The sequence below is a fragment of the Liquorilactobacillus sicerae genome, from assembly GCF_029916425.1.
GTDB lineage: Bacteria > Bacillota > Bacilli > Lactobacillales > Lactobacillaceae > Liquorilactobacillus > Liquorilactobacillus sicerae.
On the sequence record NZ_JAHAVQ010000011.1, the window covers coordinates 1 to 81629 of the forward strand.

The 81629-nt window shown below is 36.2% G+C and carries 89 protein-coding genes and 2 pseudogenes; 15 read left to right on the plus strand and 76 right to left on the minus strand.

The window, feature by feature from the left end:
- A partial coding sequence (locus tag KH893_RS07865; protein WP_281165604.1) for a hypothetical protein occupies positions 1–185 on the plus strand: 185 nt, incomplete at its 5' end.
- A 39-nt stretch (positions 186–224) separates the two neighbouring features.
- Here the strand turns inward: KH893_RS07865 and KH893_RS07870 are convergent.
- The 20 genes and pseudogenes from KH893_RS07870 to queF all read right to left on the minus strand — a co-directional run bounded on the left by KH893_RS07870 (position 225) and on the right by queF (position 15497).
- Positions 225–374, minus strand: coding sequence for a hypothetical protein (locus KH893_RS07870; protein ID WP_281165605.1), 150 nt, complete (start codon positions 372–374; stop codon positions 225–227).
- A gap of 73 nt (positions 375–447) precedes the next feature.
- Positions 448–633 (minus strand): hypothetical protein, encoded by a 186-nt coding sequence (locus KH893_RS07875; protein WP_281165606.1) that lies wholly within the window; start codon positions 631–633, stop codon positions 448–450.
- A gap of 7 nt (positions 634–640) precedes the next feature.
- Positions 641–793: a hypothetical protein gene (locus KH893_RS07880; protein ID WP_281165607.1), complete on the minus strand. Its 153-nt coding sequence runs from the start codon at positions 791–793 to the stop codon at positions 641–643.
- Between the two features lie 402 nt (positions 794–1195).
- Positions 1196–2320, minus strand: a complete 1125-nt coding sequence (locus KH893_RS07885; RefSeq protein WP_281165608.1) for a glycosyl hydrolase family 8 — start codon at positions 2318–2320, stop codon at positions 1196–1198.
- A 13-nt stretch (positions 2321–2333) separates the two neighbouring features.
- Complete coding sequence (locus tag KH893_RS07890; RefSeq protein ID WP_281165609.1) at positions 2334–3644, minus strand: glycosyltransferase family 2 protein; 1311 nt, start codon at positions 3642–3644, stop codon at positions 2334–2336.
- Complete coding sequence (locus KH893_RS07895; protein ID WP_281165610.1) at positions 3641–3778, minus strand: hypothetical protein; 138 nt, start codon at positions 3776–3778, stop codon at positions 3641–3643. Before KH893_RS07895 ends, KH893_RS07890 begins: the two co-directional genes overlap by 4 nt.
- Before the next feature lie 44 nt (positions 3779–3822).
- Positions 3823–4680, minus strand: a complete 858-nt coding sequence (locus KH893_RS07900; protein WP_281165611.1) for a hypothetical protein — start codon at positions 4678–4680, stop codon at positions 3823–3825.
- Positions 4681–5185: 505 nt separating this feature from the next.
- Positions 5186–6583 (minus strand): FAD-binding oxidoreductase, encoded by a 1398-nt coding sequence (locus tag KH893_RS07905; protein WP_281165612.1) that lies wholly within the window; start codon positions 6581–6583, stop codon positions 5186–5188.
- Positions 6584–6686: 103 nt separating this feature from the next.
- On the minus strand, positions 6687–8294 hold the full coding sequence (locus KH893_RS07910) for a putative polysaccharide biosynthesis protein (RefSeq protein WP_281165613.1): 1608 nt from the start codon (positions 8292–8294) through the stop codon (positions 6687–6689).
- Between the two features lie 81 nt (positions 8295–8375).
- Complete coding sequence (locus KH893_RS07915) at positions 8376–8888, minus strand: CPBP family intramembrane glutamic endopeptidase (RefSeq protein WP_281165614.1); 513 nt, start codon at positions 8886–8888, stop codon at positions 8376–8378.
- A gap of 259 nt (positions 8889–9147) precedes the next feature.
- Positions 9148–10272, minus strand: coding sequence for an SLC13 family permease (locus KH893_RS07920; protein ID WP_281165615.1), 1125 nt, complete (start codon positions 10270–10272; stop codon positions 9148–9150).
- Positions 10253–11095: a metallophosphoesterase family protein gene (locus KH893_RS07925; RefSeq protein ID WP_281165616.1), complete on the minus strand. Its 843-nt coding sequence runs from the start codon at positions 11093–11095 to the stop codon at positions 10253–10255. Before KH893_RS07925 ends, KH893_RS07920 begins: the two co-directional genes overlap by 20 nt.
- A gap of 15 nt (positions 11096–11110) precedes the next feature.
- Entirely contained in the window at positions 11111–11527 is a 417-nt protein-coding gene (locus KH893_RS07930) for a hypothetical protein (protein WP_281165617.1), read from the minus strand.
- The gene (locus KH893_RS07935; protein ID WP_281165618.1) at positions 11514–11735 is read right to left on the minus strand and encodes a helix-turn-helix transcriptional regulator; all 222 of its coding nucleotides are present in this window, start codon (positions 11733–11735) and stop codon (positions 11514–11516) included. The genes KH893_RS07930 and KH893_RS07935 overlap by 14 nt, the downstream gene beginning before the upstream one ends.
- 252 nt (positions 11736–11987) lie before the next feature.
- Positions 11988–12194 (minus strand): annotated as a pseudogene (locus KH893_RS07940) (DUF2207 domain-containing protein); the annotation flags it as partial.
- A 157-nt stretch (positions 12195–12351) separates the two neighbouring features.
- Positions 12352–13167: a peptide-methionine (S)-S-oxide reductase MsrA gene (msrA, locus tag KH893_RS07945; protein WP_281165619.1), complete on the minus strand. Its 816-nt coding sequence runs from the start codon at positions 13165–13167 to the stop codon at positions 12352–12354.
- Positions 13164–13610: a hypothetical protein gene (locus KH893_RS07950; RefSeq protein ID WP_281165620.1), complete on the minus strand. Its 447-nt coding sequence runs from the start codon at positions 13608–13610 to the stop codon at positions 13164–13166. The genes msrA and KH893_RS07950 overlap by 4 nt, the downstream gene beginning before the upstream one ends.
- A 125-nt stretch (positions 13611–13735) precedes the next feature.
- A complete protein-coding gene (locus KH893_RS07955) occupies positions 13736–14236 on the minus strand; it encodes a QueT transporter family protein (protein WP_281165621.1) in 501 nt (166 codons plus the stop codon).
- A 17-nt stretch (positions 14237–14253) separates the two neighbouring features.
- On the minus strand, positions 14254–14958 hold the full coding sequence (queC, locus tag KH893_RS07960; protein ID WP_281165622.1) for a 7-cyano-7-deazaguanine synthase QueC: 705 nt from the start codon (positions 14956–14958) through the stop codon (positions 14254–14256).
- An 8-nt stretch (positions 14959–14966) separates the two neighbouring features.
- Positions 14967–15497 (minus strand): preQ(1) synthase, encoded by a 531-nt coding sequence (gene queF, locus KH893_RS07965; protein WP_281165623.1) that lies wholly within the window; start codon positions 15495–15497, stop codon positions 14967–14969.
- A gap of 221 nt (positions 15498–15718) precedes the next feature.
- On the opposite strand from queF, the gene KH893_RS07970 reads away from it, so the two are divergent.
- On the plus strand, positions 15719–16945 hold the full coding sequence (locus tag KH893_RS07970) for an MFS transporter (protein WP_281165624.1): 1227 nt from the start codon (positions 15719–15721) through the stop codon (positions 16943–16945).
- A gap of 79 nt (positions 16946–17024) precedes the next feature.
- Here KH893_RS07970 and KH893_RS07975 read toward each other — a convergent pair whose 3' ends face one another.
- On the minus strand, positions 17025–18194 hold the full coding sequence (locus KH893_RS07975; RefSeq protein WP_281165625.1) for a 2-isopropylmalate synthase: 1170 nt from the start codon (positions 18192–18194) through the stop codon (positions 17025–17027).
- Between the two features lie 293 nt (positions 18195–18487).
- On the minus strand, positions 18488–18703 hold the full coding sequence (locus KH893_RS07980) for an SHOCT domain-containing protein (protein ID WP_281165626.1): 216 nt from the start codon (positions 18701–18703) through the stop codon (positions 18488–18490).
- A gap of 479 nt (positions 18704–19182) precedes the next feature.
- Here KH893_RS07980 and dat point away from each other — a divergent pair, with 479 nt between their 5' ends.
- Positions 19183–20013 (plus strand): D-amino-acid transaminase, encoded by an 831-nt coding sequence (dat, locus tag KH893_RS07985; protein WP_281165627.1) that lies wholly within the window; start codon positions 19183–19185, stop codon positions 20011–20013.
- Here the strand turns inward: dat and KH893_RS07990 are convergent.
- The 3 genes from KH893_RS07990 to KH893_RS08000 form a co-directional block, all read right to left on the minus strand.
- Positions 20010–20639: a DUF998 domain-containing protein gene (locus KH893_RS07990; protein WP_281165628.1), complete on the minus strand. Its 630-nt coding sequence runs from the start codon at positions 20637–20639 to the stop codon at positions 20010–20012. The two genes, dat and KH893_RS07990, sit on opposite strands and share 4 nt — an antisense overlap.
- Before the next feature lie 57 nt (positions 20640–20696).
- Positions 20697–21638, minus strand: a complete 942-nt coding sequence (locus KH893_RS07995) for a DMT family transporter (RefSeq protein ID WP_281165629.1) — start codon at positions 21636–21638, stop codon at positions 20697–20699.
- A 169-nt stretch (positions 21639–21807) separates the two neighbouring features.
- Positions 21808–22218 carry a methylglyoxal synthase gene (locus KH893_RS08000; protein WP_281165630.1) on the minus strand — a complete coding sequence of 137 codons (411 nt, stop codon included), beginning with the start codon at positions 22216–22218 and terminating at the stop codon, positions 21808–21810.
- Positions 22219–22410: 192 nt separating this feature from the next.
- On the opposite strand from KH893_RS08000, the gene KH893_RS08005 reads away from it, so the two are divergent.
- Positions 22411–22836 carry a universal stress protein gene (locus KH893_RS08005; protein WP_281165631.1) on the plus strand — a complete coding sequence of 142 codons (426 nt, stop codon included), beginning with the start codon at positions 22411–22413 and terminating at the stop codon, positions 22834–22836.
- A 72-nt stretch (positions 22837–22908) separates the two neighbouring features.
- On the opposite strand, the gene KH893_RS08010 is transcribed toward KH893_RS08005, so the two are convergent.
- The 12 genes from KH893_RS08010 to glmS all read right to left on the minus strand — a co-directional run bounded on the left by KH893_RS08010 (position 22909) and on the right by glmS (position 35801).
- Positions 22909–24375, minus strand: coding sequence for a glycoside hydrolase family 1 protein (locus KH893_RS08010; protein ID WP_281165632.1), 1467 nt, complete (start codon positions 24373–24375; stop codon positions 22909–22911).
- A 44-nt stretch (positions 24376–24419) separates the two neighbouring features.
- Positions 24420–26258 carry a beta-glucoside-specific PTS transporter subunit IIABC gene (locus KH893_RS08015; RefSeq protein WP_281165633.1) on the minus strand — a complete coding sequence of 613 codons (1839 nt, stop codon included), beginning with the start codon at positions 26256–26258 and terminating at the stop codon, positions 24420–24422.
- A 126-nt stretch (positions 26259–26384) separates the two neighbouring features.
- Positions 26385–27236, minus strand: coding sequence for a BglG family transcription antiterminator LicT (licT, locus tag KH893_RS08020; RefSeq protein ID WP_281165634.1), 852 nt, complete (start codon positions 27234–27236; stop codon positions 26385–26387).
- A 214-nt stretch (positions 27237–27450) separates the two neighbouring features.
- Positions 27451–28233: a DUF4422 domain-containing protein gene (locus KH893_RS08025; protein ID WP_281165635.1), complete on the minus strand. Its 783-nt coding sequence runs from the start codon at positions 28231–28233 to the stop codon at positions 27451–27453.
- Positions 28234–28269: 36 nt separating this feature from the next.
- The gene (locus KH893_RS08030; RefSeq protein ID WP_281165636.1) at positions 28270–28938 is read right to left on the minus strand and encodes a class A sortase; all 669 of its coding nucleotides are present in this window, start codon (positions 28936–28938) and stop codon (positions 28270–28272) included.
- A gap of 103 nt (positions 28939–29041) precedes the next feature.
- On the minus strand, positions 29042–29419 hold the full coding sequence (dhaM, locus tag KH893_RS08035) for a dihydroxyacetone kinase phosphoryl donor subunit DhaM (protein ID WP_281165637.1): 378 nt from the start codon (positions 29417–29419) through the stop codon (positions 29042–29044).
- Positions 29416–30003 (minus strand): dihydroxyacetone kinase subunit DhaL, encoded by a 588-nt coding sequence (gene dhaL / locus KH893_RS08040; protein ID WP_281165638.1) that lies wholly within the window; start codon positions 30001–30003, stop codon positions 29416–29418. The genes dhaM and dhaL overlap by 4 nt, the downstream gene beginning before the upstream one ends.
- Before the next feature lie 48 nt (positions 30004–30051).
- Positions 30052–31047: a dihydroxyacetone kinase subunit DhaK gene (gene dhaK, locus KH893_RS08045; protein ID WP_281165639.1), complete on the minus strand. Its 996-nt coding sequence runs from the start codon at positions 31045–31047 to the stop codon at positions 30052–30054.
- A gap of 145 nt (positions 31048–31192) precedes the next feature.
- On the minus strand, positions 31193–32233 hold the full coding sequence (locus KH893_RS08050; protein WP_281165640.1) for a GNAT family N-acetyltransferase: 1041 nt from the start codon (positions 32231–32233) through the stop codon (positions 31193–31195).
- 62 nt (positions 32234–32295) lie between these two features.
- Positions 32296–32556 carry a hypothetical protein gene (locus tag KH893_RS08055; RefSeq protein WP_281165641.1) on the minus strand — a complete coding sequence of 87 codons (261 nt, stop codon included), beginning with the start codon at positions 32554–32556 and terminating at the stop codon, positions 32296–32298.
- Between the two features lie 122 nt (positions 32557–32678).
- Positions 32679–33854: a cation:proton antiporter gene (locus KH893_RS08060; RefSeq protein WP_281165642.1), complete on the minus strand. Its 1176-nt coding sequence runs from the start codon at positions 33852–33854 to the stop codon at positions 32679–32681.
- Positions 33855–33983: 129 nt separating this feature from the next.
- Positions 33984–35801, minus strand: a complete 1818-nt coding sequence (glmS, locus tag KH893_RS08065) for a glutamine--fructose-6-phosphate transaminase (isomerizing) (RefSeq protein ID WP_281165643.1) — start codon at positions 35799–35801, stop codon at positions 33984–33986.
- 305 nt (positions 35802–36106) lie between these two features.
- Between glmS and KH893_RS08070 the strand changes: the two genes are divergently transcribed.
- Entirely contained in the window at positions 36107–36931 is an 825-nt protein-coding gene (locus tag KH893_RS08070) for a glycosyltransferase family 8 protein (protein WP_281165644.1), read from the plus strand.
- Here the strand turns inward: KH893_RS08070 and KH893_RS08075 are convergent.
- The 8 genes from KH893_RS08075 to KH893_RS08110 form a co-directional block, all read right to left on the minus strand.
- Positions 36928–38106, minus strand: coding sequence for a DUF998 domain-containing protein (locus tag KH893_RS08075; protein WP_281165645.1), 1179 nt, complete (start codon positions 38104–38106; stop codon positions 36928–36930). The genes KH893_RS08070 and KH893_RS08075 overlap by 4 nt on opposite strands.
- Positions 38107–38135: 29 nt before the next feature.
- Positions 38136–39326, minus strand: a complete 1191-nt coding sequence (locus KH893_RS08080; RefSeq protein ID WP_282564735.1) for an AI-2E family transporter — start codon at positions 39324–39326, stop codon at positions 38136–38138.
- A gap of 8 nt (positions 39327–39334) precedes the next feature.
- Positions 39335–39526, minus strand: coding sequence for a hypothetical protein (locus tag KH893_RS08085; RefSeq protein WP_281165647.1), 192 nt, complete (start codon positions 39524–39526; stop codon positions 39335–39337).
- A 98-nt stretch (positions 39527–39624) separates the two neighbouring features.
- Positions 39625–40236 carry a phosphatase PAP2 family protein gene (locus tag KH893_RS08090; protein ID WP_281165648.1) on the minus strand — a complete coding sequence of 204 codons (612 nt, stop codon included), beginning with the start codon at positions 40234–40236 and terminating at the stop codon, positions 39625–39627.
- Between the two features lie 106 nt (positions 40237–40342).
- On the minus strand, positions 40343–41116 hold the full coding sequence (locus KH893_RS08095) for an ABC transporter permease (RefSeq protein WP_281165649.1): 774 nt from the start codon (positions 41114–41116) through the stop codon (positions 40343–40345).
- Between the two features lie 5 nt (positions 41117–41121).
- Complete coding sequence (locus KH893_RS08100; RefSeq protein WP_281165650.1) at positions 41122–42045, minus strand: ABC transporter ATP-binding protein; 924 nt, start codon at positions 42043–42045, stop codon at positions 41122–41124.
- 214 nt (positions 42046–42259) lie between these two features.
- Positions 42260–42679, minus strand: a complete 420-nt coding sequence (locus KH893_RS08105; RefSeq protein ID WP_281165651.1) for an OsmC family protein — start codon at positions 42677–42679, stop codon at positions 42260–42262.
- A 144-nt stretch (positions 42680–42823) separates the two neighbouring features.
- Positions 42824–43702: an NADP-dependent oxidoreductase gene (locus tag KH893_RS08110; protein ID WP_281165652.1), complete on the minus strand. Its 879-nt coding sequence runs from the start codon at positions 43700–43702 to the stop codon at positions 42824–42826.
- 156 nt (positions 43703–43858) lie between these two features.
- On the opposite strand from KH893_RS08110, the gene KH893_RS08115 reads away from it, so the two are divergent.
- From KH893_RS08115 to KH893_RS08125, 3 genes are all read left to right on the plus strand, one after another.
- Complete coding sequence (locus KH893_RS08115; RefSeq protein ID WP_281165653.1) at positions 43859–45151, plus strand: Y-family DNA polymerase; 1293 nt, start codon at positions 43859–43861, stop codon at positions 45149–45151.
- Positions 45129–45458 (plus strand): hypothetical protein, encoded by a 330-nt coding sequence (locus KH893_RS08120; RefSeq protein ID WP_281165654.1) that lies wholly within the window; start codon positions 45129–45131, stop codon positions 45456–45458. The genes KH893_RS08115 and KH893_RS08120 overlap by 23 nt, the downstream gene beginning before the upstream one ends.
- Positions 45459–45631: 173 nt before the next feature.
- Positions 45632–46198 (plus strand): LOG family protein, encoded by a 567-nt coding sequence (locus KH893_RS08125; protein WP_281165655.1) that lies wholly within the window; start codon positions 45632–45634, stop codon positions 46196–46198.
- A 96-nt stretch (positions 46199–46294) separates the two neighbouring features.
- Here KH893_RS08125 and KH893_RS08130 read toward each other — a convergent pair whose 3' ends face one another.
- From KH893_RS08130 to KH893_RS08175, 10 genes are all read right to left on the minus strand, one after another.
- Positions 46295–47134, minus strand: coding sequence for an energy-coupling factor transporter transmembrane component T family protein (locus KH893_RS08130; protein ID WP_281165656.1), 840 nt, complete (start codon positions 47132–47134; stop codon positions 46295–46297).
- Positions 47127–48839: an ABC transporter ATP-binding protein gene (locus KH893_RS08135; protein ID WP_281165657.1), complete on the minus strand. Its 1713-nt coding sequence runs from the start codon at positions 48837–48839 to the stop codon at positions 47127–47129. Before KH893_RS08135 ends, KH893_RS08130 begins: the two co-directional genes overlap by 8 nt.
- 3 nt (positions 48840–48842) lie before the next feature.
- Positions 48843–49403: an ECF-type riboflavin transporter substrate-binding protein gene (locus KH893_RS08140; protein WP_281165658.1), complete on the minus strand. Its 561-nt coding sequence runs from the start codon at positions 49401–49403 to the stop codon at positions 48843–48845.
- 338 nt (positions 49404–49741) lie between these two features.
- Positions 49742–50044 (minus strand): MazG-like family protein, encoded by a 303-nt coding sequence (locus KH893_RS08145; RefSeq protein ID WP_281165659.1) that lies wholly within the window; start codon positions 50042–50044, stop codon positions 49742–49744.
- Between the two features lie 27 nt (positions 50045–50071).
- Positions 50072–51007 carry an NAD(P)-dependent oxidoreductase gene (locus KH893_RS08150; protein WP_281165660.1) on the minus strand — a complete coding sequence of 312 codons (936 nt, stop codon included), beginning with the start codon at positions 51005–51007 and terminating at the stop codon, positions 50072–50074.
- Positions 51008–51023: 16 nt separating this feature from the next.
- A complete protein-coding gene (locus KH893_RS08155; RefSeq protein ID WP_281165661.1) occupies positions 51024–51521 on the minus strand; it encodes a GNAT family N-acetyltransferase in 498 nt (165 codons plus the stop codon).
- A gap of 28 nt (positions 51522–51549) precedes the next feature.
- Positions 51550–52578, minus strand: coding sequence for a zinc-binding alcohol dehydrogenase family protein (locus tag KH893_RS08160; RefSeq protein ID WP_281165662.1), 1029 nt, complete (start codon positions 52576–52578; stop codon positions 51550–51552).
- An 83-nt stretch (positions 52579–52661) separates the two neighbouring features.
- Positions 52662–53900: a cytosine deaminase gene (gene codA, locus KH893_RS08165; protein ID WP_281165663.1), complete on the minus strand. Its 1239-nt coding sequence runs from the start codon at positions 53898–53900 to the stop codon at positions 52662–52664.
- The gene (locus KH893_RS08170) at positions 53901–55262 is read right to left on the minus strand and encodes a cytosine permease (RefSeq protein ID WP_281165664.1); all 1362 of its coding nucleotides are present in this window, start codon (positions 55260–55262) and stop codon (positions 53901–53903) included.
- 226 nt (positions 55263–55488) lie between these two features.
- Positions 55489–56904, minus strand: a complete 1416-nt coding sequence (locus KH893_RS08175; RefSeq protein ID WP_281165665.1) for an amino acid permease — start codon at positions 56902–56904, stop codon at positions 55489–55491.
- A 328-nt stretch (positions 56905–57232) separates the two neighbouring features.
- Between KH893_RS08175 and KH893_RS08180 the strand changes: the two genes are divergently transcribed.
- Positions 57233–57598 (plus strand): DUF1304 domain-containing protein, encoded by a 366-nt coding sequence (locus tag KH893_RS08180; RefSeq protein WP_281165666.1) that lies wholly within the window; start codon positions 57233–57235, stop codon positions 57596–57598.
- A 46-nt stretch (positions 57599–57644) separates the two neighbouring features.
- Here KH893_RS08180 and KH893_RS08185 read toward each other — a convergent pair whose 3' ends face one another.
- On the minus strand, positions 57645–58151 hold the full coding sequence (locus KH893_RS08185; RefSeq protein ID WP_281165667.1) for a GNAT family N-acetyltransferase: 507 nt from the start codon (positions 58149–58151) through the stop codon (positions 57645–57647).
- A gap of 158 nt (positions 58152–58309) precedes the next feature.
- On the opposite strand from KH893_RS08185, the gene KH893_RS08190 reads away from it, so the two are divergent.
- A complete protein-coding gene (locus KH893_RS08190) occupies positions 58310–58510 on the plus strand; it encodes a DUF1659 domain-containing protein (protein WP_281165668.1) in 201 nt (66 codons plus the stop codon).
- Positions 58511–58531: 21 nt separating this feature from the next.
- Positions 58532–58762, plus strand: a complete 231-nt coding sequence (locus tag KH893_RS08195; protein WP_281165669.1) for a DUF2922 domain-containing protein — start codon at positions 58532–58534, stop codon at positions 58760–58762.
- A gap of 84 nt (positions 58763–58846) precedes the next feature.
- On the opposite strand, the gene KH893_RS08200 is transcribed toward KH893_RS08195, so the two are convergent.
- The 8 genes and pseudogenes from KH893_RS08200 to KH893_RS08235 all read right to left on the minus strand — a co-directional run bounded on the left by KH893_RS08200 (position 58847) and on the right by KH893_RS08235 (position 66742).
- Entirely contained in the window at positions 58847–59866 is a 1020-nt protein-coding gene (locus tag KH893_RS08200) for a glycosyltransferase family 2 protein (protein WP_281165670.1), read from the minus strand.
- A gap of 84 nt (positions 59867–59950) precedes the next feature.
- Entirely contained in the window at positions 59951–60364 is a 414-nt protein-coding gene (locus tag KH893_RS08205; RefSeq protein ID WP_281165671.1) for a GtrA family protein, read from the minus strand.
- Between the two features lie 81 nt (positions 60365–60445).
- A complete protein-coding gene (locus KH893_RS08210; RefSeq protein ID WP_281165672.1) occupies positions 60446–61264 on the minus strand; it encodes a tyrosine-protein phosphatase in 819 nt (272 codons plus the stop codon).
- Positions 61206–61919 (minus strand): annotated as a pseudogene (locus KH893_RS08215) (CpsD/CapB family tyrosine-protein kinase). The gene KH893_RS08210 and the pseudogene KH893_RS08215 overlap by 59 nt, the downstream one beginning before the upstream one ends.
- Positions 61920–61984: 65 nt before the next feature.
- Positions 61985–62749, minus strand: a complete 765-nt coding sequence (locus KH893_RS08220; protein ID WP_281165673.1) for a YveK family protein — start codon at positions 62747–62749, stop codon at positions 61985–61987.
- Between the two features lie 15 nt (positions 62750–62764).
- A complete protein-coding gene (locus KH893_RS08225; protein ID WP_281165674.1) occupies positions 62765–63733 on the minus strand; it encodes an LCP family glycopolymer transferase in 969 nt (322 codons plus the stop codon).
- A gap of 233 nt (positions 63734–63966) precedes the next feature.
- Entirely contained in the window at positions 63967–65313 is a 1347-nt protein-coding gene (locus KH893_RS08230; protein ID WP_281165675.1) for a threonine/serine exporter family protein, read from the minus strand.
- 64 nt (positions 65314–65377) lie between these two features.
- Positions 65378–66742 (minus strand): MFS transporter, encoded by a 1365-nt coding sequence (locus KH893_RS08235; RefSeq protein ID WP_281165676.1) that lies wholly within the window; start codon positions 66740–66742, stop codon positions 65378–65380.
- Positions 66743–66994: 252 nt separating this feature from the next.
- Here KH893_RS08235 and KH893_RS08240 point away from each other — a divergent pair, with 252 nt between their 5' ends.
- Positions 66995–67936, plus strand: a complete 942-nt coding sequence (locus KH893_RS08240) for an L-lactate dehydrogenase (RefSeq protein WP_281165677.1) — start codon at positions 66995–66997, stop codon at positions 67934–67936.
- 57 nt (positions 67937–67993) lie between these two features.
- Here KH893_RS08240 and KH893_RS08245 read toward each other — a convergent pair whose 3' ends face one another.
- The 10 genes from KH893_RS08245 to KH893_RS08290 all read right to left on the minus strand — a co-directional run bounded on the left by KH893_RS08245 (position 67994) and on the right by KH893_RS08290 (position 74194).
- The gene (locus tag KH893_RS08245; RefSeq protein ID WP_281165678.1) at positions 67994–68968 is read right to left on the minus strand and encodes a ketopantoate reductase family protein; all 975 of its coding nucleotides are present in this window, start codon (positions 68966–68968) and stop codon (positions 67994–67996) included.
- 424 nt (positions 68969–69392) lie between these two features.
- Complete coding sequence (locus tag KH893_RS08250; RefSeq protein WP_281165679.1) at positions 69393–69656, minus strand: CsbD family protein; 264 nt, start codon at positions 69654–69656, stop codon at positions 69393–69395.
- Positions 69653–70078 carry an Asp23/Gls24 family envelope stress response protein gene (locus KH893_RS08255; RefSeq protein WP_281165680.1) on the minus strand — a complete coding sequence of 142 codons (426 nt, stop codon included), beginning with the start codon at positions 70076–70078 and terminating at the stop codon, positions 69653–69655. The genes KH893_RS08250 and KH893_RS08255 overlap by 4 nt, the downstream gene beginning before the upstream one ends.
- Positions 70079–70134: 56 nt before the next feature.
- Positions 70135–70557: an Asp23/Gls24 family envelope stress response protein gene (locus KH893_RS08260; RefSeq protein ID WP_281165681.1), complete on the minus strand. Its 423-nt coding sequence runs from the start codon at positions 70555–70557 to the stop codon at positions 70135–70137.
- A gap of 9 nt (positions 70558–70566) precedes the next feature.
- Positions 70567–70746, minus strand: a complete 180-nt coding sequence (locus KH893_RS08265; RefSeq protein WP_281165682.1) for a DUF2273 domain-containing protein — start codon at positions 70744–70746, stop codon at positions 70567–70569.
- Positions 70747–70765: 19 nt separating this feature from the next.
- Positions 70766–71311, minus strand: a complete 546-nt coding sequence (gene amaP, locus KH893_RS08270; protein WP_281165683.1) for an alkaline shock response membrane anchor protein AmaP — start codon at positions 71309–71311, stop codon at positions 70766–70768.
- Between the two features lie 258 nt (positions 71312–71569).
- A complete protein-coding gene (locus tag KH893_RS08275; protein ID WP_281165684.1) occupies positions 71570–72832 on the minus strand; it encodes a chloride channel protein in 1263 nt (420 codons plus the stop codon).
- A gap of 169 nt (positions 72833–73001) precedes the next feature.
- The gene (locus KH893_RS08280) at positions 73002–73304 is read right to left on the minus strand and encodes a bacteriocin immunity family protein (RefSeq protein ID WP_281165685.1); all 303 of its coding nucleotides are present in this window, start codon (positions 73302–73304) and stop codon (positions 73002–73004) included.
- 57 nt (positions 73305–73361) lie between these two features.
- Positions 73362–73823: a LysM peptidoglycan-binding domain-containing protein gene (locus KH893_RS08285; RefSeq protein WP_281165686.1), complete on the minus strand. Its 462-nt coding sequence runs from the start codon at positions 73821–73823 to the stop codon at positions 73362–73364.
- A gap of 122 nt (positions 73824–73945) precedes the next feature.
- On the minus strand, positions 73946–74194 hold the full coding sequence (locus KH893_RS08290) for a hypothetical protein (RefSeq protein WP_281165687.1): 249 nt from the start codon (positions 74192–74194) through the stop codon (positions 73946–73948).
- A 271-nt stretch (positions 74195–74465) separates the two neighbouring features.
- Between KH893_RS08290 and KH893_RS08295 the strand changes: the two genes are divergently transcribed.
- The gene (locus tag KH893_RS08295; protein ID WP_281165688.1) at positions 74466–75488 is read left to right on the plus strand and encodes an LCP family protein; all 1023 of its coding nucleotides are present in this window, start codon (positions 74466–74468) and stop codon (positions 75486–75488) included.
- Positions 75489–75625: 137 nt separating this feature from the next.
- Positions 75626–77068 carry an oligosaccharide flippase family protein gene (locus tag KH893_RS08300; protein ID WP_281165689.1) on the plus strand — a complete coding sequence of 481 codons (1443 nt, stop codon included), beginning with the start codon at positions 75626–75628 and terminating at the stop codon, positions 77066–77068.
- Between the two features lie 74 nt (positions 77069–77142).
- On the opposite strand, the gene yidA is transcribed toward KH893_RS08300, so the two are convergent.
- The gene (gene yidA / locus KH893_RS08305) at positions 77143–77961 is read right to left on the minus strand and encodes a sugar-phosphatase (RefSeq protein WP_427860138.1); all 819 of its coding nucleotides are present in this window, start codon (positions 77959–77961) and stop codon (positions 77143–77145) included.
- A 193-nt stretch (positions 77962–78154) separates the two neighbouring features.
- On the opposite strand from yidA, the gene KH893_RS08310 reads away from it, so the two are divergent.
- On the plus strand, positions 78155–79579 hold the full coding sequence (locus tag KH893_RS08310; protein WP_281165690.1) for an MFS transporter: 1425 nt from the start codon (positions 78155–78157) through the stop codon (positions 79577–79579).
- A gap of 68 nt (positions 79580–79647) precedes the next feature.
- Here the strand turns inward: KH893_RS08310 and KH893_RS08315 are convergent, their stop codons facing one another.
- Positions 79648–81288: an isocitrate lyase/phosphoenolpyruvate mutase family protein gene (locus KH893_RS08315; RefSeq protein ID WP_281165691.1), complete on the minus strand. Its 1641-nt coding sequence runs from the start codon at positions 81286–81288 to the stop codon at positions 79648–79650.
- Between the last annotated feature and the right edge of the window lie 341 nt (positions 81289–81629).

Consider the following 81629-nt stretch of genomic DNA (forward strand, 5'->3'; position numbering starts at 1 on the left):
TTAAATTATCATTATTACATCAAAAAAGCCATCCATTCCGCAGAACAGATAGCTTAATAATTCAGCTATACCAATTGAAATTGCAAGTTAAGCAATTTTATTTATCAGTACTACTTGAAAAAGAACCCTTTTTAACAAAGTTTCCAGCTGTCACTAAAACCACCCAAACTAACAGTAAAAATTAAAAATATCAACTTCACGTCCCGACCTCTTCTTAATGATTTTTATTTAATAAAGCTTTGCAGCAAAATCCCTAAAATGCCCAAACCAGTTATTGCACCATTATAAAGCAAGTGAGTGATGATATTTTGCCAAATATTCTTTTTGGCAATCAAGTAAACTACTTGGAAAGTGACGCCCATAACAAAATACATAAGAATTCGGGCAAGTTCCAGTCTACATTATTAATGTGCACTAAAGCAAAAATTAAATTAGCGATCAACGACATCATGGCTTACGACCAGGGATGACCCCATAAACGGTTTTAACAAAATAAACGGTCTCTTCGGTGAAACCCTGCAGCAAACTATTTGAGATATTTTTGCAAACGGGAGCAAAACGACAAACGTAATGATGACCGTCAATACTGCCAACAAACAGCGCTTTAGAAAATGCTGTTTCCAGCGGTACCATCCCCCTTTTAAAGTTCGATCCGACCAATAAAAATGGCCAACAAGAAAAGCGGAAGATAGATTAAACCAGCTTCAATAACTTGTTGCCAAGTTGCTAGGTTTGATCCGCTAGAATCAACTGTCGACGTTTTTTGAAATAATTCCGGAAAAAATACTAACACCGGAATCACAATCAAGGCAGTTGACCATTTAAATCAAGAGACCTTTGATTTCATGATTGCCTCCTACAATTTTTTTGCTTTTAGTCTAGCAAAAATTTACCTGACAGCAAAATGATTTGTTTAATTTAAATAACAGCTTTGTTTTTTTTACTATTTTTAAAATGCTATTTATCTATCTTGTTCATGATCAGAAATTGAATAATATTTCATTCCTTCAACTTAAAAGACGATTTTTATAAATGCAGAGTATGTTGATTAGTTTCATAAAAATCAAATCTAAAGGCATACTTGATTAACCATCACCAAAACTCCAATCACTAGATAAGCAGAATGATCAATTAAATTATAAATTTTGCATTCTACATTAAATGTTTTCTTAGAACTGATCAATTACTCCTTAATTTACTTAAAGTTTGGATTAAACAACGTTAGAACAATCAGTGCCGATTGGTAATAGTTATTTGACATTAGCTTTTGCATAAAGATATATTTTTCTTGTTGAATCAGTTTATTATATTTTTGATTATTTAAAGCTGCATAAAAAATTGGTGCTCCAAAACTAGCTGATTGATAATCATTTAGTTTTTGACCATTCAAGTGATAGCCACCACTAATGTACTTTTTTTGCATAAAAAATTTCATCATTTTATTTAAGATTCTTTGACTTTGGGAATCTGAGCTTTGCGCAAGGTTATATGGCAAGCGACAAGCATTATAATAATATGCACCATCATATTTCGAGCTAACAGTTTTCGGAGCAACAGCAACTGGTTCTTTTGAATTGACCCAAGCAAAATCTGGAAGCAAGCCAGTCTTATGCTGTTGACTAAGAGCTAATAATGTGGCTAGCATTCGTTGCTTGATTTTTAACCAAATACGATTGCCGGTCAAGTGGTAAAAGGCGGTGAATTGTTTAGGCAAGACATCTGATGTTCGTAATAAATTTCGGGCTTTTTTATCAGATGTTGCCCAATTTCCAACTGTTAACAAACCGTCTTGTGGATTGTAATCGTATTTCAAAATGTCCTGAAGGATCAACTTTGCTTGCCGTCGATAAGAGGCTGCATTTTGCGGCCATGCTTTAGCAGCTTGAATTAGTGAATAAGCTAAATAAAGATCGCCATCAGTTGCATTATTTTTAAACTTCTTTAGCTTATGTTTTTTAAAATAAATAACTTGCTTCCATGACATTAAGTTAGTTCTGCCATATCGATTAGCTAAATAATAATTATCAAGTTGCTGAAACTGCTTTTTTGCTTGAATCGGATGAATTTTTTCTAGCCCTTCATTGGCAGCAATTAGCATCCCATAACCTTGACTTTCCGAAAGGACGGTCAATTGGTGATGATTTTTCCTTGAAACAACAAAACTCTTTTTTAGATCTGTCTTAATAAATTTTCGATCCCACTGTTTAAGCAGTGAGGTTTTGATAGTTTTAGAGCTTTCTTTGCGAACAAGTAGTAAAATTCCACTTGAAAATGTTAAAATGGTGACAAATATAATCATAAATAAAGCATTTTTACGCATAACTTACCCTCATTTAATCATTAAACCTTTTAGTTTTAACCCAATTATTTCCCTGGCGATGAAATAGTTTATCAATTGTCACCGAAGTAACTGCTGTGACTGAAACAACTATAAAAAGCTGAGTGTAGGTAAAATATGATGCTAACGCTAACCAAATCTGTTCACTAGTCATTTGTCCAAACTGTGTAGCCATTGCAAGACTGATTTGCAATAAGTAAAGTAAAATCATAATCATCCAATTAAATAATAAGAGCTGGGCAATATATATATTACTGGCAGAAAAAGTGAATGGGAGCACTATATCAGGTATAAAAATACCAATTAGTAGAAAAACCACATTCACCAAAAAAATAAAGTCGGATAAGATGATTGCAGCATTAAACCAGAAAAAAGTACAAACATAGTAAAAAGTTTCTAATTTAACACGCCAATTACTGAGATCGAAAAGATGCTTAAAATTACTGATTACAACCTCGTAATTGCCTTTAGCCCAACGTTTTCGCTGATAATAGTATGCCTTTAGTGATTCGGGTTCTTGTTGAAATGCCTCTGAATTATAAGCTAGCGCGATCAATTTCCCACTTTGCATAATTTTAAACGAAATATCAGTGTCTTCAGTTAATGCTCCATTTTGCCAACCACCAATTTTTTCAACAAATTGCCGATTGATAATAAAATTAGTTCCCGGTATCCGGCCAATCTTAAATAAATTCCATAAACCAACATGCTGAATTCTTTGGGTTACCACAATTTCCTGATTGATACATTTTGTCAAAAAGTTTTGTCTGGCATTGCGTGTTTTATTCCGTCCAAAAGCTGCCATTTGTCTGGATGGATCTTCCAAAACTTTGGCAACTAAAAAGTAGAGCGCGTTTTTTTCAGGAATCGCATCGGCATCATAAACACCAAGATATTCACCATGAGCAAGTTTTAAAGCATCATTTAGTACCCCTGCTTTTCCACCTGTTCCTTGGCGCCTGATCAGTTGAATTTTTCTTGCATGATACTCTGGCAGATTCTTAACCTGTTGCATGATTTGATAAGTATCATCTTGACAATTATCCGCAAACAATAATAACTCGATTTTATCAGCTGGATAATTTAAATTTAAAATAGCTTTAATAGTCTGAGAGATAACAATTTCCTCGTTGTGGGCTGGAACAACGATCGTAATTAATGGATATCTCGCCAATTTTTTGATGGTTGTTGCCTCCTGGCTCTTTCCCAACCAAAAATGGGTAGCTGATGAAATTACAACTAATTCCATGATTAAAGATAGCCAAATTGAAATTAAGGTGATGATCATTAAGACCTGACTTATCATTTCTTCACCTTCCCAAAGTTTTTATTGACACGAAAAAAAATAACTAGGTAGCAGATAAATAAAATCAAAGTGATCATCACAAAAATTCCAGTAATGATCAAAGCAATCATAAAAAAAGCACTTGTCAGATCCATTACATCCTCTCCAATCTCCTAAAATCAAAAACATAAAAATTTACTTATTGGTATTCTTTAATAATGTCAGCTTCTAATTGTCGTTTTAAATTTCGTTCTATTTTATCAAAATTTGCAAATTTCTGCTTGTTTTTATTATTGATATATTCAAAAGCAAATTTGTATTGCAATTGATGTTTGATATTGGCATCATTAAATTGAATCTCAGATAAATGATTCTTAGTTAATTGATTTAACTTATCATGAGTCATCTTGTCAAAAATAGGCGAAATAATTAAGAAATTTCCATCATCTAAGTAATAAATATTTTCACTAGGTATCCGGATTCTTTTTAAACTGTCAGCAATTTGTTTCAAAGTAGTTATATATGCTTGACTATTGATTTGCTGAAACTGTTCACTGTGAGCCCAGTTGATACAGGTAATGCTGAAAGCAAGCTGATTGCTTTTTATCCGATCAAACGCCTGCCAGTAGTGACGGTAGTTGTTGGCAGCATTTTCACGATTTTTAAGTTTAGTGACAGAACTAACATGCTCAATATAATTGATTACATTATTTTTGTCTGATAACGCTGAAAAGCGAACACCAATCAAATACTTGAGGTTTAACGTTAAAAAGCCATAGATCGGGAAAACAAAAATCAAAATGATTCTTTCAATAATCGGTAAATAGATTATCCCAATCATCATTAGGGAAGCACCAATTACGATTGAAAAAAATATGCACCACGTCAATAAAACATTTGGTAAAATAAAACCGCCAACGACACCTAGCATCATCAAACAGGCCATTGGCAGAAAATCATTAACCAGTGTTTTCTGTGAAAAAACAAATAAAACAATTGTCAATAATATCATAATTGAAATTAAAACTTCGATACTTAAATACTGAAATTTTTTCATCGAAAATACTCCTCAATCGTTTCGGTTAAAATCGTAAACAAAAAACAGTTACTACTACTATTTTATAACCATTCTAACATTAAAAGAAACAAAAAAATTAATTTATAAGGATTTTTTCTTGAATTTTCAAATTAGGTGCAACATTTTAAAGTATAAATTCATCAAATAAAAAGCCACTGACATTTCTGCCAGCAGCTCTGATTTTTTAAACTAGTTTAACCATCAATACCTAAAATTAACTCTAACATGGAAAACTTAATTGAATACTGGGAAAAGATTTGACCTCCCCCTTCCATTATCTATTCGGTCACCGTTAAAACTTATATAATTAGTAGATAAATGGATCACTTCCTTTCGCACTTATACTTTAAACGACTGGGAAATGAATTCAATTTTTTCCATCACCTCCTTAATAGGAAGTACTTTAAGACACTATCATTTTAGCATCGATCGGTTTTGATAGCTACTTTTTTGTCATTAATTTCAGTTTAAAGATGTCATTAGTTTAGTTGATTTTCCGTTTTGGATTTAAAATATTCATTGGATCAAATAAAGCTTTGATTTGATGCTGTAAAACATCAACATCTTCACCCAACTCTTCATTATTCCATTGATTTTTAGACATTCCAACTGCATGTTCACCAGAAATCGTTCCACCCAATGCCAAGGCTTTGTGGAACAAGCGTCGAGTTGCTTCGATCACATTAGCCGGTGCTTGTGGCTGATCGTTCCAAAGCAAAGTTGGATGCAGATTGCCATCACCAGCATGACCGGCAGTATAAATGTTAACTTGCAATTGCTCGCCGACTTGAACGATATAATCGGCCATTTCAGCTAATTTGGATGATGGAACGGCCATATCTTCCATAATATAATATTTGCCATTTGCGAAAACTGCTGGTAGCATATCCCGCCGTAACTGAATCAACTTTTCACCTTTAGTTGGATCATCAGTGACTTGAATTTTCCAAGCCCCCTTGTCCTGCAAAATTTTTTGCGACATGTTCAGTTGAATCTCACCAGCATCATCGAACATAAAAATCAACATCGATGAACTGGCTGATTTAGCGTAATGAGTTTGTTTATATTGATCAAGAGCTTGAACAGTTTTACCATCAAGGCCTTCGAGCATTGATGGATAAAGACCTGAAATTCTTAAAGCATGGACCCCTTCAGCTAATTTCGACATATTATCAAAAAAGGCTACTCCGTAAATCTTTTTACCAATTGGAATTGGGAATAAACGAAGTGTAATTTCAGTAACGATTCCTAAAGTTCCTTCAGAACCAACAAATAACTGGGTCAAATTATAGCCAAAAGCCTGTTTGGTCGTCCGACCGCCGACTTTGATTTCCTTGCCATTGGCCAACATAACCTTCAAACCGAGAACTGAATCCTTAGTGGCACCATATTTGATGCCACTAAGACCACCAGCATTAGTGGAAACATTGCCGCCAATCGAAGAAATTGGTTTGGAAGCGGGATCTGGTGCATAAAATAAACCATGCTGGCGAGCAGCTTGATCCAAGTCCTGATTAATGACTCCAGGTTCAACGACGGCTAATAAATCATCTTCATTAACTTCAAGAATTTTATTCATTCGAGCAAGCGACAAAATAATTCCACCATTGAGCCCGTCAGCACCAATTACTGTACTGGTATCAGCCGTTTGCGGAACAACTGGTAAATGAAACTTGGTTGCGGTTTTTAAAACGCCACGAATATCATCTTTATCCCCAACAGCAACATAAGCCAAAACTCGACCATCGATTGTCGATTCGGCCTTACCGTTAGCAACATGTTTAGCTGTGATTTCATCATCTAAATGAATCTCGGCATGCGGTGCCTGTTTTTTTAATTCATCAATAATTTCTTCTTGATTATATGCTGTAAAAACTGACATTAACAAGATCCTCCTTGTGTCATTAATAAGCCTTACAAAATTTATTTATTAAAAATAAGCAACTTCATTGTCGACCCAAGTTGTCCACCTTGTCAAGACAAAATCAAAAATGCTTGTAACTTTTTTTCTTCCAATTGAGCTTTAAAACAATTTGTGGCAGACCATACCAATAAGCTAAGCCGAGATAAAGTAAAAGCGCTGGAATCCCAAAGATCATCGAGAAGAATAAACAATCCAAACGCTCCTCTCCTAATGGCAACCATTTGAGTGCTGCAAATAAAATACTTGCAACAAAGGCAAAAATCAGATTTACTTTAGTTAAAAGGCCCAAATCTGCAAATTGGCTAAGTTTTTTAGTTTGACTATAATCCATTAAATACTTCAAACAATAGCCCAGGGTCACTGCAAATGCAAGCGCTGTCGCCAACAAAGCACCATAATCATGGAAAAAGTAAACTAATGGATACTGCAAAACCAGTTTTAAAATCAACGTAATTGTTAATAAGGTAACTGCCAGCCGATGCTTACCTAACGATTGGACCATTGTAAAGACATCGGTAAAGACAGCTTGAATAAAGGTCATCAAAATTGACCAGAATAACAACCAGCCACCATGGGCATTATAGCCGAAAAAGATCGTATTAATCTGCCCGGCTAAAAGTGCCAGGATTATTGTTGCTGGTGCTAAAAGGCCAAACAACAATCGAAAGTTATCTTGGATCACAGCAGTAGCTTTTTGATGATTTGTTTGAGAACTGGCCAAAAGCGGCAGTGTCGTTCCTGAAATAGCCATAGCTAGCGAAATAATAACAGTAGTAATTTTGGTTGGATTAGCGGAAAACAAAGTAAACAAATTTTGAATCTTGGTCAAATCAAAATTTGTACTGTGTTGCATGATTGATTTAAAAGTAAATTGATCGATCAACTGTCCCAAAGTAATGCCCGAGCCAACATAAACAAACGGCAAAGCTTCTTGAATAATTTGCCAAAAAAGCTGTTTGATCTTCAATTTGCCAGCTGGCAGACTTACTTGCAACTGATGTTGGTAAAGTGACTTTTTTCGCTGATAATAATGCCATAAATAAACCAAACTCACAACTGCCCCAACAAAAGCCGCAAAAGTACTCCAAGCAACGGCTACAGCCAGTGACTGACGTAATAGATTGAATGACAAATAAGTCATTAACATGATAAAAATGATTCGCGCCAATTGTTCAAATAATTGTGAGATTCCAAATGGTTTTAAATCCTGGTTGCCTTGAAACCAACCTCGAATCACACTCATCACTGGTAAAATAACTAATGCGGGAACCAAAGCTCGAATTGTTAAAGTAGCTGCCTGGGTATCAGAAACTGGTGAATGAGCAGCGATTAAAGGTGCAAAAAAATAAAACAATGCACCACAGATCAAACCTGAAATAGTCATAAAAGCTAGTGCAGCTTTAAATAAGTGGCGACTATCATAAAACCGATTTTCTGAATTGTAAATGGCAATTTTGCGTGAAATAGCTGTAGGAAAACCCGAAGTTCCAAGAGCTAAAAATAAGGCATAGGCATTGTAAGCCGAATTAAATAAGGCCTGAGCGGCATATTGATTTTGTTGGCTGCCAAACATTAACAGCCAAGGAATTAAATAAAGTATGCCCAGCACACGCGAAAAAATACTGCCGAACGACATCCAAAAAGTCCCTGCCAGCATTTTATTTTTCAAAATAAATTTCACCTACTTCATTTGCTAATAGATTCAACTTACCATAATAATTGCTAAGCAAATCATAATATTTGGTAAAAATCACCTTTGCCAGCTAGTAAACAGTTTTTTTCGCAGCAAAAAAATCCCTGTCAACAAATAAAGCAGTAACACTAACAGGCTTTCCTTGAGCGATTGAACAGTTGGCGTTTTGGTGATGATTCCATTGAACAAGATACCGGTGAAATCTAAAATAAAGTGGTAAAAAATTGGCCAGCCTAACTTCCCAGTTCGCAAGTATAAAGCAGCCAGCATGATACCTAAAACAAAGGCATTCGCCATTTGAAGCAAAGTTGCCGACCAAGATTGGGCAGCCAGATTAACAAGATGAGTCAGCCCAAATAAAAAGCTGCTCAAGAAAACAGCAGCTAAATAACTTCGATAAGTATTCGTACTTTTAGCCAAAAAATTATTCAGTAATATACCACGGAAAAAAAACTCTTCAAAAACCGCGGCTGCTAAAGCTAAACAAGCGGAATCAACGAAATGAGCTGCGGTATAAGTTCGCTGAGAAATGATTGCAACGCTAAACAAAAATGCTAAAATTAACGGCAAACTATTAATCCTGCACATTTGACGGAATTTAAGCTGAAAGTTAAAGTTGATTTTAAATTTCAAAAAGAAATGATTAAGCCCCCACAGCAAGAGTAACAGAAGCGGATCAGTGATTAAAATGCGATTTGCCCCAGTAAAATGCACTAACAAATAAAAAAAGTGTAATAAAACAAAGACAACCATTAACCCTAACCATATTGCAATGGTCAGCAAAAAAGGATTTTTTTTCAATTTTTTTACCTCATTTTTAATTTTTTGTTTACCTAATCAAAAAGTAACCGACGATTCCTAAAAACACCAGGCTGATCAGATTAACTTTAGTAAAAATCAATAAATAATTATCAGATCTTTGTTTGAAATTTAACAAATATTGCTTATAGGCCAGCAAGTTAGCCAATGAAGCAATTAGAGTCCCTAAGCCACCGATGTTAACGCCCAAAAATAATGCCCGAACAGCATGGCTAAATGGTGCTAGCAAGATAGTAGCTGGCACATTACTGATCAGCTGACTAATGCCTAAGCTGGTCAAGTAAACTGCTACTGATGAATTTAACAGTGTGTCCAAGGCATTTTTAACTAGCTCAGCTCGGCTAAGATCACCGACAGCAATGAAAAAGCAAATAAACGTCAACAAAAGTCCATAATCAATCTTGGCTAACAAATGATGATCAATAAGCATGAGCAAGCTCAAGGCCAAAAACAGCATCAACCAGCTTGGCAGTAAGCCTAAAATTCCCAATAAAATTGGCACAGTCAGTATAATCGTTAAGCAAAGCTGCACCATTGGCAACTTGAATTTAAGCATTTGTGGCGCTGTCACTGGAGCTTTAGTAAACTTGCATGACCAAGTTGCAAGCAATAGCAAACTAAAAAGCGTAATTGGTCCAGCTAGCTTAATGAAATCAAGCAAATTCAGCTGATAATGTTTTAGGAGAAATAAATTCTGCGGATTGCCGATTGGCGTGACTAGACTACCTAAATTAGCTGCTAAATTGATCAAGACAATCGGCAAAACTGGCTTGATTTTTACTTGTTTAGCGATAATGGCAAATAATGGTACGATTGTTAAAATACCAACGTCGTTTGTCAAAAACATTGAACCAATAAAAGTTAGTGCCAACAACAATTGGATTAACAGGCGCTGATTATTCGCACGTGAAATTAAGTAAGCTGCACCGTTTGATAGCAAGTTCAGTTTTTCATAAACTTGAATAACTGCCATTAAAGCCGCCAATGAAAAAATAGTTTGCCAATCGATATCACTAGCTTGCGGTCGGCTGATTATCAAACTTAAGCTTGCGACGATTGCTGCAGTCCATAAAATTTTGTCTTGGACGATTTTTTTAATTATTTCCATAAAACCTTTACCATTTGTCTTTTTCAATCAATTGTTCAGCCAGTAGCGGATAATTATGAGCTTGATTTTCTTTGTGAACATTAGCTGAGGTAAAAGTGAAAGTCCCGGTTGCTAATAAAAAAGTATACAGTCGCTGAAATGGCAACTGACGTTTTTCAGCCACCGAGGTTTCGGCAGTTGAGTCATAAGGAATATTTTTAAAATCACAATCCGCTAACCGCTTGTTTTCAAAAGTTAGGATCACATACGCTGCTTGAGCTGCCGCCAAATTTATTTGTGGTGAAACTGATTGGCCAACACTGCCCGGATTGATCACGTAACGACCATCAGTAGTTTGACGCAATAACTTTTGATGCGTATGACCATATAGTGCAATTTGTGCTGTTGAATCAGCTAATAATGCATCAAAGTTTTCTTGCGGGGCGGTTGGAATGGTCAAATGACCACGACAACTTTTCGGTGTTGCATGAAACACCCGAACCTCTACCCCACTAATTTTTACGGTTTGACAAAGTGGACGCTCAGCCAGCCAACGAAAAGCCTGGCTGCCTAACTGTTGGCGATCAAAAGCTGAGGTTACCACGGCCATGATAGCTTTATCGTTATTTTGAAAATTAACAAAATCATGGTTTAACAGGCTTCGGTAGACTTCCTCGTGGTTGCCAATCACCCAAGCGAGTGGTTTGACTGCCTGCAGTGCGGCAACACATTCTTGCGGTGCTGGACCACGATTGGTAATATCACCTAGAATTAAGTATTCATCAACTTGTTGCTGCTTGGCATCCGCTAAAACTGCCTGTAAAGCAGTATAATTTCCATGAACATCAGCAATTACTGCAACTTTTACCAAAGTAATCGATCCTTCCTATTGTTTACTGCGGTAAACATTATTATAAGCCAAAACGCCAGTAACCACCAAAGCAACTCCCCCGCCACAAATCAGTGCTAGCCAAAGACGTTGAAAATTAAACAACCATGCCCATAAAAAGCTATAAATCAGGAATTGTCCGCTCAAAAAGATTAGTAATTTTTTGGTGGAAAGCTTTGGATGATCATCAATTGCGGCAGTCACATTTTGTTCCAAAATTCCTAAGATAGCCATTGTCAAAATAAAGACTACCCAAAGCGGATTATTCCAGGTTAAAACCTGCTTAAAGACTTGCTGGCTTTGCCAAGCTTGAATTATCAAATAAAGCAAGATCAAACTATTTTCAAAAATAAAAGCCAGCTTAATATTTTTTAACTGTTTGATTTTTAAACGTTCATCATTAACTTTTTTCAATTTTCTGCGCCTCCGCTTGATCGATCCAAAAAACTTGATCGAGAGTTTTATCTAATTGATAACAGATTTGTAAGCATAGATGCAAGGTCGGATTATATTGATCTTTTTCAATTAACCCGATCGTTTGGCGCGTCACGCCAACTAATTCAGCTAGTCTTTTCTGAGAAAGGTTTTTTTCAACGCGAAAAAGCTTGACCCGATTTACCATTCAACCCCTCCCATCTAGAATCAACTCAATGGAATGTATATATTCCATAAGTAAAATATACATTGCATATCACGGAAAGTCAAAAATTTTAAAATACTCCACCACCAAAGCCGCCGCCAAGCAAGACGGTGCCGATTGCCAGGATCGTTAACAACAAATAGTACTTCAAAACCCGCTTGATTTAAGGGTCAAGATGCGGCTTTCAATAAAACTACTAGCAGGATTTTGGACGGTCATAATCACAACTTTTCCTTATCGTCGATTAACTTGAGTCGACCCATTCGTTTGACCAGGCGTCCAAGCTTGCAATTGGCGGACATTTGTATGTGGCAAAGTAATCAAGATCCAAACATAATGCAAAGCAACATCCCACTTACTGCCAATAATTTTCCAATTCATTTCTGCCATATCGCGCCAGATTGTGACCACAGGATTTATGCGGTGGCGATAAATATAAGTGGCCGGTCCAGAAGCTTTGGACTAAGTCTAAATTAGTCAACGAAAAGAGAATTTTATCCTTGGATAGTTTGATGACCCAAAGTATTACTCATCAGACCTGATTTTTAATCATAAATATCAAAATGAGAAGATTGGAGAATAAACTTCTTCAACCTTCTCATTTTTTTAGTCTTTCGATCCATCTTTTACCAAACAAGAAAAATTTACGCTCAACTTTCAACTGCCGGTAACGCTGAGGATATTTCTGATAAAATCGTTGATGAAAGTTTTCGGCTGGATAAAAATCACTTGCTGGTAAAATTGGCACGACGATTGGTTCTCGATAATCACGGCTGATGGCAAGTTTGGTTTGTTCTGCTAATAACTTTTGTTGCGGACTAAGATAAAAAATCTGTGCTCGGTAATTTTGACCGCGATCGTTGATTTGTCCTCGAGCATCAGTTGGATCGATCAACTGCCAGTAACACTCCAGCAAAGCTCGATAACTTAAATAACGTTGGTCAAAAATAATTTCAACTGCTTCAACATGTCCGCTGTCTTGGCTGCTGACTTGCTCGTAAGTTGGATCAATTGTCTGGCCGCCAGTATAGCCAGCAATTACCGCAATAACTCCTGGCTTTAATTCAAATGGTTCGACCATACACCAAAAACAGCCACCAGCAAAAATTGCACGCTGTTGCTCAGGCAAATCTGCCTGATAATGACGCTGAATAAGCTTCTTTGCTGAATTAACTGATTGGCCAGTCAATTCAGTATAAAAGTCGGTCATATCTGGAGTCAAATTGTTTCTGATCGCCAAGGGCCGCAATTTCAACTCTAAGTTTTCCCAAGCTTGTTGCGAATTTTTTTCCAATTGATTTTTAGCAATCAGTAGTTGTTCGCGTTCCCACTGTCGCGTCGCTGGATTTAAAATCAGATTATAGAGATCGCGCTCAAGTTTAACTGCTGCTGACTGATTTTTCAAGTTAATCACCGCACTTCTTTATGCTTTTTGCGACTAATTTGAAAGAATAGGCCGACTAACATTGTCAAATCAAAAAGCACTTGCAGATTAGCTGACCAGCCAACTCCAAAGGTAAAAAAACCAAATTCCACTAGCCAACAAGTAACTATAAACCAACTAATGAACCAATTTAAACAAAGCTTTCCAACCACTGTATTTAAAATAGCCCAGCGATTTTGGCCTAAGAATTTCAAATTAACAAAAATTAGCCCTGCAAAATTTAAAATTAACAGTAGACCTAGTGCATTAGTTAATGAGGTGCCAGTAGTAAACCATCCATCTGGCTGGCCATTTAAGCCAAAATGTTGTGGCAAAGGCGTTAGTAGCTGCTGTTTAAAAAGTAGTACAAATAAAGTTTGTAAGAGCCAATTTAGGAGGACCAAACTCAAAATAACTTTTCTGTTTTTTTTCATAATTGCCTCACCTGCTTTAATATCCTTAGAATATCATATTCCGCTAAATAAGTAATTCAATTTAGATTAAAGCGCTGGAAAAATCAATTTTTCCAGCGCTCGTAATAATTTTAAATTTTTTGCAATCAAAAGCTTAGCAACTTTTGCAAGTCAAATTTATGATTGATCAAAGAAAGAATCACCAATCCAAGAACTTGGGCGATCAGTTGACCAATTACCAAGTATACATAGGTAATGACAAAAGGAACTTTAGAAATTGCTACTAATTCAATTGCAACAAAAATCATTGCTAAAGAAACGCTTATGCCAACAACGATTGATTTGATAAATCTGCGCTTGACTTTCTGGTTTATCAAAATGGCAACCGCTAAGCCGCCACCGGTAACTCCTAGTCCAACCAGAATATCTAATAAGCCAAATGGACTAAGCAGTAAATTAGCAATCACGACTCCCAAGACCATTCCCCAATATAAGTGTTTATTAAAAGCTACTAATTGGTACAAAGCAGTTGATATTCGAACTTGAATCACTCCAAAAGAAAAACTGGAGAACAAGGCAGTGATGACTACATAACAGGCGGCAATTAAACCGTTCAGTACTAAGAGTTTCAATTTTTTATTATTCATTTTTCCACCTCAAGAATTTAATGTTCCCAATCAATTTTAATTTCATATTTGATGGGATCTTTTAAGCCGTTAATTTTAAAAGCTTTGATTCGATCGCGACAAGTTGCACATTTTCCACATGAAAACTGCTGTCCTTCATAACAAGAACGGGTTAACTCAAAAGGAACTTTTAGTTGCCGGCCGAATTGAACAACTCCTGCTTTATTGCGTTTAATTAATGGTGCTGCTAATTGAACCTGATTGTCAGTCCCTAAAACAACGGCTTGGTTCATAGCATGGTAGAAGCTCGGTGAACAATCTGGATAAGCGTTGCCAGCTGCATCATCAGCATGAGCCCCGTAAACGACTGTCGAACATTGACGACTATAGGCTAGGGCAGCTGCTTGAGAAATCATTAGGCCATTCCTAAAAGGTACATAGGTATCAACAATTCCAGAACCATTTTGCTGCATAATTGCTTGATAGCTAAGCTGCGCTATCTGACCATTTCCCTGCAGCAAAGTTGATGAAGACCCCGAAAAAATTTGTGGATCAATTTTAGCAATTAAATGTTCAACTTTATAAAATTGGGCAACCTGCCGCGCGTTTTGCAGTTCTAATTGGTGTTTTTGGCCATAGGCAAATGACAGCGCGATTATATTTTCTTTACCTTGATCTTTAACTGCCTGCGCTAAGCAAACGGCTGAATCTAAACCACCAGAAAGTAAAATTACTTGTTTCATCTTTTCACCTACCTGACTGCATTTTTATACGTTGGCAACTGATTTAGAAATTGTAATTTTCTTTGAAATGCTAACTGTTTCAGTTCATCCGTTTCGTATTTAGGATTGACCCGATTGACAAAGGGGTAAATTGAAATCCCGCCACGTGGAGTAAATAAGCCAAAAACTTCAATATATTTGGGATCCATTAATCGTTCAAGGTCTTTTAGGATGATATTCATACAATCCTCATGAAAATCACCATGATTGCGAAAACCAAAAAGGTACAATTTCAAGCTTTTGCTTTCAACCATTTTTTGCGTTGGAATATAAGAAAGATAAACTTTGGCAAAATCAGGCTGGCCTGTTTTGGGACAAAGACTGGTGAATTCGTAAGCATCAAAAGACACCAGGTAATCATGGTCAGGATGTTTATTAACGAAGGTTTCTAAAACTGAGGGATCATAATCTTGTGGATACTTGGTCTGTTTATCGCCAAGCTGGGAAACATTCCCAAATTCTTGCGGTGTACGTGAAGTAAAACTATTAGAATTTTGCATCTTAAAAAAGCTCCTTTTGTTTTTTTGAGTGGAGGTTTAGGGAAAACATACTCCGTTTAATTAATCAGCGTTTTCAGTCTACAATAAAACTCGCTGAAAAACAAATCCTCTCACAAAAAATTATTTTTGGTCTTGTAATTATCACTCTTTAATGAAATAATACCTAATAGTGTAGCAAAATAAATGACGCCCGTGAGCGTCAATTTTGGAGGTCTTTAAATATGGAACAAATCAAATTAACCAACCAGAAGTCATTAAGCAACTCACAAAAATGGGTTATTGCTTCAACGGCTTCTGGTTTTACTTTAGAGAACATGGATATCATGTTTTTGTCATTTTCATTGGCTTCAATAATTGCTTCTTTGCATTTATCAGGGACGGCTGCTGGATGGATTAGCTCAATCACTAATTTGGGAATGTTAGCCGGCGGAGCTGTTTTTGGACTGTTAGCTGATCGTATTGGCCGGGTCAAAACGTTTTCCTATACCATTTTTATTTTTGCGTTTGCAACTGGTTTAATGTATTTTGCCCATAGCTTGCCTATGATTTATACGATGCGTTTCTTAGCTGGCATTGGGGCAGGCGGAGAGTACGGAGTCGGTATGGCTTTGATTGCTGAAAACTTTCATCGCGATCACGTTGGGAGAATGACCTCAGTTGCCGCGATTGGCGGACAGGTCGGGGCAATCATTGCTGCCTTGTTGGCGGCTTATATTATTCCAAGATTTGGCTGGAACGCTTTATTTTTATTTGGAATTATCCCGGTTTTATTGACTTATTTTATTCGTCGTCATTTGACTGAAAGCCAAGAGTTTTTACAAGCAAAGCAAATTGCCCAGAAACAAAACCAAGCGGCGACTTTTGGTCAATTATTTAAAACTTGGCAATTGACTGTCCAAACTCTAGGACTGATGGTAATGACTATTGTCCAAATTGCTGGATATTTTGGTTTAATGAATTGGTTGCCCTCCATCGTTCAACAACAGCAAGGCTTGAGTATTGCTAGCTCATCATTGTGGATGATTGCGACAATCATTGGGATGAGCATTGGGATGCTGGTATTCGGCTACCTAATGGATACATATGGTCCGCGCCTTTCATTTGCAATCTTTTTGCTTGGTTCAGCTAGTTCGATGTTTGTGATTTTAGCAGCCCAAAATTCGCTAACTCTAATCTTAGCGGGTTGTTTGATCGGCTTTTTCTCCAACGGGATGTTTGGGGGTTATGGCGCAGTGATCAGTCAACTTTATCCTGCACAAATCAGGTCAACAGCTAACAATCTTATTATGAATGTTGGTCGAGCAATTGGTGGTTTTTCATCTGTTGCAATCGGCTTTTTAATGGATCATTTTAATTTGACAGTTACCATGGGATCCTTATCAACCTTATACATTCTTAGTTTGTTAGTGATGATTAGTTTGCCAGGCCTGAAACAGCTCAGTAAATAGTTCTTAACAAAATAAAAATGGATCATTAAATTCAGTTTTGTTCTGAAATTTAATGATCCAATTTTTTAGCTGCTAGTGCTTAATTTTGTTGCTTCATTGTTTCAAATTGCTGCATGATCTCTCGCAAGTCATCTTCGCCCACAATTGATTGATTATCCGCAATGTGTTTGAAAATTGGGAAGATTTTTTTCATGTCATCCTTAGTTACTTGATAGCCAAGTTCTGACAATTTAACGGCGACTGCATGTGACCCTGACAATTTACCTAACGGAATCGATGAATGGGCGATTCCAACACTTTGTGGTGTCAAGATTTCATAAGTTGCATGATTCTTCAAAAAGCCATCTTGATGAATACCTGATTCGTGTGAAAAAACATTTGAACCGGTGATTGGTTTATTATGGGGCAATGGCATTTTAGCTTTTTGACTGACCAATTTAGCCAACTCATAAGTTTTTTTCAAATCAACATGATTTCTTGCTTGGTAAAAATCATGACGAACATACATTGCAGCTGCTACTTCTTCCAGGGCTGTATTGCCAGCTCTTTCGCCGATTCCATTAATCGTTCCTTCAATTCGTGTCGCACCGTGCCGGATCGACTCTAAAGCATTGGCCGTTGCCATTCCCAAATCATTGTGACAATGAACTGAAAACGTCACTCGGTCAAATTCTGGAATATTTTCTTTCAGGTAATCGAACAAAGCGCCAAACTCATCCGGATTAGTATAGCCGGTGGTATCAGGTATATTAATTACATCAGCGCCGGCAGTAATTGCTGTTCGCACAGCTTTGACTAAGAAGTCCCATTCGGTCCGAGTCGCATCTTCTGGAGAAAATTCGACGTGTTCAAAGTGTTGCCGTGCATAACTAACGCATGCCTGAATTTTTTTAATAACTTGCTCTTGGGTCATATGCAATTTTGACTCGCGATGAATTGGACTCGTGGCAATAAAAACATGAATCTGACCATGCGGAGCATCAGCCAAAGCCTTGATTACCGCATCAATGTCTTTTTTAACACAGCGTGCCAGACCAATCACATTGCAGTTAGTTACTTCCTGTCCAATTCGTCGCACCGCATTAAAATCGTTTTCTGAAGTAACTGGAAAGCCAGCTTCAATTACATCGGCCCCCCAGTCAGCAATTTTTTGTGCCAACATAATTTTATCTTCAATTGAAAAATTAACACCAATTGTCTGTTCACCATCACGCAAAGTTGTATCAAAAAACTGAATCATTTTACTCATATTAAATTCTTCCCCCTATGGATTTAAAATTTGTTAAAATAAAAACGCCCCATTCAGGTAGAATGAGACGTTTTGTCTTTCGAGCCCCATTCTACTAACGCGAAATAGGACTCGACATTATCTGTCAGAGTCCTCGGTCATAGTAGTAGGGCAAAATCAATTACATAATTAAATTTCCACTGCTTTTTCATTTACGAAGACTCCCTTCTCAGTTATTTCTTTTAATTTAATATTTTTTTAATTAAAAGTCAAGCCTTTTCTTAATAAAAAAAGTTTTTTCTCAGAAATAACTTTCAATTTCTCAAATTATGGCAACGTGTTTGATAGGTTTCCCAATCAATTTCACCACTCGCATACTTTTCATCAAGGACTTTTTTGGCTGAGCTGGTCTTTCTAGTCAAACCAAAAACTAGACTGCTGAAAATGACAACAAATACTAATAAAGCAGTGATTGTTAACCAAAAACTACTGCCCATAAAACCATAATTGGAACAAAAGCGCCACATCATTCTCAAACTCACCTCCTGTAAATGCCTCAAATTCATTATACATTTTGTTTATTTTGATTACAATTGTCATCAGGGCTTGAGAAAGATTAAGCTCAGTTAAGGATGTTATAATCAACTAAAACTTACTTTTAAGACATGTGGTTATAAGTCAAGATGAATTTTAGCTCTTTGAAAACTGAATATGCTTGTTGAAAACCGGAAAAACGTTCACTAACTAAGCCTTTGAAACTTCCTGACTGATGCTGACTCCAGGCTAGACCTGTGCGTAGTTTTCAGTTTAATTTCAGCGCTGAAACGCTCTATTTGACCGATTTCAGCAATGATACCGGTAGCGTGAACCTGTCCGATCCGAGAAAAAAGTCTATACCAGTTGACCAAAGCCAATGACAATTAGAGAGTAACATGTGGTATTCAAAAAACAAGTATCTTTAGTAAAAGATGTGTAACTTATAAACATATAATACGAGGAGGAAATGATCATGTATGTTTTATGGAATAATCAGATTATTGAACGCTCAGCAGTCAAAATTGATATTGAGGATCGCGGGTATCAATTTGGTGATGGATTATACGAGGCAATCAGACTTTATAACGGTAAACTCTTCATGTATAACGAGCACTTCGACCGCTTGGAACGCTGTGCCAAAAAAATTCGACTCGATCTCCCTTTCTCTCGTTCAGAGTTGTTCCAAAGATTAGTAAAATTAGTTGCCATTGAAAAACTAAGCGATGGAGAGGTTTATCTTCAAGTAACTCGTGGCATATCTTCTCCACGAAATCACCTTTTTCCAGTTAATTCACAACCCGTTTTGACAGCAAATATTACGCCATTTTCCCGACCAGTCACACTTCAGCGACAAGGCAAAACGGCTTGTTTAGTCAAAGACCAGCGCTGGTTGCACTGTGACATTAAATCTTTGAGTTTGTTAGGTAACCTATTATCACTTGATGAAGCAATTCAACGTGGTTTTGACGACGCTCTTTTAGTCAGAGATGGTTACTTTACAGAGGCCTCTGCTTCTAATCTTTGGTTTGTGATCAACGGTTGCTTGTATACTCATCAAGATGGGCCATTGGTCTTGCCGGGTATCACTAAAATGCAACTGCTTCGGATCATTCATCATGAACAGTTGCCGGTCAAAGAAATTGCTGTCCCAGTTAGTGACCTTGATCAAATTGAAGAATGCTTTTTAACTAACTCAATTGAAGAAATCATTCCGGTCATTTCAATTGATGGAAAATTAATTGGGAATGGACACCCAGGCAAATTAACCAAATTACTGCAACAAAAGTATCTTGAACAAATCTAATTTTTAATAAAAAGTTTTTTGGAATCTTGAAGTGTGATCAAAAATGATGGTAGATAGAGAATGTCTAAAAACAAGCATTGTAAAACACTAATCGCAGTTTGGCTGGTGATCCAATCAGTTTCTAACAAAAATCCACCTAAGATTCCTCCCAAAAGACAGACTGCTAAAAATTTTGTCCATACAGGCTGATTCTTTTGCCTGGCCAGGATTAATAAACAAAAATTAATTGCTAACAAAGCGCCACTCCCAATCCCAGAACCCAAAGCATGTAGAAAACTATGCCAGTTGGCAAAATAATCAGCGCCGTAATTGAAAAAAGCAGTCATCAAGCAATCACCAATCCCGTAAACTGCAATTAAGCTACCGAATAACCAGCCAGACAATTTAAATTCATTTTTAAAGCGCTCAAAAAAATATGGAGCTGAAAAAATAAATAAACTGCCATCAATTATTTCCCAACGCTTGAAAGCCGCTTGCATTGGCATTCCATTTTGCCCTAGCTGACTTAAAAGAACTGCATGATGACTGCCGCCAGTACTAAAAAAATTCATAAAAAATGGTAGACTGATTTCACGCAAAAAAACAACTAACAAAATCAAACAGCCGTATTTTTTTAAAATTTGCATGCTATCACGACCTTACTTGACAGATTGAAGGCTCGCAATCTGTCTTTTTTATCCTTATTAAAACAGTTTAATCAATCCGACACCCAAAAGCATTATGATGATTCCTAGTAACTGCACCGGCACGACTGGAATTTTGGGTGCGCGTAACCAACCAAATTGGTCAACCAACAAACTGCCAGAAATCATACCAATCAAAACGACCACCACAGTTAAGCCAGTACCAATAATCGGTGCTAAATATGCATTGCCCAAAACAAACAGAGCTCCTAAAATTCCGCCTAACCAGATCCACCACGGATAATTAATTATTATTTGCTGATTTAAATTGACACGGTGTTCTTTCAACCAGACAATTAGCCATAGTGTGATTGTCCCAATTAAAAATGAAATCAAAGCAGCTTTAAGTGCTGAATTTAAAATAACTCCTAAATGACCATTGATTGCTGTTTGCATAGCGCTCAACATCCCGGTGCCAATTCCTAAAAGTTGCCAGGGTAATTTTCTAGTTGATTTTAAACTTGGCGAACCAAGCTGACTTTTACGCTGATCAAGCCAATTTTTAATAGCAACTGCCATAATCACTCCAATGGCAACTAGAAATACCCCCAATAGTCGAATTAATGTCAATGGATGTTTAGTCGTTTCAAACCAGCCAAAGTTATCAATCAACATGCTCATAATCAATTGCCCAACTACTGGCATGATCACCGTTTGGACACTTCCTAAATAAGGAAATAAAATAATATTACCCGTTAAATAAATAACTCCTAAAAATCCGCCTATCCAGATCCACCATGGTTGTGCACTGATAAAATTTGCTGGGATCAATAAACCTTGGCGTAAAACTAATAAGATCAAAGTTAAAAAAATTGTCCCAAATGAAAATGAAATCATTGAAGAGGCCAGTGAGGATGAAACTGCTTTTCTCAACTGCGAATTGATTGCCGTCTGCAGTGGTGCACCGATCCCAATCAATAATCCCATAGCTAATAAATACATCACTTCTCCACCCTTCATTTTGCAAAATCTATTTTAGCACTTAATTTCTCCAAAACTCAAAAGCTTTTATTAAGTAAATCAAACAGCAGTCAGAAAAAAATGATTCACTTTTCCAAACTGCTGCTGTTGAAACTAATATTTTAGGAACTTAAAATCAATGCTTGTACTGTTAAATTGCTGGATTTTTACGACTCCAGCGGCGATAATCAAACATTCCTGCTTGCAAGCCACGCAATAAAACCTCTGCTGTACTGATATTAGTAGCAATTGGTATTTCATGAACATCGGCTAACCTAATCAAAGCATTAATATCTGGTTCATGTGGTTGCGCTTCCAATGGATCTCGCAAAAAAATAATCAAATCCATTTGATCTTCTGAGACCAAAGCACCAATCTGTTGATCACCGCCGTAAGGTCCAGAATTAAAGCAATGGATTTGCAAACCAGTTGCTGCCATAACTTTTTTTCCAGTTGTCCCGGTAGCAAATAGTTCATTTTGAGCTAAAATCTGCTTATAAGCAGTTGCCAATAAAATCATGGTTTTTTTCTTGCGATCATGAGCAATTAAAGCAATTTTCATTCTATAACCTTCCTTTTATGATCTTTACCTTAGATTAAAACTTTGAAATTAAATTTGTCAAGCAGGTTGTTATCAAAAGTTATCAATGAAAATTTTTTAAAATAATAAAGAAGTGTAACCGCTGGAATGTCAACATTTATGTTATAATTAAATTGTAATAAATGACTGTTCACTTTGAAAGGAGTCTTGGTTATGTATAAGAATATTTTAATTGGGATCGATGGTTCAAAACAAGCCAAACAAGCATTTGAAGTTGGTTGCAGTTTAGCTAAAGCTTTAAGTGCTAAAGTTAGCCTTTTATGGGTCGTCAATCGTGATCGCAGTATGGATGTTTCATTTGGTGTTGGTGCCGAATTCTATCAGGATGTTGCTGATCAGGCCAAAGAAAAAATCAAGCCTTACCAAGACGCAGCTAAGGAAAAGGGCATTGAAGTCAAAGCTGAGGTTTTGATTGGCAATGTCAAAGAGGTGCTATCAGATACCTACCCCAAAGAACATCAAATTGATTTGATCGTCATTGGACAAACTGGCATGAATAGTATTGAAAAAGTAGTTGTCGGATCACATACTAGTTATGTAGTTAGAAATTCTGCTTGTGATGTTTTAGTTGTAAAATAAATTTTGATTTTCCGTTAATAAAATCGGGGAAATAACACTTTAAACATGTTATTTCCCCGACTTTATTACTTTTTAATGATTATCACTCAAATCGGCCCCATTAGTTGCGATGACTTTTTGATACCAGTAAAATGAATCCTTACGAATCCGTTTTAAAGTTCCTCTTCCTTGATCATCTTGATCAACGTAAATAAAGCCATATCGTTTTGACATTTCAGAAGTCGAAAAACTAATTAGATCAATTGGTCCCCACATGGTGTATCCCAACAGCTTGACACCATCCTTAATTGCTTCTTTCATCTGAACAATATGCTGGCGCAAATAATCGATTCGATAATGATCATGGACCTGACCAGCAACTAACTTATCTTGGGCACCCAAACCATTCTCAACTACAAATAATGGTTTTTGATAACGATCCCACATCTCATTTAAAGTTATCCGCAAACCGATTGGGTCTATTTGCCATCCCCAGGCTGATTCCTTCAAATAAGGATTTCGACCACCAGTTGCCATATTACCGACTGTAGTACCATCTTGATCAGATTCAGTAACCGTAGTCATATAATAACTAAAACTGACAAAATCAACCGGATAAGTGGCTAAAATTGCTTGATCATTAGCCTCCATTTTGATTATTAAGTTATTTTCAGCAAAATAACGATTCATAAACGCCGGATATTCACCGCGAACCTGAACATCAGTAAAAAACAAATTTTTTTGATCCGCTAACTGAGCGGCACGAACATCTTTTGGCTTTGGACTTGCAGGATAGGTTTGCATTCTAGCCAGCATACAGCCAATCTTATCTGCTGGATATAGCTCGTGTAATTGTTTAGTCGCTAAGGCACTTGCTACGAGTTGATGATGCAAAGACTGATAACGCAATTGCAACTGCTGCTGTTTTGGCAAGTCCTGATCAAGAGCTCCAGTAGCATGGAAGCCCCAAGTCCCGGTATTAATCTCGTTAAAAGTCAGCCAATACTTAACTCGTTTCCCAAAATGTTTAAAAACTATTTTGGTATAGTGGTTAAAAGCTGCAATTGTACGACGATCAGACCAGCCATTATATTTGAGTGTCAGATCCAGTGGCATTTCATAATGCGACAGAGTAATCAATGGCTGAATTTGATATTTTTCTAGTTCATCGAGCACGCGATCATAAAATGCTAGACCTGCTTGATTTGGTTGCTCATCATCGCCATGCGGCAAGATCCTTGCCCAAGCGATTGAAAAGCGATAAACTTTAAAACCCATTTCAGCAAATAATTTAATATCCTCAGCATAATGGTGATAAAAGTCTATACCGCGTCTTTTAGGATAGGAAGTGGTTGTATGGTCAGCAATTGCCTCCTGCAGCGTAGCCTGATTAACTTCATCCATTGACATTTTTTTTCGACTAACTGCCTTTTTAACAACTTCAGCAGTTGTTAAACCTTTACCTGCTAAGTTCCAAGCTCCTTCAATTTGATTTGCGGCGGTTGCTCCACCCCAAAGAAATCCTGCTGGAAAACTTTGGGGATAATTTTCTTGATACATCAAAAATCCTCCTCGTCTTTATCTTTTAAAACAGTTAATAAGGCCTACTTTGTTTTTGGTTCTAATTGTAATAGCCAGTTATCTTTTGCAGCAGTTTTTGACGTTGTGGTAATCTGATACTGCTTACTATTGGTAATTACCAGCATTATGGTTGGATCATAACCTGCCTGTTTGATTTTATCCAGATCAAATTTAACTAATTTTTGCTTTACCTTAACATGTTGCTCTTTCTTTACTAATGTTTCGAAATACTTGCCATTTAACTTAACGGTATCAATTCCAATGTGTAGTAAAACCTCAACTCCAGAATCAGAAATCAATCCAATCGCATGGCCAGTTGGATAAACGGCACTAATGGTTCCGGTGATAGGTGATTTAAGAATTCCATCAGTTGGAACGATCGCAATTCCTTTGCCCATTGCTTCAGAAGCAAAGACTTGATCATGAACACTGGTCAAAGGAATAATTGTCCCATCGACCGGTGACGTAACAATTTCACCAGTTTGAGCTTGGTTTTGATCATTAGCAGATGTTGGAAGATCTTTTTTTTCAAAGCCAAAAAAATATGTCAAAACTGCAGCCAGTACAAATGCAACACTAATTCCAATAATTACCCCAATGAAACCTTTCCCTAAATAGGTTGGCAAAGCTAATAAACTTGGCAACGTGAATGAACTGGCTTTAACTTTAAAAGCACCAATAATCGCACCGCCTAAGCCACCAGCAATCACGGCACAAACAAATGGCCGTTTCATTTTCAAAGTAATTCCATAAATAATTGGTTCAGTGATTCCAAAGACACCAGTAACAACACCAGAACCAGCTAATGTTTTTTGTTTTTCATCTTTGGTTTTTAGAAAAACTCCCAAAGCAGCTCCTGCTTGTGAAAGGACTGCTGCTGCTAAAATTGGCAACAAGGGATCATAACCCATTTTAGCAATATTGTTCATCATAACTGGTACAAAAGTCCAGTGAACTCCAAAAATAACGAATACTTGCCAAAATGCCCCCATGATCACGCCAGCAATCACTGGTGCAAAATTATAAACACCACTAACTGCATTAGCTAACATATTACTGATTCCCGAACCAAGCGGTCCAACAACGATCAAAGTCAAAGGAACCATGATGATCAAAGAAAATAATGGTGTAAAGATATTTTGAATTGCGTCTGGGAAAATTTTATCTAAGACTGGCTGCAAATATGATAAGACCCAGACAGCCAGCAAAATAGGAATAACCGATGATGTATAAGTCGTTGGCACTACCGGTATTCCAAGAAAGTGCAAGGTTTGCGACTTGGTGGCAACTGTTACCATGGTTGGATAGACTAAGGCAGCTGCTAAGGAAACAGCAACAAATTGATTGACTTTTAAACGTTTGGCAGCGGTAAAGGCTAAGAAAATTGGCAAGAAATTAAACAGCGCGTCCCCGGCTGCATACCAAATTTCGTAAGTGCCGCTAGTTGTTTTCAGCCAGTCCAAAGCAACTAATAAAGCTAATAAACCCTTTAAAATACCAGCTCCCGCCATTGCTCCGAGAAAAGGAGTAAATGTTCCCGAAATAAAAGCAATAAAGCGATTAACTAGCGAGTCTTTTTTAGCGTCAGTTGTAGCTGCTTGACTTTCTTTGTTGTCCAAACCAGCTTGATTAGCCAAAGCATCAAAAACTTTACCAACTGAATTTCCAATCACGACTTGATATTGCCCAGCTGACTTAACTACTGTAATAACTCCAGGAATGTTTTCAATTTCTTCAGTTTTAGCTTGATCTTCATTAACTAGTTTGAATCGTAAACGGGTTGCACAATGCCAAGCAGTATTAATATTTTCTTTGCCGCCAACATTTTGTAAAATTTTTGCAGCTATATCTTCGTAATTCATTTTTCTCACCTCATAAATTTTTTTGCAAAATAAAACTCAGTCAAAAAGCTAAATCACCTCCACTAGGAAATTCAAACTTTTGACTGAGTTTTGCCTAATTTAATAGTTACAACCTCATTATAATAATTATTTGGTTAAATCATTTAAAATCCTTTGAATATGGATTGTTAAATATATTTGTTCATTCAAGGACAATTGTCGATGCAGTGAAGTTAACACAAAGTCGACAACTTTTTGGGTACCCGCAAAAGCAGTTGGGTACTTTTGCTTGATATGATCAAAAAGAAATTTATCGTCATCTTTTTGATCTGCGTGCTTGTCTTGGTCAGTAATCCTTTCTGCTAAAAAACGTAAATGGACTAAAAATCGCCGATAGCTGATCGAATCAGGATCTAAAATAACTTGCAACTGAAACTGAACAATTTGAATAATGTCAGCAATGATTTTAGTTAGCCTTAATGTATCATCATAATCCTTGGGATGATCTAAATTACTTTCAACAAACTTTAATGCAATAAATCCAGCTTCATCTTCTGGAAGTTGAACGCTAAAATGTTGCTTAACTAGGCCCAGTGCTTCTTGACCTAGCTGAAACTCGGCCGGGTAATAATGCTTAACTTCCCACAAAATTTCATTATGGATCTCAATCCCTTGACGGCAACGAATGATTGCAAAGTGCAAATGATCCATTAAAGAAATCAGCAAATACTCATTAAATTTGACATGTAATTTTTTTTCAGCTAATTGAATAATTTGTGCAGCTAGTTCAAGATATTCAGGCGATACATCATTCAGTAAATCATTGAAAAGATTGAACCACTTGTTCTCAGTCGGTGCAAAAACCTGTTCGATTTTTTGACGATCAACTAGCATACCTGATTTTTGCTGGAAACCGATTCCTTTGCCAACTAAAATTAATTGATGTCCATTTTTATCAGCTAGCAAAACATTGTTGTTAAATACCTTAATAATTTTCATTGATCACTTCCCCAGTCTACAACAGATTCAAATAAAAAGACCTGTACAATAACCAAAATATCAATCATAGACTGCTATTTTAATATTGCCCAGGTCTTGCCCACTAATGATAGCGGTAACAATCCTTCAATAACTATATACTATAACGAACCTGGAACTTTTGCAAGGACTTTTTAACATTTATGGAGCTTTCAAAGATGTGCAATCTTTTATTTTATTTATTATCAGAAAACTTGCATCTTCTGGCAGCAAATTGACAGGCCTCCGCTAAATAGTTGCGTGATTCTGTTAAAATCAAAGGTACTTCAACGAAATCAATTTGATTGTGTTTGACCCAAATATTTAATAAAAATTCACTTAAAAATCCAAAAATTCGCTGTTCGTAAACTGAAAAATTGCTAATGTCAACTTGTTCTTCAACTTTTTCTAATATTGAAAAAAGCCACTGACTATAATTATTAAAAATTTGGTGATAAGTAATCAGCATATTATACATATGCGCTTTTCGCTGATGAAACATAACCTGCTCAAAAGCTGGCAAATAGGCTGGAAAGTCCCGCTGAATAACTCTCCTTGTAGCACTTAAACCGATCAACTGATGTTGAAAACGATAATGCGCCCAAAGATTGTGTTCAAAAAAACGACTAGCTGGTGGCAAAATCATTTGATGTTTTGCTAACAATTGATTGATGAAATGATTGGTAATGATCTGATCAAAAGGCTGAGACCTGATTACTTTATTCCTACCGAAATGATTAGCGAAAAATCGTCGATAATGAACGATTCCCTGAATTTTGGTTTGCCGATTTTTCCAAGCCCAATATTGAGCAGTCAATTCACAATAATGTGGATTTTTATTGGCAATATTTTGACCCTGATCATCTTGTAAAAAACCAGGAAAGCGTTCCTTTTTCGATCCCACTTGAATTGGATAATACAAATCATTATTAGGCAGTACAATTTTTTTATGACTTACAACATAAATTTCAGCTTCCACGAAAAAACCAGCTTTCAACAACTATCAATTTACTGACTATTCAAAAATTTTCAAGTTAGCAGCAGTCGCAGTTCGAGTAGCCACCAGTTTCCCTTGCAAAAAAATCCGCAAAGGTGTATGAGCGACTCCCTTGATTGGATCACAAGTGATCAAGGTCAGCAGTTTTTGCTTTGGAACGTCATTGATCACGTTAACCTGATATTTGCTAATGGTTTTTCTAAGAGTCAAGCGATATTGATAAACTTTTCGCCCATCAGTTAAATAAACCATTTCACCTACTTTAGCCTTGGCCAACGGTGAAAATAAAATATTAGGGTCATTCATATGATGTCCCGCCAAAGCATAATTTCCTTGTCCCATTTTTTGATCAGCCTTTAAAGTCCCTGCCCCCCGCAAGAGATTGTCATTCGTAATCCCATAAAAAATCGGCAATTTCAGCTTAACAGCTGGAACAGCAATCTTGCCAATCGAACCAGTTGAGCTTTGCAAAAATTTTGCCTTGACAACCGCTATAGCACTAGCAGATTTAATTTTTTTAAAATTAAATTCACCTTTTTGGGATTGAGTTTTTCTAATTGGATTTTTTAAAGCTTGACTAGTCATTTGATTGACCATCATCGAAGTGAGCTGTTGATTAAAAACCAATACCAAACCAATCACCAACAAAACTGCTGCAAAAAAATAACGCAGATTCTTCTTGTTCATTTTTTCTACCTCTACCTACAATTTAGCGTTATTGACTGACAACTGTCAAGGACAAGAAAACAACAGGCGTTAATAATCCTGTTGTCTTAAGAGTTATTTTCTTTTAATCTTGATTTTTAATTTTTAATGGAGCCAGCTGCTTTTCAATAGTCGGTAACTCCACCTTGGCTTGTAATAATGAAGCTGCAACATACGCTCCCTCGATTAAAGCAACATCATAAATTCGAAGTTTTTTGGTTGCCAATTCAGCCGCCATTTCTAAATTCATCCGAGCACTGCCTAAATCATAAAAAGCCAAAATTTCAGTTCCAGCATTTTGATCAATTGCTTGTTGAATTTTCTCTAAACTAGTACCGATTTCATTTTCATCGGTTCCACCAGCACTGGTAATCGCGACATCTTTGGCAACTTGCCGTAAAAGTCGTGGGACACCAACAGCAATTTCTGGAACGTGTGAAACAATTAAGATTCCATATTTCATTTTTCATCCTCCGCGGTTAGTAATGCTTCAAACAAATATCCACTTGAAACAGCTCCTGGATCAAGATGTCCAATTGAACGTTCACCGAGATATGAAGCCCGCCCTCGTTTGGCTTCTAATGGTTTAGTACTGACAACAGCCTTTTTAATTACCGCTGAAGTCAAACCACCATTTTTGAGCGCCGCAACTACTGGTAACCAAACATCAACCATCGTTTTATCACCAGCTTTAGCCTGACCTCGTTTTTGTAAACCAGCGGTAGCTGATGTCAATAATTCAGCCAACTCAGTTGTTCGACTGCTCGTTTTAGCCATCTCCAAAAAAGCCGTTCCATATAATGGACCAGCAGCACCACCAACTTTACTGATCAGCGCCATTGCTGTTAATTTCAAAGCAGCTGTTAAATCCTGCGGTTGTTTAGCAGTCAGCATTTGTTGAACTGCAGTTACTCCCCGAGCTAAATTATTTCCATGATCGCCATCACCAATTTTTGAATCTAGATCGCTTAAATAATCCTTTTTGGCAATAACTTGTTGTGAAAACTCATTGATCCAGTTTAGATACTTTTCCAATGTTAATTTCATTTCAATTCTCCTCATCCTAAAAGATTTAAACGTCTCGGCACATTAACTTTACCACGCAATTGTCTCAACCGGATAATTTAAAGCATTTAGCCAAGTAGAATCAGCTAGTTCTAATAAAGTAAGTGAAATTCCAGCCATATCAAGGGACGTCATGAAGTTGCCAACTTTAATAAATGACGGCTTAATATTTTTCTCGGCTAAAAGATCTAAAATATTATGCGTAAATATATATTGCTCCATTAATGGTGTAGCACCCATTCCATTGACCAGTAAGGCATATTGTTTATTTGGATCTAGTTTCAATTCATCATCGATCTTGGTTAGCAATTCAGTTGCCAATGACTTGGCAGGTTTGATTTTTTCACGCCGGTAACCTGGTTCACTATGAATTCCAACACCATATTCGATTTCATCATCTGCTAATTCAAAGCCGGGTTTGCCAACCTCGGGAACTGTTGCCGCCGATAGCGCAACAGCAATCGTTTTTAATTTTGGTAAAACCGCTTGTGCAATTTTTGCTAATTCAGCTAAGGAGGCTCCCTGATCAGCAGCTGCTCCAAGAATCTTATGCATCAGAACGGTTCCAGCAACTCCGCGACGTCCTTGCGTATACAAACTATTTTCAACAGCGATATCATCATCAACAACTACTGATTTAACTTCGATTCCATCCATTTCTGCTAAATCTTTTGCCATATCAAAATTCATCACATCACCAGAGTAGTTCTTGACTACTAAGAAGACGCCTTTTCCTTGATCAACAACTTTGATTGCCTCATAAATTTGATCGGGCGTCGGCGAAGTAAAAACTTGACCAGCGACTGCAGCGCTTAACATTCCTTGGCCGACAAAACCAGCATGTGTCGGCTCGTGACCACTACCACCACCACTAACTATACCAACTTTTCCTTTCATTGAATCCTGATTGCTTCGCACTAGCGCAAAAGTTTCTGGAACTTGTTGAACATATTGCGGATAGGCTCTTACCATTCCATCAACCATTTCAGCTACGACATCTTTCGGATCGTTAATAATTTTTTTCATGAATTCAGCTCCTTTAGCAAAAATGTTTCCGCTTTCATTTTATAATAGTTTAGCTAGCTTTTCAAAGAATCAGCTAATTTCTCTTATCAGAACACGTTAATAAAAATATTTGAGAATTATTACGGCAAAAACTTTTTAAAATTTTTTATTTTAAATCATAAACTAACCATAGTCGATCTTTTAACCAGCAGCCGTTTTCCCAAATTGGTTGTTGGTAATGCTCAATAAAATAGTTAGTCTGGATGGCATCTAGTCGAAAACCGCATCGTTGATATAATGCTAGCGCTGAATAGCTAGTTGAACCAGTTCCTAGAAATAATTGTTGTAGCTGATGTTCGGCCGCCCAACCAATCGCATGCTTAATTAATTGCCGACCAATTCCTCGTCTTCTTTGCGATGGTATAACTGTTAAATTTAAAATCTCTGCTTGATTTTTAGTCAATTTACTTAAGATAATCAAGCCAACTAATTGATTTTGCTGGTTTTTTGCAGCAAAACAGCTTCCATTAGCAACATAACGTGTAATTTGCTTCAAATCTGGATCAGCCGCTAATAATAATGAAAAATCGTTAGTCGTTTGGGGATGATAACTCGTAATTTTTACTGATAAAGATGATGAAGTTGTTAAAAGCTGCTGTTTAATCAAATTTGCTAGTAATTGGTAACCAGCTAATCCAAAATGCAATCCGTCATTTAAAATCCCTTTTGTTATCGCTGGGAAGCTACCCCCAGCCAGCATGGCTGCTTGTAAATTAATACTTTTAATTAAATTCTGAGTTGCAGTTTGCAGCATTATTTCCGTGTACTGAGCAATTAACTGATTATTACGCCATTTTTGCTTAGACTCATCAACTGCCGGTGGAGTTATTAAACATAAATTAGCAGTCGGATAAATATGTTTCAACCGTTTAATAATCTGCAATAAATTTGTTTGAAATTTTTTTAGCGGAATTTGCTTATGAAGTGCCAAGTCATTAGTTCCGATTAATAAAAAAACTGCTGAAAATTCATTATTCGGGAAAAAGGTTTTCCAGTTTTGCAAAAGATCTTGACTATTGCTGCCAGAAATGGCTGTGTTTACAATTTCAAGCCGCGTAAGCTGTTGTTGGAGACAATAATTAATCATCGGTTGATCAAGTTGTTCATGACGAGCTATTAAACTATCGCCGGTTACTAGAATCCTCATCCCAGACCTCCTCTCTATGACTACAAAAAACTGGGAAATGATCATTTTCCCAGCCTCAAATTTTAATCTGTTATCAATTGTGCTCCCTCATCTAACCAGTCGTAGCGCAATAATTTTTTTAACTTGCGATTGATGGGAATCCATAAGCCTGCTTGAAGCAAGTCCAGCATGATTTTAGTAAAATAACGATCATGCTGAAAATTTTCAAGCTGATCAACCGTGATTATTTCATTATTTTCAGTTTTACAAATCACTTGCGATCGATTAAAACCAATTATTTTTGCTGAAACAATATTACTTTGCTTGTTAAAGCCTTTTTTCATAATTTTTGTCTCCTTTACGGAAAACTTTCTTTCAACGATTAAACAAATTATATCAGCAAAAGTTGAATATCTATTAAAGATCAAATTATATTTTTTTAAAACTTGTTAGTTTTCTTTTAAATTTAGTTCTCTCTTTGCAGATGCTTTTTATGTAATGCCCAACGCAACAGCAAAGGAGCAATTAAGGTTGCCAAAACAATCACTAAAATCAAATCAACGTATAAGGGTTTTGCCAACAAATGAGCTTCAAAACCAATTTGGGCAGTAATCAATGCCATTTCACCACGCGCGACCATTCCGGTTCCAACAATTCGGCTACTGAAATGATCAAAACCGGTCAGCATTGCTCCTAATTCACCACCTAACCATTTGGTTAAAATCGCTAAGCAAGTCATAATCAAAATAAAGGGAAGTGAGCTTAAGAAATTATTAAATGATAGTTCCAAGCCAATATTTACAAAAAAAACTGGAATAAACATTGCATTGCCAACTGGCTCAATATACTGATCGACAACTTTTCTAGCTGGTGTTTGTCCCACCGCGATCCCAGCAAAAAAGGCACCAATTGCTCCAGAAAGGCCAACTTTTTCGGCTAAAAAGGCCATTGATAAACAAATGATTACTGCCGCAAGGGTCTGGCTAGTCGGTACCAGCAGACTTTGACTTAATTTCATAATTGCTGGAGCACCCCATTTAACCAAGAGGTAGACACCGACAAAAAACAATCCTTGAAATAATAACTGAGCTGCTAAACTGCTGCTAGTACCTTGACTGGCATCAGTTTCACTGGCACCAATTAAAGAAATCATCAAGCTTAATAATAAAACGCCAATAATATCATCAGCAACTGCTGCTCCTAAAATTGTTGCTCCTTCTCGACTTTTTAACTGCTTGAACTCACGCAAAACAACCACAGAAATACTAACTGATGTCGCTGAAAAAACTACCCCAATAAAAAGCGCTTCTTGAAAGTGATAACCAAATAAAAAACTGGTTCCTCCCATAATCAACACTGGCAAAATTACACCACTAACTGCTACAGCTAATGCTGACCGCAAATATTTACGTAACTGACTAAGATTACTTTCAATCCCAGCCATAAACATTAACAAAATTACACCAATTTCAGCAAAATTTGCTAGCAACTGATTTGGCTGCAACCAATTTAAAACCGCTGGTCCCAATAAAATACCCGCAATCAGCTGCCCTAAAACGCCTGGAAGTCCACTGCGAGCAAAGAAATGCTCAAAAAACGTTGTGATAATTAAAATAATGACTAAGGAACCAATTAAGGTCAAGCTACTAACCCTCCATTTTTAAACAACCAATCAAAACTATTAATTTAGTTTATCGTTTTATAATAAGTCTTAACAAATCAGTTAGTCAATAAAAGAACTGGCTTTAGTTGAAAAGCCAGTTCTAAAAAGTTATTCAACTGTTACACTTTTAGCTAAGTTTCGTGGTTTGTCAACATCATAACCTCGCTGTAAACTTGCATAATATGCTAATAATTGACAAGGGACAATTGCAACCAGCGGCGTCAACAATGGATGAACATCTGGTAAAATAATTTGATCACCAGCGACAGCTAAAGAATGACTGGCAATGTAGACAACCTTTGCTCCCCGAGCAATAACTTCTTGGGCATTGCTGCGAGTATGCTTGGCAGTGTTGGCATCAGTGATTACAGCAACAACTGGCGTCCCTTCTTCGATCAAAGCAATCGTCCCGTGTTTTAATTCGCCGGAGGCAAAACCTTCAGTCTGAATATAAGAAACTTCTTTTAATTTTAAAGCAGCTTCTTGAACTATATCATAGTCAATTGCTCTGCCAATGTAAAATGCATTGCGAGTTGTTTTTAAAACCTCCGCGGCAATTTTTTCAATTTCTTTTTTGCCATCAACTAAAGATTGCATTCCATTTGCGACAATTGTTAGTTCCTTTGCAACATCAAAACTCCGCGCTGTTTCAAAGCCCCGAAGTTCGCCTAAAGCTTTTGCCACCAAAGCTTCAACTGCAATTTGGGCAGTATAAGCCTTGGTTGATGCTACAGCAATTTCTGGGCCAGCGTAAAGTAATAGCGTGTATGTTGCTTCACGAGAAAGGGTAGAATTTTCAACATTTGTAATCGTTAAACTTGGATATCGATGTGCATTGATTTGAGTCAATACTTGGCGACTATCGGCCGTTTCACCACTTTGCGATAATAAAATGAAGAATGGTTTTTTCGATAACAATGGTGGATTGTAACCAAACTCAGAGGCTAAGTGGACTTCGGTCGGAATTTGAGTAATTTTCTCAAACAATTCTTTACCAACTAAACCAGCATGATAACTAGTTCCAGCAGCCACGATGTAAATGCGATCTGCTTGATGCAAGCCTTGTAATATCTTTGTGTTAATTTTAACTGAACCATCTTTGGCTACGTAATGTTCAATTAATTTACGCATAACAGCTGGCTGCTCATCGATTTCTTTTAACATATAGTATGGATAAGCACCTTTTTCAGCTGCTGAAGCATCAGTTGCTACATGAAACGGCTGACGTTCAATTTTATTTCCAGCAGCATCTTCAATTGCAATGCTGTCCGGTTTGACAACTACAATTTCACCATCTAGCAACTCAACAAAATCATGTGTGTAATTAAGCATCGCAACTGCATCGCTGCAAACAACATTAAAACCATCAGCAACTCCAAGTAATAATGGACTCTTATTCTTAGCAACATACAAAGTATCCGGTTCTTGATTATCCATCAGCAGGAATGAATATGAAGAACTTTCATCAATCAAACTCAAAGTTTTTTTAAAAGCTGCTTTAGTTGTCAAACCAGTCTGAGCAAATTTAGCAACCAATTGCACAATAACCTCGGTGTCCGTTTCACTCTTGAATTCAACATCACTTAAGTATTCTGCTTTCAATTGAGCAAAATTGCCAATGACGCCATTATGAACAAGGTAATATCTTCCATCAGCCGAAACATGAGGATGAGCATTAGCCTTGCTTGGTTCCCCATGAGTTGCCCAACGCGTATGACCAATACCCGTTGATCCATGTATATCTGACGTAATTTCAGCTTCAAGATCACTGATCCGTCCCTTTTCTTTGACTAGATACTCCTTACCATCTTGAGCATTAACATAAATTCCAGCTGAATCGTACCCACGATACTCCAAACGTTTCAATCCAGTTAATAAAATTTGAACCGCATTTTGATTGCCAGTAACTCCAACTATTCCACACATAAAGCCAATACCAACCTTTCAAAATTATTGCCATTTTAAAGTTATTTCATGATTGGTCTATATCAAAATTCTGTTTTAATTAGACTTCTATTGTAATATAGTCCTTTGTTATAAGCGTGTCAACACTTTATTACAAAATTATTTCACAAATTGGTATATGCTAAGATATTGAGCACTGGCTTTAACTATACCAATCATGAGTTGGTTTAAAGGTTAAGTTAGGCAAGATTAAATTTAAAAATTATCATTTTGAAATCCATTCTATGCTAAAATTAAAGTAAACAATTAAAACTTGAGGGGTAGTCATGGAAACAATTAATTTACTTTTTTCAATTGATGATCGATTCGCTAAACAGCTGAAAACACTTCTATTTTCGATTAAATTAAATACCCCAAATAAAGAATTCCATATTTTCATTTTGCAAAAAAAAATGCACCAACAAAATAAAAATGAAATTCAAAAATTTTGTAATTTTTTAGACATCAAGTGCAATTGGCTAGTGATCAAAAAAGAAAAATTCCACCATGCACCAAAAACAAAGCGTTATCCAGAAGCAATCTACTATCGTTTGTTAGCTCAAAATTACTTACCCAAAGAAATTGAAAAGATAATTTATTTGGATGCCGATATTTTATGTATTAATGATCTAAGCAAATTATTTCAGCTTGATATTGATGATTATCTTTATGCTGCTGCGAGTCATTCCCAATTAACCAATTTTACCAATGTTGTTAACAAGGTTCGTTTGAAGATGTATGAAGCAGAGGAATATTACAATTCAGGGGTATTACTGATCAATGTTCCTAAAGCCCGCCAAGAAATCAAATCTAATGAACTAGAAAAATTTGTTGAAAAGAATAGTGCGGCTTTGTTATTGCCAGATCAAGACATTTTAAATTCTTTATATGCGAGTGAAATTTATTCACTTCCTGATCAAGTTTATAATTATGATGCCAGAAAATCACTGATTTATGAAATGATCAGTTCAGGAGTTTGGGATCTCGACTGGGTAATTAAACATACCGTTTTTTTGCATTTTTGTGGTCGTGACAAACCCTGGAAAAAAGATTATCGTTCTAAATTTGCCCTGTTATACAAACACTATGCACATTTGGCTGCCCAAATTTAGCTTTTGTGACTAAATACTCTAACTTGCAATGAATTATCATTAGTTGTCCCAGTTAATTGTTGCAGCTGCTGTAGCAATAGAATCAGCCAGCCAAAAACTAAAATAAAATCAATCAGTTCGTAAGCTGTTAGCGATAAATAACCGACTACTTGAAAGAGGATAGTACTAATAACTAATATTCCAGCAGTTATGTAGGAAAGTTGACGAAAACGCTTGGGACTTTCAGGCAATAGAAAGTTAACTGAGAGAACAATAATAATCAACACTCGAATCATTAGAGTAGCTGCATCTGTATGTAGTCGATGCAATAGGCCAGCATCATTAGCAAAAACTCCGACCCCCCCCAAACTGATAGCAAATAATATCAAGAGGATCCGCAAAGCCAATAGACGATAGTCATGAGGGTACTTTTCTTTTAAAGAGGAAAATAAGAAATCCGTCAGGGCCAAAAACAATAAACTTGAAACAATTAAGGTCAAATTAAATTGCCAACTGTTACTAGCATAATTCGTTCCCAAATAACTTATATTATATAACCACCAGCGCTTATTACTATTAGTGACCATTGAAACCAAAGCACCACTAATAATTACCGTAATCAATAACTTAAAAATTGAATCCGGGGAAAGCGTCTCAACTGCATAAAACATGGCAAAGTTCGTTACAATATTAAATAAAAGAAAAATAAATGAAGCTGTCCAAAGGTCAAAGGAAGTACCCTTAAAAATCATTCCTAATAACCAAAAAAAAGCCAATAAGGCCAGTCCCAAAATAACTGCAAATGAAATGTTAATGGTTAACAAACTCCGCCAATAAAGCTTTTTTCCTAACCATTGTTGAATTTGCTGGTGATTCTTCAAATAAAGTATACAAAATAGCAAAGAACCACAGCTTGTTCCAGCGATGATCGTCCAACTTGCGATTGAGTCAATTCCTGACAAAGCGATTAGGTATTCATGCCTACTATAAAAATAGCTACAAAACACCAAAGACATGATTAATGAAGGTAATAAAAACCACCGCCAAGTTGAACTATCAGTAAAAAAGTATTTTCGAATAACTGCTAAATTGGTTGGATGATTAGGGCTAAAATCGATTTTTAATTGTGTCCCATCTTTTAAGTTGAGTTCCTTTAATTTTTCTTGATCAATAACTAATTTCCCCTGGTTCTTCAACTAATCTACCCTTCTTTCCAACTTAAAAATCACTTTTTCAAATATTTATCCTTACTAAAATCTGTTTCTTCATAATAACCACTTTCCCCAAAAAATCGATTATAGCGTCGCTTAAAACGCCGAAACAAATAAATCACCATCACTTTTAACAAACAATAAAATGGGATGCCGAAAATCACTCCAACGATCCCTAAAAGATCACCCATTACTAACAAAACCAACAAAACAGTTACCGGGTGAAGCTGAAGATTATCGCCCATGACACGTGGAACAATAAACTGACCATGTAAAAATTGAACCACAAACCAAGCAATAGCAAATTTAATAGCCATCCAAGTCGACATCTGAAATGCAATAATAATTCCTGGTAAAAATGCAATAAATGAACCTACATAAGGGATAATGCTAAAAATACCAGCTGCTAAAGCGACAATGCCAGAATAATTTAAACCAATCAATAAAAACGTTGGAAAATACATAATACCTAAAATCAAAGAGGCAACAATTTGCCCCTTTAAATAACCACCAATTTGTTGATCAGCTATTTTACCAATCTCTTGAAAATCATCACGGAAAATTGGGGGCATCAGACTTTTAATATATTTAAAAAAATGTTCCTTATCCTTTAATAGGAAAAATGCAATAATTGGACCGGTAAAAACCGTAATCAAAATTGTCGAAATCGTTGAAAAGAAGCTGCTAAAGCTATTAATTCCTTGTTGCAAATATTGTTCAATGTAGCTATTGATCTTTGAGCCGGAAATGTCAATTGAATCAATCGATTGGCTGATTTCTTTTGAGAAAGGCAGGCTTGATATAAAAGCTTCTCCTTTCTTTTGAAACTCACTAATCATTTTGGGAAACTGTCGTAAAAGATCTTCCATCTGGTTTTGAACCATGAGGACAATTTCAACTCCTAATAGAGCCAATACGCCTAATAGCACACAATAAATAACTGTTACAGTCCATTTACGTGTTAAGTGTTTTCCCAATCGATCGACCAATGGATTTAATAAATAATATAAGACAATTCCCAAGATTAACGGAGGAAGCAAATCACTTAAAATTACCATTATTGGATCAAAAATAAATTTTACTTTGTAAAAAATCCAGATGACAATTCCTGCCATTGCCATCAGCAATAAAGTATACAATGAATCATTAGCACCTAGGAACTTGATCCATTTACTAACTTTCACGAGAGTCTTCCTCCTGTCCAAATAATAAATTATTTATGATCATCAGTAAAAGTTGAAATCAATAAAATGATCGTCATAATAAATGCGAACCCAAAGCAAGCAATATCTCCGAAAATTACCATTTGTAGCGGAAAACCCCAAGAAAGTCCTAAAAAAATAACCACCATCAAGCTTAACGCAATGATAATCAAAATCGCATATAGTTTCTGAATTGCAGACAAATTAAGTTCCTCCGATTTACAAGTTAATTTAATTGTCTACTAAATCTTATTTTTTTGCAAGGTATCACTGTTGATAAAGTCAATTGGAATCGTTTGCTTTAATTATCCTTTGGCGGCGAATTAGGCGGAAAAATAATTAAACTAATCTCAAACCAAGCAATCGCCAGCAAAACTCCACCAAGAATATCGGAGAAATAATGCGCCTGTAAATATAGGCGCGATAAAATGACCAAGAAAACCATTAGAATTGCTAATAACTCAAATAGTCTGTAAAGTCTTACTCGACTATGCTCCAGCCAGTAAACCATCATTAACGTTGCAAGCGTAATTTCAAAAGTATGGGCACTTGGAAAACTATAACCAGCGACTGTTTTTAAAGGATCAACAGGACGTGATCTCTGAAATATCAACTTGATTATTTCCATGAAAACATAGCCTCCAATGACTGTCCAGCAAAAAGATTTAAAAGGATAAAAATCATCTTTTCTTAAAATACAAAAAAATCCCCAACTATAAATAATTACCAAGATTGGGTTAAAAATCTTAGCAATTATAATAAAAAAAACCGACAATTGACTATTGACCATATTTCTGAAAAAGTTACTGATAATTAAATCATTCTGAATAATCAGTAATTGTCGATCACTGATCAATGCGCCTAGGATAATAAAAGCCATTGTTGCAATAATTACGATAACTAATCTTTTCATTATGTCGCTTTAAAAAAGAAGACTGGGAAAATTTTCCTCAGCCTTACAAACCTTTCATAAAATATAATTATCAATCATTTATTTTGAGATGATATTTTAACAATTTTTAAACATTCCGTCGCTGAAAGACAAAATAACCTAATGCTAAAAAGATTACTAGATAGACTAAGTTTCCGATGACCATTTGTTGAGTTGAAAGCAAGGTCACGGTTTTAGCAGTCGGTTCCAATAACTGTGTTGATAAGTTCATCATGTTGAATGGGTTCCATTTCAACCATTCCCACTTACTCATCAGTAAGAACATAACGCTTGAAATTAAATTAGTAGCAAAATAGCCGACAATTCCGACCGTGATTGCAGCCCCATTGCTCTTGAAAATATTAGCTAAGAGAAATACCAAGCTCAGTAGAAGCCAGAGTGTCATAAAGCTTCCTAAAAAACCTAAGAACATAATCTTCAGATACGACATATGGTTAGCATAAATTGCCGTAAATTTAAAAGTTGAATTAAATAAAGTAACTTTTAAAAGTAAAGAAATCACGAAAGTCATAATATAATAGTATAACGAGTACAAAAAAACCGTTAACCATTTACTAATTAAAATCTGTCCTCGATAATAACGTCGGTATAATAGCTCTTTAATTGTACCATGTTGAAATTCCATGGCAATAATTGAAGCAGCCGCAGCAATCAAAACAAACAAACTCCACATCAATCCACCAAATCCATCTAGAACAGCAGATGCAGGATCAAATAAATCTGATTTGCTTTTGACCAAGATAGCTGTGCCAATCATAATAACTAACTGGATCACTGTTAAAATCAAAGTACTTCTTTTATGAAGCAACTTATAAATCTCCTGTTTAACTAATGTAATCATCAAATTTACTCCTTTACTTGTGAATCTTGTTCATGTTTGCCTAAAATATTCAACAGTGATGTTTCCAAATCGTTTTGCTGATGCGCTACATCAACCAAATTGATTTGCTGAGCACTCAGAATTTGAACTAATTTAGCCAACTGATTGGGTTCACTTTGTTCAATTTTCAGTTGATCTTTAATTACTTCCAGGTGGTAACCAGCGACTTGTAAGGCCTCAGCTGCTTTGATATTGTCATCGGTTTTTAAAAGAATGAATTTTTGATCAGCAGTTGCCAAATCAGCCATTTTGGCTTGTTTGATAATTTTTCCTTGATCGATTACTATTACTTCATCAACAATTTTTTCTAATTCGCTCAAAATATGACTCGAAACCAAAAAACTAGTGCCTTTTTTAGCCTGCGAAATAATCAAATCACGTAAATCTTTAGTTGCTTGTGGATCTAATCCATTCATTGGTTCATCCAAAATCACTAATTGTGGATCATTCAGCAGAGCTAGTGCAATTCCCAACTTTTGTTTCATTCCTAATGAGTAGTTCTTAGCTTTTTGATTAATGTAACTATCAATTTTTAATGTTTCAATGATCTGTTGAATTCGTGATTGCTTTTGGGGGCCATCATTTGCAAAAAGCTCCAAATGTTGATAACCAGTCAAAAATGGATACAACCCTGGATACTCGATCAAAGCTCCAACTTTGTCTAACACTCGATGGCTAGTCATAGTTACCGGCTGGCCTTGAATCACAACTTGACCACTTTCCCATGAAAACAAACCTAAAACAGCTTTCATAATCGTTGTTTTTCCTGCGCCATTTGGTCCTACTAAACCAACTACTTCTCCGGGTTGTACATTGAAAGAAACATCTTTGAGTACATGCTTTTTCCCAAAAGATTTATTCAAATTGGTAACAGTTAAAATATCTCCCATATTTAATAAACTCCTTTAAAATTACCTGACTACTTAAATAAGTTTAGCAGCATCTAAACAGTTTAAGTACAGTCTACCATGAAATTTAAAAAAACCCTAACAAAGCCGAATCCAGTTCAAAGGAGAACTAGCTATTTAAAGACCTTGCTTTGTAAAAGTTACTTTAATTAATATTATTGCTTATGCTGAATCTTTCATAAGCCGACAGTTAGCTCTAAATGTTTTCGATTTTAAAATCAAATAGAATTTCTGGATCTAATGATGAATGGACCGTACAGTATTTAATCACCGAGTTGATAAAAGTTCTTTCTTTCTTAGGATCTAAAGCTGTTCGCAAATAAAAATGGACGTTGATTGCTGCAACTTTGGAAGTCTTATCAGCAAATCGTTTAACTTTTCCAGTCGTGATGATTTCAAACTTCTCTAGCTTGATTTCTGGATGATTCTTGGCGATGCTTTCAGCTGTAATTGCCAAACAACTATTGAGTGCCATTAACAAATATTGAACTGGATTTGGTGCAGCTGCTGTTCCCCCAGCTCGCACCGGTTCATCTGCTAAAAGCGTATACTCTCCAGTTTGGGAACGAACCTGATAACCAATCTGTTTTAGTATGGATTTCACTTCATAAGCCATAAACAATTCTTCCTTTCTAAATTATTGCTATTTGCAAACTATTACTAATATTAAAATTGCAACTAACAACAAAGCTGTTTCAAAAGCAAAATAGCTTTGTTTCACATTAATCTAATGAATTATTAGCTGCTGCTTTCATTTTGACTAGAATTTAAGAACTAATTTCCCAAATTGATGCTGTAAAGTTTGAAAGGTTTGTAAATTTTTTAAATTAAAAGGTGCAACTTGGGCGATTTGAACTTTAATTCGATTTTGTGCAACAGCCGCCAACAATTTTTCCAAGCTCTGACCATTCGATTTCATTGAAAATAAGTTACAGCGTCTATCAGAATATTGCTTGACCGTTGACCATAGTTTTCCTTCACTTGTTAAATATTTAAGATACGTTAAAACTGGTTGATTGCCGACTAAATCAATAATTGCAGCTATTGAACTAAGCTGGAATGTTGAATCAATAATTTCAACTTGCGGAAATTGCTGCTTTAGCTTAGTTGTCGAAGTTGAGCCAGTCGTTACATAAATTTTTGAAAAATGATCTGTTAATAGCTGAATTAGAATTTGTCCTACATTGCCACTTGCTCCATTGATCAATAAAGCTCCGGTCGATAATGAACTTTTTAAAACCTCTTCAGCTAATTGCCAAGCAGTTTGTCCGCTAAGAGCGATTGCTGCAGCTTGAATGTCAGTTACATTATCAGGAATAATCGCAATCTGTGAACGGCCAACTGCTGTATATTCTGCATAACTTCGAAAATGCGGACTAGCAGCTACTCGCTGTCCGACTTTTAAATCCGTTACCTTCTCACCAACTGCACAGATTCTTCCTGCCAACGATGAGCCCAAGATTAACGGCAGCGGATTGTTGACTTTGACTTTCCCCGACCGAACATGACAATCATAAGGCTCGATTGCGATTGCCAGATTTTGCAGCAAAATTTGTTTCGGCTTTGGTATTGGTCGCATAAGTGATATAGTCTGCAAAACTTCAACATCTCCTGGTTTAGTCATTGCAATTGCTCTCATGATACCCCTCCTTATATATATGCTTATAAATGGTTAATCTTTCTTCATTATAACTTTTTCGAACAACTTCTTGCAGTATTTAAGTTATCGCCACTTGAAAATTCGAACGTATGTTTGTATAATTTAATCAAGGCATCACATTGTGAGGTGAATATCATGAACTATACAGATGAACCACATGGAATTTTTTTCTTAATTGATAATAAATCATTTTATGCCAGTGTCGAAAGTATCGAACGTGGCCTAAATCCTTTGCAATCAATTTTAGTCGTTATGTCTGAACAAGCTAATACTAACGGTGGGTTAGTTTTAGCAACTTCCCCGCAAGCCAAGAAGCTTTTTGGCATCCGCAATGTTGATCGCTGGCGTGATTTACCGCAAGATCAACGCTTATTGATTGTTCCGCCAAGAATGAATCTATATATTCAAAAAAGTTTAGCAATTAATCAAATCTTTACTCATTTTACTGCTGAAAATGATATTTATCCTTATTCAATTGACGAGTCGATTTTAGATATGACTCATTCTTGGCAACTTTTTGGCAGAACCCCACAACAGGCTGCTCGCCGCATTCAATTGGCTGTTCGCCGACGATTAGGCCTTTACACAACTGTTGGCATTGGAGAAAATCCCATTCAGGCTAAATTAGCCTTGGATTTGTTTGCTAAGCATTCACCTGAACTGATTAGCGAATTAACTTATCAAAACTTTACCGAACGTGTTTGGCCAATCACTGATTTAACCTCAGTGTGGAGTATTGGCAAACAAACAGCTGCTCATTTGAAGCATTTAGGGATTCATCAAATCAAAGATTTAGCCTTAACCGATCCATTTGAACTGCAAAAAGAATTTGGAATCATTGGCACTCAACTATTTGCCTTAGCTTGGGGAATTGATCGCAGCCAGTTACAAGAAAATTTGCCTGTTAAACATCGCAGTTTAGAAAATTCCCAGGTTCTGCCGCGCGACTATACAGATCAAGCAGAAATTGAAGTTGTGATTCGAGAAATTGGTCAGCAGGTAGCTTCCCGCTTGCGTCATCGCCACCTAGTAACCAGCTGCATCCATTTAGGAATTGGTTTTTCACTAACAGCTAAAACTAATCGCCCTGGTTTTGCTCATGAACTTAAAATTCCAGCCACTGACGACACTTTTGAAATCAATCGTCAGCTGCTTTTCATTTTTCATAGTTATTGGCATTATGAACCGCTCCGCCGGATTGGAATCAGCTTAAGCCAATTATCACCTAAAACCGGTGATCAACTTAACCTATTTACTCCGTCTGAAAAACAAATTAAAAAAGTTATGTTCAATCAAGTAATCGATCAAATTCGTGACCGTTTTGGTACCAGTGCTATTATGTACGCTAATAGTCTAGTTAACGGGGGAACCTTTCGCCAGCGAATTGGTTTAGTAGGAGGTCATAATGGTGGCAACTCATTTGAATAATAGTGATTTTGAAGCCCAGATCATTAAACAACGCTTAAAATCATATTTCACACCACATGTTAAAGCTCGATATGAAATTTTAGTCGTTGACGATGCTTTTGCACATTCTTATAACTTCTTTTTTAACATTTATCGTCCATCCAAACTTCCGCATTCAATTCCCTTACGACGAATTACGCTTTATCATTTGGAATTCTTAGAAGATATTGTTACCAATATCCAAACAGAATATAAGTTTTCTTTTGTATTTCGTAATTTTGGTAAGCAACGTTGGCCAAGTAATTTTGTCTTAATCGCAAAACAGTAACTAAATTCATTAAGAATTAAAAAATTATTGATGAATTCGTTGAAGACTAGTTATTGCTTTCGATAATAGGTTTACATTGCCCCGATAAAATCAGAATTATACTTTGTTTTGAAACTCTAACTTGCTACAATAGATGATAGTTACTATATATATAAAATCAAGGTGATCATTGAATGGGAAAAATTGCTGTCTATTGTGGAGCCTCAGTTGGAAATTCAACTTACCAGCGAATTGCAATAAAAATTGGCCACTGGTTAGTAGAAAATAATTATGATTTGGTTTTTGGTGGTGGTGGTGGTGGCTTAATGGGCGTCTTGGCAAAAACCGTTTTGGCTGATGGTGGCAAAGCTTATGGCTACATGCCTGAAAATCTTTATCGGCGAGGAGCTGCTTCTCAAACATTAACAGGTCTGACAATCGTTGAAAATATGGCCATCCGTAAACAAAAAATGATGGCGGCCGCCGATGTGTGTTTGGCTTTGCCAGGCGGAGCCGGTACGCTTGAAGAAATTTCAGAAGCTTACTCTTGGGCTCGGGTTGGTGATAATCCAAATCCTTGTATTTTATATAATGAAGATGGATATTATGATCTATTACAGCAGTTCTTTTGGAAAATGGTGATGAAAGGCTTTCTTTCACAAGAACACTATCAAAAACTTTGCTTTGCCAAAAATCTGCAACAAATTAATGATTTTATTGCAAATTATACTCCTCCAAAGGTTCGAGAGTTTTATAAATAAAAAGCTCAATATTAATACGACCTCCAAAAGTTAAGCTAAAGTTCAATCTTTTGGAGGTCTTTATTTAGACAATAAAGTCTAGTTTATAATCTGTAACTAATTTTTAAATGGATTCCAAAAACGTCCCTGATTAACTTTAAATAAATAAATTCCCAGAATTACCCAAGCTATAATAACTACTAAGCTCAAATAATCAGCAATTTTAAATGGACGTGCCATATACCAGGTCCTTTTTTTGCTCCGTCCAAAACGACGTAGTGCCATCGCCTGGCTAATGACCTCAATTCGTTCTAGACTAGTAAAAATCAAGGGCAATAGAATACGGACTGCTCCGCTAATTCGTTGTTTAAATGGTGCTTTTTTAGACATCTCGTAGCCTCGAGCTTGTTGTGCTAGGCTAATCGTTCGATAATCATGCTGAACTGTTGGAATATATCGGAGGGCAATTTCGACTGCATAGCTGATTCGATATGAAAGGCCAATTTTATTCAAACTAGCTGCAAACTCACTAGGATTGGTTGTTAACAGAAAAATCAAGGCTAATGGCACTGCAAAAATGTATTTTAATAATAAATTGAATAAATAAAACAATTCTTCCCACGATAAATTAAAATAATGATTTGGCGAACCAAAAATCAGATGCTGTGTACCATAAATTTGTATTCCATAGCTGGGATTAAAAACATAAACCATTAACAAATTGAAAACAGCCAAAGCAATGATTACTTGGATGATCAAGGCTACCTCCCGATACTTGATCTGGGCTTGATGAAATAAAAACAATGACATGATTAAAATTCCTAATAAGAATCGTGTATCAAAGGTTATCATGCCAATAATTGAAAAGCTAATAAAGCCAATCAATTTAGTGCTGCCACTCAAGCGATGCAAAAAAGTCGGACGATCAAGATATCCAATAAATAAATTATTAGTCATGCTGACGTTCCTGCCTTTCTGTCTGAATAAACTTAGCAATGAATTCATTAGCAGATGGCAAGTTGAACCTTTGCGTTAAATCATATAAACTAGTTCGAGCTAAAGAAGCCTTTTCAATGATTTGATTATTGGTTAAAACTTCCGCTGGAGTTGCATCGGCTAATAAATTACCAGCATTTAAAACCAGTGTGCGCTGAGTATATTCCAGCATCAAATGCATATCATGCGTAATTAGAATAATCGTCAAGTTTTGCTGTTGTTGCAATTTTTCCAAAAATGTCATAATTTCTGTATAATGTTTTAAATCTTGACCAGCTGTTGGTTCATCCAAGATCAACATTTGCGGCTCTAAAACTAAAATTGCTGCAATCGTTACCCGCTTTTTCTGTCCAAAGCTTAAAGCCGCGATGGGCCAATGACGCATTTCATATAAACCACAAATGTGTAAAATACGATAAACTTTATTTTTCACCTGCTCTTCTGGAGTTTTTCGTAAACGCAAACCACTGGCTACTTCATCGAAAATTTTAGTTTGTGAAATCATTTGATTCGGATCTTGTAAAATATATCCAATTTTAGCTGCTCGCTGTTTAACCGATAATTTCAATAAGTCTTCTCCAGCAAATAGTATTTGTCCAGCTTGCGGCTGCAAAAAGCCAGTAATCAAATTGCTAAGCGTCGACTTGCCGGTTCCATTTTGACCCACTAAACTTATCATTTCACCACGATAGATAGTCAATGAAAGCTGCCTGATAATCGGTAGTTGTGGTTGGTAGCCAAAAGATAAATCCTTAATTACCAGCAATGGTTGATTTTTAACAACTTCCGCATTCAAAACTGTGGTAGTATTCCACTGCTGTAACTTGTCAGCTAAACCAACAGCCGTTACCTTTTTTGAATCAAGCAAGTTTTGACAAGACTGCAAATTAACACCGCACTGCTTAATCGCACTTAAATATAAAGGCTCACGTAAGCCAAGCTGAGGTAATAAATTGTCTTTTAGGATTTTTGCTGGAGTATCATTGGCAACTATTTGACCATCCTGCATCAAAACTAACCGATCAATTCCAACCTGCAGTGCTTCTTCAATTCGATGCTCAATAATGATTACTGTCAGTTCTTGTTGTTTAGCTAAACGGTTTAATAACTTCATCGTAGCCCGACCAGCTGCTGGATCTAAATTAGCTAATGGTTCATCAAAAAGTAAGATTTTGCTTTCATCGATCAAAACCCCCGCCATTGCAACGCGTTGTTTTTGCCCACCAGAAATTTCCTGAGGCGAATGCTTTAAGAATTCCGTTAAATGCAGCCTTTCAGCCCATTTTTTGGTCGCAGTAATCATTTTTTCTTGAGGCCAGCAATCGTTCTCTAAAGAAAATGCCAGATCCTCAACGACTGTTAAACCAACAAACTGACTATCTGGATCCTGCAAAACTGTCCCAACATCAAAAGACAGCTCAAAAATCGAGCTGTCTTGAAGGTGATGACCATTGATCAAACAAGTTCCACTCAGCTTGCCCGGATAAGCCTCAGGAATTAAACCATTGATACACCGTCCCAAAGTCGATTTACCCGAACCAGATTCACCGGCGATCAAAACCTTTTCACCAGGAAAAATCTCAAGATTGATTTTCTTCAAGGTCGGCTCAGCTTGACTGTCATACTGAAAATTAAAATTTTGGAACGTGATGATCGGTTTAGTCATAATTTAGTCTTCCTTTTTTAAACTACCGCGCTTAGTACGTGTCCGAGCATAGAGAACTAGAAGAATCGTCCCAATAATTGCTACTGACACACTATTTACCAACCAAGTTGTCACACCTTGTAGATAGACTTTATTTGCCGGTTCATGATAGATCAGGATATCTCCAGTTGGGGCTAATAAAACCCAACCAATTAAATTTACAATAACTTGATAGATATTAAACCAGATCAGTTTGGCTTTCGTTAATGAACCATTTTGAATATCCAGTCGATTTTTAAAGAATCCAAAAGCTACGCCCACTAAGCCATCAACAACGACCCAAGTCCACCAAGGAGATCCATATGTTACAAAATCGTTCAATGCATGTCCAATGAAGACTGCCACCCCGGCTACAATTGGCCCATAAATTGCTGCTAATAAAGGTAAAAAGCCTTCAGCAACATTGACCTGAGTATTAGGAATCCCGGTCGGAATAGCAACAAATTTCATTAAAACAAAAATAATAGCTGCACCAATTCCTGTTGCTACAACTGACTGGATTGAAGAATTAGAATTTTTCTTCAACTAAATCATCCTTTCCTTTAATTATTAATCAAGCAGTAAGTTACGAAAATTAAAAACGTCCCCTCAATTATTGAAAGGACGTTTTCACGTGGTACCACCATTCTTTGCCTGCCACAAAAAGCAAGCCTCATTAACTGATAACGGTGAGTGACCGGGATCAATTGCTTGACCCGTTTAAATAGAAAACCATTTTCATTGGACATTGATCAACCGTTTTTCAGCTGCCACGGCTCTCTGTCTAATCTTTGAACAATTACTAATTTCCCAACTTTTGCTGATTTACCGAAATTTTACCGCAATTTTGCTTAAAAATCAATTTAACAGCCAAAACGACTCAATTAGTAAACTTGATGTTCCAGCCATTTTTGCATTTTTTTCTGTAAAAGAGTTTCTAACTCTGCTGGTTGGCAATCAAGTTTAACTAACATAGCCACTGTGACTAATAAAACATCAACCAATTCTTCCTTTGTGTCAGCTAAATCAAGATTTTTATAATCATTTCCCGAAACACGATTAGCAGCTAAATAAGCTTGGGCTGCTTCACCTGCTTCTTCCATTAATTTTAAAAACTGCTGTTGGACAGTTTTAGGTTCCTGTTTAGCAACGGCGATAATTTTAGCTTGTAATTGCTGGTCAATCATTGATCACAAGATCCTTCCTAATAAAAATTAATACCCGGCGCCTAAATCAACCAGATTCCGTAAGGGTTGATTGGTTAAATAGCTACTCAAATTATCGCTGAATAACGGGAACAATTCCTGTCGAAAATGTGGCAGCAAGCCCGAAATATGCGGTGTTACAAAAACTCGCGGATGATGCCAAAGAATGCTATTTTTTGGCAAAGGCTCATGTTCGAAAACATCAAGATACGCACTGCGAATATATTCATTTTTTAATAAATTTAATAAATCTTTTTCCTTGACAGCGCTGCCGCGACCAACATTAATGAAAGTATAACCTGGTCGACACTGTTGCAGCATATTTTGGTCAAAAAAACCAGCTGTTGCTTTCGTTCCAGGTAGAACCGAAATTAAAAAATTAATTTTTAATTGCTTCGACAACTGTTGATAAGCAGCCATCGTTATAACACGATCAAATACATCACCTAATGAGTCATCCATCCCATGACGATTGACACCCCAAACCTGCATCCCCAAAAAGCGGCAATAACGACCGATTTCACGGCCAATTTTACCAGTCCCAAAAATTAAAGCTGTTTGTTCACGACTTTCCAAAACATCTGGTTCAAACCATTCGCTTGGACGTTGAATAATCTCTCGTAATCCCCGATTTTCAAGCAAAATATAACTGGTAACCGTTTCGGCAATATAACGACTGTGCAATCCTGAAGCATTGGTCAACAAAATTTGCTTATCGGCAAATTCTCTTAACGGCAAATAATCAACTCCTGCTGACTGAGCTTGAACCCATTTTAAATTAGGATTTCGTAAAAAGACCTGTTTTAATTCAGCTCGCCAACCTAAAACAATCTCCGTGGTAGCTGCAATTGACGGATCAGTTGAGAAAATAATTTGTGGAAAAGCTTTAGTTAACTTTTCAAGTTGCTGTTTTTGGGGTTGGACTAATAATAATGCCTTGATCATCAGCTGCTGCTTCCTTTCATAAAGTTAAAAACATGTTATGCCATTGTTCACCAGCATGTTTTGAGCTTGATATCCCTTCATCAATAAAATCATTTTTTTGGTAAAAAACAACCAGTTTTGTTAAACAAGTCAAGGTAAGGCCCCTTCGCCGTTGCCTTTTTGCTTGCTGTGCCAAAGTTTTTAGCAATTGGCTGCCGATGCCCTGATTTTGAAAAATTGGTGCAACTGCCAAACTTAAAACAGCTTGATACGGTGCTTGAGCTGTTGGTAAATTAACAGTTACCCGCTGATAAAGATCATCGCTCAAATAACGTTGTCGAATGGCCGGACCAACTAAATAGCCTAAAAGTTTTTCTCCCAAATATGCACCTAAAAAAGTCTCTGGGATTATTTTAATTCTTTCCGCCATTGCTTGAGGACTGGCAGCCTCTGCAGCAGAAAAGTCTTTATTTTCAATTCTCATAATGGCTGCTAAATCAACCATTTTAACTGCATGAATTTCAATTTTCTGCACTTGTTTTTCCTTTCAATAATCTGTCTTATTATTTAGTGATCACAAGTTTTCCGATTGAATGATTAGTCTCGATTTGCTGATGTGCCTTTCTTAAAGTAGCCGCGTTAATTTGTTGCATGGTTTTCTTTAAAGTTGAACGTAACGTTCCTTCATCCAATAGCCGTGAAACTTGTTCCAAAATCTGATGTTGAGTAATCATCGTCGGCAACTGATAGTATGACTCGGTATACATCCACTCCCATGAAAAAGTTGCACTTTTAGCTTTGATCAAACTTAAATCCAATGGTTGATGATTAGCAGTAATCGAAGTAATTCGCCCATTTGGTTTGATCATCTCGGCTATTTCTGCCCAATGCCCATCAAGATCGTTTAAGCCCAGAATCAAATCAACGTATTGAACGCCGGTCTGTCGTAACTGCGGCGTTAATGGTTGACGATGATTTAAAACGGCGTCAGCCCCCAAATCTTTGACCCAAGCGATAGTCTCTGGACGAGAGGCAGTTGCAATTACCCTTAAACCAGCTAACTTTGCTAATTGAATTGCAATTGATCCCACACCGCCAGCACCATTAATAATCAACAAAGTTTGTTTGGCATTTTTTGATGACTCAGTTAAATTCACCTGCAATTTTTTAAACAATGCTTCCCAAGCAGTTAATGAAGTCAAAGGCATCGCAGCAGCTTGTGCCTTAGTTAATTTTTGAGGTGCATGGCCAACGATTCGCTCGTCAACTAATTGGTACTCAGCGTTTGAACCTGCTCGTCTAACATCACCGGCATAAAAAACTTGATCACCCGGTTTGAACAAGCTGACTTGCTGACCGACAGCTTCAACCGTTCCTAAAGCATCCCAACCTAAAATTTTAGGCTGTTTTAACTCTCCTGATGTTGAACGACGAATTGCCGTATCAATTGGATTAACTGAAATTGCCTGAATTTTAACTAATAAATCATGACCCGTTGCTTGCGGTTTGAGCGTTTCAAAATCAAATAAACTTTTCGGGTCACTAATTGGTAAAGCCGTCTGGAAACCAACTGCCTTCATTGTTTCAACCATTTAAATCACATCCCATTAATTTTTTCCACTATGCTATTGTTACACTTTACCATCAACCAAAACAAATTTGCTGTTTTGACTGCTTAGTCGAAAAATAGTTGGCTACTAGCTGGCGTTGTTTTAGCTAAGATTTTACCTTGGCGAATATTATATAGCACTTCCGCATGCTGATTTAAAACTTGATAAAAATCAGTGCCATTCAGTAAAATACAGTTGCCAGCTTTGCCAACCTCGATTCCGTAATCATCATTAACCTGCAAAGTTTTAGCAGCATTATAAGTAACATATTTATAAGCATTTTGCAGCTGTTGGTATCCCATCAACTGCCCAGCATAAACCCCCATTTGAACTGGATCAAGCATATTACCATTTCCTAATGGATTCCAAGGATCTTGAACATCATCCTCACCAAAGGAAACATTAATTCCAGCCGCCGACAACTCTTTGATTCGTGTTAATCCGCGCCGTTTAGGATAAGTATCAAAACGACCACCCAGATGAATGTTTACTAACGGATTTGAAACAAAATTGACTGCGGACATTTTTAAAAGGCGAAATAATTTATAGGTATAAGCATCATTATATGACCCCATGGCTGTCGTATGACTGGCTGTAACTTTTTCTTTCAAACCTGTTTCATAAGCTAGTGTTGCTAATACTTCGAGGTTCCGGCTGGCTGGATCGTCAATTTCATCGCAGTGTACGTCAACGAGAACATTATACTTTTCCGCCAAGCTAATCAGATACTTTAAAGAATCTGCGCCATAAAATTGATTGAACTCATAATGTGGAATACCACCAACTACATCGGCACCTTCCTTAAGCGCCTGTTCTAATAATTCCTTGCCATGAGGAAATGACAAAATACCTTCTTGCGGAAAAGCAACTAATTGTAGCTCCACAAAATCTTTTAATTCGGCTTTAAGTTCCAATAAGGCTTGTAAAGCAATTAAATTTGGGTCCGTTGTGTCAACATGACTGCGGACAAACTGAATCCCATACTTGACCTGTTTCATGATCGTTTTCTTCGCCCGCTGTTTAACATCCGCAATTGACAGATTTTTTTTCCGTTCTGACCAAATTCGTATACCATCAAATAAAGTACCAGTTTCATTCCATTCAGGCTGACCAGCAGTGAGAGTCGCGTCCAAATGAATATGTGAGTCAATAAAAGGTGGTAACAGTAATTTTTGTTGACCATCGATCACTTGCTCAGAACGCTCAGCAGTTAAGTTAGTTCCGATTTCGGAAAATTTCCCAGCAGTAATTCGAACATCCATTAATTGTTTTTGATTATCGACATGAACATTTTTTATTAACATTTAGGCCGCTTCCTTTCGAAAAAAACTGGTTAAAAGCCAGTAAATTAAACCGCTCAATAACATATCAATATAGGTTGCACCAATTGTTTCTTGGAAAAAAGGAATTCTTTGAAGTAAGAAAAATCCTCCAATTCCAATTAACCAAGTAATGATTGCTACCCAATGAATGCCATGGTGATACCAATAAGCTCCATTTTTCCGGGTTAGTTCAGTCAAATTATACTTCATTTTGGCACAAAAGAAATAATCAACGACCAAAATGCTAATAATTGGTCCCAAAACCATTCCAACATAATCCAAAAATGCTGTAAAAGCATCTAAAAAGCTGCCAAAAATCATCGGTATAAAAGTTACTAAAGTCGCTAAGATAGCAACGATCCACAATGAATATTTCAGTTTCAATTTGGGAAATATATTTGTTAAAGCTGAACCAGCCGCCATTAAATTGACGGCATTAGCTGTCATACTCGTTAAAATAATTACTAAAAGAGCTAAGATGCCTAAACCAAGTCGACTAGCAATCGAACTTGGATCAGAATTATTTGGATCATAAGCTCCTGATGAAATTGCAATGCTAATTGTTGCAACTAGACCGATAAAAGCAAACCACATTACTCCAACTAAAGCTCCTAAAAAAGGCATGACTGTTGCTGAACTGGCTTTTCGATCAAAACGCGTAAAATCAGCACCAGCAGTCACCCAGGCCAAATTAAAGGCAGCGACGGTATCGACCGCCGTTCCTGGAGCTAATTTAAATTTGGCTGGAACATTCCAATTAACAATTTGACTAAGAGAAACAGCTTGAAAGACAACAACCGTTTCCCACAATACAAAAATAATCACTAAAATAATTCCGATGCGTTCAATCAATTGGACTGAACGTGAGCCACTAGAAATACTGATAATATGTAAAATGCTCATTACAATAATTCCAAAAATCATTCCTTTAAGCCCACCAATTTTACCATAAACTGGCCAGCCTAAAAGATCATGCAATAAATAGCTAACTGACATCGCTGCAATAAAAGTATTCACCGCTGTCCAACCAATAAATTGAGTAACATTAATTAAGGAAGGTAAAATACTCCCACGAATACCGAAAGAACCACGAGCAATACCCATGGTTGAAATGCCAGTTTTAAATCCAATATAACCAATCAAGGACAAAAAGATATAGGCAAGTGCTGAAGAAAAAAATAAAATTTTTAAGGCTAAAATAAAACCACAAGCAGCCATCACACCACCAATGTACCAAGTACCATTGTTCGCATTAGCTCCAACCCAAGTCGCAAACATATCCCAGGCATTGGAATGCCTCTTATCTAATGGAATGTGAAAATTTTCTCTTTGTTGATCATTCATTTGTTTCAGCTCCTTTGTATTTATAGAATTTATTTTACTTGATTTTGAAACAAATAGATATTAAATCTTTGCAATCAAGCAGGAGATAAATGGTTAGTTCATTTACCGGCTTCTCTCCGACTACTATGGTCTATAATGAACTTTCACCAAAGTTATCACTCATGCCGGGCGCACGTAAAAACGGCCGCTACCATGGTAACAGCCGTTTCAAGATTAAAAAATATCTTTACTTTGCGTTTAAAGCAGAATGTTTACGACCATAAGCAAAATATAAAACCATGCCAATTGCGAACCAGACAACAAATCTTAACCATGTCTCCCAGTTCAAACCAATAATCAAAGTAATACAGAAAATGATTGCAATAATTGGTGTGAATGGAACTCCAGGTGCGCGGAAACCACGATGAATTTCAGGATGGCTCTTACGCATCCACATAATTCCGGCAGAAACTAAGACAAAAGCTGTTAAAGTGCCAATATTAACCAGTTCAGATAAAATGTTCAGGTTGATAAAGCCCCCAGCAATCGCCGTTAAAATTCCAAAGAACCAAGTTCCCTTAAATGGAGTTTTATATTTTGGACTAACATCGCCAAAAAATTTTGGAAATAAACCGTCACGGGACATTGAATAACAAATTCTTGATTGTCCATACAACTGAACCAAGATAACTGTGGTCATCCCTAAAATTGCGCCTAAACTAACAATCAACGCCAGCCAGCTTTGACCAGTTTGGTGTAACACAGCTAAAATTGGTGCATTCAAATATTTACTGAAGACCGTATACTTAACAACCCCAGTCATGATCAAGGTCATAGCAATGTATAAAACAGTTGAAATCAGCAGTGACAATAGGATCCCGCGTGGTAAAGTTTTACTTGGATTGATTGTTTCTTCAGCACTTGAGGCAATAGAATCAAAACCAATGAATGAAAAAAATACAATTGATGCAGCTGGTAAAATTCCAGCCTTAGCACCAGCATGATAACTATAAAAACCATATGGTGAAAATGGCACCCAGTTATGTGGTTTAATAAACCAGACGGTACAAATAATGAATAAAATAATAACTGCTAATTTAATAATAACCATTGTATCATTAACACGTTTTGTCTGATTGATACCGATTGAAATAATCCAAGTAATCACTAAAACAATCAAAAATGCTGGTAAATTAAAATAAGTTGTTACTCCTGGAGTTGTTCCTGCAGCGGCAGTTAAAACTGTCGGAATATGAATCCCCATTTCGGATAGTAAATTCAGAAAATACCCAGACCAGCCAACGGAAACTGTTGCAGCACCTAAAGCATATTCCAGAATTAAATCCCAACCAATTACGAAAGCTATAATTTCACCAAAAGCTAAATATGAATAAGTATATGCAGAACCAGCTACCGGAGCCATTGAAGCAAACTCAGCGTAACAAAGACCAGTAAAACCGCAACAAATAGCAGCTAAAAGAAATGAAACTGATAATGCCGGGCCAGCCGTTAAAGCACCTTTACCTGTTAAAACAAAAATACCTGTTCCAATAATGGCACCTATTCCTAAAAACGTTAGATCCATAGTTTTCAGCGTCCGTGTTAATGGAGTTGCCTCTACCAAAAGATCATTGACGTCTTTTTTTCGAAAAAGTCCACTCATGAAAAACCATCACCTTTCATCAACTATGATTCACATTCTATAATTGAATTTTAATCAAGTCAAATCATTAAGCCAGTCTCATGTCATAAAAGGTAACATATTGAGTTTATATTTTTAGTTATTCCTATGCTTTAAAAGAAAATAACCGGTTCCATTTTTTATATCGACTTATATCTTGTTAGATACTTTTGATTATTTGAAAATATCTCATTTTTAAATTAAGAGAATTATTTTTTACTTTTTTAAAATGAAATTATTTCAACATTGATTTAAAGACTGTTATTTGGTTTAATGGCCTTAAACGCATTGCAAAAAGGAGTTATCTAATTTGAGGATCATAACAGATATTTTTATTTTATTAGTTGCTGTTGAGGCTTTGTTAATCATGTTAATGGAAGTTTGGGGAAATGATCAGCAATTAGCCAAAGCGTTTGATCTTGAACTGGACTATATAAAACAGCCTGCTGCTCGGGTAGCAATGAGTAACCAGGGCGTCTACAATGGTTTTATTGGTGTGGGTTTATTATTTGCACGTTATTTATTGCCTACTAATAGCCAGGTAACTGTTTGTTTATTATTTACAGGTTTTGTCGTTGTCGCTGCGATTTGGGGTAGTGTAACTGCAAAAAATTTTAAAATTTTGTTTGTTCAAGGGATCCCGGCTTTAATTGCAACATTGCTATTACTAATTTGAGTCTAATAAAAAGGCAGCAACTTAAATCTAAGCCTCTGCCTTTTTATTAAACTCTGTACTTTTTTCCAAAGATATTTAAATCGCGCTGAATACCATCCAAGACAGCTACTTTTGGTAAATGGGCCCATTTCTGATAGCCAAAGTCAACAAACAAATGCTGACTAGCCAAATTATGGCCAAAAATAAAAGCTAGCACTGTCTCAATTTGATATCGCTCGACCTGAGTTTCCAAAAAACTCAAAGCTTGTTTTCCCAAGCCTTGCCTCTGATATGCCTGATCAAGATATAAACTCACCTCAGTTGTATGCAGATAAGCCGGCCGACCATAAAAATCGCTTAAACTCATCCAACCAATAATCTGCTGATTTAAATTTTTTATTACCCAAAGTGGTCGGTTTTTGCTTACATTATGATTTAAGAACCATGGCTGCTTCTGACTAACGGTTAGAGGCCTTAAATCAGCAGTTGATCTTCTCGTATTAACTGCTTGATTATATATATCGACAATGATTGGTAAGTCGATCAAGTTGGCAATCTCAAATGTAATGTTCAATCTTCATCCACTCCTAACTATATTTAAAAGTTCTTTATGTAAATTCACAAATTTTTACAACTTCACTCAAACTTATTTGTAACTTTTACAAGCTACAGGCTTAACTCGTTAATGCTAATGTAATCCGGCGCTGAGATTACAAAAAAGGAGGAGTTCAAATGAGTACTACATGGATTAAATCAAGTTTAACGTCAACAACTACCAGTCAGGATGGCAACACGCGTAAGCGAACATTTAATAACCTTCGTTCAGATGCCACAGCTGAAAATATTGCCAGTTTTGGTGATGTTTTAGCAACTCTGACAGGTTTGCCAACTGAAGCAATCAATCTGACCACTGTTTCCAGTATTTCAAAATAACACCATCAAAGGGGATAAATTATGAAACAACTTAATCTGATATTTTCCGACCAAACTGGAAAGAACAAAAACACTTTCCGTTTAACTTATGCTAATGAAACTCTTGATCAAACAACTGTAGCAAAAGCCATGAACGATTTAGCTGCTCTAAATCTATTCATTGATAAAGATGGTCAGCTAATGTATGTAAAACCAATTTCAGCTAAATATGTTGAAACAGTTGAAACACCAATTATTGCTGGAGCTGAATAAGTACAAAAGTTAAACCAATTATTTTAAGTCATCTTTGACAAAAGAGACTGGGATAAAATTAAATTTTCCCAGTCTTTTTGTATTTTAATTAAAGCCATACATCTTTCTAGCAATTTGATAAGCACTAACAGCTGTCTTTCGACCAAATTTTCCAGGTAAATTGACCCCAATTCCAAGCAAGCTGCGTCTCAATTGGTGATACAGTCCTAAATCTTGGTCAGCGATATATTCCCATAGTTCATCTTTTTTATGCAAGCTTTGCGCAGTTCCATCTTTAATTAAGAGAATTGAAGAAATTGTTGTTATAATTTCAAGATATCTTTTCATATAATTTGAAACTTGTTGTTGCTTATCAACCTCATCAAGATAATATTTAACCATCTCCCGATTAATCCACAATTGTTGATCAATTCTTTTTAACATTACTTTTTCATTAACCGATTGATCTTCACGCCCAATAAAATAATGGTACAAATCAAGATTTAAATAGCATAGTTTTTTTACAAACGGAAGTGGTTCAAAAGCATACAAATTATCTTCATAAAACATGTGTGCTGGAAGTTTTAAATGTGCTTCTTCTTTTAAAAGCTGAGTGCGATAAATTAACGAATGCATGATTAAATACTTTCCAATCGGAAACTTGACCTCATCCCAACTAAATAATTGTTCCTGTGGTAAAAATGAGGTATATTCCATAGCTTTTTTATGTTGCACTCCAAGTTTGTCATAGATAAAGTTGCTAATCATTAAGTCTGGTATCTCGTTTTTTTGATAACTTGACTTTAAAAATTTCAGCATTTGATGATAAGCAGCGACATCGAGCCAGTCATCGCTATCGACAACTTTGAAAAATTTACCGGTCGCAACCGCTAGTCCCGCATTAATAGCCGCTCCATGTCCACCATTCACCTGATGAATTGCGCTAACTTTATCGGCGAATTCTCTCTGATAGTAATCTACTTGCTCAGGCGTATGATCGGTTGAACCATCATCAACCAAAATAATTTCAACATCCTGACCACCGAGAAGTAATGAATTAACACATCTCTCTAGATAATCTGCTGAGTTATAACAAGGGACTACAATGCTCAAAATCTTTTCCAAACAAAAAAACTTCCTCTCTGTACGCTTTCAAAATTTAAAACTGATTCTTTAATAATTATAAAGAAAATAAGACTATTAGCCAAGCTATTTTTGTAAATTAAAAACCCAAAACCGTTGACCAAAATAATTTATCGCGGTGAACAAAACTGCTCCCAACAATAAAGCAACGTTGTCTTGAATAAATTGACTTTCCGTACTTAACCAACTTCTAATTAAAGGTTTTGCTAAACCATAAGCAATTACATAGCAAATTAAAATGTTGATCGTAAACTTCACTAGTTGCTGCCAGTCATGAGTATGATTTTGAAAAGTAAAATACTTGTTTAAAACAAAACTTAAAATACTCCCCAAAGAATAATTTGCAGCTGAAGACCACCAATATGAAAGCTTAAAGAAATCATAACAAAGAAACATAATCGCCGTACCAAACAAAGTATTAACAATTCCCACTAAAATAAATTTAAAGCCAGTCGTTTTAAATATTTTGGCTTTTTTCATTGAGATCTCCTAACGTTTAAGATTTAAAAAGCTTTCACTACAAAAATGACTGTCTCAAAAAGTTTGACACAGTCACTTCTTTTAGAAAAGCCAAAAATGTTTCTTCTTTTTGGTTTCAACTTTTGAATATCCTCGAGCTAATACTGGATCGCCATTTAAGAGGTTCTCAGCATTTTGCTCATACTCATCAACAGAATTTTGTCCATGCCGCTCGCGCAATTTGACCATCGCTTCACGTAAAGCAAACTGTCTTCCCTTTAAAGCATGCGCATCGGAAGCAAAAACCTGAACTAACCGATGATCAACTAATTTTTCCGAAATTTCCTGAACATGTTGTCCAAAACCACCAATATAACTAGTCGCAGTCAACTGTGCTAAAGCACCTTCACTAATAAAATCATACAAAAGATTCAAGTTTTCTTGAATACCATGATTACGTTCTGGATGAACAATTACCGGAGTTGTCCCCAATTTACGAATTTCAAAAAACAAACGCTTAGCATATTCAGGAAGACTTCCATGCGGAAATTCGATTAACATATAATTCTTTTGCTCGTCAATTCCCAACAAGTCATCATATTTTTCAATCAGATCACCATTAATGTGAACCTCTTGCCCGGGAAAAATTTGTAAAGGAATCTGATGTTGGTCAAGTTCCTGTTGAAACTTTTCAACTGCCTGAAGCACATCAGTTTTGTGATTGACATAATCACCATCTAAATGATGAGGAGTTGCTAAAATGTGTGTTATCCCTTCAGAAACCGCCATCTCCGCTAATTTTAACGAATGTTCTAAATCAGGTGATCCATCATCAATACCCGGCAAGAGGTGACAATGCAAATCAATGAGCTTGCCGCTTTTTGTCAGTTTTGCCATAGTATCCGTAGCCATAGTAACCATAATAGCCTCCTCCACCAGCATTTTCAACATCATTTAAAACTGTACCGATGATTTTAGCTTTAACTTGGTTAAGTGCATTAACTGAACGCTTAACAGCTTCTTTTTCGGCAACATTTTTCCGGACAACTAAAACCGTACCATCGACCTTCGTACCCAAAATTTAGGCGTCAGTTACCGATAATATCGGCGGAGCATCATAAATTACTAAATCAAGCTGCTCAGATAGAGCCTTGATCAAGCTATCCATTCGATGAGAACTTAATAATTCGGCTGGATTAGGCGGAACTGGTCCACTTGGCATGACAAACAAATTATCAATTGAGGTCGCATAGATCGCTTCATTAACGTCAAATTCACGATCAGTCAAAAAATTAGTTAAACCCTTAGGATTAGAAATACTGAAGGTCGCATTGATCGTTGGACGCCGCATATCAGCATCAACTAAAAGGGTATGCAATCCCTGATTTGCAAAAGTAACAGCTAAATTAGCCGCAATTGTTGATTTGCCTTCAGAAGCAATTGATGACGTAAGCATCAAAGTCCGATAGTTAGAATCCGCATTTGAAAATTGAATGTTCGTCCGTAACGTTTTAAACTGTTCAGAAATTACCGAACTTGGAGAAGCTGCTGTAATCATATGAACGCCATTTTCCATTGAATCAGTTGAAAGTGGTGCCTTTTTTTTACCAAGATTAAAAATATTAAGCATAAACTATCCTCCTAAACCCGTCGATGTTTTGACTCTGCTTGCTGCGAGACAACCACGCTAACTGCGTGCCGACTGGTACTGCGACTCATGTGACTGACAAATCCTAAACTCGTCAATCCTAAATCTTCGGTTAAGAATTTTTCGTCCCGAACTGAAGTATCTAACAAGTCACGCACGACAATCAAGGCAATTCCAATCAAAATACCAACAACAAAACCTATCAAAACATTCAATTTAATTATAGGTGAAACTGGACTAGTATCAGCTTTAGCCTTGGTAACGACCGTAACATTATCAACCTTCATCATTTTCTTGATTTTTTTACTGAAAACTTTACCAATCGTATTCGCAATATCTGCAGCTGTGTAAGCGTTGGTATCGGTAACTGTTACACTAACTACCTGTGAATTAGTTTCATTAGAAATCGAAACTGCACTTTCTAAATCAGCTAAGCTTCCTGCATAATTATCTTGCTGCTTAACCTGCTTTAACACGGGAGACAAAATTACCGGTTTAGTCAAAACATCCTTATAAGTATTGATCGCCTGTAAGTCAGCTTGCTGGACATTATACTGCAATGCACTATTATCAACTTTTTGGTTTACTAATAAATCAATTGTTGCACTATATTTAGGAGTCATAAAAATGAATGAAACACCTAAAGCTATTAGAATTCCAATAACTCCCCAGGCAATGATTCCCCAGATATTTTTCCATAATAATTTGACAAGTTGTCTTAAATCAATAACTGTCTCGTTGTTTGTTTCCTCACTCATTAACTTGCTCCTTAATTATTTATTAATTTCCAAAGCCGTTTTTAAAACTTTTGTTACCTTACTCAAATTATTTTGCGATACAACTTCATAGTCAACACCATCAATTTGTTTGCCAACTCCTTGTAGCTGGTATTGCTTAATATTGCCGGCTTGACGATAATCGGTAGCCAAGGTTTTCATTTGAGCAAAAGTTAAATCTGTCTTTGTATTGCTTGATACTGCATTCAAGATACTACGATACTTTAGCAAATTATTGAACTTCATTCCTTTTTTAACTAGGGCTGTTATAACTTGTCGCTGCCTTAATTGACGTCCATAGTCCCCACGTGGATCTTGGTAACGCATCCGCGTGAAAGCAAGAATATTATTCTTATTGATCGAAACTATACCCTTTTTGAAGTGAAAGCCTAAATTTGTAAAGTCTAAATCATTATTTACTTCAACTGACCCAACTGCGGCTGAAAGCTGAACTAACCCTTTCATGTTCATTTCAACGTAATGATCAATCGGGATACCTAAATAACTTTGAATAGTATTCATTGCTAAACTAACACCACCGTATGAATAGGCAGCATTAATTTTATTGTTAAATCCATGCCCTTGAATTGCCACTTTAGTATCTCTTGGAATACTTACTAAAGTAGTTTCTTTTTTATCAGGATTAATAACTGCTACCATGATCGTATCAGTACGACCACGATAAGTTCGTCCATATTCTCCCGTATCACTCCCCAATATTAAGAGAGAAAAAGGTTTTTTATTCTTAATAACAGTATTACCGTTACGCTGACTTTTATGTTTTACACTTTGATATGTAGTATCAGCAGCCTGCTTTGCATCGTGATACAATTTGTAAGCTGCTAGAGCATCAAAAATTAAAAAGATTGCTAAAAAGCCGAGTAAATATCTCCAAATCCGATTTTTACGCCGATGATGACGATGATGATTATGGCGATGATGTCTTACATCTTCATTTTTATTCAAAAAAGTCACTCCAAATCAAAAAATTTTGAAGAACATCCTTTCCAGTCAAACAAACACCAATATTATACCAATTTTTATGTTAAATTTAAACAAAAATTTGACTGCCGCAGTAGTTTTCAAGCTAATTATTAACTTTTTCACTGAAAACTAAAAGTAAAAATTGTATTTTGTAAAAAATATTTAATATACGAAAAATTAGCGACAATTTTATTTTTAGCTTAATTGCTTGAAAATTAATCAAAATGGCGCCACTCTTTATCCATTAGAACCCGAGCTACAAATAACCCGAGCGGCAAAAATAAAATGATTAGCATTGCTTTAGTCAGCCACAGAGCACCAACACTAATGTCATTAATACCAATATTATAAACTGCACGATAAATGTAAAGTCCAGGAACCATAATGACGATTGAAGGGACAGTTAGAGAAATTCGCGGATAGCCATTGTAATGATTAACAGCTGAAGCAATCAATCCAGCTGTTAACGCTCCACAAAAAGCAGCTGTGGCCGGTGGCATAGACGTCAATTCTGTCAATTCCAATCTTAAAGTATTTGCAATTGCCCCAATACACCCAGCTGTTGCTGCCATCTTATAGGTACTATTAAACATAATTGAAAAACCAAAGACCCCACAAAAACTAGCTGGCAATCGCAACAGCATTAATACTAACGGACTTAAACCTAAATCTATAAAATTCTCTGGCTTAAAATGAACAGTTAAAGCAATTAGCCAACCGGTTAATGATGCTAAAATTGTAATCATTAGTGCATAAGTCAAACGCTCTAAGCCTGAACGTAAATCCAATTTTGAAATATCAAGAAAACTTGTGATAAATGGAAAACCTGGAATAACAAATAACATTGAACCAATATAACCAGCTTCATGTCGTGGAGAAATTTGAAAATTGCTTTCTAATATTCGAAAAAAAATTAAATAAACTAAGCTGGCAACCGCTACTCCACATGCTAAAGCAACCAAAGTAGTAATCTTCTTTCTACCTAGTTTAGTCCGTGTCCAATTACCAATGCCCGCTCCAAAAAATGAACAAGTCATTTCAGGAATTCCACCACCAAGCAAAAAAACAAAGGCACAACAGGCTAGGGTAGCTGCTAATCCTGAAATTTCTGGTGTATAGTTACTTGGCTTGTGCTGGATTCGATCGATTTTTTCGTGAACCTGTGTAACAGTTAAATTAGTACATTCACTGGCAAAAGAATTCGTAAAATGTTCCATCGAATTTAATTTGTCAGTATTAACGCCAGTATTGGGTAGCGATAAAGTCTGCGAATAGTTACCTTGTGGACTGAAACATGTATATTCAATTGACATTAACCCAATATCAGCAGCACAGGTTAAGTCTAAAGAACGAGCGACTTTGTTCATTGCTTCTCGCACTCGCCAAGCACCAGTACCGCAAGATAACATCAAAAGCCCAATTCTTCCAACTAACATAGCTTTTTCTTTGATACTAGCTTCTTTTACTGAAACTTGTTCGCTGTCAAGTAATTCCTTCCAATGAATCGTCATATGATGGTGCTTAGACAAACGATACTTGGTCCCCTTCAAATTTGCTGCCATATTTTCCCCCACTGCTTTTTAATCACTTTTTTACTTAGATGATTTATTGTTTAATTCATAATCACTATTTTGTTTTCATTTCTTGATCGGACCCTTTAAAAATATTCCATAGTACGAACAAATCAATTAACAATATCGCTCCGCAAAATCCAAATCCATAATGAAAGCCCAAGAACTTGCTAGTGGAACCATCCATTGCAACAATTGCCGAAATGATAGCTGTTCCATTTGCACCGGCAAATTGTTGAAAAGTATTAAATAAAGCATTGCCATCAGCTTGATCTTTGATGGGCAAATAACGCAATCCATTAGTCATAATATTGGGCATGCTTAGAGACTGGCCCAAAGCAAATAAAATAAAAAGCAAAGTAATTAAAGAAACATTAAGTTGTTTAAGAAAAATCGCAAAAATAGTAACTGTCAATGTCTGCAAAACGACACCTAGAAGAATTGGCTTCTTTGCTCCTAAACGATCAAGTAAGATCCCACCAAAGATAGTTGCTAATGCCCCCACAAGAGCTCCAGGTGCCATCGTTAAACCAGCTTGAAAAGAGGTTTGTTTAAAAAAGACTTGAACCATATTAGGAATTAAAAAAGATAATCCTAAAACAGCAAATTGTCCGATAAAATAGCTACTTAAATGAAGGACAAAAGTTCTGCTTTTCAACATCTTCCAATTTAAAACTGGCACCGCGGTATGATGATAATGAAATTTGGTTAATCCCATTGATACAATGGCTAAAATCAAGCTGAAAGCAAAAATAAAAAGATTTGAACTCAAAAAACTGAATCCTATAATCAAAAAAGTAAAAATCATTCCAGCTAACGACCAACCGATCAAATCAAACTTAGTCGACGACGCTAATTCTTCGATACTGATTGCTTGGCTGCCAGCGACTAGTGCAATTAAAATTAACGGGATCATCAAAATAAAAATCCACCGCCAACCAATTGTTTCAACCAAAATGCCGCCATAAATTGGACCAATTGCTGGTGCTGTCGCCGTCACAAAGTTGCCCAACCCCATTAACATTCCAAGTTTTTGAGCTGGCGCTTTTGCTAAAATAATATTAAACATCAACGGCAAGCTAATACCCGTTCCTATACCTTGTAATAGGCGACCAACTAACAGCCACATTAAACTCGGTGCCACTGCATCTAAGCTAACACCCGCCAAAAAACATAAAGCAGCAGTCACAAAAAGCTTGCGAGCTTGAAAATTCTTATTTAAAAAAGCTGATAACGGCATCATAACCGTTAAAACTAATAAATATGAAGTTGTAATCCATTGAACTTGAGCAAAAGAAACATTAAACAAGTTCATTAATTTAGGAAAAGTTACATTCATTGCTGTTTCAATTACCACTCCTCCGAATGATAAAATACCAGTCGAAAAGATAGCAATTGGTAATTTAAAACTTTTTTTCACCAGATACACTCTTTCTTTAATTTGTCAAATTTCAGGACATACTTTTGTTATTTTAAAACAATCTTATTCATTAAGCAAATCTACCTTATTTGAATTTCCAGTCAAATATGTCTAATTATTACAATTCCTCAAAAATTTGTTTCATCAATGAATCATTGAAAACTTTTATTGCCGATGCAATTGACATTCAAAAGCTGGTGGATTAAAATACGATTAATGTTTTCTTAATAATCTCATAGGGGAGTAATGTAAATGACAAGAAAAGTTGGTGTCGTCGGATTAGGACATGTTGGAACAGCTGTTGCAAATTATTTATTGTTTAGCGGTTTTACGGATGAACTTGTTTTAATCGACACAAATGAAAAAAAGTTGAACGCTGAGGCAACAGATTTTGCTGATGCAATGGCAAATTTGAACGCTCATACTAAAATTATGGTTAATGATTACCAAGCGTTAAAAGATGCCGATGTAGTTGTTTCTGCACTTGGAAATATCAGTTTACAGAAAGATAATAAAAAACATGATCGTTTCGTTGAATTGGCTTTTAATCAAAAAGCGGCCAAAGAAGTCGGAACCAAGATCAAAGAATCTGGATTTAATGGAGTTTTTGTTTCAATCTCTAATCCATGTGATGTAATTACTGCTCTTTATCAAAAATTCACTGGTCTTCCAACCAATCAAGTAATTGGAACTGGAACATTACTTGATTCAGCTCGGATGAAAAAAGCCGTTGCCGAAGTTTTGCAAGTTGACCCGCGCTCGGTTTCTGGTTACAATCTGGGTGAACATGGCAACTCACAATTTACTGCTTGGTCAACAGTTCGCGTCTTTGATCAGCCGATTACTAAATTAGCTGATGAAAATCCAGACTTGAATCTTGACGACTTGAGTCAAAAAGTTCGTGCTGGTGGATATACCGTTTATCATGGGAAACATTATACGAATTATGGAATTGCTGCCGCAGCCGTCCATTTGACGAACGCAATTTTATCTGATTCACATGAAGAGTTACCTGCTTCTTATTATCATGCAGAATATGGAACCTATGTCTCTTCACCAATTATCGTTGGCAAAAAAGGTGTCGTCAAAGAAATCAAGCTTGATTTAACCACTGATGAACGTAAAAAGTTTGCAGAATCTGCTAAATATATCAAAGAACGGTTTGAAAAAGCTTATACTGAATTAACAGATTAACTAATTAGCATAAAAAAAGATGAAGAAGAATTCTTCATCTTTTTTTCTACTCTAATTCTATTTAGCAGCCGCTTGCTGATTAGCTAAGTTCTGCCGATGAAATTCGGCCAAATGAACTGCTTGTGTAACAAATTGATGAGTATGTGCCTCATAATGATATTTTCGGCCCAGTTTAACGATATAACCATTGATGTAGTCAACTTCGGTCGGCCGATTTTTACTCATATCTTGATACATTGAAGGATAATGCAATGGCATATCAATCCGAGTATTATGATCAAGTGCTTCCATTTCCTCATCCCGACTTGAAACCAATTTGATACCAGCTCGAGCACAAACGTCATAAGCTTCATCAATCAATAAACGACCCATTTCATAAGCTCCCTTGAAATTGCCAAATTCGCCCATTTGAATTTCAAACATCGTACAAATTGTATTAATGACTGAGTTAAAAATAACTTTAGTCATTAAAGTACCAGTGAAGTCATCTGTTAATGTTGGATTCATTTGAGCCTTTTTTAATTCTTCAAACAAGCTAAGGCACATTTTATCTGGTTTTTCATTCAGCGGACACATATTCATTTTACCCGCACCACGTTTGCCCATAAAGTCGACTTCCCCAGGGCCTGGCAAAACTGTTGCAATCAAAGCTGTCCCGCCAATAATTTTGTCGTCGTCGAAATATTGCTGCAGCTTTTCAATATGGCCCATTCCATTCATGCAAGTAAATGCATAGTGCTTTTGCCGATCAATAAAATGAGCACACCGTTTTAAATAATCTGTCAACTGCATTTGTTTAACAAAGAAGATAAACATGTCTGGATCACCTTGATAAGTTTCCGGAGTATCCAATTTAATCGGAACCAGATGCCGATCTTGATGATCACGCATTACATAAACTCCACCTTGCTTTTTGATCTGATCAATATGCGGCTGCCAGGTATCGATGTAAGTAACTTCATTGCCAGCCTCCGCTAGCAAAATTCCATAACGTAAACCCATTGCTCCGGCACCAATTACTGTAAATTTCATAAAAAAATCCCCCTATAATAATATTTTTTAAACCAAGAAAAAAAAATAACGCCCTTAGTCAATTTGACTAAGGGCGTTTCTTGCGCTGTACCACCTTATTTTCACAGTTTCTAAAAAGCTCAAAACTGTCTCATCCACGTACAGTCAATAATTATAACGATACGCTGACGCTTTAAGGGGCGCACCCCGTAAGAACTCACTAACTTTCGCACTTACAGCTCCAAGGCTACTTTCATTTTAACCATTATTCTTCCTTCACACTAGCTGGAATTCACTTTAATAAAATGATTAGAACTACTTTCCTCTTCAACACGTTTTCTAATCTCGATTTAATAACTATAATTTACAATATTAATGACGACTTGTCAATAAGATTGTAAAAATAAATTTACTTTTTCGTTATAACTGAGCAAAATCATCCAATTTATTCAAGTTTAGCTGATAAGTCTTCTTTTAAATCAGTCATCGATTCCTTAAGCTGACCTTTTCCTTCTTCTAAGTTACCGCCAATTTTTTCCCCAGGATCACCAGTAATGGCCCCTTTAACTTGTTTAGCTTTGCCTGCCACTTGATCAGATAAACTGTCGATCCGTTCGTTGATTGTTGATAACTTGTCTTTATCTTGAAAAATTAAATACCCCAAAGCAACATTTGCAGCTAAGCTAAGACCTAATACTAAGTTTTTCATTTAATTTTCTCCCTACTTATTTTTATTTTTGAAGATTTTTCTTGCTTTTCACGCCACTGCTGGACCGTTAGCAAATCTTTGACATGCAACTTGATTGAAGCTACTTGATAACCGGTCATTGAATTGATCGCCGCCACGACTTTTTTAGTTAACTTGTCAAAAACCTCATTAGCATTTTTCCCATATTCGAGAATTCCTTCAAGTTCCAATTCAACTTTTTGATCATCAGCATCAATGTCAGCCGACACTCCTTGACCATTTTGATTCCCAGCAAGCTGACTAGTCAGCTGATCAAAAAAACCACTTTGCAGATCTAAAATACCATCAACTTCTTGGGCAGTTTTAGCGGCAATTTTCTCCAAAACTTCTTTGTCAAAAATTATTTCCTTTTTTATTGCCGTAGCTGTAGCCGCTGTTGCCATATAAAAATTCCTCCTTTTAAAGTTAGTCTTAAGTTTTACTCAGCTATTGCCACTAATTACTCGACCTGCTTGCCATCAGTTGCCAACTGGGAGTTGGGCTTACCCTTAGCATCTTCCTGCCACTGCCGTTTACTCATAACATCGTTGATATGCAAATTCAATTCAATAACTTCTAGGCCAGTGAAATTTCTAATATCCCGAATTACCTTTTGGGTAACCGCTTGAAAAATTTGTTGAATATCTTTGCCATATTCAACGGTGGCATTCATCTCAAGTGCCACTTGTTTTTTGCCAACCTCCGCATCGATTCCTTGAGTTGGATCAGCTTGCGAACGGAAACGATCGGTAATTTCACTAAACATCCCACCATTTAGCGCTAATACACCGTCAACATTGCGAGCAGCCAGCCCGGCTATTTTTTCAATCACACCATCATCGAAAGTTAGTGCGGTTTTTAGATTTTTTTCTCTGTTTTCCATGAGGACCTCCTACTGATTTGACAAGAAACGAATCAATTCTTCTTTTAAGCGCTGAATATCAAGAAACTTTCCAATAAGAGCACCAATTATTGCTAAGAATGCAACTAAGATCATACTCCAAAAACCTGCTAAGACCCAAGCAAGTCCTAAAATCACACCTAGCAAACTTCCAAACATCACTTGACTCATAGATTGACTCCTTTTTTAATTAGACAACAGAAACATTCTTTTCACCCAAAACTGGTTTCACTTGGATCTTTGGCTGCTTTAAAGTAACATTCAAGCTTTTTTGCAAATAAGCCACCGCAATCGTTAAAACTTGTTGACCTAAAGCTTCATAATCTTGATCAAGCGAAGTTGCAAAAACCTTTAAATTAGCGTTTCTTTTCTTGGCAAAAACTTTCAAGTCAACCTGAGCAGTTTGTAAGTCCACTTGACTCATTAAGCGATGCTGCAATTCTTTTTCAATTGCTGCAATTGGAATTGTTACGGTGCCTAATGTTTGATGAAAACTAATTTCTTTGGCTTTCCGTTGTTTAAAGATGCCAAGTAATAAAATTCCTGCCCCAATTAAAATTGTCAAACTGCTTAAAATTATCACCAAATATTGCCAAATATCTGGCCATTCAATAATCATTTTTTGCAACCAAAGTGTAGTCGGTTTAAGTTCAACTACTGTCAATAAAAAAAGTAACCCTGTCAATAAAGTTAATAAACCCGCAAATCCAATAAAAAACTTGCTAGATCCTTTCAAACAAACCTCCTCCAGTCGTCATTGAATTGTTTCAAAAATAACTCAACAAGTCAGATTGTTAACTTTTAACTCTAAATCAATTTTATCATTTTCAATATTATGTTTCAAAAATTATGCTTATATCGTTGATTAGCTGTTTACCATCAATAAAAACGTGATTGTAAGATAAAAAAATATTCAAAAAGTGCTCACTAGGTTTTGCTGTGAGCACTTTTTGAATATTTTTAATTATCTTTCGATCTTAAAATCTACTGATTTTTAGTTAATAGTGGTTGAATCCAGTTTCTGCAATAGTAATTTTGAGGTTCCAATTGAAACAGCAACACCTAAGCCTAGTGGTAAAAAAGCTGAGTAGCCTAAATGACTAACTTCGATGATCATAAATAAAGCCATTAGTGGTGCTTGTTGAGAAGCAGCCAGCAAACTGCACCCTCCTAACAATGCGCATTGCCAAATCGCAATCATTGGGAAAATAGGTTGCAGAACAATTCCCACTATTGCTCCCAATGCCGCCCCAATTGAAATTGATGGCTGCAAGGTTCCTCCAGAAGCTCCTGTTCGAAGTGTTAAAACCGTTACTATTGCTTTCAACAAAGCACCTAATAAAAGTAAAGTGATCCACTTTGGACTGTTAGCTTTAATTGAAAATTGAGCTAAAGCCCGTCCATTCCCCATAATTTGTGGAAAATTCAAAGAAATTAACCCAGTCAAAAAGGCTGCAGCCGGCAACTGATAAAGAATTCTTTTATCTTTGACTTGAAATCTTCCAGCCCGCTTAAAAGCTTTTCGAAAAAAAGTTCCTAATACTCCAAAAATAGGTGCTGTAATAATCACTATCAGTAAGAATATCAGATCAAATTTTTGATGACCTACTAAATAATATGGTTCGAATCCTTTAACTAAAGTCCCAATCAGCATTGAGATGATCGACATCGTTAAACTAACTGTCACTGTTTTTTTAGTGATTTGATGTAAAAGAATTTCGACACAAAAAAACATTCCCGTAATTGGCGCACTATAAACACCAGCAAATCCGGCGCCAGCTGCTGCTGCAACCAATAATTTTTGATCCTCAGTTGACAAGTTCAAGCCTACCCTGCTTAACACGCGGTTCCATTTTTGAGCAAACATTGCCCCAGCTTCTCTTGGAGCCAGTTCACGACCAACTGATCCTCCAGTTCCAACATAAAAAATTTGCGTCATAACATGAATAATAGTTGAACCAAATGGCATTTGCTTGCCCTGAAGAGCTTTTGCAATCGAAACAGTTGGCTTAAACTTTCTTTTTAAAACCCACCAAATAATTGCCGCAACCACGCCACCAATAAAAACTGATATCAAGCGTTGGATTGGTCGAACTGCGATTGAAGCTGGATCAGCGGCAGATTCTTTAAAACTTAAAAAAAGTTGTTCAACGCTATTTAATAACAAAATCAATCCTAGCGAACTTAACCCAACAACTACTCCTAAAATTAAAGTGGAAATTATTAAAACCTGATTTTTTCTAACAATGATTTTCACTTGACACCCAACCTAACCATTATTCTTTTCAGTCTCTTAAATTTCATTATACTGGAGAAAAATCTGATTTCACAATTGATTTTTAAATCATTACTTTAAATTATTATTTATTGCAAAAAAACTGCGACAAGTTTCACCTACTTGCCACAGTTTTAGACCTATTCACAATTTAGAGCCAAAGTGGTAACATCATTGCCGTTATTGCTGTTGCATCATACTTTACTGCTCGCGATTTGATCTGATGATGCAACAATATTAATGCTTTTGGAAAATCACTTTGATGAGACCAATAATAAAGCACTATCTCTTTGCAAAGTTTAGTTGCTACTAAGCCACAATCTTGACTTTTTTCAAGCTCTTGGGCCGAAGCAAAAATCATCCTTTGAATTGCTGGAAAACGTTTAACTTCGGGATCAGAGTACGTTTGACTTAATTGATCTAGTAATTGTTGGACCGCATTTTGTTTTATCATTTCAAAACCCCCTCAAAATAAGTTTGATCTATCAGGTCTGTAATTAAAATAAATCATTTACGCAAATTTCAAACTTTGTCCAACTAATATTAAATCAGCATTGGAAATCCCACTCAGTGATACCAATTTGGCAACAGTAATATTATTCTCTTTGGCAATTTCGTATAAAGTGTCACCCGACTTGACCGTATAACTGCCACTTGCTGCACTTGCCGTTACACTGTTTGTTGATGAACTTGCTGGGCTTGCATAATTCGTCGTTGAAATTGCCTTTGCACTACTCGTTGACGAACCAACAAACTTTAGTGACTTTGAAGATGATTTAACTGAATCATCTGAAGAAGATGAAACTGTTTTATTTGAAGTTGCATCAAGGTTATCTGCTCCAACCACCATTAAGTGCCTAGGCTTGAGCTGAACCCCAAGTACAAATAAAGACATAGTCAATAATCTAAAAACCCAATACTTAACAGCTTTGTACATCCGGTAATGTTCTTTTGCTTCAGATCCTTTCTTCATATAACCCCCCCAACTATACCTCTATCAAAACTCCCCCCATTATCTTTAATTTAAAATTACCACACTTGACCATTAATTGATTAAAGTTTATAGCATGTAATATAAATGTAAAATTGCTAATCTTATTTGATAATTTGATTCGCCATATTTAAATAATCTCGATCAATTTTCCTCAAAAAAGCATCTTTATTAGCAGATGGATGATAAGTATTTACTTCATCTAAAAATGAAATAAATTTTTCTGATGGCAGTCGATATTCCATCTCTTCGTGTGAATGTCGATCATATTTCAAAACTTGTCGAAGATTTGCATCAGAATAAAACTCATATCGCTGCGAGCTAAAAATGAGTTGATACTTGTTTTCGTTCATTGGCCACACCTTAACTAAATCTTAATTTTCAACAAATACATCATATCATAAAACTTAATTATTTAACTAGCAAATGTTCTTAAAAGATCTGATTTTTCGTAAGAAAATGGCACAAAATCACTCGATAATATTCAGCGATCTCATTAAGTTTATGCCACATTAAGTTTAAAGAAAATTCAAATCTCTTGTTTTTTTATAAAGTTTAACATAACAACCATTCTATCAGTTAACTACCAGCTAAAATAGAGAAAAAACGAAAAGAGAAACAATGATGCCAAACAAATCTCAAAGTGAGCAGCATAATAAAGAATTGGGAGATCTACGCCGTCCAAGGAATTATCGGAAACGACATTTATCCTATCGAATTATAATCCTAACAACTTTCTTGATAATTTTAGGTGGCGGTTGGTCACTTTGGAAAAAAATTCAGCCAACACAACACTTTACTAATTTAAAAACCATTAGTCACCGTAAGACTAACTACCATCAAGCTAGCGGTAGTTTTAATGCTTTGATCATTGGTTCTGATGAGCGGCGTAGTCAAACATCTGGACATACTGATTCAATGATGTTAGTCCATGCAAACTTAGCTAAGCATCGTTATACTGTTTTAAGTATTCCGCGTGATTTGCGAATTTACATGCCAAACTTAGGATATACCAAACTAACCAGTGTCCAATCGGTCTATCAAGACAAGTATGGTTCAAAAAAAGGAATTACCATGGCAGTCAAAACAATTTCGAACTATTTAGATGTCCCAATCAACTATTATTTGGAAACTAACTATTGGGGCCTACGTTCAATGATTGATGCAATCGGTGGTATCACAATCAATCTGCCCTTTAAAGTTAGACTAACGCATCCCTGGTACTCTAAAGATTATAATAAAACTTTTAGTCAAGGAAAACATCAGCTTTCTGGCAAAATGATCACTGAAATTGTCCACGAACGTGATTCAGTTCCCGGAACAGATTTTGGCCGCCAAAGATTGCAAGAAGCTGCTCTGATTGGAATCGTTAACAAAGTAACCAACCCAATCAATGCTTTAAAAATTCCTGCTTTGGCAAAATCAATGTCAAAATTCTTAATTGGTACAAATTTAAAAACAACCGACATGATCAGTATTGGTTTAGCAGTTAAAGGAAACTTTGACGCTCAAAAACAAGTTCGTTATTTACAATTAAGTGGGGAAAATGAAGTGCTTTATGACAATATTTTGGAAAATTATAATGAAGAAATTGTTCTAAATCGCAAACAGCTCAAAAAAATTATTGTCAAAGATTTTGAAAAGTAGCAACATTTAAAAAATACTTAACCATTTTGATCGGTTTTTTCGTTTCACAATTGCTATTTAATGTTAAAATGATATATGTTTGAGCACATTTCCACTGCTCAACAGATGATTTTCCTGTTTAAGGGAGTTTAGTTTGAATGAAAATTTTGAAAAATTATCTCTACAATGTCAGTTATAATCTATTGGCGATCCTTTTGCCGATTTTTACAGTTCCGTATATTGCCCGAGTTTTAAATCCTTATGAAGTAGGAATCAATTCAGCTACCAACTCAGTTATTACATATTTTTTGCTAGCTGGGACTTTAGGAATTACCACTTACGGTAACCGAGAAATTGCTACCAAGCGTGAAAATCCACGCGAGCGTTCACAAACCTTTTGGGAAATTGAATTTTTACAAATTACGACAATTTTGCTGGCTTATCTTGCATTCATTGTTTATTTGATGGTTCTTCAAAGGGAATTTAGAATTTATTTCTTCTATCAATCTTTTTTCATTGTTGCCGGACTTTTTGATGTTTCTTGGTTTTTTATGGGAATGGAAGATTTTAAAAAAACCGTTGTTCGAAACATGTTGGTAAAAATTATTTCAGCTTGCCTGATTTTTACTTTGGTCAAGTCGACAGCTGATTTAGGAATTTATATTTTGATTTTGTCTTTATCGCAATTGTTTGGTAATCTGACACTTTGGTCTTATTTAATGCATTTAGTTACCAAGCCGGATTTCAAGCATTTAAAACCTTGGCGACACTTGAAACCGTCAATTGCCCTTTTTATCCCACAAGTTGCCATCATGATTTATGTTTCTTTAAATAAGACGATGCTTTGGAAATTAGACTCGGTTACTGCCGCTGGCTTTTATGACTACTCTGATAAAATTTCAAAAATTGCTCTGTCAGTCGTTACTTCGCTGGGAACGGTTTTATTGCCACATATGTCTAATTTATATGGGAAAAAACAGTTTGACAAGATTAAAGAATACCTAATTAATTCAGCTGCAATTATGCTCTTTTTAGCATTTGCGCTGGCCTTTGGAATTTGCGGGATCTCGCATAGTTTTGTTTCGAAGTTTTTAACCACCAAATTTGCTCCAGTAACTGAATTGATCATTTTGGAATCACCAGTCCTGGTGCTGATTGCCCTGAGTAACTTAATTGGTAATCAATATTTGCTACCCTTACGAAGAACAAAACAGTATACTCAATCTGTTACCTTAGGTGCAATCACGAACATCATCTTGAATATTCCCGCCATTCTTTTATTCGGCGTTAAAGGATCAATGGTTGTGACCGTAATTTCAGAAGCAGTTGTCACCGGTTATCAGTTGTGGGTAATTCGCCATGACTTACATATTGATTTGTTGTTTAAGGGATGCTATAAGTACTTAATTGCTGGTATTTTAATGTTTATTGTTGTCTTCAATCTAGATCATTATTTTGTCCCAAGCTATCTGCACATTGCATTGGAAGTTTTAATTGGAGCTATTATCTATCTTGCTGTTAACTTTGCTTTGCGTTCACCGGCATTTAAACTTGCACTTAACTTTTTAAAAGATCATCGCAAAAAAACCAACAATAGTTAATGAATAAAAAGCAAGGTCAAGTCATTCTTATCAACTGATTTGACCTTGCTTTATTTTGCTTTTAAAAATTTCAACTAATTGTTAATGACATACTTACTAAGAGCCACTGCAACTCCATCATGATCATTGTCGGCTGTTTGCCAATCAGCTGCTGCTTTGACCTCGGTAATTGCATTACCCATTGCAACTCCCAAACCAGCGTAAATAATCATACTGAGATCATTGCCTTCATCACCAACCGCCATAATTTCATTTTTGGTTAACTGCAATTGTTGAGCTAAAAACTGCAAAGCCTGACCTTTGCTGACATTTTTGGCATTCGCCTCTAAATAAAATGGTGAACTTTTTGTAAAAGTAACCTGGTCTTCCAAATGACTAAATGGTTTCCAATCAATCATTGCCTGAGCCAATCTTTGTGGATCATCAATAAACATTGCTTTGATCAGTTTAGTTTGACGCAATTCAGCTGGAGTTCGATAAAAGATTTCTAGTTTTGTAATCAAGCTTTCATAAACAGTATAATGACCAATATCACGATCAGCTGTATAAATACGATCATGGCTAATAGCATGAAAATGCAATTGTTTTTGGCGAGCTAGCAGCTCTAATCGCAAATAGCTATCATATGAAATCGGCTGTTCACTGAGAATTTCACCGTTAGTTTTTTGAATCATTGCTCCACCAAAGCTAATTACAAATTGATCTGATTGATTATCAAGACTCAATTGCTTTAACAGTGCCTTCACACCATTTAATGGTCGGCCGGTACAAATCACAATTTTTACACCCTGTTTTTTGGCCTGCTGAATCGTTTCTTTAACTGAAGCAGTCAATTCTTTTCGGGAATTAAGCAAGGTCCCATCAACGTCAATTGCTACTAATTTAATTGAAATGTTAATCTCCTTCTTTCATACTCTTAAAGGACTTTAATTGAAATATGACATAATCATCCTCATGTGTCAATTCGTCATCTATTATTTCCAATAAAATTGATACTTTTATTATTTCCAATAAAATTGATACTTTTTTGCTTTTATAATTTGCGCTATGATTATCGTTAGGCAAAAAGAGGGAGGGCCTTTTAAAGTGACCAATTTAAAAAATCATCACAGTTTATGGTTGACGATTTCCGCCGTCGGGATCTTTTCCTTTATGTCGACTCTGGATTCATCAATTATTAATATCGCATTACCGGTAATTTCAAAATCTTTAGTTATTCCAATGAACCAAACTACTTGGGCAATTTCAATTTATTTGATCATTATTTCTGGATTGGTGACTTTTTTTGGTCGTCTTGGTGATCAAATTGGCAAAATCAAAGTTTTTAAAGCTGGAACATATATTTTTACTTTAGGTTCATTACTAGCTGGCATAAATTTAGGTCTTTTTTTTCTGTTATTTGCCCGCTTAATTCAATCACTCGGAGCAGCTATGACTATGAGCAACAGTTTTGGAATTATTACCGGCGTCGCTCCTTTCAAATTTCGAGCCCGGGCAATGGGATTAAATATCATGTTTGTTTCTTTAGGAACCATTGCTGGGCCAGGCTTAGGCGGCCTAATTCTAGAACATCTCAACTGGCCTTATATTTTTTGGGTCAATGTGCCAGTTGGAATCTTAGCTATTATCATTGGACAAATTTTCTTTCCTGCTGAAAAACATCCGGCTAAAAAATTAGTCTTTGATTATTCAGGAATCATTAGCTTCTTTTTATTGATCACTATTTTTTTCTTAGGAATCAATCTTGGACAAGAACAAGGATTTCTCAAACCTTTGCCAATTATTTGTTCACTGGCTTCAATCGGATTATTGATTTATTTCATTATTCATGAAACTAAAACGAATGACCCACTGCTTGATTTATCGGTCTTCAAATCGGCTTTATTTAGCGTCAGTCTGATCGCTGCTTTCCTGATATTTACTTGCAACTTTTTTATTAACGTTTTGCTGCCCTTTTATTTTGAAGATCTTAGACAGATTTCAGCCGGCTCAGCTGGTTTTTATTTGATGATCTGGCCAATTATTATGTTGCTGGCAACACCTTTTTCTGGTTACATTGCCGATCATTTTCAGCAAGAAATCGTTACACTATTTGGTTTAACAATTTTAGCAGTTTCTTTTTTTGGCTGGCGCATCGTCAACCAAACTACCTCGCTCCTATTTGTCGGGCTGCTCTTAGCATTAGGTGGCATTGGAATGTCATTTTTCCAAACTCCCAACAATGCTTTAATCATGAGTAACGCCCCAAAAGAAAAATTAGGAGTTGCTGGGGCGTTGAATGCATTAGCTCGTAACTTGGGAATGATTTCGGGAACCAGTTTAGTTACAACGATCCTCTATTTTGCAATGAGCCAAAAAATCGGCTATCAAATCACAACTTATCCACATAGTCATAACCAAGTTTTTGTTTATGGGATGCAAATTGCTTTCAGCAGTGCCACCGTAATTATTTGCTTGACCTGGTTACTGACTTTTTATCGGATCTGGATGCGAAAAAAACAATTTAAGTAAAGCAGCCTCAGTTCAGCTGATATTGAAGCTAAGCTTTTTTAGTATATCGGTCAACAAGTCATGAAACCTTAGTTGCTAATCGATGAAATTGCCATTTTGCTTAATAATGCTTGCATTTTTTCATGAGAATATTGTTCTTCAAGCTGATCGATTGCTGATAGACCAATAAAATTATTAAATTCTGAAAATGAAAGCATTATATCCTTAGCAGCTGCTGTTTTGCCGGTTCTTTTTAAGATTGAAAGAACCCTATCAGTTGCATAAGTCTGAGCATAAGTTAAGGCTGTCGGATGAACAATGATTCTAAAGCCCATTTTCTGAGCCTGCTCAGCACTCAGAATTGGGGTTGCTCCGCCTTCAATCATGTTTAACATTAATGGTGTATCAGGAAAAGCCGCTAATTCCGCTTTCAGCTCATCAATGCTTGCTGGTGCTTCAATAAAGACTAAATCTGCCCCGGCTTTTAAGTACGTCTGACTGCGCATGATTGCAGTTGATAAATCATAAACCGCTCGCGCATCAGTTCGTGACATGATCAAAAAATTTGGATCTTGCCGCGTTTTAACTGCCATTTTAATTTTTTCAGTTAGAACTTCAGTTGATTCAACTCTTTTACCTGTCATATGACCACAACGCTTTGGCCAGATTTGATCTTCTAAAAACAACCCGCAGGCGCCGATTGCTTCGTAACTGGCAACTGTTCTAACAATATTGTTTAAACCACCATATCCAGTATCTGCATCGGCAAAAACTGGAATATTAACTGCATTTACAATCTCGCGACACTTATTAAGCATGACTCCAAAATCTGCCAAGCCACGATCAGGCTTAGCCAAATTGCTGGCACTAGTTGCATAACCTGCCGCAAAAATTGCTCGATAACCTTGCTTCTCAGCAATCTTGGCAGCCAAACTATCTGGTGCGACTACCATATTTACAATATTATCTTTAGCAAAAACAGCTTGCTTAAATTGCTGTCGCAACTGCTTAAACTTGTTAAAACCATTGTTGCAGACACAAACTAGATCTGAAACATTTGGTTCAGGTGTTTTTATCGGAACCTTTGCCTTTAAATCAAGCCAAAATTTTGGCTTAATCAATGCTGCCGCTTCTTTTGCCAGCTGACCATCTTCGAAACCAAGGCCAATTTTCAAAAGCGTTTCACTTGATAGCTGCATTAGCTGTTCTTGATTGATTTTGCTGATTAACAAATTCTTGATTCCTAATTTTTGAGCCAGTTTAAGTCGCTTTTCTAAACCGTTTAAACCATATGCAGCTACCCCGTCAAGTTTAAGAATTATTTGGCAATCCGTCATTTGTAAACTATCTTGGCAAGCTTTAATTTTACCTAAAAACTCAGCCAGATCTTCCGGTGAATTAGGAACTTGACTATGACTTGGATATTTTTGATCATTTAATACCAGATAATTTGCCCCCGAGCGAATTAATTCCTGTGCAGTTTCGTAAGCATTAAGCGGATTGCCAAAACCCGCTTGACCATCAGCAATTAAGGGAACGTTAGTCGTCAAGCGCAAATTTCTAAAAAATTGTGCATACTCTGTTAAACTTAACAATCCTTCATCATCTTGACCTAGCAAACGATTCGCTAACAGACGACCGCTGATAAAAATTGCAGCTGCTTTCTTTTGGACTGCTTGTCTAATTTCTATCGCATTAGCAGCAATTGCTATTTCTCCACATAATTCCATGCGATCACTCCTTTTTTAGATAATGCAAAAATAATTTTAATGACAAATTAACTGTTTTGATAGTCTGCATTATATACTAACTAGTTTTGATTGCAATTAATATTTCTAGTTTGCAAATTACAAGTTAGTTAGTAAAATAGGTCTTATTAACAAAAATAAGAGACCCAACCAAAATAAAGTTTTTGGTTTAGCCCCTTACTAAATGAATCTTTTATTTATTTTTCACCAATCTGCTGCATGAATCCATCCAAGGCTACTTGCCACTGCGGAAACTTGAAGCCCGTCTCTTTCGCCAAATGCATCACCGAATAATGCGGTCGAAACGCAGCCGATGGATATTG

Bases quoted from the DNA above. Each gene is read 5' to 3' on its own strand.
- KH893_RS07870 (WP_281165605.1), bottom strand. From the start codon at position 374: ATGTATTTTGTTATGGGCGTCACTTTCCAAGTAGTTTACTTGATTGCC.
- KH893_RS07875 (WP_281165606.1), bottom strand. From the start codon at position 633: ATGGTACCGCTGGAAACAGCATTTTCTAAAGCGCTGTTTGTTGGCAGT.
- KH893_RS07885 (WP_281165608.1), bottom strand. From the start codon at position 2,320: ATGCGTAAAAATGCTTTATTTATGATTATATTTGTCACCATTTTAACA.
- KH893_RS07890 (WP_281165609.1), bottom strand. From the start codon at position 3,644: ATGATAAGTCAGGTCTTAATGATCATCACCTTAATTTCAATTTGGCTA.
- KH893_RS07895 (WP_281165610.1), bottom strand. From the start codon at position 3,778: ATGGATCTGACAAGTGCTTTTTTTATGATTGCTTTGATCATTACTGGA.
- KH893_RS07900 (WP_281165611.1), bottom strand. From the start codon at position 4,680: ATGAAAAAATTTCAGTATTTAAGTATCGAAGTTTTAATTTCAATTATG.
- KH893_RS07905 (WP_281165612.1), bottom strand. From the start codon at position 6,583: ATGTCAGTTTTTACAGCATATAATCAAGAAGAAATTATTGATGAATTA.
- KH893_RS07935 (WP_281165618.1), bottom strand. From the start codon at position 11,735: ATGGTAAATCGGGTCAAGCTTTTTCGCGTTGAAAAAAACCTTTCTCAG.
- KH893_RS07950 (WP_281165620.1), bottom strand. From the start codon at position 13,610: ATGAAAAAAAACAGAAAAGTTATTTTGAGTTTGGTCCTCCTAAATTGG.
- KH893_RS07955 (WP_281165621.1), bottom strand. From the start codon at position 14,236: ATGAATAATAAAAAATTGAAACTCTTAGTACTGAACGGTTTAATTGCC.
- queC (WP_281165622.1), bottom strand. From the start codon at position 14,958: ATGAAACAAGTAATTTTACTTTCTGGTGGTTTAGATTCAGCCGTTTGC.
- queF (WP_281165623.1), bottom strand. From the start codon at position 15,497: ATGCAAAATTCTAATAGTTTTACTTCACGTACACCGCAAGAATTTGGG.
- KH893_RS07970 (WP_281165624.1), top strand. From the start codon at position 15,719: ATGGAACAAATCAAATTAACCAACCAGAAGTCATTAAGCAACTCACAA.
- KH893_RS07975 (WP_281165625.1), bottom strand. From the start codon at position 18,194: ATGAGTAAAATGATTCAGTTTTTTGATACAACTTTGCGTGATGGTGAA.
- KH893_RS07980 (WP_281165626.1), bottom strand. From the start codon at position 18,703: ATGATGTGGCGCTTTTGTTCCAATTATGGTTTTATGGGCAGTAGTTTT.
- dat (WP_281165627.1), top strand. From the start codon at position 19,183: ATGTATGTTTTATGGAATAATCAGATTATTGAACGCTCAGCAGTCAAA.
- KH893_RS07990 (WP_281165628.1), bottom strand. From the start codon at position 20,639: ATGCAAATTTTAAAAAAATACGGCTGTTTGATTTTGTTAGTTGTTTTT.
- KH893_RS07995 (WP_281165629.1), bottom strand. From the start codon at position 21,638: ATGTATTTATTAGCTATGGGATTATTGATTGGGATCGGTGCACCACTG.
- KH893_RS08000 (WP_281165630.1), bottom strand. From the start codon at position 22,218: ATGAAAATTGCTTTAATTGCTCATGATCGCAAGAAAAAAACCATGATT.
- KH893_RS08005 (WP_281165631.1), top strand. From the start codon at position 22,411: ATGTATAAGAATATTTTAATTGGGATCGATGGTTCAAAACAAGCCAAA.
- KH893_RS08010 (WP_281165632.1), bottom strand. From the start codon at position 24,375: ATGTATCAAGAAAATTATCCCCAAAGTTTTCCAGCAGGATTTCTTTGG.
- KH893_RS08015 (WP_281165633.1), bottom strand. From the start codon at position 26,258: ATGAATTACGAAGATATAGCTGCAAAAATTTTACAAAATGTTGGCGGC.
- licT (WP_281165634.1), bottom strand. From the start codon at position 27,236: ATGAAAATTATTAAGGTATTTAACAACAATGTTTTGCTAGCTGATAAA.
- KH893_RS08030 (WP_281165636.1), bottom strand. From the start codon at position 28,938: ATGAACAAGAAGAATCTGCGTTATTTTTTTGCAGCAGTTTTGTTGGTG.
- dhaM (WP_281165637.1), bottom strand. From the start codon at position 29,419: ATGAAATATGGAATCTTAATTGTTTCACACGTTCCAGAAATTGCTGTT.
- dhaL (WP_281165638.1), bottom strand. From the start codon at position 30,003: ATGAAATTAACATTGGAAAAGTATCTAAACTGGATCAATGAGTTTTCA.
- dhaK (WP_281165639.1), bottom strand. From the start codon at position 31,047: ATGAAAAAAATTATTAACGATCCGAAAGATGTCGTAGCTGAAATGGTT.
- KH893_RS08050 (WP_281165640.1), bottom strand. From the start codon at position 32,233: ATGAGGATTCTAGTAACCGGCGATAGTTTAATAGCTCGTCATGAACAA.
- KH893_RS08055 (WP_281165641.1), bottom strand. From the start codon at position 32,556: ATGAAAAAAGGCTTTAACAAGCAAAGTAATATTGTTTCAGCAAAAATA.
- glmS (WP_281165643.1), bottom strand. From the start codon at position 35,801: ATGTGTGGAATAGTTGGAGTTACTGGCAATCAAAATGCGGTTCAAATT.
- KH893_RS08070 (WP_281165644.1), top strand. From the start codon at position 36,107: ATGGAAACAATTAATTTACTTTTTTCAATTGATGATCGATTCGCTAAA.
- KH893_RS08090 (WP_281165648.1), bottom strand. From the start codon at position 40,236: ATGAAAAGATTAGTTATCGTAATTATTGCAACAATGGCTTTTATTATC.
- KH893_RS08095 (WP_281165649.1), bottom strand. From the start codon at position 41,116: ATGATTACATTAGTTAAACAGGAGATTTATAAGTTGCTTCATAAAAGA.
- KH893_RS08100 (WP_281165650.1), bottom strand. From the start codon at position 42,045: ATGGGAGATATTTTAACTGTTACCAATTTGAATAAATCTTTTGGGAAA.
- KH893_RS08105 (WP_281165651.1), bottom strand. From the start codon at position 42,679: ATGGCTTATGAAGTGAAATCCATACTAAAACAGATTGGTTATCAGGTT.
- KH893_RS08110 (WP_281165652.1), bottom strand. From the start codon at position 43,702: ATGAGAGCAATTGCAATGACTAAACCAGGAGATGTTGAAGTTTTGCAG.
- KH893_RS08115 (WP_281165653.1), top strand. From the start codon at position 43,859: ATGAACTATACAGATGAACCACATGGAATTTTTTTCTTAATTGATAAT.
- KH893_RS08120 (WP_281165654.1), top strand. From the start codon at position 45,129: ATGGTGGCAACTCATTTGAATAATAGTGATTTTGAAGCCCAGATCATT.
- KH893_RS08125 (WP_281165655.1), top strand. From the start codon at position 45,632: ATGGGAAAAATTGCTGTCTATTGTGGAGCCTCAGTTGGAAATTCAACT.
- KH893_RS08130 (WP_281165656.1), bottom strand. From the start codon at position 47,134: ATGACTAATAATTTATTTATTGGATATCTTGATCGTCCGACTTTTTTG.
- KH893_RS08135 (WP_281165657.1), bottom strand. From the start codon at position 48,839: ATGACTAAACCGATCATCACGTTCCAAAATTTTAATTTTCAGTATGAC.
- KH893_RS08145 (WP_281165659.1), bottom strand. From the start codon at position 50,044: ATGATTGACCAGCAATTACAAGCTAAAATTATCGCCGTTGCTAAACAG.
- KH893_RS08150 (WP_281165660.1), bottom strand. From the start codon at position 51,007: ATGATCAAGGCATTATTATTAGTCCAACCCCAAAAACAGCAACTTGAA.
- KH893_RS08160 (WP_281165662.1), bottom strand. From the start codon at position 52,578: ATGGTTGAAACAATGAAGGCAGTTGGTTTCCAGACGGCTTTACCAATT.
- codA (WP_281165663.1), bottom strand. From the start codon at position 53,900: ATGTTAATAAAAAATGTTCATGTCGATAATCAAAAACAATTAATGGAT.
- KH893_RS08170 (WP_281165664.1), bottom strand. From the start codon at position 55,262: ATGAATGATCAACAAAGAGAAAATTTTCACATTCCATTAGATAAGAGG.
- KH893_RS08175 (WP_281165665.1), bottom strand. From the start codon at position 56,904: ATGAGTGGACTTTTTCGAAAAAAAGACGTCAATGATCTTTTGGTAGAG.
- KH893_RS08190 (WP_281165668.1), top strand. From the start codon at position 58,310: ATGAGTACTACATGGATTAAATCAAGTTTAACGTCAACAACTACCAGT.
- KH893_RS08195 (WP_281165669.1), top strand. From the start codon at position 58,532: ATGAAACAACTTAATCTGATATTTTCCGACCAAACTGGAAAGAACAAA.
- KH893_RS08205 (WP_281165671.1), bottom strand. From the start codon at position 60,364: ATGAAAAAAGCCAAAATATTTAAAACGACTGGCTTTAAATTTATTTTA.
- KH893_RS08210 (WP_281165672.1), bottom strand. From the start codon at position 61,264: ATGGTTACTATGGCTACGGATACTATGGCAAAACTGACAAAAAGCGGC.
- KH893_RS08220 (WP_281165673.1), bottom strand. From the start codon at position 62,749: ATGAGTGAGGAAACAAACAACGAGACAGTTATTGATTTAAGACAACTT.
- KH893_RS08230 (WP_281165675.1), bottom strand. From the start codon at position 65,313: ATGGCAGCAAATTTGAAGGGGACCAAGTATCGTTTGTCTAAGCACCAT.
- KH893_RS08240 (WP_281165677.1), top strand. From the start codon at position 66,995: ATGACAAGAAAAGTTGGTGTCGTCGGATTAGGACATGTTGGAACAGCT.
- KH893_RS08245 (WP_281165678.1), bottom strand. From the start codon at position 68,968: ATGAAATTTACAGTAATTGGTGCCGGAGCAATGGGTTTACGTTATGGA.
- KH893_RS08250 (WP_281165679.1), bottom strand. From the start codon at position 69,656: ATGAAAAACTTAGTATTAGGTCTTAGCTTAGCTGCAAATGTTGCTTTG.
- KH893_RS08255 (WP_281165680.1), bottom strand. From the start codon at position 70,078: ATGGCAACAGCGGCTACAGCTACGGCAATAAAAAAGGAAATAATTTTT.
- KH893_RS08260 (WP_281165681.1), bottom strand. From the start codon at position 70,557: ATGGAAAACAGAGAAAAAAATCTAAAAACCGCACTAACTTTCGATGAT.
- KH893_RS08265 (WP_281165682.1), bottom strand. From the start codon at position 70,746: ATGAGTCAAGTGATGTTTGGAAGTTTGCTAGGTGTGATTTTAGGACTT.
- KH893_RS08280 (WP_281165685.1), bottom strand. From the start codon at position 73,304: ATGATAAAACAAAATGCGGTCCAACAATTACTAGATCAATTAAGTCAA.
- KH893_RS08285 (WP_281165686.1), bottom strand. From the start codon at position 73,823: ATGAAGAAAGGATCTGAAGCAAAAGAACATTACCGGATGTACAAAGCT.
- KH893_RS08290 (WP_281165687.1), bottom strand. From the start codon at position 74,194: ATGAACGAAAACAAGTATCAACTCATTTTTAGCTCGCAGCGATATGAG.
- KH893_RS08295 (WP_281165688.1), top strand. From the start codon at position 74,466: ATGCCAAACAAATCTCAAAGTGAGCAGCATAATAAAGAATTGGGAGAT.
- KH893_RS08300 (WP_281165689.1), top strand. From the start codon at position 75,626: ATGAAAATTTTGAAAAATTATCTCTACAATGTCAGTTATAATCTATTG.
- KH893_RS08315 (WP_281165691.1), bottom strand. From the start codon at position 81,288: ATGGAATTATGTGGAGAAATAGCAATTGCTGCTAATGCGATAGAAATT.